We start from the raw sequence: 81,611 nt of genomic DNA, 5'->3' as shown, positions 1-81,611 counted from the left end.
TAAAAATCACGCTGTAATCGGGCCAGATTGTAGCATAAAGTTAATTAGGAGGGGATGTAATGAAAGCGTTAATGTTAGAGGGTTGGACACCTATATTGCTTATGGGAATTGTTGCAGCTATTATCCTTTTTTTAATATCTCGTAAAGTTTCAAGAAAGGTTTTGTTCTCAATCTCTATTGTATTAAGTTTGATCTCTTTTGGAATCGTTATTTATAGTAAAGAAGTTGTTGGTGGCTGGGATGGTATAGGAATATTATATGTTACAATTACTGTATTTCTGGGGATATGGATAGGTACTATAATTGGGGCTCTTAGCAAGAAAAAAAGCACCTAAAAAATCAGCTTATTATTCAGCTAAAGGCGCTTTTCTTGGAGAAAGATCAGCGCTCATTTTTCGTGAACGGGCAGTTTGTTGAGGAACTTTTACAGAGTATATCCTTTAAAAAAGAGCTTGAAAAACATTTTAAATCGCATTACCTTATCTAAGAAGGGAGATTTAAAATATGAAAATAACTATTGAAGAAATACCCGAATCAAGGATTGCTTATTTCCGAAACGTTGGTGAGTATGGCGAAAAACAAAACAAGGAACTAATGGAGTCCTTTAAAAAGTGGGCGCAGTTGAATGGTGTATTTGATAATTCTACAATTTTAGGTATACCTCAGGATAACCCAGAGGTTATTCCTAAAGAGGATTGTCGTTATGATGTTAGCGTTATTATAAATAATGATTTTAATGTGACAGAACCAGCTCAAGTTGGTAAATTTACAGGTGGCAAATACGCTGTTTTCGTCCTTGACCATACAAAAGAGGCTGTTAGTGAATTTTGGGGAAAAATTTTTTCTGAGATAGAAAAAAACAATCTATTAATAAGGGAACAGCCAATTGTAGAAAGATATACTTCACAAATGATTGATAATCATTTGTGTGAAATATTAGTTCCTATACAGTAAATGATTCCTCATCAATCGGAGCGCAATTATCTAATAAGAATCGGGCAAACATCGCATATAAGGGCCAGATTGTTTAAGTTCAGGAAGTGCAGAAATGAGTAATTTGGAGAACTTATTTGGGTGATAACAATTGTGGTATTAGTCAGTTTAATTATGGGTATGGATGTCTATTCCATATTATATTTGGTGGGTTTTGTAAGTCCAAAACAAGAGAATGCTATTTGATAAGTCTTTGTAGCCGACGTTGATTTTAGGTGTTGACTTTGCAAGCAATACCTTTGGATGTTGCAGATGATTTTGATATGGTATATGATGTTAATGTTTTTTATCACTATCATTAAACGAGGAAAAACGTTTGGAAAATACACAAAAGACTCAGGAGTGAATAGACATGCGACAACATTTTTCCAATGGTTATGTCGCAAAAACCCTTTTTCAAAGCAGCTTGCCAAAGGTGCAAGGTGATGACCAGGCTGCAACGCAATTTAAAGAAGGCTTTAAATTATCCAGAAAGGCAATGAAGTTTGCAGGCCTTCTTGAATTGACGGTTCCATATTTTTATTTATATCAATAATATCCAAATCAGGGAAAAAAATTGTGAGAATTGGTGTGCTGATGATCAATATTGTTCTTGGTGGCGCCATTTTTAAACACCTTGAAGCCGGACATGGTGTGAAGGGATCAAAAAAGGCATTAAAATTGTTCGGTTTAATACGCTTAATTTTATAGAAACCATGCGTAAATAAACTTTTCATAAGGAAGCAGAAATCACCTACTTGAACGAAATAAGTGGGTGATTTTTATTGATGTCTACTCATTATATTTTCATCAATCGGCGTGCGTAAGATCACAAGTAGAAAATGATCAAACTTTTTCATGAAAATTATATACTACTTAACAAATGATAGAATTCATTTTGATCAATCTTTTTTTCAAAATGGATTTTTCATGTTTAACGGTAAAGTACGGATTTCCGAGGTGATTTTAATCAAACTTTATTTTAAAGCTACATAAAGTTTATTTCCAGCAAAACACTTGTTCTTTTTTACTTTCCTGATAATATAAATATAGAATTAACCCGCATTCATTCTACTTCATAAACCTCGTAAAGGAAGTGCAAAATTGTCAATCACGACAGTAGTAAAAGAAAATACCACAAACTACACCAGGCATGATCAATTATTCAAGCAATTAATCCACACATTTTTCGATGAATTCTTAGAAGCATTTTTCCCCGATGTTCACCAAGCTATTGATTTCCATGCTATTAAACCTTATTCAAAAGAAGTCTATACGGATTTAATACAAGGAAAAACAAGAAGGTTGGACATTGTGGTGAAACTAAGTTAAAAGGTACTGGTGCCGTCATTATCGTTCACATTGAGCCACAGAACAAGAAGCAAGATGATTTTCATGAGCGGATGTTTCGTTATTATAGTTTGTTATATAATAAATATAGAAAACCAATAATACCAATTGCGGTGTTTAGCTATAAGGAAGAATGGGAAATAGACGAATTTACGATGGATTTCCCATTCATCCACGTGCTAACATTCCGCTATTTCACACTGCATTTGGACAAAAAAATTGGAGAGACTATATTCAGTCGAATAACCCGTCAGCTATGGTATTACTTAGTAAAATGGGGTATACAGAGACAGAAAAGTACAGGTAAAGATAGAATTTTTAAAAATGATGGCCAGAATGGAAGTGGATCCAGCACGGCAGAGACTAATATATGGCTTTTTTGAAACATATTTAACACTAAGTGATGAACAGGAGGAAAAAGTTATGAAGGAAATCAAACAGTTGGATGATTATGATAAGATCATGGAATTGCCAATTTCGTATGAAGAGAAAGGGAAGGAGATTGGTGAAAAAGAGGGAATCAGGAAAGTGGCACTTGAGATGTTAGGAAAAGGAATGGATGTTGAATTAATCACGAAGTAACCCATTTAAAAAAAGAGGAGCTTGAGCGATTACGGAAAACGTTGTAACCGCTAAACCATCTAGGGTAATGTAATCTACCAGGATCAGCCCCATTCCCACAACTACTTCGCCAAAAAGTTTTCCGTATAATAGGGCCGCGATTCCTTATTAAAAGCAACTCCAACAGCAAGTGCTTTAAAGCCTGATTTCAAGATGTTTTTTCGGTGACCTAGCGAATTCATTAATCCTTGATGGGCAAAAATGCTGCTTGTTTGCCCCGTTGCAATATTTTCTCCTGCCATTAGGAAGGTAATGCCATCTTCTTGCATTCGATCAAAAGGGGATTGTCCTTCAAGGTTTGTGTGGCTGAAATAGTTGTTGTCAGACATGTCCGTGCTATGGCCACGAGCGGTCGTTTGTACAGCCTTAATATTTTATTTCGTTATAGAACTCTAATCAGTAACAGCCATATCATTTTTCAGCCGACTACTAATTGACCTGATCAAGAACAACTTTAGCGGTTTTAGTGGTTCTGAAGATTCTTAATACCAATATCCCCCGAGGCTCTTGCTGTGATAACATTCTTTCCTTTATTGCAGTGTATAGGTTCCAGCAAAGTGGGCAGTTAGAAGACTATAAGCTTAAGAAAGGTTTAATCTCAAATCCAATCAGCAACCTCATCCCGTAAAAATAAATTCTCTGAATTCGATTATTAATATTGTATAAAAAACATATAAAGTTTTTTCTGTACAAGTTGACAAAACAGAATATGTTCATTAAACTGTATTTATATTATGAACGCGTTCACAAATAGAACATGTTCAAAAAGTAAACAAAAAAATACAGTTTATTCAAAGTAATAAATTCTATGAATCTGCCCAATACTTGTAGGCTTTAATTTATAAAGTGAGGTGAATGTTTAATGTGGTAAGGAAAATGTTTGGATCAAATAGTGCATTCTTATAATCCTACCAGTAGATAATAGTGAGTTATGCTTTGAAAAACAGCGAACTGAATATATTAGCATCAACCTAAAGGGGGGGACTAATTTGATTGAATTAAAGAACATAGAAAAAACATATGATGATGGATTTCAAGCATTAAGAGATATTAACTTAAACTTTGAAGATGGAAAAATTAATGTACTTATTGGTCCAAGTGGTTGTGGAAAAACAACCACTATGAAACTATTAAATCGATTAGTTGATTATACAAATGGTGAGCTTCTTATCGATGGTGAAAATATTACGCAATTAAATCCAATTGAGCTTCGCCGAAAAATGGGATTTGTTATCCAAAATATCGGATTATTCCCTCATATGACCATTTACAATAATGTAGCAACTGTCCCTAAGTTATTAAAATGGGAAAAGGAAAAGATTCGTAACAGAGTTATTGAATTGTTGAAAATGGTTAATCTTGATCCCGAGACTTATATGCATCGCTACCCTTCTGAATTAAGCGGTGGTCAGCAACAACGAATCGGCGTAATTCGAGCACTTGCCGCTGAGCCATCAATCATTTTGATGGATGAGCCTTTTAGTGCTTTGGATCCCATTAGCAGGGAACAACTACAAGATGAACTTCTCCGTCTTCAAACGGAAATCAATAAAACTATCATATTTGTAACGCATGACATGGATGAAGCAATAAAAATTGCCGATCAAATTATTTTAATGAAGGACGGCAGTGTTATCCAAAAAGGTTCTCCAAAAGAAATACTGGAAAACCCCGCAAACGACTTTGTGAAGGATTTTATCGGTGAAAAGCGGTTGGGAACAGATAAAAAATTACCACAGCTTGATCAGTTCATATGCAAGGATTTTACCTATGTATCTGATGATTGCACGGTAGATTTTGCAATGGACATGATGATATCACATCAATCTACAGATATTCCTATTGTAAAAGATGATGGAAGTTATGTTGGACTAATCAGTTTATACGATGTGTTAACTCATAAAGATAAAAAATTGCACGAGTTATTGTTGCAATCTAATGCACCGATTACTGAAAATGAAGAGACGGAAAGTGTTCTAAATAACATAAAAGAATTACAAGGAACGGTTCCAATCATTACTGCAGATAAAAAACTCATTGGTATTCTGGACAAAAACAAATTGTTTCAGGAATTGCAGAATGTAACGGAAAGGAAGAGTGGTGTTGCATAAATGGAATTCCTATCAGATTTCTTTACGTATTGGGTCGAAGAATATCCATCCATTTTAGAATACACTTCTGAACATATTATTATTTCGTTTACAGTTATTATCTTATCTGTCCTCGTTACTGTGCCATTGGCTATTTATATGACGAAGATGAAAAGTGATAAGGTGAAAAGTACTATTTTTAATATTGCTAACGTTTTTCAGACAATACCTACCATTGCGCTGTTAGCAATTATGATTCCTTTATTGGGAATTGGTTTTACCCCAGCGGTGGTGGCTTTGTTCTTATATGCATTATTACCGTTGCTTCGCAATACGTATGCTGGAATGGAGTCTGTTGATCCGGAAATCATTGAAGCGGCTAAGGGAATGGGTTTTAGTACACTTCAACGTCTGTTTAAAATTGAATTGCCTGTTGCACTTCCATATGTTATGTCTGGGATTCGTGTGACTTCCGTCTATATTATTAGCTGGACAACCCTTGCCGCATTAATTGGTGCAGGTGGACTAGGTGATCTTGTGTTAGCAGGAATTGGTTATAATGATCAAATCATGATTTTTACCGGTACTATTTTAGCTATCGTAATTGCTATTTTGCTTGATTTGATTTTTGGTAGGGTCGAAAAAATATTTAAAAGGGTTTAATAATAAAAGAAAAGGGGATTTGAAATGAAATGTAAACACTTTTTAATCGTGAGTTTAGTTGCTTTGATCTTTGTCATATCAGGATGTGGTGATAAGAGTTCTGCGGATGGAGGAGAAGTATTCAATGCAGCGGCAGCTAAAAATACCGATTCGAAAATAAATGTGCAAATTTTGAAGTTGTTGGTGGAGGATCAAACAGATCATGAAGTGGAAATTACAGAAGACCTCCCGGCGAGTGCTCAAATCTTTGCAGGAATTGAACGTGAAGAATTTGACTTTGCTAGTTTATTTTCTGGAGAAATTTATAACAACTATTTTGATGATGTAGAGTATTCTACAGATCCAGAGAAAACGGTAAAGCAAGCTCAAAGTTTCTTCGGTGATGAATATGATATTAAATGGTATGACCCAATTGGTTACATTAATAATTACAGTATTGCAGTAAAAAATGACTTTGCAGAAGAAAATAATATAGAAAACTTAACACAATTAGAGGATTATGCAGATGGACTTGTATTAGGTACTGATAATGCATGGATAGAACGTGACAATGATGGTTACAAAGGGTTTCAAGATACTTATGGGTACGAATTTGAGGATGCTCGTGGTATGGATGTTGCTTTAATGTATAAGGGAATTGAAAATGACGATCTAAATGTTGTTACAGCTTATACTGTCGATCCGCAGTTAAAGGAGTATGACCTAAAAGTACTTGAAGATGACAAACAGTTCTTTCCACCTTATGAGGCTTCTTTAGTCGCACGAAATAGTGTAATTGAAGAATATCCGGGAATTGATGAAATTATTAAATCTACTGTTGGGTTGATTTCTACAGAAGAAATGACGGATCTAATCTATAAAGTAGATATAGAGAAACAAAGTATAAAAGAAGTTTCAGAGGAGTTCTTAAAAGAAAAGGGCATGTTAGACTGATAGAAAAAGGTGAGAATATATGGAGTTCATCACTAAACTTGTTAATTATATGATAGAACATTATAGTGAATTATTGACTTTATCATTAGAGCATCTTTTAATGGTGGCCTATGGAATAGGATTGGCACTTATTGTCGGTATACCACTCGGTCTTATTGCTGCAAAGTTTGAAAAGCTAGCACCGATTATCATATCAATTACAAATATATTGCAGTTGATACCGAGCTTGGCGATGCTGGCAATCCTAATGTTGTATTTTGGCTTTGGATTTGAAACGATTGTTATTGGATTGTTTCTGTATTCATTACTTCCTATTGTAAAAAATACTTATGTTGGTATTAAGGAAGTAGATGACAGCATTATAGAAGCAGGAATTGGGAATGGAATGACGACATTGCAGCTGCTAACGAAGATACAATTTCCTTTATCTATTCCGTTTCTGCTAGCTGGTTTAAGGTTAGCTGCAGTAATCGCTATTTCTGTTGCTACCATTGGTCCTTATATTGGTGCAGGCGGTTTGGGAAAAGAGATTATATCTGGGATTAGTCTGCAAAATGATATTAAGATTTACGCAGGTGCAATTCCTGCTACATTAATGGCGATTATAGCTGATCTAATCTTAGGGAAAATTGAGAGAAAAACAAAGAGACGGCTTGCGTAATTGTATAGCAAGTCATAAAAGATAGGGTAGTGAAGTCAAGTGATGAGGAAAACCCTTTATTGTCTTTACTGAGGGTATTTCCTATATTTTAATTATCATGGTAATAGGTTCACGCATGGAGTAAATTTTTAAATATTATTTGTTTGGGGTGCTCGTCAAGTGAATAAAAAAAGAAAAGAGATTCAAACAGCGAGAATGTGGCGATATTTTCTTGACGCTGCTTCGGAGCTTATTCAAGAGAAAGGGTTACATCAGATAACCATCCGCGAGATTGCGGATCGAGCCGGCTATACCAGTTCTACGGTATATAACTATTTTCGTGATTTATCACATCTAAAGTTTTTTGCTGTTATGCGTTATACAAACAATTATTTTCAAGATTTGCCTGCTTACATGGAAAAAGGCAATAACACAGTAGAAAAATGGTTGTACGCTTGGGAATGCTTTTGCAAACATTCATTCCAATTACCGGAAATCTATTCCCTGCTTTATATTGAAAACTTAGGTAACATCCCAGAGGAACTCATGAAGAACTATTACCGGGTTTATGCAAATGAATTAATAAATCTATCAGAAGAAGTACAATCTATTATCTCGCAACATAATATTGCTACGAGAAGTTCTTTATACATCCAAAATGCTAAAGAACAAGGATTTATGAATGATGCGGACATTGAATATATCGCTGACACCACGATGTTGATCTGGACAGGTATGCTAACAAATCTATTAAATTTACGCAGAAATGAATCCAAGGAAGATGCAGCAAAGCAAACAATGGATTATATCTATAAAAGTATTATGAATACAATAGTTCCTGAAAAAAGAAAAGAAGTCACCTATGAATATGGAATGTCTGAGTTATAGACGCCTGAGGTTTTCAAGTGTGCGGATCATATTTTGTTAATTTTAAATGAATAAATGGAAGATTTGGCAGCTAAGAGGAGTTGAATAAATTGGTATTTAATATAAATGATTCAGATGATAGAAAGACAATGACAGAATTTCCTAGGGAGATTGAAAAAAAAGAGCATGTATGGATTCCAATGTCTGATGGTAAACGATTAGCAGCGACGATTTGGCTGCCGAAAGATGCGACGGAAAATCCGGTCCCTGTTATTTTGGAATACTTACCGTATCGAAAAGATGATTTTACAGCAATTCGTGATTCCATTCGCCATCCTTATTTTGCCGGGCATGGATATGCAAGCATTCGTGTAGATGTTCGCGGAACAGGTAATTCAGATGGCTATTTACCAGATGAGTATTTGCAACAAGAACATGATGATGCTTTGGAAGTTTTTGATTGGATTGGTAAACAGCCATGGGCAACAGGTGATGTCGGGATGATTGGTAAATCATGGGGTGGTTTTAATGGCTTACAAATTGCTGCTAGAAAGCATCCTGCATTAAAAACAATTATTACGTTATGCTCAACAGATGATCGCTACGCAGATGATGTTCATTATCGTGGAGGCAACATATTGGCATCTGATATGCTTTGGTGGGCGTCTACCATGTTCGCCTACAGTGCACGTCCACAGGATCCAGAGGTAGTAGGGGAAAGCTGGAAAGAAAACTGGATGGAAAGATTAAACACAGTACCTTATGTTAATGAGTGGATGAATCATCAAACCAGAGATGAATATTGGAAACATGGATCTATATGTGAGGACTACTCGGATATCCAAATTCCAGTTTTCACTGTCAGCGGATGGCAGGATGGTTATACGGATGCTGTGTTTCGACTTGTTGAAAACCTACCTTATGCTAAAGGTTTAATTGGACCATGGGCTCATGAATATCCAGAAGTTGCAACACCCGAGCCTGCAATCGGCTTTCTTCAGGAATGTCTACGCTGGTGGGATCAATGGTTAAAAGGTATAGACACAGGAGTAAAAGAGGATCCGAAATTTATTACATGGATTCAAGATAGCGAATTGCCAAAAGTTAATTATGAGGAAAGACCGGGAAAGTGGGTGGCTGATTCTTCATGGCCTTCCAAAAATGTAAATGAAAAACGTCTTTGGCTTCATAACGAAAAATTGGTAGAAGGGTGCAGCTCTGAAGAACGGATTATTGTTCCAAGTGTACAGGAACATGGCTACTATGCAGGTGTGTTCTGTCCTTTTGGGGAGCCTGGTGATTTGCCGTCTGATCAACGATTAGAAAATGGAAAAGCAGTCGTTTTCACATCTGATCCTTTTGAAGAAGACTTTGATATGCTTGGAAATCCGGTATTTGAAATGGAGTTCACCTCAAACCAGAAGAATGCGCTTGCCGCTGTTCGGCTTTGTGATAAGTCCCCTACTGGAGAGTCTACCTTGCTTAGTTGGGGCATGTTGAATTTAAATCATCTCAACAGTCATGAGCATCCAGAGGTTTTGGAACCAGGTAAAAAATATCGGGCATCCATTAAACTGGATTGTCTAGGTCAGTCTATTCCAGCAGGACACCAATTAGAGTTAGCAATAGCACCAACGTATTGGCCACAAGCTTGGCCGTCACCAAAACCTGTTACATTAGAAATCTGTACAGGGGAAAAAACAAAATTGATCCTTCCTGTTCGTACACCAGATCCTGAAATGGATGGTACAATTCAATTTGGTCCTTCGGAAACCGCTCAAGTTATAGATAGGGAAATTGTTAGAGCAGAGAATCGGACACGAACAGTATCCCATAACACAATTACGGATGTTTGGATGTTAGAAGATTTGTCAGACGAAGGAGAGCGATTGTTACCTCATAATGGGCTCAAACACGGAAGTATCAATAAGAACTCGTACACGATTCAATCAGGACATCCATTATCTGCGAAGGCACAATGTGATTGGGAGTTGACAGTTGGTCGTGGTGATTGGGAAACAAAGCTTAAAACCAGTAGTGAGATGACAAGTGATTTGAACACATTTTATCTCACAAATACAATGACTGCTTTTCTTAATGGGGAAGAATGTTTCCAAAAAACGTGGAAAAAAGAAATTCCCAGAAACTATCAATAGGATAAGGTAAAGTTTAAAGGACAAACGGCAGGTTACAGGAATAATTGTCTGTCTTACGAGCTCTGAAATTCACCTTTTAGGAGGCGAGATGGTTTTTGCTAAATGTGATTTACCTTAGCGAACGGTGCCAGACACTGTTCGCTATATCCATTATTCGGAGGTCATATATGAAGCGAGTATGGATTGGAAAACGCCAATTACTTAGATAGCGTACCTAAGAGGGAGCAAAGCAGATTCTCTTAAGGCTGGATATATTGAAGATTTTGGAAAGGACTTTATCACGCTAATTTTGCTAAATGGTTTGAGGACGAAAATTTACTATATAACCTTCTAAATGCTTAATTTCCCATCCTGTCCACAATTCTCATCCCCCGAAAATAAACCCTCTTAACCTCATTCACATCCACAACCTTCAGCCCTGGAACACCCTCCGTCACTAAAAAGTTAGCATCCATACCTTTCTCTAACTTTCCAAAACGCTCACCCTTACCCAAAATCGCAGCCGGGTTCGCTGTCAACAAAGCAAGTACCTCGTTTTCATGACATCCATTCTCATACAATAGTTTCATTCCTAAAGTTTATCCAGTCGACATCTGGATATGGTGGCAAATAGGCATCGGTTGCAATGGAGACATCGATGTTATGTTAAACTAATTTACTATGTTTTCGGGTGAATTTGGTTCGAGATGGGTTCCGCCCATTGGTGTGGCAACAATTTTCGTGCCTTGATGTATTGCCCGCTTAATCTACTCATCTGTATTTCCATGTGCATGATGCAGGACATCTACACCGGCATCCAATGTCATTTCGGTTCCTTCTTTACCAGCGACATGCACCCAGATTTGTTTACCGTTTTGATGGTAAATCGCCACAATACGTTTTAATTCATCAGGTGTATAGATGATTTCACCAGCTCGTGGAACTTCATCTGCTGTGAAATTTGCTGGTGTTGCGTTAATGAATAAGTTTTCCCCGGGATAATCCTTTTGACGTGCAATTTTTTCAACAATTAGTGGTTCGGATAGGTCGGATTGGCAAACGGTTCTTGATTTTGTTATAGAAGTGAAATGGGCCAATTCCTTAAACTCGATCGAGATGCTTGTGGCCGCGAATGAAATATTCAATGGAAATGTCTTTTACAACATTGCGATAATCGTCAATCGCAAAGTCAGAGGCTGGATGGTCGCATATTTGCTCACCGAGTGCGGTTATACCCGATGTTAATGCGTGAAGAAGAATGGATTTTCCTGCTAAGAAATGTGTCTTCTCCGTTATCGGGTATAAGGATGATGGAGCAAATTCAAGTAGATGGGTATGGCAATCTACTAAAGATGGTATCTAGGGGTAGTCAATCAGGATCAGCCCCATTCCCAAAACTACTTCGCCAAAAAGTTTTCCGTATAATAGGGCCGTGATTCCTTATTAAAAGCAACTCCAATAGCAAGTGCTTTAAAGCCTGATTTTAGGATGTTTTTTCGGTGACCTAGCGAGTTCATTAATCCTTGATGGGCAAAAATGCTGCTTGTTTGACCAGTTGCAATATTTTCTCCTGCCATCTGGAAGGTAATGCCATCTTCTTGCATTCGTTCAAAAGGGGATTGTCCTTCTAGGTTTGTGTGGCTGAAATAGTTGTTGTCCGCCATGTCCGTGCTATGGCCGCGAGCGGTCGTTTGTACAGCCTTAGCCCAGGTTAACGGAGATAGACCATGCTTAACTCGTGCCGCATTGGTTAGATCGAACAATTGATATTCAAAGCCCTCTTTTAATTCAGCGCTTGGCTTGGCGAAGAATCCCTTCTTTTGCTTCTCCAGCTCATCACTAATAATTTGAATAGCTGTTACCGTATTATTTTCATGCTTATCATAAAAAACCGTTACATAATTGCTATCAATCTGGAATGTATCATATTCGCCATCATTTTGCATACGGTAAGTCACGAGTCCCTTTCGTATTCCTTTAAGAGGTTCATCTAACTTTTTATGGACCGTTTCCTTTGAACTTTCCAAGGTGATTTCATTTGTAGATGTTATTAAGTCCTGATCTGTGTATAAGCCAATCACTTTATCATGCTCATCGTAGGCAGCCATGAAAAAGTTTTGATAGTTTTCATGATAGGCAGCCCAATTGACACCATATTCATTCATTGAGGATCGCTTTGGCTTTCCTACTTGTTGTTCAACTTCCGATCGATCATCCCCAAGTTCAACATTATGAATGGAAAAGGTTTGTTCGGAAGGGGCATCTAGCTGTGGTTTCTCGTGAGTGGGTTGTTGGTCCTCCGATTCGCTTTCGGTAAAGAATCCAACAAGTTTTTGAAACCCCTGATTTATCGTATCTACCGTATCAATTACGATTGGATTTTCTTTTAGTTCATTCACATCGGCTTGCATATCTTCTATTACACCTTGCACACCAGAACGATTGTAAGTATCACCATATACATACCAAAGCGCACCAGCAACAAGTATTAAAACGATTAAGTTTCGTAGTTTCAGCAAAATCATCACCCTCTTGTCTTGGGTTTTCCCCGACCTCACTATTATAGACCCATTTTTAATTTATCAAAAGCGGGAAAAAGTGACAGGAAGGACCTGTCCCTTTTTTAAAAACTCGAATAGGAAATCTGTTATTGAAGAACACCAACAATTAATGTACAGTAAAGATAATTAAATAAGTTATTAAGAGTGGCTGAGAGAACTGGCTCGACGATGTCACAGCAACCTGCAGATGTAAGGTGCTCCAACCAGCAAGGCATATGCTTTGGATGATAAGTCGGTATGAAACCCCTTTGTGCATTCATGGCATGAAGGGGTTTTTTATATATTTTTTCAAGGAGGAAGAACGATGGAATATTTTAAAATTGAAAACGGTAAGGTACAGAAATTAACAAAAGAGGAACATGAAAAGCGTAAAGGAACTCCGGTGCATGAACTCGTTAAGGATATGACGCCTGAAGAACTGGAACGATTTCGCCGGGAACGGTATGAAAAATTCATTAAGCCGCTGATGGGACATAATGTTGCGGAACTGAAGCGTAAAAGAGGCTAATTAAACGGGTTTTTAGGGAAGCAAAAAAAACACAGAAGACCCGGGTAAAATTAGCTTTTGATTTAAGGGATGTTAAAGACAGTCAAACAAAAATGGACATTATGATGCGGATGAATGGTATTACGTGATCATAAAATGTTGGGGGAGGGAAGGGGAAATGTAGGTTGGCACAATTTACGATGGAAGCCTTAGAAGATTTGGAAAGCGATTGGCTTGAACGGGAAGATTTAGAGGTAGATGATGAGCGGAATGCGTGGCTGGAAGAGGGGATCGATTTGTATGAACAGTTCATAAGCTTAAACAAAAGGGAACCACGCTTTTCCGTTACGCTTGCTAGTCTTTATCTTGAACTGGGTCGTGATGAGAAGATTCGTAGAGGAAATTATCAAAGAGCCTATAATATTCTACGGAGAGCAACCATTCATGCTCCTAATAATCCTGATGCCTATTACCATTTATCATTTATTTTAGCCGGCCAAGATAGGAAATGGGAGGCGGTCATATTTTACGGGAAAGAAGCATTGGAAAAGGGACTAGATAACAGCAAAAAAATTAAATTGTTATGCTGCCTTGCATTAGGATATATACGGTTAGGCTATCTCCAAAAGGCTAATAAACTAATAGATGATGCGTATAATCTAGACAAAGATTTGGAACATGAATGGTTTATCGAATTGTATACAGACAGGATGAGAAAGAAACATTCTGAGCCAATTCTGTTGAAAGAACCCGAGAAAAAACGGAAAAATATCTCAAGGCAGGATTCAGAAAAGCTAAAGGAAGATGCAATGGAGGGAAATAGCTTCGTTCTGGATTTGACTCAAGATATAAAATATTTCAATGCAAAAAATGATGCAGTCCGACTGGAAAATAAAGAAGCGGAAGTCCTTGGGTTTCTAATTGATAATCAAATGACATCTTGTTCCAGACAAAAAATAGAAGAAGCCGTCTGGCACGATAAGGATATAAGTTCCACTTCCGTCAAACGCTATATTTCAAGTCTTAGAAGAAAATTGGTTCAAGCTATAGGATGCGAAAATATAGCTGAAACCGTATTAGTTACTATAGATGGAAAATATCAATGGAAAGCGGACACGGAATCAATTGTCTTACGCAGAGGCTAAAAAGTACCTGGTTACGAAGTCGTAACCAGGCATTTTTTATAATGTAAGTACCAACTAACGAAGGAGAGGATTCAAATGAATTTGATGAAACTTGAAATGATGAATGGTACTGAAAGAATTGCAGAGGCATTGCAAATGAGAGGACTATTTGCGACAGTTAAAGATGATTTTATTCATATAACAGTTGAAAACACAAAAGAGGATATCGTACGTGTTCGCCGGTTATTAGATGACCTAAACATTCCAACATTTTGGCAGGATACTAAGTTTCAGGTACTCGTTAACCGTATCCCAATATCCATCATGAAAAGAATTATAAATAAACCCGGAAATGAGTTTCCTGTATCCATGAAAGGGTATCACTATAAGTGGAAATCCTTCGTACAAAGGCGATTTGGGATCAAAGTAAACGGATTGGATCTAGACCCGCAGATAGCAATGCTCGTGAAATCCTTGAATTTGGCCGGAATCACAGCACTTGCGGGTTGTAGTGGCCACCATAGATATGAGCCAAATGTTCAATTATCCGGCGTGTTCCAGGGTGCATGGTTTGAAGTCATTCAGGAAAAATATTTGAGCGAATGCTCCCTTCATTACACGTGGAATGTGCATTATAGTAACCGATCGGGTTCATGTATGATCGCTGAAAAAAATAACGGCACACGCTTTGATATGAATTTGATATATCAGGATGCAGTGCAAATGGCGAGCGTTTTGCAAAAACATGCCGAGGAGATCCGGCAGTTAAAAAGGAATGTATTAACGCGGAATAAGGAGATGAAGGCTAAGGCGTATAAATTTCTAGAAAAGCGGGATTTCAGGGGGCTTGTGGAGTGGATGAAAGGGAGAGTGGAGAAATCAACATTCGCTGTTAACCACTAAGATGTATCCTTCAATTAGAACATTAATTCGTGTATTTTCAGAAAAGCTTACCTACTGTTTGAAAATGCGTCATAAATGAAAAGCGTTATTAAGGTAAGTAGTTTCGTTAACGCAGAGAAAACCAGAAATAACAGTTAAATTAACAAGCATTTTAGCAGGTATTTTAACACCTGCTTTTTTGTTGTTATAAAGGCATTTAATGCGTTTTAACAAGTTAAATAGCAACTCTATTAGTGGTAAAAACGGAAGGGTGACAATTTTTATTGACATATGTTTAAAAAAAAACGGTACGAATGTTGTTGTTAACTCCTATGTTAATTTGGCGGTTAAAGGAACATCTAAAAGCATTGCTGAAAGTAGCAATGCCTTTAGATGTTTGTGTGTTATTTTTTATAAAGTGTTCTTTAACTAAGGCCCCATTAGTGGTATAAATTACTCAATTAACACTTCAATTTCGTCCTCATTCTCCTCAACCAATTCCTCTAATAGATAGTTGGATTTCTCGTTAAATTCAACCATCCCTTTTTCATCATCAAACTCTGCCTCCCCTAACTTTTCTTCGAGATAAGTAACCATATAAGCATTTTGTTCATCAATTTTTTTTGCATATTCTTGTTGGTATTCTTCAGGTTTCATATCTAATTTTCTAGCTTGTGATTCGGCAAACTTACGAATTTGCTTTCCGCCTTCATCTTTTGTGTTTTTAGGAGGCAGTTCCTCAAACCAGTCATCGTTATCACTTAAATTGTCGGAAATATTAAGTCCCATATCCTTTACCTCTTGTTTTACCAACTCTGCATTTATTGCCCATTCAAGGTAATCTAACGCAGTATCATCTGGGTATAAAAACCGTAAATCACCTATTGTAGTTTCTTGTCCTTTTACAATAGCTGCTGCTTCGTTATCATCATATTTTGAAATACTATTGCACCCAGCCAGAGAAATAAAAACTATCAAAATGGAATACTGTAAGATTATTGACATTAAAACACCTCTAATCCTATTTCCACAAAATGGTTCGTTTATTGAATATCATTTAATCATTGCTCTTGCACTAAATATCCAATAGTGAAATAAGGTGCAATTCCTTATTAAAGAAACGCACCAGTTAGTGAATTTCCTCTCTATTAACTTTTAATATTTCCTTTAAGGTAGAATGGATATTTTGAAGGCTTATTAAAATAAATCCAAGCATAACAAATGTTACTATTTCCCCTGTAAATATAGAGACTATTGCTATTATTAAAGCATATAAACCATATAACCAACCGTTCATTTAATATCACCTCACTATGTAAATACTCCTGTTATTTTAACATTTTTAATTCAAGTAACCTGCCCTTTTCTTCAATAAGCACAGGAGTTGCCATCTCCGCAACTCTTTCTTTCGTTAAAGCCCCTGTTAGCTTAATATTCCTAATTTACATTTTCTACTTCAAATTTTAATCTATCCAAATCCCAAACATCTTCATCATAATTTTTGATAACTTTTACCTGTACTTTTTGCCCCTCCTCATAATCTTCTGGATTGGAAACTCGAATAATTTGTGAATCTGAGTCCATTTTAATTTTATTTGACTCTGTAGATGATGCTGTATCGCTAATTGTTGTCCATGATTCGATTTCAATTTCCATCTCTCCACTTTCTTCGTTAATTTCTGTTATGTTCCCTTGAATAAAAGTTCCTTCCTCAATCTGAGAACAACCTATCAAAGTAATAACTAAAGTTGCAACAATGAAGAATATCTTACTTTTCCGCATTTGGTAATCCCCCGCCTTGCACTTATTCAATAATCCTGCCAGTTAGTTGAATAAGTCTTTATGTAAATTTTAACAAAAAAACAATCTTCCTTGCAGAAACACCTTACTTTCTATTAGCTAATCATTATGTCAAAGTTGGTGTAATTAAGCATAAAAAAAGGAGGTTATTTTGCCTCCCAAAGTTCCTCTTCAGTAACGGAACTACTTACTTATTAAGGATGCTTTTTTAATGTCTAAAAATGATAGAAATGTGAATGTTGAATCCTTATAATTAATTAGTCCCTCTATTAGGAAAATTGTAACACATTTTCAAGTACTGTAGAAATATAAAAGTAAGAAGTTGAATAATGAAATTAATTAAACCTGCCAACATTTTAAATAGTATGGTTATGCGAAGAAGGCAGGATTCGAGATTGAAGAGGTGAATAAAAGGAGATAGCAATAGCAGTCATTTGTTTCCACGAACAAATGACTGCACAATCTCCTAAACATTTAAACCTTCATCCGATCAACAACACAATCCCCACAAAAATAAACCCGCTTCACATCCTCCACATCCACAATCTCCAACCCCGGAACACCCTCGGCCACTAAAAAGTTAGCATCCATCCCTTGCTCTAACTTTCCAAATCGCTCACCCTTACCTAAAATCGTAGCCGGATTTGCTGTCAGCAAGGCAAGTACCTCGTTTTCATCAAACCCATTCTCATGCAAAAGTTTCATCCCAGGTTGGGCGATTTTCATCAATGCATCCGGTCCTTGCAATGTTTGATCTGTAAAAGGCAGCCAGTCGACATCTGGATATGGTGGCAAATAGGCATCGGTTGCAATGGAAACATCGATGTTATGTTTCACTAGTTTCAAAATGTTTTCGGGTGAATTTGGTTCGAGATGAGTTCCGCCCATTGGTGTGGCGACTATTTTTGTACCTTGATGTTTTGCCCGTTCAATCTGCTCATCTGAAATTCCGTGTGCATGATGCAGAACGTCTACACCGGCGTCCAATGTCATTTGTATTCCTTCGTCACCAGCGACATGCACCCCGATTTGTTTGCCGTATTGATGGTATATCTCGACAATGCGTTTTAATTCCTCAAGGGTATAGATGATTTCACCAGCTCGTGGAACTTCATCTGCTGTGAAATTTGCTGGTGTTGCGTTAATGAATAAATTTTCTCCGGGATAATCGTTTTGCCGTGCAATTTCTTCAACAATTTGTGAGTCAGATAGGTCGGATTGGCGAACGGTTCTTGATTTTGTTATAGAAGTGAAATGGGCCAATTCTTTAAATCCGATCGATATGCTTGTAGCGGCAAATGAAATATCCATTGGAACATCTTTTACAACATTGCGATAATCGTCAATCGCAAAATCACAGGCTGGATGGCCACATATTTGCTCGCCGAGTGCGGTTATTCCTGATGTTAAAGCGTGAAGAAGAATTGCTTTTCCTGCTAAGAAATGTGTCTTCTCCGTTATCGGGTATAAGGATGATGGAGCAAATTCGAGCAGATGGGTATGGCAATCTACTAAAGAGGGTGTAACAACATAATCCGAAAAATCCTTTATGGGAAGGGTCGGGAATTGGTTTTGCAGTGCATTTATATCCCCAACATCCGCTATTTTTCCATCGTTGATTACCATTCCGCCATCGTAAATCGTACCAAGTTCACTTACGGTTACTAATTTTCCAGCATGAATCAAATACGTGTTTCTCATTTATCACACCACCAAGAAAGGAGTTAAGAAATAGCCAAGAATACATGCAGTTGCAATCCGGATTACCATTCCGACTAATGCTGCGGTAATGACTTCGCGTTCGCGTAAATCTGTTGACTCCGCCCAAATGGCAGGGATTTGGCCGAGAATAACATAGATTGGTAGGCCAGAGTTTGCCAGTACGAACGATCCAACGATTAAACGCGGATCAATGGTACTTGCTAAATCAGCTAGTTGCGCAACAGCTAGTGTCGGGGCAACCAAGAAAGAAGTGATCCCCGTGTCAGGTTCAATGCTAGCCATTGTCATTAATGAGGCCATGCTTGCTTCAATCGGATCCCATATCCCGGTGAATTTTAAAATACCGATCAAAATAAACACAACCGTCACAGCCGGAATAATCACTAACAGGAGTAATTGTGTTCCTTCTTTTGCCGACGAAAAGATCGTGTTTAAAAAAGTCGATTTCGGTGTAAAACGTGGCAGTTCAGTAAGCGTCACCTTTTTCGTATCGCGATATATAGTTCTAGATAGGATAAAAGGCACAATGATCAATGGTGCAAATATAGCTAGCAGGATAAGTGGGAAAGCGTTGATCCCAAATACGGATAAAGCAATCAACCCTAACACAAATGTCGCAAAAGATTGTGGTGATTGGATCATCGTTGCTACAGCAATCTTTTGTTCCGATTTTGTTGCCTTTGCCTTCACAAGAATAGGCCCGGCAATTTTTCCAGCAGCATTGATGTCACCAAGGATATTATAAGCACTTGGAATAATGACGGACGGATTGATTTTAAACAAGCGCATAACGGGTACAAAGATCCGGATCAAGCCGTCTGTAAACCCAAGCCGTTCCAACATTCGCCCAATAATAACACTGACAATGACAGCAATCCCCACTTCACTTGTTAAGAAAGTATCGACAACAACAGGTTTTACTTCTTTGATGATGGTATCGAATAGTTGCGAAAGTGAGTCTGGGGCAAGGAATAGCAGGGCAAGTGAAATGACAATGATCGAAACACCAATCACTTCAAAAAGAGTCCACTTCGACCTATTTTTCGGGACTTTTTGTTCATTTTCCATAAGCTTACCTCCAGGCGTTTTTACTATAGGCTATGGCGGAGAGGGGGGAAGTGTGTATGGGGGGGAAATATCCGAACAGCTGTATGACCTGGATAGCCAGCAGATGGAGATCTTGAGTTAATGAATCGATACATAAGTGAGATGGCACGTAATTTTTTGTCAAGACAATTCGATCATATCGTTTAATGAAATAGCAGCATTGAAGTTAACAAGCCCTCTCAACTATTTTAAAAGACGTATATGGTGAACTAAGATCGGATACCAAAAGGGAATATACCAATATGTAGAGTTGAGGGAGGGAACATAGTTTGTTTAAACATTGAAATTTGGTCAATAAGTTTATGGGGCCATGACACAGAACTTATAAATGAAGATGTTAGGCCTAATTCCCTTTTGCATGTTGCGAGAAGTTTTGAAGAATTTTTAGTACTTATAAAATCACGTGGGCAAGAGGATGATTTAGTTGATTACAAAATTGATGACATTTGGATTGCCCCTGATTTTTTAAAGGAAAAAAATGATAATGATTAATACTAAATACTTGGAAAGCCTTGATTGGATAAATGTCTTCCAAGGTTTTTAATATGGGAGTGCGGCTACCTAGTGCCTAACAATCTGGGTTAATTATATAAATGTAATTTTTAAATCTATATATTGTAGTTGATAAAAATGGTAAAGAGGTACAAATTGAACTCCATAAGAAAAAACAAAGGAAGCAATCCCTAACCACGATGTGTGATTGCGATTGCTTCCCTGCCGATCTAATTAGAATTTTAAAATATAAAATAATGTAAGTCAAAAAATTCCCTATTCAATTAATGTGATTAAATTAGTTGTAGTGAGAAGTAGAAGGAAATTTTAATATAATGATATAATAGGAATGTTCTAACTTCAACAGAATAGAGAAAAATAGTAAACTATCACACATGCAAAGGGGAGAAAACCATGATCGACCTAAGAAGCGATACGGTAACCAAACCAACACCCGAAATGCGCCAGGCTGCATTTGACGCGGTCGTTGGGGATGATGTCTACGAGGAGGATCCAACCATCCTCGAATTGGAGGAACTGGCTGCAAGTATGCTCGGTAAAGAAAAAGCAATGTTTGTCCCAAGTGGCACGCAGGGAAATCAAATTGCTGTGTTGACACATTGTCAGCCAGGTCAGGAAATTATATTGGAAGCGGAATCGCACATATTTTATTACGAAGGGGCAACCATATCGGCTTTTGCCGGCGTACAGCCACGAACGATTATCGGGGAGCGTGGCGTGATGGCGCCGCAAGATGTGGAGACTGCAATTCGAGAGGACGATATACATATGCCTGAAACGGGGCTTATTTGTCTTGAAAATACCCACAATCGTGCTGGCGGTGCTGTTGTTCCGCTTGAAAATATGAAGGAAATATATCGTATCGGACAACGTAAAGGCATTCCGGTACACTTGGATGGTGCACGTTTGTTCAATGCGTCCATTGCAACTGGTATCGATGTGGAACAATATGCTGCTTGTACTGATTCTGTGCAATTTTGCCTTTCTAAGGGACTGGGCGCTCCAGTCGGTTCTATCATAGCCGGTTCTGAAAGTTTTATAAAAAAAGCACGTAAATGGCGAAAACGACTTGGTGGAGGGATGCGTCAAGCAGGGATCATTGCTGCACCGGGATTGGTAGCACTAAAAACAATGGTAAATCGATTGACAGAGGATCATGACAATGCCAAGATACTAGCAGAAGGATTAGCGGATATTAACGGATTAGCTATCGAGAATAATGTGGATACAAACATTGTTATGGTCAACACGAAAGAGGCAGGTATGACTGCAAATGAATTTGTGGAGTTATTAAAACAAAACGATATTTTGGCGAGCAAATTCAATCCCTTTACGGTTCGACTCACAACTCATTTTGACGTTTCACGGGAGCAAATTGAAATGGTAGTTGATCGAGTTGGGAAGGCTCTGAATTAAGTTACACCGTTTCATAAAAAATTGCACCGTTTTACCCCTTTGGATAACTTTATCTAAAGGGGCGTTTTTCAGGTCAAAAGAAACAATATCTATAACTCGTTGTAAACAAGTAAGGCTCCGAACATAACAAAACAATGCTCAAGGGCAGATTCATGAAACTGTAGAGGGGTAATGGGAAAATATCATCATTGACTACTGCTAAGTTGAATTTATTTTTTCTTGCCTGAGTTTTTAGGCTTCTCATCCAAAATGGAGCGTAACTCCTTAATATCTTGTTCAGACAAGGAATCCTCCTCGATAAATTGAACTAGCAATGACTTTAACGTCCCACCATAAATTCGCTTAACAAAAGACTTTGTCTCGGCCCGCTGACATTCATCCTGTGAGAATAGTGGGAAGAAAGTATAGACCTTCTGATTTTTATTTACACCGATTACGTTTTTTTGGACAAGACGATCCAAAAGGGTACGTACTGTTTTTTGTTTCCAATCTGTTTGTTCCTGTAAGGAGAGAAAGACTTCATTGGCTGTTTGCGGGGCTTTTTCCCAAAGCACGTTCATAACTTCCCATTCTGCTTCTGAGATACTAGGTACTTTTTTAGACACTACTATTCTCCTCCTAACCCTTCTCCAGATTAAATGCTAATACATTCATATATTTGTCATATAGAGATGTCAACTTTACTTTTCTAAAAGTCCTCAATATATTCCTTTATCCCTCAGAATTGATCGGGTTATTTCTGCTGCCTTGCTTCCATAGGCATTATCTTCATTTTGTATATTAGTAGCAAAGAAATAAGTGTCTTCCTTAGTCTCCACATACCCAATGAACCAACCGTTAATATTTTTTCCATTTACAGTACCAGTACCAGTTTTTCCAAAAAACCTCGCACCATCTTTTTCCGTTAATCTGATCGCATCTTTAACGGCTTGGACATTCTTCTCCTTAAATGCAAATTTGTTTGTATAAAAAGCTTTCAGTAATTGCACTTGCTCTACTGGAGATATCTTTAAAGATGATTCAAGCCAATATTGTTCGATTCCACCAGAAAGGTCGTAATTACCGTAGCCTATTTGTTTCAGATAGGCCTGGATAGTATCTTGCTGGGTTTTCTTATCCAATTCCTGAAAGTACCAGGTCACAGAATTTTCCATTGCTGTTGATAAATTCTGATCCATATTCCAAGAATCATAGGGATACTGTATTCCACTCCATTTCATTGTGGAATTTTCACTCGTTATGATATTGGACTCCAATGCAAACAACGCACTATAAATTTTGTAAGTAGAATTTGGGGAAACTCTCCGTGTGCTTTTGTTTTCGTTATAGATTCTATATTGATCAGCCTGCATATCATATAATACAACGCTGCCTTCATATTCTCCAAAGTATTCACTTAGATCCTCATACACGGTGCGCTCATTTTGAAAATCATAACGATTATTGTCGGCGGCCATTACAGAAATAAATGGAATCTGACTTACAACAAATACGCTTACAAGCATAAAAATAACGATACTCTTCAGCTTCAACAACTTTGATTCAGTTGTAAAAGATGCAATCCTTTCGATGCGTCTTTTTATTTGTTCCTTGGTACCGTTTAGCCGATTTACTAAAAAGAAATTCCTCGGTTTCGATGTTCTGTCCACAAAATTAATAATGGTATTCCCATATTCTGCATAAGAATGCTCATCCAAAGATTTTAAAACAGCACCATCGCAGGCCATTTCACGATCCAATCTCATTTCCCTAAAAGCAATCCAAACAAGTGGATTGAACCAGTATAAAATTTGGTAAATGACCATTACATAATTCGTTACAATATCTTTATGTTTATAGTGATTCAATTCATGTAAAAAAATGTATTTGATATCCTCTATAGACAACCATTCATCAAAATGAATCGGCAGCACAACATAAGTTTTAACAAGACCGAACGTCATCGGGGACTTAACAAGCGGCGATTCGCTGACAATCACATGCTTCGATATATTTAAACGCTGCTTGCATCGTTCAAATAAGACCATAACCTCTTTATTTTTTGGCGCGGACATAGTGTTTTTAATGTTTCTTAACTTTAGCCAAGCCGGTATTGTTAGCATGATAAAAACGAACATTCCTGCCATCCATACGCCGGAAATTATGATGTTCAGAAATTCCAAATTGTAACGATTTACAGACATCGTAAAGTCCTGCATCCAATTTACATTGCCAAACGCTTGACCTCCATCGGTACTATTAGAATGGCTTATTCCTGTGCTTAGATTGGTATCCAATAAAAAAGAATGATCGCCAAAATTAAATAAATGATTCGGTATATAAGGAAGCGTCAATGCAATTAACAACAAAAACCATAGATTATATTGCCATTTCGCTGATAGTTGCTTTTGGAACACTTTTTTCACCAACATAATAACTACAACGGTAAAAGAGGATACCATTAAACTTATAATAAAATGATTAAGGAACATGCTATCGTCTCCATCCCCCTGATCTTGTTCTTATATTCTGATCAATTCCTTGGTATCTTTCCTCAACAAATATAATACCTAATTCTAGCATTTGGTTTTCGGTTTATCAATCTAACAATTACACTGCTAGATTGATGATTTCCCTAACTCCAGAAATGTTTGACATATGCGGATTACAAATGTAGTATTATATTACACATGTAATCCAAATGATTGTCTTTCTGAAAAAAAGTAAAATCTAATGGATCGTTTGTAAAGGAGTTGGAAGGATTGAAACGAATTTGGATAGGCGTAATCATGGCTATATTTCTTGCTGTTATGGCAGGTTGTTCAGATAAGGGAAAACCGGAGGACATTTTTAAAGCATATCTTTCTAGTTGGGAGGACATGGATTTTGAAAAAATGTTTCAGCATCTATCACGGCAATCTAAAAAGGAAATCACTAATAAGGAATTTGTGAAGCGATATACGGATATCTACAAAGGAATTGAAATCAAGAACTTACAGGTGGATGGAATATTTGATAATAAAGCCGAAGAGGATCTGAAAGACGATTCTGTTGCGTTCAAATATCATGTGAAAATGGAAACGATGGCTGGACCTATTGAATTTACTCATCATGCAACTTTAGTTAAGGAAAAAAATGAATCTAACAAGGAATGGTTCGTGGAATGGGAACCAGCGCTCATTTTTCCTTCTCTAGAAAAAGGAGAAACAATCGGGGCAGAAACATTAGAAGCGTCGCGAGGAGAAATCAGCGATAGAAATGGAAGCGGGCTTGCGATTAACGCCAAAGCTAACGTCATTGGAGTCGTACCAGGCAAACTTGACAATGAAACTGAAGATTCTAAGGAAAAGTTATCCGATTTATTGGGAATAACGATTGATGAAATAAACAAGAAGTTAAATGCCTCATGGGTGAACTCAGATTCATTTGTTCCGCTTGCCATATTACCAATGGATGAGGAAAACCTTCAGCCTTTTTTTGAAATTCCCGGAGTGGCGGCTCAAGAAAAAATTGTTCGTACATATCCCTTCGGAGTTTCAGCGGCTCACTTAACCGGCTACGTACGTGAAATCAACGCGGAACAACTTGCAGAATTGAAAGAGAAAGGATATTCCTCAGGGGATGTTATTGGCAAAACTGGATTGGAGAAGATTTTCGAGAAAGAGCTAAGAGGGGAAAACGGTGGTCATATTTATATTAGAAAATCTGATGGAAGTTTTAAGGAAACGTTGGCAAAAACGGAGCCTGTTCCAGGAGAAGACATGCAGCTAACGATTGATGCCAACCTTCAACAAGAAATATATGATCATTTACAAGGAGATGCTGGGACTGCTGCAGCTATAGATCCAAAAACGGGAGCGGTTTTATCTTTAGTCAGTTCACCTTCATATGATCCAAATGTTTTCATTAGAGGGCTTTCTGATGAACAATGGAAAGAATGGAGCGATAATCCCGAAGAACCATTTTTAAACCGTTTTATCAATCGCTACGCACCAGGTTCAGTATTTAAGACGATCACAGCAGCTGTAGGATTAAAGTCAAGTGTAACCGATCCGGGTGAAACCAGACATATCGAGGGTCTTCGCTGGTCAAAAGGTAAGTCATGGGGTGACTACTATGTTACGCGCGTTCATGATAAAACTTCCGTGAATTTACGAGATGCATTTGTTTATTCTGACAACATTTATTTTGCGCAAGAAGCACTCGAAATGGGAAAAGATACCTTTTTAACAGAAGCAAAGGCATTCGGATTTGAAGAAGAACTTCCTATTCCATTTTCTATTGAGCCCTCCATACTTTCAAATAATGGGATAAGTAATGAAGCACAGCTGGCTGACTCTGCCTATGGTCAGGGAGAGGTTATGATGAGTGCCCTTCATCTTGCATTAGCTTACACACCGTTTGTGAATGAAGGTGATTTGTTATCCCCTTACCTATTGAAGGAAGAAGGAGAACGAACCGTATGGGTAGAAAATTTAATTGAACCGAAAAATTCTGAATTAATCAAGGAAGATTTAATCCAGGTTGTTGAGAACCCTAATGGTACGGCCCACAGTGCTTATATCCCTGGCATGACCATTGCAGGAAAGTCTGGTACAGCCGAAATTAAAAAAAATAAAGACGACAAAAACGGGACAGAAAATGGCTGGTTTGTTGGATTTGATACAGAAGATAATGAATTGCTGCTAGCAATGATGATTGAAGATGTGAAACAGCGTGGTGGCAGCGGCTATGTCGTTCCGAAAGCAAGAAACGTTTTTGCATCGTTGCAGTAGGAGACGGTTAACGAAAAGGTACTGAGAAGCTTCGGCACACATATTTGAAAACCAATGGTACTTATTTGCAAAACTGGCTTGAATTTATGAGAAAAATTTTTAGAAAGAGGTTTGATTTTAATGAATTCTTGGAACACGATTTTCGAAACGTTTAGATTTAAAAAAATTGCATTTGTATTCATTCTCTCATGTGTCACACTTGTAGCTTGTTCAGAGGATAATGCTCACTCTGCTCAACCTGAACAAAAAGACCAAGAAACCGCAAATACAAATGCCTTTGCCAAACTTGAGGATAAATTTGATGCTAGACTTGGTATTTTTGCACTGGATACTGGCACAAACCAAACCGTAACGTATCGATCAGATGAGCGTTTTGCATATGTATCTACGCATAAAGCGTTAACTGTTGGAGCACTGTTACAACAAAAATCAATCGCAGACCTTAATCAAATAATTACCTATACTCGTGATGATCTTGTCAATTATAATCCAATTACAGAGAAACATGTTGATACAGGAATGACTCTAAAAGAGCTTAGCGATGCTTCTATCCGATACTCTGATAATACTGCGGAGAATCTCATACTTGAGCAACTTGGTGGACCAAGTGGACTTAAACAATCACTTAGGGAAATTGGTGATAATGTTACCGATCCAGAGCGATTTGAGCCAGAACTAAATGAAGTAAAACCGGGGGAAACCCGTGATACTAGTACACCAAAAGCGCTTGCTAGCAGCCTCCAGACTTTCGCAATCGGAGACGCACTCCCGCCGGAGAAACGCTCGATTTTAACTGATTGGCTTAAGAGAAGCACCACTGGAGATACATTAATTCGTGCGGGTGTACCGAAAGGCTGGAAAGTTGGCGATAAGTCTGGAGCGGGATCGTATGGAACGCGAAATGATATTGGTATCATTTGGCCGCCGAAAGGAGAACCCATTGTGCTTGCGATCCTTTCCAGCCGCGATGAAAAGGATGCTGATTATAATGATAAGCTGATTGCACAGGCAGCAAAGGAAGTAATTGATATTCTAAAAGTCAACCATAAGTAGGACAAATGATAAAATCCAAAATGCATTTCAAGAGGAAATTGATAATTGGGAGTGAAAGTTTAAGTTGAGAAAGAAGTGCAGGGAAGGAATCATCACCTTATTCCTTCCTTGCTTTCCTTACAGAATCTATGCATATACATATCATTAAAATAATCCGCGAGGGGGAAATGATTAGAATACAATATATCCTAAAAACAAAAACGGTCAAATAAGTAAGAGATTATTGTTTTTTGTACTATCAAGAGGTAGACATGATAAAAAATAATCTCAACATAATATGTTATACTAATCAAAAGGATGGAGTGAGTGTTATGGAATATATTTCGCGAAATCAATTTGACGATGTTGTTCAGGATTAATCCAATATTAAAGCTGAAGATCTGGTTTATGTATTGGAAGAAAAAATGGGTTATGCTGTCTCCCTTGAAAAGAAAACTAAGTTAACCGAAACCCAACGAAAACGAATGACAGATTTTGTTTTTTCAAATGAGGATATTCTTAGCCAGTTAAAAAAAGCTGCCCAAAATCAGGACTATGTTGAAAATGATGAAGACGCATTTGAAATTATCCGCAGGTCCCGTGATGGAAAATAGACGATATCGGGTTATTTGGGAAAGAAACGCACTTGATAGATTAGTCTTCAGCACAACAAGCATCATAACCCCACATTCCATCCGCAAAAAAAGGCCTCAAATCGAAGCCTTTTCACATAATTAATCCATCTTTCATTGTAACAATATGATCAGCATAGGGAAGCATTTCTTCGTCATGGGTTACCATCAATGTTGTAATGTCTAACGTTTTCGTCAGTCTCTGAATCAGTGTCATGACATCCTTTGACCTTTCTGAGTCCAGACTAGCCGTTGGTTCATCCGCAAACAGCATTTTAGGCCTGTGAATAATGGCACGAGAAATAGCTACCCGCTGTTTTTCTCCTCCTGACAATGAAGCGGGGTACGCATCTTTTCGGTGATTCATATCGACCAATTTAAGGATTTTCTCAATTTCCGCTTTTTGTTGTCGCTTTTTCATGTTAGTTCCTGAAACATCCAGCATCAACATCAGTTGCTCCTCTACTGTAAGAAAAGGAACAAGGTGAGAAAATTGAAAGATGAAGCCGAACTGTGTTGCGCGGATCTTTCGAATTTCCTCTTGCCCCATATTCGTCATATTTTGATTTTCAAAGAGGATTTGCCCATTTGATGTACGTTGAAGGCCCGCAGCTATTGTAAGGAGTGTGCTTTTACCTGATCCGGATGCACCTACTAAAGCTGTTAGTTCACCTTCATGAAGGGAAAGATTAATCCCTTTTAATACTTGTTCTTTTATTTCACCATTTGTAAATGTTTTTTTGACTTCATCCATTGCAAAAACTGTCATTTAAACCTCTCCTTGTTGGATCGCCTGTAGTGGTTCGACCTTTTTAATTTGGATACCGGATAGTGTAGCTCCGATAAACCCAATAAACATGAAAATGAGTGACAACTGACTTGTTGTTTGCGTAGTTAAATTAAATGGCATTCCATCTGGTGCGATCATGGTGAAAACTTGACTTAGTGCAACAGACAAAGCGAGTGCTATAACAGTAATGAAAACCATTTGTGACCACATCATCCTAAATAGGGAACCTGTTTTGACACCAATTGCTTTTAAAATTCCATATAAGCCGATTTTTTGCACGTTCATCATATAAAAGAATATCGCAAACAACATTCCGCTAATGACGACAAGGAACCAAACAATCATATTGAGTGACATCTGTTCTGCACTGTAACTCGGAATCGTGTTAAGAAAGTCTTTGTTTGAAAATGATTGCAAACCTGAAACGTCATGTGCTTTTTCCAGCCCGGGGATGAATACCATTTGCATCTCGTGCACATGATATATGTCTTGATAGTTTTTCATATTGATATATGCAACAGGTGCATGGCCGAATTTCTTTTGATCGACAAATCCCTTCACTTTAAAATCACCGTTTAATTGGTTGTTCGTTACTGTATCACCGACTTTTATACCTTTATCTTTTAATGAACGATCGAGGACGATTTCACCCTCGCCAACATTTTCAAATAGCTCTGAATCAGTTGAGGTGACAAAAGCAACACTATGTTGTTTGTCATCCGTATCGTTCACGAATCCCATTTGGATGGAAAACGCTGCAGCACCATTTTTCTCTTCTAGGAGTCTATTTTGCGTGCTTTCATCTATTTTAGAAAGGTTGTATGTTTCATCAGCATCCTCGTTCATATAGAATTGACCATCTGGCAAGTCTTTAATTAACGCTGCATTGTCTTGGGATAAGCCATTCGCCAATCCGGATATGATAAATGTTAATAAACTAACTAGAAAAACGATAGATCCTAAAATCATAAATCGTGCTTTGCTCTTCTTCATTTCTTTCCATGCAAGCTTCATCGTTAATGCCTCCATCTTTATCTTATAACCAGATTATATTCCTGTTAAATGAATGGAGTATGAACGAATCATTACAAATTCGAGCGCAGGTGGGCAGTATGATGTGATAGGCATTGCTAGCATTCATGGGGCTATTTATAGATTAGGAAATGGGGTTGATTTCAACTCTATTAGAAGGTTATAGATAAAGGTAGGAGGATTTAGGATATTAAGAAAAAGGGCTTTTAAGAATAGTAGTGAATTCTACATTATTATCAGGTTGTTCATATGAAGAAAGCATTATTTCTGAAATGAAGAGGTACTTGCAGGGAGCACGAGTGGTAAAGGGAATAGGGGGAAGTAAAGAAATACCCCTTTGATTCCCAATGATTTGTTTTTCCTTTTGAAAGATATTACTTTAAGCTAAAGTGGGACAATGAACCTGTCCCCATGTCCCACTATTCTTGTGCGTCTTTGTTGAATTGTTTTCGGAAACTTAGTGCGATTACAATCATTAGTAGGGATGCGATTGCAACGAATAAATAAATTGGCTGGTATGCAGCATGTGCAGCCTCGCTGAAGGCATCACGTATGGCATGTCTGACTTCTGGAACAGGGATTTGATCGATTTGTGCCTCAATATTACTGTAACCCCCCGAGCCTTGGATGTGCTTCATTGCATCCTGTGGGATATCCTTCATATCAATATGCTGCGCTTGTAATTTTTCCGGGATCAGTTTACCAAGCTTACTAAATCCTTGTTGTATAAATGTTGCAAAGATGGTAGGTGCTATCGTCAGCCCGATTTGCCGTGACACTGATAATGTGCCAATGGCAGTGCCTTTCTGCTTCCCTGCTGCATTGGATGTTAAAACAGTTAATGGGGCGCCCAACACAAAGCCGAAGCCAATACCGGCAATTACAGTAAATATAATAAATGCCAGTTTTGTGTCGGTCAAGAATGCCAGCCCAGCAAAGCCGATAAACGAGACAATTCCCGCGAATATCAATGTATTGACCGGACCTTTCTTATCAACAAAATAACCACCACCGCCAGCGCCAATACCAGAGGCAAGTGCTAATGGTGTCATCCAGTAACCTGATTTGGCAGCAGGAATGCCCAGTATTTGCTCTGCGAAGGACGGGATGAAAATGACAGATCCAATGAATGTCCCCGACATAAATGCCATGATCATGGTCACGGAATAAGTTGGTTTCCGTAATAAAGCATACGGCAAAATAGGGTCGACATTATTTTTTTCCTGACGTTTCTCCAGCAACAGCAGCCCGGCAAAAATAATTATGCCAAGTAGCAATAGACCAAGTACACTCCAACCAAGGAATGTATCTAATAAATTGCCAGTTCCGAGATTATTCACAGCAAACATGATACTCAGAATGGATAAAGACAAGAGTGTGATACCCAGAAGATCGATCCTGGACATGACAACGTCTTTTGTCTCACGCAGAGAAAACCATCCAAACACAAATAACAGGATCCCGATTGGTACATTAATAAAGAATAGCCAATGCCAATTTCCTGTCAAGTCGATCAGGAAACTTCCGATATTCGGCCCAATTACAGAAGCAATTCCGTTCATTGCCCCGAGTAAACCAAGCATGCTCCCTTGGCGGTTTTTTACAAATGTACTGATGACATAAGAACTGGCAATGATAAAAATACCACCGCCACCAAACGATTGAAAGAGACGTGAAGCTAGAAAAAAAGCAAAATTCGGACTTAACGCTACACCTAATGAACCGATACTGAAAATCGCTATTTCAATCAGAAATAACTTTTTTCGTCCGAATCGGTCGGCCAATTTCCCTGCAATTGGTGTAGTAACAGCAAGCCCAAGTGTATACAGGGTTATCCCCCAAGATCCTAGTGTTGCCGATACATGAAAGGAAGAATTGATCGTTGTCAGGGCAGCACTGATAATACCGTTGTCGAGCGCTGCCATGAATACACCAATTAATAAAATGATAAATGAAATATTAATTTTCGACTGTTTTTGGGCTTCATTCATCGCCGCTCATCTCCTAATTACAAAAACTATTCTTTGGGTAAGTATAACAGAACAGATTTCACAAGACATGTCACACGTAGCTTGCAAAAAGCTTTTGATTGGGGATGTATCTATTGTTAAACCTAAACAAATTTTTGATATATGGTCGTATCTCCTAGGTAAAATAACGCATAGTAAGTAAGGAAAAGCTTATTAAGTTTTTCAGTGAAAGGGGGACATCATGTTTTCTTTCCGTGGAGATGCACATAAAACATATCTAACATTAAAGCGACAAAAAGACATCCATACCAACAAAATACTTAAAGAAACTGCTGAAATTAAATCCTACTATAAATCCCTAGATAGTGAAATTCTCAAATTAGTCTATTATCGAATGATTAAGGAGCAAAACGGAACCGGTATAATACCCATATTTGTCACCGCAATTCCCTGGCTGTTGTTTTTGTTTTCAAGAAATATTCAAGACTTTATATTTCGTAACAACAATCTAATTTGGATAGGTTTTGTTTCGCTATATCTAATTATTCTAACTGGAAGTGCCATCTTTCATTTTAAAGAAAAAGCATGGTCTGCACTTCACATAGAAATTATCAAGGACGTTTTAAGTGAAAGAGATTAAAGCAATTAAGATTTTTATGTACGGTCTTAAAGCATAGAAGGTTTGGGAATCTTAATGTATTTACTTTATGAGGTTGTTCAAAAAGTCCGGTAAAAATGACACATCGAATTTCTTCGTTGGCAAGACTCACCGTTCCTCACGGGCTAAGGAACTTCTGCTAAAACCGCCCACGTCCTGTGGGCAACGCAGAAGTCACCACATCCTATGGAAGCCCGTTCCGGTACTCAAAGCTACGCCGCCTTGAACTTTCGACGCACAGGACGTGCTAGTGTCGGCGTTGCTGGCAGGACGCCAGCGGTTTTAGTCGACGCGGTCCTTTTTATCCTCCTTTTTGAACACGCACTTTATGACACATTAAGTTCCCTGGGCCCTTAACCTTCCACAAATATCGATTCATAAGATCCTTTATAGCCCTAAAAATGTACAGTTTTATCACTTATAAATGCTTGTAGGCGCGACAAAAATTCTTTTGGTTTACTGCACATTGCTTGCATGAGACATCGTAAGTAGACCCGGAGAAAGTTGAAAAGGCTTGTACCATTTCGCCACAAATAATTGCAAATCGTGATAATATAGAGAAAGACATACCTTTTTACTAAACATTTGAATTATAAAGAAAGGGTGGGGTCGAATGAAACACGCAGGCATTATCGGAGGTTTAGGTCCGGAATCAACGGTCGATTACTATCAATCATTTATAAAAAAATATCAGGAAAAAGTGAACAGTAAACAGGAGCTACCGGAGTTGTTCATTAATAGCATTAATATGTATAACATTTTCCGTTTCATTTCGGAGGGGAAATTGGATGCCCTCGTTGATTATGTAGGAGAAGCTGCGCAAAAGCTGGAATCTATTGGCGCTGATTTCATTATTATCTCTGCCAATACCCCACACATCGTATTTGATCAGGTGCGGGAAAAGGTCGATGTTCCGATGATCAGTATTGTGGAGGCAACATATGAAAAAGCAGAAGAACTGGGATTAAAGCGGTTAGGGCTTTTAGGGACAAAATTTACCATGGAGCATGATTTTTTCAAAAGGCCTTTTCTGACAGGGCAAAAGGAGATTTTTGTGCCGGAAGAAGAAGTGCAGCAATATTTGCACCAAAAAATTGTGGATGAATTGGAAAATGGCATTGTTGACCCACAAACGAAAAAAGAGTTTCTTAAGATAGTTCAGGACATGATCGATAAGGAAAATTTGGATGGCCTCGTTTTGGGATGTACGGAACTGCCGATGATTATAAACGAGGAGGATACTGACCTCGCATTGTTAAATACGACTGAAATCCATGTTGATAAAATGATTGAGGAAATTTTTAAGAAATAGCCTTTACGCCTATGAAGTGAGGGGTTTTGAAAAAACATGGGAAAACACAGAGCATTCCATTTTCACAACACCATTCGTACTATAAATACCATTTAACAAGGCTTAGAGAAATTTTTATCTCTAAGCCTTGTTTTTTTATTCCTGGTTCAATTAAAGCCCCTATTCCGGAATAATAAATTTGCTTTTTTAAATTAATTAAATTTCTAGATTTAATTTAATTGAAAGTTGATACCAAATTTTTCCTTCGATACACACTTAACACGACACCCATTATAAACGCATTAAACAGAGTTGGCATCAATCCATAGCTAATGAAAGGCAAGGATATAGAAGTGATCGGTAATAAGCCCAGGATCATTCCAACGTTATAAATGCACTGGACTACAAAAAGAGTCACTCCACCAACAAGAAGCAATTTACCATAATGACCATTTATTTTATGAGATATAACCATTATCCTTGCTACAAAAAGGGAAAGTATTAAGACAAGGATAAGCGCAAACAAATACCCATAATAGTAAGTCAGACTTGCAAACACCAAATCAGTATGTGCATCTGGAATAAACTCTTTCTTTCCAGATGTACCAAACCACTCCGCTGACGACATTAGCTCTTTCAAACGTACATACGTATAACCCGCACCATCAACATAATTTTTTGGATTTAAAAACCCCAAAATTCTTTGCAATTGATATTCCTCTGCAGAAAACCAAATATAGAAGCCAACAATGATAGATGAACTAATGGATACAACTGTAGTGATGAGTATTTTTTTCTTACCTAACTTACTCCACCAAAGCATAACGAATACCATCATGGTATAGATAAAGCTTGCGGAGAGATCGGGTATCATCAAAAATAGGTACAGAGAAAATAAAAATAAAATACCAAGATGCCAAACTTTAAGCCTACTATTATTGAAAAAAGAAGACCAAGCTAGAAAAAAGAACGGTACAGCCATTTGGCATTCAATTATGATCGGTCCAATTTTTATAAAGGGTTCTCCATTCATTATTATATTTGGAAAAAAGCTTATTACTAAGAGAATAAATACTCCAATTATGTAAAACATCCATCCAAACTTTTCTAACTTTCGGTAATCGACCATCATCATCCCAAAAGCTGCTGCAACACCTAGAATAACAAAAATCACCTTGTTTTTTAGGAAATGATTTACATCCATAAGGCCTGCATCCCCGAGAGATACAATCGGCAAGAAACTTAGCCCCATAGCGGTCACTAATAAAATAATAATTAACCAATCAACCCTTGGACGATGAAGTTTGTTAAGTTCTTGACCGAGTTTGATCGGACTTCCCATTTGTTGAACCGCCTTGTCTTCAGCATCCACCTTTCCTAAACCTTTTTCTATCCATATGTTCTTAGCTTTCTGCAAATGAAATTCCAATTCAGTTGCCACAAATTTCTTTGCTTCCTTTGATTCAATATGATTTGTGACTTCTTTTAAAAAGTGATCCCCTTTTTTGTTCAATTTTGTCTCACTCCTGTATCAATTCTCTTAATACAAATCGCTTCTTCCAGGAACTTTTTTCTGCATTTCGCAAAACTTTTTTTCCTTTATCATTTAGTTGATAATATTTGTCTCCCAAGCTATCCCAACCAGATTTAACTACACCAGTATGTTCTAGATGGTGTAACAGGATGTATAAAAATCCTTCATTGCCCTCAAATTTTTGAACACCCCTTGCCCGTAGTAACTGTGTCAATTCATATCCAGTTTTTTCATGAATAAGTAATTGTAATACTGCTAAATAGATTTCTTCTTCATTTTCATATTTTTTGTTGATTTTTTCATGAACTTTTTTACGTTGTTGCTCTGAAAAGTTTAACTGTTTAAAGGTAGTATTCTCCATAGATTTTCGAAGCCCTTTTAACCGATCTTCCATTTGCTTATTCCCCCAATCTTTCTTTTAGGAGTTCCTTGGCTCTTCTAAGTCTTGTTTTCACAGTGTTTTCCTTCACCTCTATAACCACAGCAATTTCTTTGATAGGTAATTCTTCAAAATAAAAAAGATAAATCACTTCTCGATATTTTATTGGTAAGTTCATCACAACTGATGCTAATCTTTGATCTTCATCATTCTGAATAACTGTTTGCTCAACACTTTCTTTTTGACATCCCGAATATACAGATTCATTTTCTGTAGTGGTTACGTTTTTGTTATACCAGCTCTTTAAATAGTCCTTACACTGATTGATTGCAATTCTCCACAACCATGTTCTTAACTTTGATTTTCCCTTGTATGTATTCAAGGAACGATAACATTTAACAAATATATCTTGGGTTAAGTCCTCAGCGACCGCTTTATTATTTACATATGAATAAACAAGCTGTAAGATTTCCTGTCCATACTTGTTCATCAGCTCATCTATAAGGACTTCCTTATCTTCTATTTCAAACACATCTGCTGCTAAGTCATCCACATCCGTTCCCCCTTCCTATTTATTAGACGACATACTCCATTGGAAAGTTTTCTAAAGCACTAAAAGAAAAACGGTTGGCAAAGGCCATACCGTTTATAATTACGAAATATCTGCAGAATTGTAATACATTGGTTTTCGTTATTATGTAACTATCACAGATCAATAAGAAGCCACCGTAGTTCTAGCAGAGATAAGCACAATACAAAAATTGGATCTACGTAGTTTATTTTGAAGCTATTAACCTTCCAGTCAGTTTGATATTAACTAATTGATTATTGTTGAAACTAATCACTAAGGGCTAATTCAGCCATTTAGCCAACTCCTCTAATAAAAGGTTAGTTATTCTATTGCTTTGTCATCACCAAAGATATGAATTTCTTTTAAGATCCTATCATTTTGTTTCGAATCATAGTCGATAGTGTAGACTTTTCCTTTTTCAATTAAATTCCATACCATAGGTTCTTTTACTAATATTTTAATTTCATAAATTTTATCAGATGAATTGGGAGGAGCTGTTATAATAAAAGCCTCTTGATTGTCTTTAGAGTATCCCTTTTCCAAAACTGTAATAACTGCTGTTGTTGTTGAAGCTGATGAAATTAAATAAATTAAAATAACTGCTATTACAATTATCATAAAAGCTGACAAAGAAAATAATGCTTTTTTATTTCGTATAATACTATTTATATCTGATTTTTCCACCATAACCCCCCATATAAATATGTGCATCTTCAATTTGTTAATCCCGCGGAGTTCTTTACCACTAACCTTGCCACATTAACGAACTAAGAGCTTATTCAAGGTAAGCTACCTGTTTATTATTTAACAACCCAAAGTTTTATGGACCAAAAATCAAAGTTTCCCAAAAGTGATAAATGAGAGGGAAGAACAAAATAACAATTACTAAATTACCATAAAAACCAATCTTTCCTATAATTTTTTGATTATTCGATAAAATATATGGTAAATTATAAAAACAGTGGGTATGAATATTAATAATCTAGTAAGATGTGTTTGTTGTTTCATATTAAAGTATTCATAGTTCACTGTACTGGCATAGATAAAATAATAATCCAATTAATCTGCCTTTTAATGTAATTTTTATGTTTATAAAATCCAGTAATATTCCCAGTTCTTGAAAACATCCTAATATGACATTAAATAAAAAGCATTATAATCAATGCCAATTAACGTTTGAACTAGTATTTATTTTTTATTGTTTGCACCTCTGAAGTAAGAGTCTTTCTTTTTCACACGTCCAGCAATGCACCTATCGCCCCAACATACGCACCTTTTTCTAAAAAAATTGAGTTAAAGTCCATTATATCTTGAAAACTGGCTATTAGTTCTTTTAACGGTCGGTTTCCGTTCAACATGCTTCCGGTGAATACAATGGTTTTCAGTTGGTGCATTGTTGCCGCATGTGTTGCGAGCAGTACCAACGTTTCGCCAATCATTCTAACTAGACTCGCTACATGATCCGCTGTTGTCGCGCTTTCATTCAAGTTGGCCTTGCCGAAGTTACTTGCCGTTAGATCACCTAAGAGCGGGGAGGGGCTTGGTGCATAGATGTCCTTAATTAATAAATCACTATGCTGACTGTTTCCTTGTGCAGCTAGTTCGATTAATTGATTAAAGGTGTCTTTTCCTGAAATAAGTTTTCCCAACCCCATGAACGTACCACCGCCGATTCCAGTTCCTAATAGGCGCTCATAGGAATCCGGGGTGACATGGAAAATCGAAGTTCCTGTTCCGATATGTACCTGGATAAAATGATCGGAGGCCTTCTGTTCTTCTGTCGCTAACAGATAGCGGGTTCCTACAACAGTTGCTTGAAATTCATCAACTAGTTGAGTTCTCTGCTTTGCTATTGATTGTAAATAAGCGCTTTTTCCGCCAGTCAGTTCGAGGGTAGCATCTGGAAATAGCATCTGTAGCCAATTTAAACACGTGGTAATTTCCTCAATTGGATACGTTTTTGTATGGAGTTTTCCTTTTTCCTCGTAACTAATTTTCACAAGTGACCCACCAGCATCGACTCCAATTGCGTTCAATGTTATTCACCCTTTCGAGAAGTAAAGTTGTGGGTAATTATACCATATTAGGCCCATTAACTTGGTTGGAAAATTCTAAGGACGAGTGATTTATACAAAAATTCTAATAACCAGTATCGAGGTTTCAACGGGAAGGATCCATTTACCGGGGAGAATTAACCCTCGGCGAACGGGCAGAAGCAGGTGGTTGGAATGCGTTGACATTGATGCCGCTCGCAAAACTAGGAAAGGTTGGCAAAGTGGTAATATCTTCGCACTTCGGATAGTTGTATTTTAAACATAATGGTGTTAAAATTTTGCGACAAGGAAACATTTTTTGTTTAGTGAAGGGGACTTTTTAATGGCTACAGTTATCTTTCGTGATGCCGATAACGCTGTGAAAGAAGTTAATATTAAAAAGGGCCACACAATTTTACGCGCTGCTATGCAAGGCAGGTTACCATTAAAGCATAAGTGCGGTGGTCAAGCGTCATGTACAACATGTAAAGTGTACATCAAAAATCAAGCAGGTGTTAATCAGGTACGAGATATTGAGATAAAACGTCTCGGATTTGACAAGATTCAAGAAGGCATGCGGCTTAGTTGCCAAACAAAAGTATATGGAACGGCATCTGTGGAAGTCCCAGAAGATCCATATAAAGCACGAATTCGACAATTATTAAACCAATCAAAAAATGAATTTGATGTTTAAAATTCCCCTTAGAAATTTAACCATACTATCATTATGAATGGATACTATGTTCAATGTGGGGCATGTTTTTATACACAATAGTTTTGTTATTTAAATATAAAAATATCGAGTATTTAAGGTTATAGAGCATTTCTTTGTAATGGGGAATGCTTTTTATTTTGTCTAAAAGTAAAACAATAATTATATAACAATAATCAACAACTATTTATTGTAAAACGATAAATATCATGTTAAAATCAAATTCATAATAAATAAGTGAGGTGCTTTTTATGAAACGAGGGTCAACACTCTTTTTAAAGATAGCTGTTATCCTTATTGGAATCCCAATTCTTGCGTTGTGCATATTTGTGGTGCCTGGAATAGCGAATTTTGCTGCAGAGTTGTATCCAGATATTGCTTTTATTAAATATCTCATTTTAATCGTTATGTATGGGGCGGCGATACCTTTTTATTTTGCGCTGTATCAAGCTTTTAAACTTTTAAGCTATATTGACAAAAATAAAGCTTTCTCGGATTTATCTGTAAGAGCTTTAAAGAATATAAAATACTGTGCAATCATAATCAGTATCTTGTATGTGGTAGGCATGCCACTCTTTTATCTCATGGCGGAGAGAGATGACGCCCCAGGTATCATCGTAATTGGAATGGTCATTATTTTTGCTTCCATGGTGATTGCGGTCTTTGCTGCAGTTCTTCAAAGGCTTTTAAAACAGGCGATTGATATAAAATCAGAAAACGATTTAACGGTCTGAGGTGAAAACAATGGCGATTATAATCAATATTGATGTGATGCTGGCTAAAAGGAAAATGAGCGTTACAGAACTTTCCGAGCGGGTTGGAATAACGATGGCTAATCTTTCTATATTGAAAAATGGAAAGGCAAAAGCGATTCGATTATCTACTTTAGAGGCGATTTGTAAGGCTTTGGAATGTCAACCTGGAGATGTTTTAGAATACCGGAGTGATGAAGACATCCAAGGATAATAGGTCACTTTTGGGCTGGAACTCGAAAAATACAGAGGAGGGTGAGGTCAGATGCATAAAGAAAGTCCTAATCATGTGGCAATTATCATGGATGGGAATGGAAGATGGGGTAAAAAAAGGGGTCTGAGTCGAAGTGAAGGCCATTATGCGGGATCAAAGCGAATGGAAGAGATAATTGACACCAGTATTGAGCTGGGTATCAAGGTAATGACACTGTATGCCTTTTCCTCAGAAAACTGGTCTAGACCCTCTGATGAGGTGAATTACCTGATGAATTTGCCGATAAGATTTTTTAATAAAAAGCTTCCTCATTTTATGAAAAGGAATATTCAAATCAGGATTTCCGGAAACACGGACCCACTCCCCGAAAAGACCCGGGAAGTGCTGGCAAAAGCGGTTGCTTCTACAGAGAATAATACCGGTATCATCGTCAATTTTGCTTTCAATTATGGTGGCAGGGATGATATTGTTCATGCAGCTAAAACTCTGATTGAGGAAGTCAGGAACGGGAAGATTAGCGAAGATGATATAACTGAGGAAAGAATGCAGCGGTATTTGTACACAGGGAACCTGCCGTCACCCGACATGATTATCCGGACGGGTGGGGAGAAAAGAATAAGTAATTTCCTGCTCTGGCAGTCCGCTGAATCGGATCTGTATTTCACGGATGTGTATTTTCCTGATTTCACGGGGGACATGTTTGCAGAAGCGATTGGTCAGCAGCCGTTGAACAGTTATCTGAGCGGGTGAATTACGCCAATAAAAAACAGCTGCCGTTAAACAATGCGAAATCAACATAACACTTACTTCACATTTTCAAATAGAAGGTTAAAAGCAACAATCGTTACAGAAAGGGCCTTCATAGGAGAGGAGTTACTCATGAATTTAACCATTCAAAATGATTATCAGAAAAAACCTTTAAAGGCACAAATCATGAGAGCATTAAAACAACTCATTCGTTTTGGTTGGGAGCAGGCCCTATCGTGTTTGTTTCCTGTCGTTATTTTTGCCTCTTTGGCTTTTACACAAATCGTTCCACTTCCATTCCTGCTACGGTATGACTGGCTGCTCATCATCTTCCTTCTGATGCAGGTCTGGATGGTACGTTCTGGGCTTGAAACACGGGATGAACTTAAGGTTATCACATTGTTCCACCTTATTGGACTTGCGCTTGAACTTTTTAAGGTACATATGGGCTCCTGGTCTTATCCAGAGGAAGGATATTCTAAAGTTTTTGGAGTGCCTTTGTATAGCGGATTCATGTATGCAAGTGTAGCGAGTTATCTTTGCCAGGCGTGGAGGAGGCTAAAGGTTGAATTGGTTAAGTGGCCACCGTTTTTGGCAGTTGTACCTCTTGCAGCTGCAATTTATTTGAATTTTTTCACTCACCATTATTGGATTGATGTCCGCTTTTGGTTAGCTGGACTTGTCATTATCGTTTTTTGGAAATCATGGGTCACCTACGAGGTAAATGGAGAGCGTTACCGTATGCCACTCGTATTTTCTTTTGTGCTTATTGGATTTTTTATATGGATAGCCGAAAATATTGCAACGTTCTTTGGGGCTTGGGAATATCCATATCAAACCGAGGCATGGAGTCTCGTTCATCTAGGAAAGGTGAGTTCATGGCTATTATTAGTGATTGTTAGCTTTCTTATAGTTGCGACGTTAAAGCAGGCTAAGCCTCTTTTAAAAAAGTCGGAACCTTAGCATAGTTGACTTTTTAGTGGCTATCAGTGGCGTTAATAAATCGATAGGGGCGTTGCTTCCTGCCAACATTAGTCCGCATGAAGGGAAGCTGAGCATAATTCAAAGACATTGATAGGGGAAACAATTGCTGTTTATTGAAAACTATCTGAACAATTTAAACAATGAGGTGTATGGGGGGATTTTGTTTAAGGGATCGTACCCAATTAGAATAAAATTACTACCCCAGCTTCTTACTGGAGTAGTTAATAAATTGACAATGAACATTCAAACTTCACACCTCTGGTAACGCCACATTCCATTCCACCCTATTCATTGGGCTATGCGGTGAAGTAAGCAGTCGTTTGACATATTTCATATTTTTAGAGACGAAATCAAGTGTGGCATGAACCGTTTCGTATTGTTTCCCGAATGCATAGGCTGTGATCATTTCCTCCCAGCTGCTATACGATTGCTGTAATTCACGAATGCCAAAAATAAACCTTTCGTGCGCCTCCTTATCACTGATAAACCCAGCTCCTCTTCCACATTGGGTAAGAAAGACATATCGAACAATGTCTAATGCCAAAATACCGTTTCTTGGTATGGCATACATTTGTTGATCGATCATTTTCATCATCGGTAATCGCTCTTCACCTGGGGGCATATTTTCAATAAGCATCTTTCTTGTTTCATCACTTTCCATACGCAGCAGTCCTCTAAATGTATCGAAGTCTTTTCTTGCACCTTCCTCGGCTAGCCATTTGCAAGTTTCATCAAGGTCTGTTTTATTATGTATATTCCATTCCTGTAGTATAGGTTTGAAGAAACGTTTCCCCGGTAATCTTTTCCTGAAGCCGTTAAAATAGATTGCGATTGATTCATAACACAAAGCACTTACACCTTGAATGAACAGATCCAGATCAGAGGTAATTTTCTTTTTGCTCATATTCTGTTGTATCCCCCTTTAATAACGAAATTGCAGAAGTAGTTTAATAACACGTGTCCAAATATAATATAAAAGCGCAATGAAAATGGCGAAATAAAGGCAAGATGCAAATAGTAAATCAAATACGTTTGCATCGCTATTTGCTATGTTCGATCCATTTATCAGTTTGTTTTGGCTAAATTCCTCCATGCTTTTGAAAGTAAACGGTGTAGATACAGCATTTGCCAGCTTGGTTCCCAGTGCCTCAGGAGGAACAGGTTGCCAGCTACCGACAATTTCGATATCATGTGTGCTCTCTAATTCACGGTCCTTTGCATATGGCAGCAAGCATAGAACCGGAGTGCCATCCTCCAAGTAGCCACCCCACACGAGTTCGGCATCATCATCATCCAGCAGTTCCAGGTTACGGGCTTCTGATTGTGTGAAATAGCCATTAATCGTTTGATTATTTTCATCCCTGGACTGGGTTTTGTAGTAGCCGGTGAAAAACGCGTCTTTTAGTGTTGTAGATACAAAAAAATCTTTGTCTCCCGGCTTTGGAAAATCACTGCGTTTCTCTACCTGGATTATTTCCGGAGGGTCTATTTTCTGTTTAAAAAATTCATACACCTCTGCGCCAGTGCTCTTCTTATACTCGCTATTTAAACTTGCAGGCACACCCAAGATAAGAATAAATGCCACGAAGACTTTGAACTTCGGTAAAATATTCCAATATAGCCGGATCTTTTCCCTGATACTCATAATGCCCATTTCTTGTTGTACGTTTCGCTTATTTTCATGAACAAGGTCCTCTTTACCCAGCTTGGCATCGACTTTGGCCAAATAGGTTTGTGAAACAATGTCTAGCTTTTCTTCCGCAAGCACAAATTCAAATTTTTTCCTAGCCTGTTTTAATGCACCTGTTTTATATAAACATTGTCCCTCAAGCCGGAGGATCTGCAAATTGTCCGGTTGTATTGCTTTTGCTACTTTACAGGCTTTAAGTGCCTCTTCCACAAGATTTTCGTCAAATAATAAGTGCGCTTTTTGCAGTAAGATATCGATATCATCAGGCTGAATCTCTGTATAGGTCTGTAAAGCGCAGATTGCTTCATTATAGTCACCGGTTCTTCGGTGAAATTCCGCCTGCAATCGCAGGAAGTCGGGATCGTCCGCAAAGATTTCTTCTGCTTTCTTCATAACATCCCTTGCTTCAGCTAACTGGTTTGCATTTAAATGTCTCGAAAATTTTTCCCGATAGTACAAGAAGGTATCACGATCAATCTGTTTTTCTTTTACAAGTGATTGATAGTGGAATTCAGGACGGATCATACATTCATAAAAAAACTCCGGAAAATTATCTTCCAGGTTAAAATGTTTGTTCAGCAACCGCCAGATAGATTTTGGAAATTGATTATGTTCCTTTAGAAAGCCTAGCAAACGATATGTCAAAATATCTCGTGAACGCATATCCCAGACAATATCCGCTTCAAGCAGCTTTTCCCAGTTGTACCAGCCGATTCTTGCAGGGTAATTGGCATACAATTCTTCCACTTGGTCCATAAATGCATTGACATCCTGAAGGCTTTCGTCGGTCTCTTGATTCGGCAAAATAGTTGTATCGTCATCATGGGAATAGGAATAAGACTCATGATCAGCTTCTTCATCGTATCTAATGTTAGCATTTCCATCCTGATTATCTGTCATCAAGATGTCACTGGTAGAAGCTGTTTCAGTAAAATCACGTTCGATGTCTCGCGCTTCTGCGGCTACTTTATTTTCCCGTGCATATCTTTTTGCCTGCTCAAAGGTTTCACGTAGTTTTTGATAGCCTTCAGGATCATCTTCTGGATGGTGAATTTTCAATTGTTTAGCATAGGCCCGTTTGATTTGTTTGATGTCTGTTGTTGGCTCAATATTAAGAAACTCCCAATCTACCATTCAACATGCTGCCACCTTTCGATTTGATCAAGCTGCTCTTTCAATTGGGACGCTGCCTCATCTACTTTTTTCCGGTCCTGTGTTTGCAGAACTGCCTCGAAATCTTCTAACAGTTTCGTGATTACCTTTCGATGATCTCCCAATGCTTCTTCATACATTCGTTCTCCTCTGGCCATAAGCAATCTGTTTTCAGCAAGTTCTCTAGGGTGAATTTTGATCTCCTCAAGCGCCTTCAATCTTGCTTCAATTTCCTCACTGGTCATATCTCCGGGGCTATTCTCAATGATGATTCGTTCCATTTTTCCGGTGCTAACGGAAGCACACTCTACTTCAAGAATGCCATTGATATCATATGTAAAGCGAACATCTACCAATTCCTCTCCACTTTTACTAGGGGGAACGTCAATTTTTACGTCACCTAATTGTAAATTATTTTTGGTCAGTCTGCTTTCACCTTGGAAAATCTCCACCAAAATTTCGGTCTGATTATCATGAATGGTATGGAATTGTTCGACTCTACTGACAGGGATTGGCGTATTCCTTTCAATAATCGGCGAAAAATGCCCTGCTTCGATTTGATCCATTCCAATTCTTCTTGCTACCTCAATACCTAACGTATATGGGCATACATCCGTTAACACCATTTCCTTTAACGCTACATTTCTTTCTTTTAAGGCAGCTTGCACAGCAGTACCCTGTGCCACGGTTTCGTCAGGATCGATATCCGAAAAAGGAAGTCTTCCCATCATTTTCCCAACGATTGTTTTAATAATCGGCATCCTTGACGCTCCGCCTACCAAAACGACCGCATCTAGTTCATCAGGGGAAAGGGAAGCATCTCTTAATGCACGTTCAATCGGGACTCTTAGTCGAATAATAAGCGGGTGGACTATTTTCTCAAACTGCTGTCGAGTGATCTGTTCCCGATAAGTTATCCCATTTTTCTCCAAAACAATCTCGCCAGCTTGGTTCATGCCAATTGTTCGTTTACATGTTTCAGCTTGTTTTGTTAATGAGGAACGATCCTTTTCATCCAGTGTTTCCGTATCAAGCTGCTGGTTTTCAATAAAATAATGTACAAGTGCATCTGTGAAATCTGCACCACCCAAATAATTATCTCCTGCAATAGCCCGAACATCCATGACACCTTCGAAAAACTCTAAAATGGATACGTCATAGGTACCGCCACCCAAATCGAAAATTAGAAAATTCGTATCTTCCTTTTGTTGATGCAGGCCATATGCTAAAGCCGCTGCTGTCGGTTCGCTAATCAACCTTTCCACATGTAGTCCCGCGAACTCAGCGGCACGCTTGGTTGCTTTACGCTGAACATCATTAAAATAAGCCGGTACACTAATTACCGCCTCTGTAATTTCTTCTTTCAGGTATGCCTCTGCATCGGCCTTTAATGATTTGATGACAAAGGAGGATAATTCCTCTGGGGAAAAGTTATATTTTCCTAACCGTATCATACGATCACTGCCCATTTCCCGTTTAAACACGGATGCCGTTAAATTGGGGTGGGTAATCAGCCTTTCCTTCGCGATAGCGCCCACAAGCAATTCGCCGTTATCATCCACACCTACAACGGAAGGCGTCAGTTTTTCACCCAAATTATTTGGAATAATTACTGAACCGCTTTCCGTCCAGTAGGCAACAAGACTGTTTGATGTTCCTAAATCAATTCCAATCACAGTCATAATACACCTCCATAACTAAAAAGATTCAAAAATAAATGAAAATATATCTCCTATTTTATTTCAATCCGCATGGGCGAACAAGACAGAACGCGAAAGATAGTCTTAAGGTCATGGCTAATACGAATTATTGTAGGTACTTTCGGATTATATGATGAAAGATAATTTAGGTGTGGGGTGGATGGATTGGTTTGCTGATATGCGATAAGTGGAATGAGAAAAATGGCACCCCGACTCCAGAGTGCCAAAACCATTATCCATTTTCTGCTCCGTTTATCGTTATAAGGGCCAATAAACAGTTGCAGCACGAGTAAAGGCAAGAAGTATAATAATCACATACTACCTGAAAGTAAGGTGGGGTTGCTTAAAATTCTTCATACGTAGCCGGATCCTGGTCGTTAGTCCTGCCATCTGGATGCGTTAATTCTGAAATCGCGCTCATTTCCGTTTCGTTTAAAGAGAAGTCAAAAATGGATATATTCTCAAGTTGTCGTTCGGGGGATGCGGATTTAGGAATTGAAATTGCCCTGAGTTGATAATGCCAACGTAAAATAATTTGGGAAATCGTCTTATGATGATGGTTGGCTATCTTGTTAATTGTTTCATTTTGTAAAACTTTATTTGCTCTAGCTAATGGACTCCAGGATTCGGTTTTAACGTTATGTTCATCGTGCCATTTCCTTTGTTGCTCTTGGTTGAAAAACGGATGTAGTTCTATTTGATTGATGCTTGGGATAACACCCGTTTCCTTTTCTAACCGCTCCATATGTTCAGGGAGGAAATTACAAACACCAATAGATCGAATTAAACCCCATTTTTTAGCGTCAATCAATGCTTGCCAGGCTTCCACATAGTTATCTTGCATCGGGTTAGGCCAATGAATAAGGTACAAATCATAATAATGAAGGCCAGCGCGAAATAAGGATTCTTGAATGGCGGTAACGGCTTTATCATAAGTTTGATATCGCCCTGGTAATTTGGATGTGATTTTTAAATTTTCCCTTGTAACAGAACTGCGCCGAACCGCTTCACCCACAGTTCCCTCATTTTCATAATTGTAAGCTGTATCAATTAGCCGGTAACCTAAATCAATTGCACTATTAATAGCATTAGCACCCGCATTTCCATTAAGTCGGTATGTACCTAAACCTATAACAGGTAACGTAACCCCATCATTTAGGGTGACTTCTGGAATTTCTGTATACATAGATGATCGCTCCTCTCATTCATAATATTTTAAGATTATCACTTATGAGAATGTTAATTCAACTATATGAATTGACAGTTTATGTAGATGTCGGATGCTAATCGAAACATAAGGTTGGTTCTATAGATTTAACTTCACTTATAAACTTCACATCCTTCATTCCATGCATATAATCGGCAGTTCTTCAAAACATAATTACAAAGATGATGCAGGAGGACGGCCGATGCGTTTTATCGAATTAATAAAAAAAGGAAATGTTTCTTCAGGACTTGCGGCAATTGGTAATGCTGTTATTGCCGCAGCAAAATTAATAGTTGCTTTTATTAGTGGTAATGGAACAATGTTTGCGACAGGTATGCATTCATTAGCGGATACAGTGAATCAAGGTTTCGTCTTTTTTGGTAGTGTACTCGCTGAAATGAAACCGTCTAAGCGATTTCCAACTGGATTTGGGCGAGTTATTAATATCTTTTGTATGGTGGCAGTTATCGTTGTAACGGTTATGGCATATGAAACGATCAAATCCGGATGGGAATCCTTTCGTCATCCAGAAGCGACTGGTGACTTTTGGCTTAATTTAATTATTCTTATTGGCGCTATAATTATTGATGGTCTCGTTTTTATTAAATCAATGAAAGAAATTTCGCGTGAAGCAGGCGGGGAGAAAAGCGGGAATATGTTTATATCGGCATTTAAAAGTGCTCCCAAAGCGGCACCGGCCACAAGGCTTGTTTTTTATGAAGATTTAGTTGCAACAACTGGTTCGGCGCTTGCTATTATCGGCATTGTGCTTGGACAGTATTTCGATATTTTGAAAGCGGATGGAATCATTTCTATGTTAATTGGCGTGCTGATGCTTTTTGTAGCTTATCGAGTTGGTTATGACAATATGGTTGGTTTAATTGGGGTATCTGCCCCTGCTGAAGTCGAAAAGAAAATTGCAGAAGTGTTATTAGAAAATGAATCAGTCGTTGATATTTATAAGATGCGAGTGCTTCAAGAAGGACGAGCCTATCATGTTGAAGCAACGGTTGAATTAAAAAAGGGTCTTACACTTGCAGAAGCGGATGATATCAAATTCGATCTAACAGACAAGTTACTCAGATCACCGGAAGTTGCCGACGTTGTATTAGGTATTATTGAAGACGATGAACAGGAATCCTGGCAGCAGTAGATAATAATGAAGTCGCGCACCTTGGCCTGAAAGTGTGCACCTCCGGCAGAAAGTCGCCGGAAGAAAGCGGAAAGTCGCCGGACAGAAGCGGAAAGTCGCCGGAAGAAAGCAGAAAGTCGCCGGAAAAAAGCAGAAAGTCGCCGGACAGAAGCGGAAAGTCGCCGGAAGAAAGGGAAAAGTCGCCGGAAAAAGGCGGAAAGTCGCCGGACAGAAGCGGAAAGTCGCCGGAAGAAAGCGGAAAGTTGCCGGAAAGAAGCGAAAAGTCGCCGGAAGAAAGCGGAAAGTCGCCGGAAGAAAGCGGAAAGTCGCCGGACAGAAGCGAAAAGTCGCCGGAAGAAAGCGGAAAGTCGCCGGAAAAAGGCGGAAAGTCGCTGGAAAGGCGGAAAGTCGCCGGAAAAAGGCGGAAAGTCGCCGGACAAGAGCGGAAAGTCGCCGGAAGAAAGCAGAAAGTCGCCGGAAAAAGGCGGAAAGTCGCCGGAAGAAAGCGGAAAGTCGCCGGACAGAAGCGGAAAGTCGCCAAGGCGGGGGATTGAATGAAGTGGAATATGCTTTTTGGCACGCTGATTGGATTTACGATTGTTTTCTTGCTAACGAGTTTAAGTAAAGGTGAATTTAATTGGTCGACTTGGCTCTCCTGGATGATTGGCGGTGTATTTGCATATGTAATCATAGCCGTTTGCATTAAATGGCGCAATAATCGTGAAAAATAAACTTCCTTTTTTCATTCACCAATCGTAAGTAGAATAATCCCATGATTTTGAGGTAGGCTAACAATAGAATGAATTGTAAAAAGGGAGTTAAGAAGTATGGATCTAGATGTAATATGGAAGGCTGCCCTCATTGTAATTGTTGGGACATTTCTGTTACGTATTGCTGGTCGAAAGTCTATTTCACAAATGACATTACCACAAACGGTGATTATGATTGCGATCGGATCATTGCTTATTCAACCCGTATCTGGTAAAAATATTTGGGTTACATTCGGTGTTGGTGGCATACTTGTTTTGACACTAATTGCCTTCGAATATGCTCAATTAAAATTTGATGGGGTGGAAAAGCTCGTTACAGGTAATGCCAAAGTGGTTATTAATAATGGAACGTTAAATGAAAAGAATCTACGGAAATTGCGATTAACGGTTGATCAGCTAGAGATAAAATTAAGGCAAAAAAATGTTATGAAAATCAGTGATGTTAAATGGGCAACACTAGAGCCCAATGGACAATTAGGATTTACATTAAAGCAAGAAGCGCAGCCAGTTACGAAAAAAGAATTTCAAAAATTAACGACAGACATGCAAACGCTGCAGCAAACTATTAATCAGCTTGTTGCGAATCCAGCTTTATATAGCCCACCATCGAGTAATTCCAATCAGGAGAGTTTATTTACAGAAGTGGAAACCAACGAACACGAAAATCCTCCACCAAAACATTTACAATAGCATTAGTGAAATACTCTGAAAAGACCCGAGATTAAGCGAGACTCGGGTCTTTTTGCTATCCTAAATATACCAGCCTAAAAGAGCAGTTAATCTAAACCTAGCCAAAAATACACAAAAAGCAGAGAAAATAAAAGCATTTAGAAAAAGATCGCGCTTACATCAAATTTTGTGATCGTTCTTACATGTGGTATGATGCAATGGTTATAAACGGTCCAAGCTTTTTGGGAAGCTTAATTTTATAAGGAAAGAGGTAAAGAATTGAAGGTGGAAACATTAAAAAGAGAATGGTTTAGTAATATTAAAGGGGATATACTTGCTGGAATGGTTGTGGCACTAGCGCTTATTCCTGAGGCAATTGCTTTCTCCATCATTGCCGGGGTCGATCCGATGGTTGGATTGTATGCATCCTTTTGTATTGCAGTTGTGATTTCCATTACTGGTGGCCGACTGGGAATGGTATCGGCAGCAACGGGTTCTACGGCATTATTAATGGTAACGCTTATTGCGGAACACGGCTTGCAATATTTGTTAGCGGCGACGATCTTAACGGGAATCATACAAATTTTATTTGGTGTATTTAAGCTTGCCCGTGTCGTGAAATTTGTGCCACGCTCGGTGATGGTTGGATTTGTTAATGCACTGGCGATCATGATTTTTATGGCCCAACTGGAGCATTTTGTTGGTGAAACTTGGATAATGTATGCACTTGTAGGATTGACATTAGCTATTATTTATTTGTTTCCAAGGATTACAAAGGCAGTTCCATCCACTTTAGTAGCCATTATTGTGATCACAACGATCGCTATTTTTGGCAATATCGATACGAAAACGGTTGGTGATTTAGGGAATCTGACACAGCAATTGCCTGTCTTTTTGCTTCCTTCGATCCCATTAACGTTTGAAACATTTATGATTATCTTTCCGTACTCTTTGGCAATCGCTATTGTTGGCTTGCTGGAAACATTATTAACTGCCAACATTGTCGATGACATGACAGACACAGAAAGCAACAAAGATAAAGAAAGCCGCGGACAAGGTATTGCGAATATCGTTTCCGGATTTTTTGGCGGGATGGCTGGATGCGCCATGATCGGGCAATCTGTCATCAATATTAAATCAGGTGGCCGGGGCAGATTATCTACGTTTGTTGCTGGTGCGTTTTTGATGTTTTTGATCATTGTGTTGGGTAGTTTAGTTGTACAGATTCCGATGGCAGCTTTAGTAGGCGTCATGTTCATGGTGTCGATTGGAACTTTTGATTGGTCGTCATTGAAAAACCTGCATAAAATTCCCAAAACGGATGCTGGCGTTATGGTTACAACGGTTGTTATCGTCTTGGTTACAGACAATTTATCAATCGGTGTTCTTGCTGGTGTATTATTAAGTGCAATCTTTTTTGCAGCCAAAATATCAAAAGTGAAGATTACGGATGAACTTAATGGAACCAAACGTGTTTATCATGTACAAGGACAACTATTCTTTGCATCGGTAAACGATTTACCAAAAAAATTCAACTACACAGATACCATTCAGGAAGTAGAAATCGATCTAGCCCATGCTCATCTATGGGATGACTCGGCAATTGAGGCATTAGATAAAATCGAGACGAAATTTGAACAACATCATATCCGAGTTGTATATACCGGATTAAATGATGAAAGCAAACAATTGAAAAACCGAATCGGCGGACTATCGAAAGCTTCCGGACACTAAAGTGGGACATGGGGACAGGTCCCTTGTCCCAGGCGCATTCTACCATCAAACAAGGCGGGCGACGTGGGACACCTAACCTGTCCCCATGTCCCGGAAGGTAAATGAGGTGAGCAGTTGTTTAAACGGATTGTACTTGCAACGGATGGATCTGAACATTCTATCCGTTCAACGAGATACGCGATAGAGCTTGCAGAAAAATTTAGCGGTTCCATTGAAGTTGTCTATGTGATTGATGGGCAGACAGCTAAGGCTGATGTATTGCACAGTGGTAATAAATATGAAATAGCACGGAAAAGACAGGAGAAGATTAAATCTGTTGTTGACTTGCTTGAAGATGTAAAAATAACATATAAGGTGCATCTGCTACATGGTGAGCCAGGACCGGCAATTGTGGAATTCGCCAATGAAAACGATTCTGACTGTGTTGTCATCGGCAGCCGTGGATTAAATAATTTGCAAACATTCATTTTAGGAAGTGTTAGCCATAAGGTAGCGAAGCGGGTGGACTGTCCAGTGTTGATCGTTAAATAGAATGAAAACCTCGTCGTATTTATTGAAAATTTTAGAGGTGCAAACAATAAATAGCAAACCAATTCACACGTTATTTCACACTGAAATAGCGTGTTTATTTTACTGTTATTTCAAGTTAATTTAAATGTTTATTCATAAACGAATCGATAAGCAAATTCAAAGGACTGAGAAGATTACTGTAGCATTTTGAATATTACCCGAATTAAGACGAGCATTCAATTGCTAATTTTAAATATTGTATAAAATTTATGTGATAATTGTGTTAAACTAATATAGGAAATGTGCATTCGAATTTTCAAAACAATTTAGGTTGCATACTTTCTTTGGGTGGGTAGTTATCTACTGCTTTTTGGAACGGTAGAAGCCTCCTTCACAGTCAATCCCTAAGGTTTAAAACATAAAACTAAAAAACCACTAAAAGTGGTTTTTTAGTCTCGCATTGCTCCTGCCTCTCGGGAAGTCATTGCACCTTGTCCTTCCTTTATATCTTTTTGAATTTCTTGTTTTACTTTTTTAGGATCGGTTCCGGCAAATCGTGGTTTCGTACTAGAATTCAAATTCTGTTTAGTTTGTTGATCCCTTACCATACAAGTCCTCCTTAATTTATTGTGTTTAACAATCAACCTTATTATTTACAAAAAAACATGCGGTATACCCCGTGGATTGGAGCGAATTTCACTTAAAGTAAAGGGGATATTTTCTAAATAAGGCATTGCACCTTGTCCCCCTATTGTTTAATTTTTAGGAGGTGTTAATATGGGCAAAGAGCAAGAAACACCTGAAGAAAGAAGAGAGAGATTAAGACAACAGGAATGGAAAAACAACCCAACCGGCAACTTGAATGATTCACTAAATAGAGGTGCTAATGGAAGCCTTGTTGACTTAGTAGGTGGTTTAGGTTGGAAAGGTACTGGAATACTTATTCTTGTAATAATATTCGGGTTTATAATATATGCCGTTTTCTTTCGATAATGGGTGTAGGAGTGAAACAAGGAATTGACAGTACAGCAGTTAGGAGAATAAAAAGATATAAATTTCATACATGACAGGGGAAAATATTTGAGCTTTAGCTAGCCAAATTAGAGACCTACGTAGAAAAGAGCCTTCAGTCTATAAATCTAACTGTAAAAATTAAAAAAGGTATATCTTAATCCCGAAATAATATCTTTATGTTATCAGATTTTATATAACAATTCTATAATTTACATAGTAATATAAAAAATAGGACGTGGTCTAAATACTTTATGCAACTTTTTTATTTATACTTGCAGGTATCGCTGAAATAGGTGGAGGTTATTTAATTTGGCTCTGGTTAAGAGAAGGTAAGCCTTTTTATTGGGGAATAGCTGGTGGTATAGCATTAGCCATATATGGTGTGATTGCCACATTTCAAACCTTTCCATCATTCGGTAGAGTTTATGCTGCTTACGGTGGAGTATTTATTGTTCTATCTGTTTTATGGGGATGGGGAATTGATAAAAAACCACCTGATTTTTACGATTGGTTAGGCGCTGGAATATGTATTATTGGTGTTTCTGTAATGTTATTTGCACCACGCCAGTGATTGATTATTTACTTGATGATCAAGTAACGGAAGATGATATAAAAAATACACTTTTCGTGCAAATTGACTTTTTGCTGAAGTAACAGTAAAAGTGGAGATTGTACTGCCAAGTAAACCCGTTAATTATTTGAATGCGGGGTTTTTAAATAGAAAGATGATCACCTGGGTAAGAGAATAATGGAATGCTTGTTTGAGCGCTACCCTCTTACGAAATCTAACAAGAGCAAGTGCTTTTCTAATTTGCGATGATGCCATATAATTGGTATAAAGAATATGGATATAAATTTTTAATGTGATAGGAGAGTTACCATGGAAAGCACACTTATATTTGGACATAAAAACCCAGATACAGACACAATTACTGCAGCACTTGCTTATGCCCATTTGAAAAATGAATTAGGATTTCAAGCAGAGCCTGTTCGCCTAGGTACTGTTAATAAAGAGACACAATATGCACTGGATTATTTTCATGTAAAAGAACCACGTTTAATTGAAACGGTTCCGGAAAATAGTGATGTGATTCTGGTTGATCATAATGAATTTCAGCAGAGTGTTGATAATATTAAAGATGCACGAATTACTGAGGTTATCGACCATCACCGTGTGGCAAATTTTGAAACAAAAGAACCATTGTATTTCCGCGTAGAACCTGTTGGCTGTACAGCGACAATTTTAAAGAAAATGTACGAAGAAAATAATGTTTCGATTACCAAAGAGATTGCTGGATTGCTTGTGTCAGCAATTGTTTCCGATTCCTTATTATTGAAATCACCAACATGCACGCAACAAGACGTTGACGCAGCTCGCGAATTAGCGGAAGTTGCTGGTGTTGATCTTGATCAATATGGTTTGGATATGTTACAAGCTGGAGCTGATCTAAGTGACAAAACAATGGCGGAACTTATCTCCATGGATGCGAAAGAATTTGACATGAATGGATCTAAAGTAGAAATTGCCCAAGTAAATGCGGTGGATACGAGCACGATTCTTTCCCATCAAGCGGAATTGGAGGCGGAAATTAACCAGACAATCGAAAGCAAGAACTTGGATTTATTCTTGTTCGTTGTAACTGACATTATTAATAATGATTCAGATGCATTAGCGCTTGGTAAAGCTAAGGAAAATGTTGAAAAAGCATTTGACGTGACATTGGAAAATAATCGCGCCCTATTAAAAGGTGTCGTATCACGGAAGAAACAGATTGTTACGAATTTGACGGAAACATTTTAATGAATTAAAAATCCCTCTCGGCTATAGCGGAGAGGGATTTTTTTGGTGTGCCCGGCATGGGTGCAGACTATAGGGTGAAAGTCCCGAACAGCGAAGGCAGTAGTAGCTGTAGCTTAAGACAAGGGCATGACGGGTGACCGTCATGTCTGAAGGAAGTCAGCGGCAAACTTCCACCCCGAGGAACACGAACCTCATATAAGGCTAGGTAATATTGAATGAGTCTGCCAAACAAGACAAAGTTCATACTGCCAAAGGTATTACAAAGTAAATGAGGCGGGGATGTGGAAGGAAAGTTTGTACTCTTACCCGGGGAGAACCTGTTGGAGTGCCGTGCTCTCGCGGTAAGCAATCTTGCGAAGGATTGTTGAACAACAGGCGTCAGCAGAGGTCATAGTACCTGTTTTACTTAAGGAAACAGGGAAGGACCGAACCGATTATGAAGAATCACATCTAGGCGTTCATTTCACCCAATGAAACAGAAAAGATAACAACCTACTTTGAGGAGGAAACGGTGAATCCGTGGGGGACTTAAAGAGGGTGGAGGATGAAATGGCACAAGAAGAATGGTGATTCACGCAGGAGGAATATCTCATGATGGAACGGATTCTGGCACGACCGAATCTTTTACAAGCAATCAAACGGGTAGAAGAGAATAAGGGAAGTCATGGTGTCGACCAAATGACCACAAAAGACCTGCGGAACCATTTGGTAGAAAATTGGACAACTGTAACTAACCAACTGAGGTCGGGGTCCTATCAACCGAAACCAGTCCGTCGAGTCGAAATCCCGAAACCAGACGGAGGGATTAGGAAGTTAGGTATCCCTACGGTGACAGACCGTTTCATTCAACAAGCTATTGCCCAACAATTAACGTTAGTATTTGACCCAACATTTTCGGAGTTCAGTTACGGATTCCGTCCAAATAGAAGGGCACATACCGCAGTTAAACAGGCTAGAGCTTATATTAAAGAAGGATACCGCTGGGTAGTAGATATGGATTTGGAGAAATTCTTCGATAAAGTAAACCATGACCGATTAATGGCGAAACTAGCGAATAAAATTAATGACAGAGCACTCCTTCGCCTTATCCGACGTTTTCTGCAAGCAGGTGTTTTAGAGAACGGATTAGTTCGTCCAATCACGGAAGGAGCACCTCAAGGTGGTCCATTAAGTCCGTTACTTTCTAACATTGTATTAGATGAACTGGATAAAGAACTGGAGAAACGTGGTCATAAATTCGTGAGGTATGCGGACGATTTCCAAATTTATGTGAAGTCTAAACGAGCCGGAGAACGAGTGATGGAATCCATCACAATGTTCATCGAAAAGAAATTTCGACTCAAGGTAAATCGGGAAAAGAGTAAGATAGACCGTCCTTGGAAACGTAAATTCTTGGGGTTTAGTTTCACAAGCAATAAGAAACAGCCTAAAATTCGATTGGCAAAGCAATCCGTTGAACGATTCAAAGCACGGATTAGGAAGCTAACTTCACGAAAACAGCGAATAGATATGGAACAACGCATAGCCAAACTAAATAGCTATCTCAATGGTTGGCTTGGGTATTATCAGTTAATCGATACACCAAGTAAACTAAAAGAGTTAGAATCATGGTTACACCGAAGACTTCGAATGATACGTTGGAAAGAATGGAAATTGCCAAGAACAAAGAAGAGAAAACTAATCTCGCTAGGAATATCACCACAAAAGGCATATGAATGGGCAAACACCAGAAAAGCCTATTGGCGCATCGCAAAGAGTCCTATACTACACATAGCCCTTGGTACCAAATATTGGTCAAGCCAGGGGCTAAAGAGCATATCCATTAGATATGAAATTTTGCGTCACACATAATCCGGAACCGCCGTATACGGAACCGTACGTACGGTGGTGTGAGAGGGACGGAGGTTAGTCGCCTCCCCCTATCTCAATGCCCATTTTATATAACCCTCTTCCGCATAGAATTCTGCGTTATTGAAAAACTAACGTAACACTTCATTTCTGCTAACAAGAAATATAGGAAGGGGTATAACATGAAACAAGTAACTGCTGTATTTTGGATTACATTTGGTCTGACATTGATCCTATCCATTTGGGGCATCATTGCTCCAAGTAATTTTGAAAGCATATCAAGTACAATTATGAATTATATATCCGTACACTTTGGCTGGTATTATTTATTAATTGTATCGTTTTTTATCATATTTTGTTTGTACTTAATATTCAGCCCCTACGGTAAAATCAGACTTGGAAAGCAGAGTGATCGACCAGAATTCGGATATGCCTCGTGGTTCGCCATGTTATTTAGCGCCGGAATGGGGATTGGACTTGTCTTTTACGGGGTTGCCTCGCCGGTTTCCCATTATATAGAAACTCCTCCTACAGCTGAACCTGGTACAAGAGTGGCACTCGAAGATTCGTTGCGTATCACATTTTTCCATTATGGTATTCATGCTTGGGCAATATATGCGGTGACTGCCTTAATACTCGCTTATTTTATCTTTCGCCATGGCAAGCCTGGGTTAATTAGTGCTGCACTTGGACCGCTTTTTGGTGATAAAATGAATGGAACATGGGGAAAAGTGATCGACATCATTGCGGTGTTTGCGACGATTGTTGGTGTCGCGACTACTCTTGGATTTGGTGCGACACAAATCAATGGCGGTTTCACCTATTTATTTGGGGTAGCTGACACTTTCTGGGTTCAACTTGTCATTATTCTAGTTGTGACGGTTTTATTTATGCTATCAGCCTATACAGGTCTAAGCAAGGGCATCAAATATTTAAGTAATGCTAACATGGTATTGGCCGGTCTATTGTTCATTGCTGTACTGATATTGGGACCTACCATGTACATCCTGAACTCATTCACCGATACGATCGGGTCGTACATTCAAAAAATACCTTCCGAGAGCTTTCGTATATCGCCAAATAGTGCTGAAGAACGGCAGTGGGTAATGGACTGGACAGTATTCTTCTGGGCTTGGTGGATTGCTTGGGCACCGTTTGTTGGGATTTTTATTGCTCGCGTATCGAAAGGGCGAACCATTCGTGAATTTTTATCAGGCGTTCTGATCGTCCCATCCGTTGTAGGCTTCCTATGGTTTTCAGCGTTTGGAATGTCGGGAATTGAGGAGCAAAATAATGGGGTAGATATTGCCGGTCTGCCAGATGAACAAGCGCTTTTCGGTTTGTTTGATCAATTTCCATTAGGTATGGTCTTATCCTTGTTGGGGATCCTGCTCATTAGTACGTTTTTTATTACATCCGCGGATTCTGCGACGTTTGTTTTAGGGATGCAAACGACAAACGGCTCACTATCCCCATCAATGCCAGTAAAATTTGTATGGGGAATCGCCCAATCGGCAATAGCTGCAGTACTCTTATACACCGGTGGCTTGCAGGCCTTGCAAAATGCGTTGATTTCGGCAGCATTACCATTTTCATTTATCATGTTGCTGATGATTTTCTCTTTTTATAAGGCGTTGAAAAATGAAAAGCAGGGGAAGAAGTTGTAGCAAGACGGATTAATATACCGACTAACATAAAAATAGTCAAGTGAATACGAATTAACAAAGCATTTAGGGTACTAATCACATAACGAATAGTACCCCGTTTTTTTATGCTTTTAAAGGTAAAAATTCCCTTTACTGAAATGTGTATAGAGTCTGAGTATGAAACCTTTTGTTAAAATTAATCGTATATTTAAATATAAATAAAAATTACTTATGAGGTGAGAATTAAATGGTTCGGCAGCAGGAAAGAAATTGTGAAAAATGTGGGAAGAAAATGATTAAATGTTATGTTGATGATGGATTGAGGGGTCTACTTGTAAAAAATCCTGAGGGTGGAGGATTATTTACAAATAAGAAAAACACTAATATAAATCCATATGTATGCAGTAATTGTGGTTTCTGCATTTGGTATGCTGATGAACCAAAAAAGTTAATTTAATTTGATAAAAAATAAATGTATAAGATTTAATTTAAACTGAGGTATAACTACCATACAAGAATTCAACCAATACTTAGGAGGAATTCTGTAAATGAGATTTCACTTTTTAAGTATGGACTTAAAACTGCAATGATTACCATTTCTATAAAGAATTCTTTTATAAAATAATGGATGGTGTTGCAATAATTTTGATGTCGGTTTATGGATGGAGGAAAAATATCAAGTGTTAATATTCTTGGCGAACCACCTTTAGTTGAAGAAAGGCATTTATTTATAATGCTAAAAAAGCTCGGAATTTCATCTGAGCCTTTTTGGTAGTTAATTATACCGTTAATTTACGGCTACAAAGTATGCCAATTAGTATATTGTTTTCCTTGATATAAGCATTTTTCTTTCCCAAAACTGAACCCGTTAGATTTATTCTGAGCGTTTTTTGAGCTAGCTAAAGACAAGCACAGCCAAAACATTTTTGTTCTATCATGAGCTTTTGTTCTTCATTTTTTCCATCTTATGCAACGTATGCTTTGTTCCCCATTCATGCATGGCCTCTAAAATAGGCTCCAGGCTTCTGCCATACTCTGTAACGGAGTACTCTACTTTGGGAGGAACCTGTGGATAAACAACGCGTTCAATAATGTCTTCTTCCTCTAATTCTCGTAATTGCTTCGTTAACATCTTCTGTGTGATTCCGGGCATGCTACGCTTAAGCTCACTAAAACGCTTTGTGCCTTCTTGCAATAAATGTAATAAAATAATTGGTTTCCATTTACCAACTAAAATACTTAAAGCATCTTCTACGCGGCATTCTTCTGGTATCTTTTCCATTATATCTCCACCTAAGTATCTTTTTGTATACTATACCACTTTTAAGTGCGTACTATTCCTATTTATTAATATAAACTATAATAACATTGTATGGTGTAAATGAGAAGGTGGAGTAAAGATAGAAGCTTTTAAATGAAATAAATAAGAGTTAATAATTATAATAATAAAGAAAGGCAGAGATATAAATGGAAAACTATCGAATTGATCCAAGCAAAGGTCTAGAATTTGGCCTTTATACATTAGGAGATCACTTACCAAATCCGTTAACGGGAGAACGAATTTCTGCAGAGCAGCGAATTCATGAGATCATTGAATTAGCAAAACTAGCTGAGCAGGCAGGTATTGACTTTTTTAGTGTAGGTGAAAGTCATCAGGAATACTTTGCAACACAAGCACATGCTGTTGTGCTTGCAGCAATTGCTCAGGCGACTGAGAAAATAAAAATTGCCAGCTCCTCCACGATTATTAGTACATCAGATCCAGTGCGTGTATATGAAAATTTTGCCACACTTGATTTGATTTCAGGAGGGCGCGCGGAAATCATTGCGGGTCGAGCTTCAAGAATTGGATTATTTGATTTATTAGGATATAATATTCGTGATTATGAGGCGTTGTATGAAGAGAAATTTGACCTGTTACGGCAGATCAATGAAGAGGAAGTTGTCAATTGGAGTGGGCAATTCCGCGCACCATTAAACAATGCGGAGATTCTCCCGCGTCCAAAAAATGGCTCATTGCCGATCTGGCGTGCCGTTGGTGGAACGCCTGCAAGTGCTATTAAAGCGGGATATGCAGGCGTTGGAATGTTTATGGCCCATTTAGGTGGACCAGCTACTGTTTTTAAGCGAACGATTGATGCTTATCGAGATGCTGCACGAAGCCGTGGGTTTGATCCAGCTGAGTTACCGGTTGCAACAGCCGGATTTTTCTACGCGGCTGAAACTTCACAGCAGGCCTTACAAGATTTATATCCCCATATTAATGAAGGGATGAAACGAACGAACGGCCAGGGCTTTTCAAAACAACTCTTTGCACAGGGTGTAGACCCACATAGTATCATGAATATCGGTAGTCCACAGGAAATCATTGAAAAAATTCTCTATCAGCATGAATTGTTTGGCCATCAACGCTATATCGCACAAATGGACTTCGGTGGCATGCCATTTGATAAATTAAGAAAAAATATCGAACTAATCGGCACAGAAATCTTACCAGCAATCAAAAAATATACCGCAAAATAGGGACATGGGGACGGGTTAGTTGTCCCGCTGAGTCCCACAGTAAAACTAGGGGGAAGCAAACATGAAGGTTGTCGGATTATCCGGTTCAATAGTTGGCTCGAAAACAAGAACGGCGATGAACAGTACCGTTAAAGTTCTCGTGGAAAAATATCCAGAGACGCAAGTTACCTTAATTGATTTAGCTGAATATGATATTCAGTTTAGTGATGGGCGCAATTATCTGGAATATGAAGGTGACACAAAGTATGTCGTGCAAACGATTATGGAGGCAGATGCAATCATTATTGGGACCCCAATCTTTCAGGCTTCCATACCAGCTACATTGAAGAACATATTTGATTTACTTCCGGAAAATGCATTTCGTGATAAAGTAGTCAGTATGCTTGTGACAGCAGGTTCATCGAAGCATTATTTAATTGCCGAGCAACAATTAAAACCGATTTTATCCTATATGAAAGCACAAATGGTTCAAACGTACGTATTTATTGAGGAAAAGGATTTTTACCAAAAAGAAATTACCAACGATGATGTTTTATTCCGAATCAATCGGTTGGTTGAAGATACAGTCGTATTAGCGGAAACATTTACGAAAATTCGTGAGGCGAAAGAAGCGGAATACGGTTTTTAAAAATCGCATTTAAATAGAGGTGCAAATCATCCAGTGATTTACACCTTTGTTTCAATAAAAAAAGCTCTCCCTATTGGGAAGAGCTTTTTTTGAAAAAGTTACTTACGCTTTAACAACGTTAGCAGCTTGTGGTCCACGGTTACCTTCTTCGATATCGAATGTAACTGATTGACCTTCTTCTAGTGTTTTGAATCCTTCACCTTGAATTGCAGAGAAGTGTACGAATACGTCGTCTCCACCTTCAACTTCGATGAAACCGAAACCTTTGTCTGCGTTAAACCATTTTACTGTACCGTTATTCATTCTTTTTTCCTCCAAGTGCATATTAGCACATTATTACTATTCTTGCTCTTTCATATTCAAGGTGATATAGCCTTAATCATATTCCGAACATCAATAGTTAATTATAGTATACCACGTTTGCATAGAAAGATACAAGTAAGTTTCAATTAAATTGTAAAATGTTTTCAAAAGCTGTTTTGCATAGATAGTTGCTACTGCCCCGCAGCCCGTATACACTACGCTTTCCGGGGGCGGCTGGAGAGCCTCCTCGTGCTACCGCACTGCGGGGTCTCACCGATGCCTCTCTTCCCCCAGGAGTCTACGTGTATACGGGCTGCTTGTGAAGAATATAAATTAATTTAACATTATTTTTTCAAAAACAACTATCATTTAAAAACAGCCTTTTTAATGATCCTATTCACTTTAAATACCGTGATCGGATTAGGCGTAATGAGTTTAAAATGACGATCAAAGTCGCACCCATATCAGCTAAAATTGCAATCCATAATGTTAACCAGCCTGGAATGGTTAATAGTAAAGCTACTAATTTCAAACCAAATGCGAGGCCGATATTTTGCTTGATGATGCGTAATGTTTTTCGACTTAAGTCAATGGTGTATGGTAATTTGTCTAGATCGTCCCCCATTAATGCGATATCAGCGGTTTCAAGGGCTGTATCTGTGCCCGCTCCACCCATTGCGATACCAACAGACGCGGTGGTTAGGGCTGGGGCATCGTTCACACCATCCCCAATCATCGCAACACTTTTATAACGTTGCTTAAGGTCGCGGATAACATTTAGTTTGTCTTCCGGCATTAAGTTTGTGTTGATATCCGTAATGCTGATCGACCTGCCAATCGCTTCACCTGTTGCTTGATTATCACCTGTAAGCATGACTGATTTCTTCACGCCAATACGATGTAGCTGTTCGACAACTTGCTGACTTTCTTCCCGAATTTGATCGGCAATCCCTATATACCCTACTATTTCTTCGTTGTTAGCAAGTAACACAACGGTATTTCCATCTACTTGTAGCTGTTTGATTTTCTCGAAAAGATCAACAGTCAAGGCGGGATGATTTTCGAAAAGAGACGGGCTGCCAATCTTATATTCAATCCCGTCAATCGTGGCAGTAGCTCCTTTGCCAGTGATTGATTGAAAATTTTCAGCAGTAATTTTCTGACCTGTTTGTTTTTTATATGCCTTTGTAATAGCCGAAGCCAATGGATGTTGTGAAAATTGTTCGATAGCCGCGGCGTATGAAAGTAACTTTTCTTCCGTGTTTCCTGCTAACGGCATGATCGTTGTGACCTCTGGTGTTCCTTTTGTCAGTGTTCCGGTTTTATCAAAGGCCATAACTTGCAGATGAGCAGCTTCTTCTAAATGAACACCACCTTTTATTAACACACCATTTCGTGCTGCATTTCCGATTGCTGTTACGATAGCGACTGGTGTTGATATTACCAGTGCACACGGACAGCCAACTACAAGCACAGCCAGGCCTTGATAGATCCATGTCGACCAAGCGGCCCCGAATAAAATTGGAGGCGCAACTGCTACGAGCAAAGCGATAAGCATGATAGCGGGTGTATAATATTTGGCGAAGCGGTCAACAAACTTTTGCGACGGTGCTTTTTCCGCCTGCGCATCTTCCACTAAATGGATGATTTTAGCAATGGTCGTATCTTCTGCGCGTTTTGTTACATGAACCTCCAACGAACCTTCCATATTTAGGGTTCCGGCAAACACTTCGTCACCCTGTGTTTTATATAGAGGAATCGATTCACCGGTAATCGATGATTGGTTAATGGAAGATGCGCCACTAATAACTTTACCGTCCATCGCAATTTTATTCCCTGGTTTGACAAGCATGGTATCACCAATGACAATGTCTTCTACCGGAATGCTGATAAACGCGTTATCTCGTTTGATGAATGCTTCAGATGGTGCAATTGTCATTAAAGATGAAATCGATTGGCGTGCTTTATCCATTGAATAATCTTCGAGGGCCTCACTTAGTGCAAATAGAAAAACGACAACAGCACCTTCTGCCCATTCTCCAATTAGAACAGCACCAATAATGGCAATGGTCATAAGGGTTTTCATATCAAATGACAGATGGAGCAAATTTCGAACGCCTTCTTTGAAAAGAACCGTTCCGCCAATCACAATCGCAATCACGAAACTGGCAATCGTTAGAAAATGTGTTTCACCAAGCTGAAAATGAAAAGTGTATCCAGTTATAATGAAAAGCAGCGATAAAAAGGTCGGAATGTTTTCGCGCTTTTTCCAGAAGGGAGTATGCTTCTCTGGCGGTCGTTCCGATTCTTGATATACTTTAATCCCATCAAATGCACCCGCTTCTTCAAGCTGTTCAACTGACGCTTGCCCTGTAACCGTAAGTTTGGATGCTCCGAAATTTAAATCCACACCTTCAACAGTCGAAATTTGCTGGATGTTTTTTTCGAATTTCGCTGCACAATTCGTACAGGATAAGCCTTGTAAACGATACGTATTCTCTTCACTCATATCGTTAATCCTCCTCCGCGTGTGTAAGAGCAATGTTCACAAGCTGATGAATGTGCTCATCTGCTAAAGCATAAAAAATGCGTTTTCCTTCACGTCTAATTGTAGCTATGTTCATTTTCTTGAGTGTTCGCAGATGATGGGATGCAGTAGCATTGCTCGATCCAATGATATTCGCCACATCACAAACACACAGTTCTTCTTCAAGCGTTAGTGCATAAGCAATTTTAAGTCTTGTCGGATCTGATAAAGCTTTGAAAATGAACGCGACGCCATTCACCCGCTGGATTTGGGGCTGTATTTTTTGAACAACTTCCTCGTTATAGCATTCGACGTCACAGATATCTGAATGGATTCGTTTAACTTGTTCACTCATTTTTTCACCTCATTCTAATGATTGTTTGAATGTTTATTTTTATGTAGCGTAGCGAATTTTTGTGTGGGTGTCAATGGATTTTGACTATTTTAAACAATAAAAAAGACTGGGTTCTTTAGCTGTTAAGAAAACCAGTCTTACCAGGGTGATAATCTACAATAGGTTTAATTCCTTTATCCTCGACACAAGCTCTTGAAAAATAATTCTTTACAGGTGTTTGAAAAGATGATATATTCATAAAAATATAAAATGCGATGAAAAGAAGAGTAGGTGACATTCATTCTTCCAAGAGAGCTCCAGCTGCTGAAAAGGAGTAAGAATAATTCACTGAACCAAGCCTTTGAGCAGCACATCGGAACCTGGAAGGAGGATGGTGTGACAGTAGCTCCTGTTATCGAGCTAGGGTATAAGCATTCAACTTAATGCCGTACCTGATAAGATTGATATGGCGACATATTAATAAACTGGAGTGGTACCACGATATACATACCTCGTCTCCAAGACAATTGTCTTTGGAGGCGGGGTTTTTTGTTGTTTTAAAAAGAACAGAAGGGAGCATGTGAAATGAAATTGGCATCTTGGAAATACCCGGCGATACTCTTATTTGGTATTGGTATTGCAAATATTGGGGATTGGATTTATTTAATTGCACTAAATTTAATTATCTTAGATATGACAGGGTCACCACTGGCAGTAGCAGCGCTTTACATTCTTAAGCCGGTAGCGACATTGTTTACTAATCTCTGGGCGGGGAGTCTGATTGATCGTCTAAATAAACGTAATTTGATGATACGTTTGGACTTTTTTCGAGGGGTCCTTATTGCCGTGCTGCCATTCTTTTCGTCATTAGGAGTTATATATTCTATTGTTTTTCTGATTAACATTGCGAGTTCCATGTTCGAGCCAACAGCAATGACGTACATTACAAAATTTATCCCTGCTGATCACCGCAAACGATTTAATTCGCTGCGGAGCTTAATTGATTCTGGTGGATTTCTTGTTGGTCCAGCTATTGCCGGGCTGCTATTTATAATTGGAACACCTTATGCAGCTATTTTTATCAATTCTTTTTCCCTATTTGTATCGGGCCTTGTAACTATTATAATGCCTAATCTAGAGAAACAAATAGCGTATGAAACGAGAGAAGATCTATCATTTCGTCTCTTGAAAAAGGATTGGAAAATTGTTTGGGAGTTTGGCATGCAAAAAATGGCCATTGTGTTCGTTTGCTTATTATTTAGCGGGATGATCGTTATGATGACTGCGATTGATTCACTTGAAGCTGCATTTGCCAAAGAAGTACTGTACTTATCAGATAGTGTCTATGGCTTTTTGGTCAGCATAGCTGGTGCTGGAATTATAGTTGGTGCTATTTGTACGATGATTTTTGCAAAAAAATTAGCAATACCTTTCCTAATTGGCATAGGCTCTGTTTTTGTATCGATTGGGTATACGGTATATGCCTTTTCCTCCAGTTTTATGATGGCGGCGGTTGGTTTCTTTATCCTTTCCTTTTCGCTCGCATTTGCAAATACAGGCTTTTTTACGTTTTACCAACATAACATTCCAACTGATGTAATGGGGAGGGTTGGAAGTATGATCGGATTAATCGAAGCGATGTTTATTATCGTGGCAACCACTATTTTTGGAATCGGCGCCCAGCTTGCATCGATCCGAATGATGGTGGAACTTGGAGCGTTTGTCATGTTAATCATTTCGGGTGTGTTATTGTTTTATGCCAAAAGAGGTGCTCATTCGTAATCATGTTTTATGTTGAAGGTGAATTGGTGTTTTATGTCGAAATATAAAGTGTAGCAATTCTTTGATAAACCTTTGAAAGGTGAACATTATCCATGGATATATTAATTGAGAAATTACAGAACGCGGATGCTGAAAAATTATATACGTTTGAACTAGAAAACAGAAGCTTTTTTGAAAAAATGGTACCTACAAGAGGCGATGACTACTATATTCCTGAGATATTTAAAAAAAGGCATGAAACCATACTTGAGGAACAAGCACATGGATGTTCCTATTTCTATTTAATTAAGGATAAGAATGATTCGATTATCGGGAGAATGAATTTAGTTGACATTGATAAATCAGAAAAAATTGGGCATCTGGGCTATAGAGTGGGACAAGTACATACTAGAAAAGGGATCGCTAGTAAAGCGCTAAAATTATTAGAAGCAGCAACAGACCAAGGCATAATCAAAATTAAAGCGAAAACAACAACGAATAACATTCCATCTCAAAAAGTGTTAGAAAAGAATGGATTTGAGCATATAGAACACGGAGATGAAGAATTCGAAATGAATGGTGAGAAATTAAAATTTGTTTATTATTTATGGAATGATAAAGGTTTGTTAGGTTGAATTTGGATTGTCTAATGTACTGTGATGCGGTTAGTTGAAGAATGCCCGGGTCTATACGAATGAGAAAAGTGAACGTATTTTAAAAGTAGTTTCCATATAAATAAATTTTCCGATTTTCCACAAGCAATGAAAAAATTATACCATTTTCAATATCAACTTTTAATTTTTCCATTTTGTTAGTAGCATTAGATATAGAGCAGATTGGAGGTAGAAGATGATTGATTATAGGATAAGACCTAAAAAGAATTTCCCAGATAAAATTGGAGAACTTGTTTCGATGTTTGAACATACAAGAGATGTTACATTGAACGAAATTTCTAATTTAAGTCAGATTGATTTAGATTATTTACCGAATAAAAGCTCAAACTCTATTGGTTCCCTTTTGCTACATATCGCTTCAATTGAATATGTTCATCAAATTATCTCATTTGAAAAAAGAGATTTAAATGAGCGTGAACTTTTGAAATGGGGAACAGCATTAGAACTTGGAGAAAAAGCAAGAGCGGGAATCAAAAACAACTCTCTTCATTATTATCTAGAAGAATTGTCTCAAATTAGGGAGAAAACATTAACACAGCTAAAATCAAAGAAAGATGACTGGTTATACGAGGAAAGCAAATGGGGAAATGGTGTGTCATATAATAACTACTATCTTTGGTTTCACGTTATGGAGGACGAAATTAACCACCGTGGGCAGATAAGGTCAATTAAGCGATTGTTGGTAAATAATAAGTGAAACTTTATTTAACTAATGAGCACCAGATATTTTAACAACAGCGGCGCGAGAGCAGAAACATCGGCGCGAGAACGAAACATCGGCGGGAGAGCAAAAACATCAGCCCGAGAACGGAAACATCGGCGGGAGAGCAGAAACATCGGCGCGAGAGCAGGAAACATCGGCGCGAGAGCAGGAAACATCGGCGCGAGAGCAGAAACATCGGCGCGAGAGCAGGAAACATCGGCGGGAGAGCAGGAAACATCGGCGCGAGAGCAGAAACATCGGCGGGAGAGCAGAAACATCGGCGCGAGAACGAAAACATCGGCGCGAGAGCAGGAACATCAGCGCGAGAACGGAAACATCGGCGCGAGAGCAGAAACATCGGCGCGAGAGCAGGAAACATCGGCGGGAAAGCAGAAACATCAGCGGGAGATCGAAAACATCGTCCCGAGATCAAGCAAGCAGTAGGGAGGGGTATAACATGAAATTACTTATCAAACCCATGAATGAAAAACTCGCGATAGAAATTTTAAATTGGAAATATGTAAAGCCTTATGATTTCTATAATAATGACTTAAATGATGAATCGCTGCAGGAGTTTCTTGAAAACCCGTATTTTGCGGTAGTTGACCAGGACGATGAGCTATTTGGATTCTTCTGCGTCGGCAAATCAGCACAGGTACCTATTGGGAATCAGTTTGGTGCATACAAGGAGAATATGATAGACATTGGTTTTGGGATGAAACCCTATTTGACGGGGCAGGGAAATGGTTTCGATTTTTGCACGTTAATTATTCGATACGTACAGGAGAACTATAATAAGAAGGATTTGCGTTTAACTGTGGCGACCTTTAATGAGCGAGCAATGCATCTTTATGAGAAACTGGGTTTTGTTGAAATGATGGATTTTGATACGGATTCAGCTGAGTTTATAACGATGGTTAAGGGAAGGTATGAAAGATAAATATGCAAAATGATTGGTGCTATGTTACATAACAGAGGCAGTATTGTTTGCCTATTTACCACAGTAAACATAGAAAAAAGTGTCGACTAAAAAAGGTCTTGAAATACATCTGAAATACGTGATAATATTATAAAATCAGTGTGTGGAGATATTGGTCTTGCTTATTGATCAAAAATATATGTCGCATGATACGTCTACCATCTGAAATACTTTAAATGGAGATGACGGGCATGTATGAGGAAACAAGACTACCTCGAAACGGAAAAGAATTTGCACTGTTCTTAGCTATTATTTCAATACTTTCGGTGAATATTATCGCACCTCTTATTATGGGATTTGAATTTGGATTCCACAAAGAAGTCTATCTTGAAACATTGCAAGTTATTCCGTTTGTATGGATTTGTGTGATCTTATTGGTAACGCTTGTTGCTAACCCACTTGTTAATAAATTGGTACCAAAGTTCGTTAAACCTACGGACGGATTCAATGCGAGGGTATTATTCACTATATTGTTTAGCGTAACTATTTTGTCCATTTTACTAACCGTGATTGGAACCTGGATTGGGATGGGAGAAATTAGTTTAGAACCGATTCAAACGTTCTTTTATGCCTGGCCTCGTAACTTTTTCATCGCATTTTGGGTTGAAACTTTGATTGCACAGCCGATAGCAAGATTTGCAATGAAAAAATTACATGCAAGTCAAGCAGTAAATGCGTAACACTTAGTCCAAATGTTAATCCACAAAATGATATAAAATTTAGTAAACAAAAAAGCAGATTGAGAATTTTACTTCTCAATCTGCTTTTTGGCGTGTGATTTATTTTCCTACATCAGCCTTTTTTACGAAACAGGCTAATCAATGCCAATAGTAGGGCCAATACGGAAATAACGATTGGAATCCAGTTCGTATTGGAATCTGATGCACTCTCATTATCATTTTCTATTTGGGAATCCTCCGTTGTTGCTGATTCGTTTTCCTCGTGAGGAGCCGCTTTATCACCACTTGTAATACTTGTAACCGAAGCAGGTTCATCGGCGTCTGGAGCACCTGTCCATTCGACAACAGAGCCATCTTCATATGTTTGGAATGCCTTCCAGCTAACTTCACCAGGTTCACTTGGATTTGCTCCAATAAATGAGAACTCGATAAATTCGTTTGGCTTGATTCCGCCTGCAGTTGCTGTCCACGTAACAGATGTGATACGTTCGTTGTCATCTTTCTTCAGTTGATAGTCCCAATCATTTATGGGCATAACGGAAACCAGTTCAACCCCATCTGGAACCTGCAATTCGACTTTTGTTGTGTTAATGTCTTTTTCAACTGGGACCCGAACCGAGTATTTTTCGTATGCATTTGTCGAACTCTCGGATGGATTTACTGTCACGTGAGCCTCGGCAATTGGGGCCATCACAAACATTCCGATGGCAAAAAGCGCAAGGAACGTGCCTAATCTTTTTTTCATTGAAAATATCCTCCATTTCTTAAAAAAGCTATTAATCATTACCGCCGCCACTAATAAATAGGCTGTCTTCCCATTCACTTTTCACATCATTAGGATAGGTAGCGTGGATAACTAACTTCCAGCTTCCAATCATGGTGAATGGCAATGTCACTTGGTAACTCCCTTGTTCAATTTGTTTTGCTTCGAATGGGCCCGAACTCATTCCGTGGTCGGGCATGGCCATATCAACGGCTACATGCTCTGGTTCTTTTCCATCTAGTAATGGAAGCTGAATATTCATTTGTTGTTCGCCACGTCGTAAATTCGCGATGTTAATCTCCGTTTCTCCCTGTTCCGATGATAATGTTGCGGTATATGACTTAATTGGGATTGGGTATGCTGATTGACTCATCCACACACCAAAAACGATTATAATTAGCCCAATTATCCATTCTACCCGGATAAGACGTGGGGTAGAAAACGATTTCCGCTTCCGCCATTTTAGCGTTTGGAAAAGGGCAATGCCCAACATTAGGGTGGTTAAGAGAATTTTTACGAGCAATAACGTACTCCAGCTATCCCATTGGTTGACAACCGCTGTCCAGCTTGACTGTAAAAAGACCATGATCACGCCAGTTGCAACAACAAGTCCTGATGCAATCATCACCTTTGGAACAAAAAATGAACGAAAAGACGGTAGTGAATCATCATCCGCTTGTTTTTTCCTAAATAAAAGGAACAGGATGAAATATCCCAGCGCTCCCATCCATAACGCAATTGCAAATTGATGCAAGATGCGCGGAATCAGCGCGATAAAAGGGTGCTGCATTCCCCACACATGTCCACCAAACGATGGGATGGCAGCTAGCATGAGCCACATGATTAAGTACCATCCTCGTACCATTCCTGGAATAAAAAGGAGGATAAGGAAAAGCAGCTGCGCAAACAACATTATCACGAATGGAAAATGAAGCAGCAAATCCCACCTGCCATTTAGGATGGTTGGAATCAATCCAGGGGGGAGGGTAGATGCATATGCAACGAACTCTCCGATCGTGCCAACAATTAAAATGCTAGCCGTAACTACACGCCCTCTTTTAATTAGTGTCCCTAGACCTGGAAAATTTCGTCTTTCGGCTAACCAAGCAAACCAATACAGGCCAGCAACGAAAAGTATTAAACCTTCAACAATTGCCCGAGTTATGATTAAGAAGCTGGTCGAGTCGTCATTAGTGTCAACTGATGTGGTACCTCCTTCTGTGGCTTTGCCGACCGCAAAATGGTAAGATCCATCGACAGGATGACCATCGAGTGAAACGACATTCCATTGTACGGTATATGTACCTTGATCCAGTTCAGGCAGTGAGATCTGTAAAACTTTTGACCTTTCATTTTCCCCTTCTGGATTTTTCGTAAGTATCGGTCGACCATCCCAATCATAAATTGTTACCGTTGCCAGATCATGATCAATTGGTTCATTGAATTGCAATTTTAGGGACGATGGAGATGTATCGACTAATTGGCCTTTTCCCGGAACTGTCTCCAGCAAACTAGAATGCGCTTCAACAACTGGTGCAAAGCATAACAGAAAGATGAAACTAATTATTGCTAAAGTAAGACTTCTCCACCGGATTGGATTTTTATCATACTGTTTCTTACCCACAAGATCCATCATCGATCCTTCATTACCTTTCTTATTGTACGTATTGGATAGCATTGTTATGATATAAAATCACAAATCGTAACACTATCTAACTTGGATTATAGCATATGACTATAAACAATCAACAAATAAAATGTGATGATTTTGTGATTTTTTGTTAGCTATTTATTGTTATTAACTACCTTAATGATTGCAGCTATTTTCGTCGTGTCCATTCATTTTTTGAAATAGGCCTTCCATCGCTTCTTTAAACGAATAAACATTTCCACCAAATCCCTTGACGAATTTTTCCGCATGATCTTTATTTTCAAATGTGAGAACTTGTGGTTGGCAGCACCCAACATGGATGGAAGTGTCCATGACATACCATGCTAACGGAGCGCTTAAGGTCGTTTGTCTGAAAAAGTCATACGTAATGGCTTGCATGACTTCATCACCTAACTGGCGATGGCGAAGCAGTCCACAATGGGAGCAACAAGCTATTTCAATTTTATTATTTGGTAAAATGAGTCGGTATGCTAATCGTTCATGGATAGCTCGACTGCAGAATACACATTCATCTAACGTACCTTGTTTATCAGAATGATCGTGAGCAAGGGTGACACCGCCGAACGTTTTGATAACAATTCCCTCTTCAATTAATGGTTTGAGATCCCGATGAATGGTCATCTCGGAAACGCCAATGTCCTTGCTTAAATCGGCTATTTTGATCGTATGTTTTTCCTGAACCAGCTGTCTAATCCGGTTTTGTCGTTCAATTGGTAGCATATATTTTACTCCTTTTCTCGATCATGGTTGTTTACTTTCAACAATTTTAAACATCCTCTAACAGTAGTGTATCTGTTTCGGAACAAGTTCTCAATGGGTGAACAGTCTGATAGGGGGCACTTGAGCATCGCCATCCTTCACCTCTGTTTCCATTCAAAAGTGGAATGTTTTTACATCAACAGTAAATTTTTTTAATGCCTCTTCATTCACTTCATAACCAATTCCTGGTGCATGAGGAACTTTGATAATACCATTTTCAACCGTCACTTCTGGTTGAATGATATCTTGTTCCCAATAGTTGGAGGAGCCTGCTGTATCCCCAGGTAATGTAAAGCCAGCAAGCGTTGTTAAGGCAACGTTATGAGCACGTCCAACACCAGCCTCAAGCATACCACCACACCAGACTGCGATTTCATGATCCAAACAGTAGTCGTGAATCCGTTTAGCCTCCGTAAGTCCACCGACGCGGCCGATTTTTAGATTTATAATCTTGCAGCTGCCTAACTGGATTGCTTTTCTCGCATCAGCAAAAGAGTTGATGCTCTCATCTAAACAAATTGGTGTTTTCAACGCTGCCTGAAGTTTGGCATGATCGACAATATCATCGTGTCCCAATGGTTGCTCGATCATCATCAGGTCAAGTTCATCCAATTGTTTTAGGTGCTCAACATCTCCTAGCGTATAAGCAGAATTAGCGTCTGCCATAATCGGTAAATTTGGAAAATGGTTACGGACTTCGCGTAGCACATTAATATCACGGCCGGGCTTTATTTTTAGCTTTATTCGTTTATAGCCTGCTTTGACACTACGATCAATCGTCTGTAACAGATCCTTTGTCGTGGGTTGAATGCCAATGCTGATTCCCACATCAATTTCTGATTTTGTTCCACCTAATGCTTGGGCTAGGGGGGTATTTTTGCGTTTTGCATACAAGTCCCAGATGGCGCCCTCAACAGCCGATTTCGCCATGTTGTTTTGCCTGATGGGGGAAAAAAGTTCGGACACTTCGTCAGGGTGATGGATCTCATTTTCCTGTAAAATCGGTATTAAAAAATCTTCTATCATATGTTGATTCGTTTTTACAGTTTCCCCTGTATACCACGGGCTGGTAAACGCGACAGACTCACCAAAGCCGTGATTACCATCATCGTCCATAACTTCAATAATGAAAAATTCCTTGTCCTGAAGTGTCCCAAAACTTGTTCTAAAAGGATTTTTTAACCGCATGTTTAACTTATGTAACGTTATTTGCTTGATTGGAATTGTCATTGTTTATGCCTCCATTTGCTCTAGCAAGTAAGGGGAATCGTTGTAAAACCCCTGGATATATACTTTATCATAGATGTGTTTATAGTTTCCGTAATATAATTCTAATCGATTTTAGCTGTTTCTTGGAGTGGTCTTGCGGGGATTCCACTTTTAGACATTCTCATGCCTAAAGAATAGGAATCTATCTTTATAATTTTGACATCTAGATCTATAAGGTAAGCCCCCTTTAGTGAATTTTATACATTTACATTGTTTGTTCTTTTACCCTGAGCGTACACATACCGAACAATAATCCTGATAATATACAGATAATTGAAACAAATAAAATAATATAAGTCTAAATAATATTATAACTGGCACTTGAATATCAAATTCGCATTCAATTAACATCCATTACAATAAAATTCAGTTCTGCGAATTAGCAAGAGAATCTGAGTTTGACTAGATAGTAGCCAAAAACCGCATCAAATCAAAAGTTATGACAAATAAAAGGGGTTTTAAGATTTTGTATCGAATAGTTATTAATATCCACAGACCGATTGGAGGTCATTTTGTGTTACTGTACTTTTGATCTGTATATCTTTCTAATCATTCAAATCAAATTAGGAGCTGATATATTATGATATACAAGATTTCGCTCGAAGGTATTTCTTCTGATATGCTAAAGGGCTTTTTTGTAAACTGGCCAAATCCGCCGAATCAACAAACCCATTTAAAACTGTTAAATAAAAGCAGTAAGGTGGTTATTGCAATTGATGAAAAAACGAATCAAGTAGTTGGATTCATTACAGCAATAAGTGACGGAGTTCTATCTGCCTACATCCCATTCCTTGAAGTGTTACCAGAATACAAGAATAGAGGAATTGGTAAGGAATTAGTAAACCGGATGCTACAAGAACTCGATGACATATACATGGTTGATTTGTGCTGCGATGACGATTTAGTTACCTATTACGAAAAATTTGGAATGCAAAAATCAAATGGCATGATTTTAAGAAACTATAAAATGCAATCAGGACGTTAAAGCTAAAACGCCTGGAATTGTCCGGGCGTTTTTATGAACTAGGAGGGACTCAAAGTGGGAAAAGTGGTTGGATTTGAATTAAGCAGTCAGGAACCAGAAAAGGCAGCAACATTTTATTCCAATGTTTTTGACTGGGAAATTTCTGAACCTCAATGGGATTACTGGGCTGTATCTGTGGGGAGAGGAAACGAGAGTGGAATCAACGGTGGAATCAGTAAGGGACCCAATGATTATCCACATGGAACACGGATTCAAATAGAGGTGGATTCGATAGACGATACTATTTCCAAGGCAAAAGATAATGGTGCAATGGTAGTACGTGAAAAGATGGAGTTTGCTGAATTCTATCTCGCATACTTAGTAGATCCTACGGGTATTGGCTTTGGTCTTATTCAAAAGAAGTAATCTAACAGGTGAGAAATTTGAAAGGAACAACATATTAATGACGGAAATGTGTACGATAGGGAGGTTTCCAAATGAAAGTTCGGCTCACCGACTTTAGCGAAAATTGGGTGCAAATGTTTCAACACGAGACTCAATTTTTGAAAACAATATATGGCGATGAAATAATCAAATTTGAACATTTTGGTAGCACGTCTATTTATGGCATGAAGGCAAAACCTGTAATCGACATGATGTGTATTGTGAAAAACATCGAGAGGATTGATTTGTTCAATAACAGAATGGATGCTCTCGGATATGATATTGCTGGAGAGTGGGGGATAGAAGGAAGAAGGTTATTTCGAAAGGGCGGGGATAACAGAACGCATCACATTCATTTTTATCAATTCGATAACCCGCAAATTGAACGGCATTTAATATTCCGGGATTATCTACGTTCCCACCCAGAAGAAGTAGCTAAGTATAGTCGTTTTAAAGAAGAGTTGGCACAGCGATTTGAAAATACGAGTGAGTATAGCCCGGCAAAAAAAGAATTCGTGAAGGAAATGGAAGAGCGAGCACTCCGTTGGTTTGCAGAGAATTAGCGGAAACTGCAGTTTGATTAAGAGACTACCCACATGAAATACTACATTAAACTAATTGGTAATTGGATTATCGTGTTGTTAACTTTCAAAAAAATACCTTGCAATACAAGACTAACGTCGTTATACTGTTTGTATACCATGTAATGCATGGTAGTATTTTTGATCATAACCCTTGCATTACAAGTTACTGAAAGAGGTGAAAGAGATTTGTCGACAACACAGATGCTAAAAGGAATCCTTGATGGCTGTTTGCTGGCGATTATCAAAAATAAAGAAGTATACGGTTACGAGCTGGCCGAGAAACTCGAAAGCTATGGATTTCAATCCTTTAGCGAAGGTACAATTTATCCATTGCTAATGCGGATGCAGAAGGAAGAATTAGTTACCTCAACATTGAAAAAATCAACGGCGGGACCAAGAAGGAAATATTACTCGCTTACATCAAAGGGTGAGACAGAATTGGAAATGTTCATGGAACGCTGGGGCTATTTGCAAACCAATGTAAACAGAGTTTTACGCCATGAATCAGATACAAAATATGTAAAAGGAGATGAACCGGTTGAATAATGATTTAAAACTGTCTAATAAAAGTAAGACATTTTTGGAAAACTTACGCCTTTACTTGTTTTCAAGTGGAAAAAATTCGGATGAAATTGATGAAATCATCGAGGAGTTGGAAATTCATTTAACCGAGGCAGAAGAAAATGGAAAGCCCATTGAAAAAATCATCGGAAAATCACCGAAGGAATATATGCAGATGGTATCCAATGAAATGGTAATTGACTATCGAACATGGATCGGATACATTTGCTTAATCGTTTTTGGGTCGTTTTCTGTAACGATTTATCCAGATTTAATGGAAGGAAACCTTTCTTATTCTGTTTTGGAAATTGTCGGGCATGTTGTGATCGGTGCAATATTTATTGTTTCTGTTTTTACGGGATTTAAATATCTGTCCACAACGAATCAATCTATCAAGAAACAAGGATTAATACTAATTGCTATCGTGGTACATCCAATGGCTTTGTTTGTCGGTTTGATCTACATAAATAGGGCCGTTGAAACTCCTATCATTCATTTTAGCAATACGGGAAGTCTGATGATCGGTGTTATTACAGCACTATTTATAATCGGCATTTCCTTTTGGGCAAAAACATGGATCCTAACCATTATAGTAGCATTGTTAACACTGCCTGATTACTTACTTAGTCTGACACCATTGGAAGACAAAACCCAATTAATCATAAGCCCGTGGATTACCTTTGGCGCCATTGCAATTTACTTTTGGATATCATATAGGTTAGAAAAGAATAAGTGAGGCTTTTTCCCTTACGACAAGCTTATCACCTGACAAATTTTATGTTAATTAGGATACTTTGAGCTGTTTCGGCAGCTCTTTTTTATATTTTTTCTGATAAATATTTATAATAAAACCAATGCGAGTAACCTGCCAAAATTCGTCTTATCCTTTGGTCGAGAACTTTCCCTATCCTCATTCATAACCATTTCATACATGTAGGCATATGATCTACTATACCTTCAAGAAGGGTGGAATGAGATTGTATTATTCATATGTACCTTCATTTAGAGACCAACAACCCCGGGTGATGACCGTGACTGGGACTGCAACTATTTCAGTCGAGCCGAATATCGTGATGATCGAGTTGGAAGTTGTCACCCAAAATGAGTCGCTTACCCTTGCGCAACAGGAAAATGCACAAAAAATAAATCAAGTTATGCAGGCATTATTACAGTTCGGGATTCCGCGGGAAAATATTCAAACAGCTACGTACAATATTTATCCAAGGTACGATTACGTGGATGGAAAACAAGTTTTTCGAGGGTATGAAGTTACACATGCGCTTACGGTTAAAATGGATGAGGGTGAACAGGTGGGGGAAATTATTGATGCTGCTGTGCAAAATGGGGTAAATCGTGTATCAGCAATCGAGTTCACAGTGGCTGATAAACAACACTATTACCAACAAGCGTTGAGTGCCGCGTTAAGGGATGCAACTGCTAAAGCACAAACAATCGCAGAAACGATGGAACTGAACCTTGATCCAAAACCACTTAAAATTGTAGAAGAAATGAACGAATCACCAGCCGCATATAAGGCATTTGCTACAATGGAAGAAAATACATCTACTACAATCGAGCCAGGACAAATAAAAATCATGGCTAATGTACGAACGAAATTTCAATTTTTTGCGTAAAAGAGGTTGTTCAAAAAGTCACCAAATGATAGGTGGGTTTCATGTAGAGATTTTGCCTACATTTCGGTCCTCAAGACTACGCCGCCTCGACCTTCTTGCTTCTAATTTGGCAACTTTTTGAACACACACTAAAAGCTTGCGGGATTAGAGAGATAAGACTTCAATGTAACTGCCGAAATTGACTAATTTTTCATCCTATTTTAAGATTGATCTAATTATCTTACAAGATGTGAAAGAAGGTCAATTATGATTCAAGCTATTCGCTGGCCCTTTTTTGTTGTAGGGGTTATTTTTTTTAGTTTAGGAATTTCCACCACAATCAATGTGCAGCATTTGGGCATCCACCCTTGGGATGTGCTAAATGTGGGGTTGTTTGAAATGTTCGGTTTCTCCATTGGAACATGGAATATCATTTGTGGAATGACATTAATTGTTGTGTCGTGGATTCTTGATAAAAGCTATATCAAGATCGGCACATTTTTAAACGCCTTTTTAGTAGGATCATGTGTGGATTTCTTTTTGTGGCTGGATATTTTACCGCATGCGACACATTCCTGGCTGGATATCCTTATCATTATCGTTGGAATTATAATCATGGGTGTCGGCGGTGGGATCTACAATGCAGCCGGCGTTGGTTCAGGCCCCCGTGATGGTTTTATGCTGTCGATTTCCGATAAACTTGGTGCGCCAATTAGAAGGGTGCGAATAATTACGGAGACCGGTGTGCTTGTAATTGGATTGCTGCTAGGTGGCCCTGTGTTTGTTTTTACATTTATTTTTACCTTCGTCCAAAGTCCAATTTTTCAGTATTCCTTTTTGAAATGTAAAAAGTTTATTGAACGGCTGGAAGCGAACAGACTGGAGAAACGGGTAACAGATTCGTCTGTTGCGAAATAAACAAGCACTTCCCTTGTGGAAATGCTTGTTTTTGGCTTCTTCAAGAAAAGCAGCATCCTGTCAATGAATATTAACCTTGAAAAGATGGAATATAACAGGTGAAAACTAATACAATGATAGATAGCACTTAGAATGAGATCAGAACTTTTTATGGAACGGGGGGCTTACGTTTGAACGATATTACCGCCATACTTGTTCATTATTCCGACAAATCCGTATTGCAAAAGGCGCTAATCTCTCTAAAAAAAGTGAACACCAGATTGGAATCCGTTATTGTTTTCCAGGAACAAGAAAAATTATTAGAGGGCCAATACGATTTTGCTGGTCAGCTGCAATTTATTACAGTTAAAAATGGTAATTTTGGAAAAACATTGAATACCACTATCTCTCGTCTAGCCAGTCCTTACGTGTTACTCCTCCAGGAAACAGACTATCTTTCTCCTTCGATAAGCACCGAATCCTTTCAGCTTTCCCGAGAAAAATCGATGTTGGGAACGTTTTATCATAATCGTAACATCACCCTCCAGCGCCCATTATTAATACGCACGTCATTTCTCAAGCAGGAGCAGTTTTTATCCAGTCACCAGTTGCCATTCAAGGAGGCGCTTTTTCCCGTCTGGCTTTCGCATGTGAAAAATTCCGTTTTCAAGGAGGGTCTTGTGAAGCAAGCAAGAAAAAATAGTTCAAGCAACACAGTGGAAAGGCAAGCATTTATACAAAAATACCAACTGGAAAAAATCAAAACGGACCATCCGACGATTTCGATTTTAATAGCCAATTACAACATGGGTAAATATGTAGAAAATGCCATAGCTTCATGTTTATTGCAAAATGAACAGCCTGATCAAATTTTGATAATTGATGATGGCTCAACTGATCGTTCCTTTGACCAATTGAAGTTATGGGATGATGGGGATCAAGTGACTGTATTTGGTAAAACGAATGAAGGAAAAGCAAAGGCATTAAATGATTTATTACCACGTGTGACATCCGACTTTATCTTGGAACTAGATGCAGATGATTGGCTTGATCCAGATGCTATTTCCGTAATCAAACAGTATTTAGCTGATCTTCCTAAGGATGTTTCGGTGCTGTACGGCAATCTGAGAAGGTGGAAGCAGCTTTCGGCAGAGGCGGACGTCCTTTTTAAAGGTGTTTCCCAAGGAGTAGCTGTCAATGGTTTGGAAGACTTACTAACTTATCGCTTTCCACTCGGACCAAGAATATATCGAACTTCTATTTTAAAAAGGGAAGGCGGATTTCCGGTAGTCTCTTTTGAAAATGGAAGACTTTATGAGGATGTGAGTGTGTTAAGCCAATTAATAAAGCACTCGTCATTTTGTTATCGAGATTTTACAGCATATAATATCCGGGAACATCGTGAAAGCATTACAAAAATGAACCAATCGAAATGGCAGGATTTTTTAAAAATGCTACGTTCGGATTAACTATCTCTTTAAGGTGGGGAGTCATGCAGCATCAACCAAAGCCTCGCACCGGACAAAAAACGGGAAGTCGCCGGACAAAAGCGGAAAGTCGCCGGACAAAAGCGGAAAGTCGCCGGAAAAAAGCGGGAAGTCGCCGGATAAAAGGGGAAGTCGCCGGACAAAAGTGGAAAGTCGCCGAAAAAAAGTGGAAAGTCGCCGGACAAAAGTGGAAATCCGCGCACTCGGTCCAAAATCCGCGCACTCGGGCCAGAAAATCGCGCACCCGGGCCAAAAAACCGCGCACTCGGGCCAAAAAACCGCGCACTCGGTCCAAAAACCGCGCACTCGGTCCAAAATCCGCGCACTCGGTCCAAAATCCGCGCACTCGGGCCAAAATCCGTGCACTCGGGCCAAAAATCCGTGCACTCGGTCCAAAAATCCGCGCACTCGGTCCAAAAACCGCGCACTCGGGCCAGAAAATCGCGCACCCGGTCCAAAAGCCGTGCACTCGGGCCAAAAATCCGCGCACTCGGTCCAAAATCCGCGCACTCGGGCCAGAAAATCGCGCACCCGGGCCAAAAAGCTGCGCACTCGGTCCAAAAACCGCGCACCCGGGCCAAAAAACCGCGCACCCGGGCCAAAATCCGTGCACTCGGGCCAAAAATCCGCGCACTCAGGCCCAAA

The 81,611-nt window shown here is 38.6% G+C and carries 82 protein-coding genes, 2 pseudogenes, 1 riboswitch and 1 other annotated feature; of the genes and pseudogenes, 51 read left to right on the top strand and 33 right to left on the bottom strand.

What is annotated here, in order from left to right; genetic code table 11:
* Positions 1-59: 59 nt before the first annotated feature.
* From ACW2QC_RS13445 to ACW2QC_RS13425, 5 genes and pseudogenes are all read left to right on the top strand, one after another.
* Positions 60-335 (top strand): YesK family protein, encoded by a 276-nt coding sequence (locus ACW2QC_RS13445; protein ID WP_457544479.1) that lies wholly within the window; start codon positions 60-62, stop codon positions 333-335.
* A gap of 169 nt (positions 336-504) precedes the next feature.
* Positions 505-954, top strand: a complete 450-nt coding sequence (locus ACW2QC_RS13440; protein ID WP_457544478.1) for an AraC family transcriptional regulator — start codon at positions 505-507, stop codon at positions 952-954.
* A 391-nt stretch (positions 955-1,345) separates the two neighbouring features.
* Complete coding sequence (locus tag ACW2QC_RS13435) at positions 1,346-1,528, top strand: hypothetical protein (RefSeq protein WP_457544477.1); 183 nt, start codon at positions 1,346-1,348, stop codon at positions 1,526-1,528.
* 23 nt (positions 1,529-1,551) lie between these two features.
* Positions 1,552-1,683 (top strand): hypothetical protein, encoded by a 132-nt coding sequence (locus ACW2QC_RS13430; protein WP_457544476.1) that lies wholly within the window; start codon positions 1,552-1,554, stop codon positions 1,681-1,683.
* Positions 1,684-2,076: 393 nt separating this feature from the next.
* Positions 2,077-2,951 (top strand): annotated as a pseudogene (locus ACW2QC_RS13425) (Rpn family recombination-promoting nuclease/putative transposase).
* Positions 2,952-3,005: 54 nt separating this feature from the next.
* Here the strand turns inward: ACW2QC_RS13425 and ACW2QC_RS13420 are convergent.
* Positions 3,006-3,305 (bottom strand): annotated as a pseudogene (locus tag ACW2QC_RS13420) (CAP domain-containing protein); the annotation flags it as partial.
* Between the two features lie 627 nt (positions 3,306-3,932).
* Here ACW2QC_RS13420 and ACW2QC_RS13415 point away from each other — a divergent pair.
* The 6 genes from ACW2QC_RS13415 (at position 3,933) to ACW2QC_RS13390 (ending at position 10,292) form a co-directional block, all read left to right on the top strand.
* Positions 3,933-5,054 carry a betaine/proline/choline family ABC transporter ATP-binding protein gene (locus tag ACW2QC_RS13415; protein ID WP_457544475.1) on the top strand — a complete coding sequence of 374 codons (1,122 nt, stop codon included), beginning with the start codon at positions 3,933-3,935 and terminating at the stop codon, positions 5,052-5,054.
* A complete protein-coding gene (locus ACW2QC_RS13410; RefSeq protein WP_457544474.1) occupies positions 5,055-5,696 on the top strand; it encodes an ABC transporter permease in 642 nt (213 codons plus the stop codon).
* A 24-nt stretch (positions 5,697-5,720) separates the two neighbouring features.
* Entirely contained in the window at positions 5,721-6,629 is a 909-nt protein-coding gene (locus ACW2QC_RS13405) for an ABC transporter substrate-binding protein (RefSeq protein WP_457544473.1), read from the top strand.
* A gap of 19 nt (positions 6,630-6,648) precedes the next feature.
* Complete coding sequence (locus tag ACW2QC_RS13400) at positions 6,649-7,290, top strand: ABC transporter permease (protein WP_457544472.1); 642 nt, start codon at positions 6,649-6,651, stop codon at positions 7,288-7,290.
* A gap of 159 nt (positions 7,291-7,449) precedes the next feature.
* Entirely contained in the window at positions 7,450-8,157 is a 708-nt protein-coding gene (locus ACW2QC_RS13395; protein ID WP_457544471.1) for a TetR/AcrR family transcriptional regulator, read from the top strand.
* Positions 8,158-8,246: 89 nt separating this feature from the next.
* Positions 8,247-10,292 (top strand): CocE/NonD family hydrolase, encoded by a 2,046-nt coding sequence (locus ACW2QC_RS13390; RefSeq protein WP_457544470.1) that lies wholly within the window; start codon positions 8,247-8,249, stop codon positions 10,290-10,292.
* 338 nt (positions 10,293-10,630) lie between these two features.
* Here ACW2QC_RS13390 and ACW2QC_RS13385 read toward each other — a convergent pair whose 3' ends face one another.
* From ACW2QC_RS13385 to ACW2QC_RS13375, 3 genes are all read right to left on the bottom strand, one after another.
* Complete coding sequence (locus ACW2QC_RS13385; RefSeq protein WP_457544469.1) at positions 10,631-10,861, bottom strand: amidohydrolase family protein; 231 nt, start codon at positions 10,859-10,861, stop codon at positions 10,631-10,633.
* Between the two features lie 177 nt (positions 10,862-11,038).
* Positions 11,039-11,416: a hypothetical protein gene (locus ACW2QC_RS13380; protein WP_457544468.1), complete on the bottom strand. Its 378-nt coding sequence runs from the start codon at positions 11,414-11,416 to the stop codon at positions 11,039-11,041.
* A 252-nt stretch (positions 11,417-11,668) separates the two neighbouring features.
* The gene (locus ACW2QC_RS13375) at positions 11,669-12,796 is read right to left on the bottom strand and encodes a CAP domain-containing protein (protein ID WP_457544482.1); all 1,128 of its coding nucleotides are present in this window, start codon (positions 12,794-12,796) and stop codon (positions 11,669-11,671) included.
* Positions 12,797-12,964: 168 nt separating this feature from the next.
* Positions 12,965-13,066: riboswitch (SAM riboswitch) on the top strand.
* Between the two features lie 70 nt (positions 13,067-13,136).
* On the opposite strand from ACW2QC_RS13375, the gene ACW2QC_RS13370 reads away from it, so the two are divergent.
* The 3 genes from ACW2QC_RS13370 to ACW2QC_RS13360 all read left to right on the top strand — a co-directional run bounded on the left by ACW2QC_RS13370 (position 13,137) and on the right by ACW2QC_RS13360 (position 15,346).
* Positions 13,137-13,340, top strand: coding sequence for a hypothetical protein (locus tag ACW2QC_RS13370; RefSeq protein WP_457544467.1), 204 nt, complete (start codon positions 13,137-13,139; stop codon positions 13,338-13,340).
* A gap of 164 nt (positions 13,341-13,504) precedes the next feature.
* Positions 13,505-14,464 carry a winged helix-turn-helix domain-containing protein gene (locus ACW2QC_RS13365; protein ID WP_457544466.1) on the top strand — a complete coding sequence of 320 codons (960 nt, stop codon included), beginning with the start codon at positions 13,505-13,507 and terminating at the stop codon, positions 14,462-14,464.
* A gap of 75 nt (positions 14,465-14,539) precedes the next feature.
* Complete coding sequence (locus tag ACW2QC_RS13360; protein WP_457544465.1) at positions 14,540-15,346, top strand: hypothetical protein; 807 nt, start codon at positions 14,540-14,542, stop codon at positions 15,344-15,346.
* Between the two features lie 432 nt (positions 15,347-15,778).
* Here the strand turns inward: ACW2QC_RS13360 and ACW2QC_RS13355 are convergent, their stop codons facing one another.
* The 5 genes from ACW2QC_RS13355 to ACW2QC_RS13335 form a co-directional block, all read right to left on the bottom strand.
* A complete protein-coding gene (locus ACW2QC_RS13355; protein ID WP_457544464.1) occupies positions 15,779-16,330 on the bottom strand; it encodes a hypothetical protein in 552 nt (183 codons plus the stop codon).
* 124 nt (positions 16,331-16,454) lie between these two features.
* Positions 16,455-16,622: a hypothetical protein gene (locus ACW2QC_RS13350; RefSeq protein WP_457544463.1), complete on the bottom strand. Its 168-nt coding sequence runs from the start codon at positions 16,620-16,622 to the stop codon at positions 16,455-16,457.
* Positions 16,623-16,762: 140 nt separating this feature from the next.
* A complete protein-coding gene (locus ACW2QC_RS13345; protein WP_457544462.1) occupies positions 16,763-17,107 on the bottom strand; it encodes a hypothetical protein in 345 nt (114 codons plus the stop codon).
* 492 nt (positions 17,108-17,599) lie between these two features.
* Positions 17,600-18,826 carry an amidohydrolase family protein gene (locus tag ACW2QC_RS13340; RefSeq protein WP_457544461.1) on the bottom strand — a complete coding sequence of 409 codons (1,227 nt, stop codon included), beginning with the start codon at positions 18,824-18,826 and terminating at the stop codon, positions 17,600-17,602.
* A 3-nt stretch (positions 18,827-18,829) separates the two neighbouring features.
* Positions 18,830-19,915: a hypothetical protein gene (locus ACW2QC_RS13335; protein ID WP_457544460.1), complete on the bottom strand. Its 1,086-nt coding sequence runs from the start codon at positions 19,913-19,915 to the stop codon at positions 18,830-18,832.
* A 945-nt stretch (positions 19,916-20,860) separates the two neighbouring features.
* Here ACW2QC_RS13335 and ltaE point away from each other — a divergent pair.
* On the top strand, positions 20,861-21,883 hold the full coding sequence (ltaE, locus tag ACW2QC_RS13330) for a low-specificity L-threonine aldolase (RefSeq protein ID WP_457544459.1): 1,023 nt from the start codon (positions 20,861-20,863) through the stop codon (positions 21,881-21,883).
* A 209-nt stretch (positions 21,884-22,092) separates the two neighbouring features.
* Here ltaE and blaI read toward each other — a convergent pair whose 3' ends face one another.
* Both blaI and ACW2QC_RS13320 read right to left on the bottom strand, forming a co-directional pair.
* Positions 22,093-22,488, bottom strand: a complete 396-nt coding sequence (gene blaI / locus ACW2QC_RS13325; RefSeq protein ID WP_457544458.1) for a penicillinase repressor BlaI — start codon at positions 22,486-22,488, stop codon at positions 22,093-22,095.
* 93 nt (positions 22,489-22,581) lie between these two features.
* Complete coding sequence (locus ACW2QC_RS13320; RefSeq protein WP_457544457.1) at positions 22,582-24,354, bottom strand: BlaR1 family beta-lactam sensor/signal transducer; 1,773 nt, start codon at positions 24,352-24,354, stop codon at positions 22,582-22,584.
* Positions 24,355-24,624: 270 nt separating this feature from the next.
* On the opposite strand from ACW2QC_RS13320, the gene ACW2QC_RS13315 reads away from it, so the two are divergent.
* The 3 genes from ACW2QC_RS13315 to ACW2QC_RS13305 all read left to right on the top strand — a co-directional run bounded on the left by ACW2QC_RS13315 (position 24,625) and on the right by ACW2QC_RS13305 (position 28,283).
* Positions 24,625-26,637, top strand: a complete 2,013-nt coding sequence (locus tag ACW2QC_RS13315) for a penicillin-binding transpeptidase domain-containing protein (protein WP_457544456.1) — start codon at positions 24,625-24,627, stop codon at positions 26,635-26,637.
* Between the two features lie 120 nt (positions 26,638-26,757).
* Complete coding sequence (gene bla, locus ACW2QC_RS13310) at positions 26,758-27,690, top strand: class A beta-lactamase (protein ID WP_457544455.1); 933 nt, start codon at positions 26,758-26,760, stop codon at positions 27,688-27,690.
* A gap of 404 nt (positions 27,691-28,094) precedes the next feature.
* Entirely contained in the window at positions 28,095-28,283 is a 189-nt protein-coding gene (locus tag ACW2QC_RS13305) for a hypothetical protein (RefSeq protein ID WP_457544454.1), read from the top strand.
* Positions 28,284-28,395: 112 nt separating this feature from the next.
* Here ACW2QC_RS13305 and ACW2QC_RS13300 read toward each other — a convergent pair whose 3' ends face one another.
* The 3 genes from ACW2QC_RS13300 to ACW2QC_RS13290 form a co-directional block, all read right to left on the bottom strand.
* Positions 28,396-29,070: an ABC transporter ATP-binding protein gene (locus tag ACW2QC_RS13300; RefSeq protein ID WP_457544453.1), complete on the bottom strand. Its 675-nt coding sequence runs from the start codon at positions 29,068-29,070 to the stop codon at positions 28,396-28,398.
* Positions 29,071-30,105 carry an ABC transporter permease gene (locus ACW2QC_RS13295; protein ID WP_457544452.1) on the bottom strand — a complete coding sequence of 345 codons (1,035 nt, stop codon included), beginning with the start codon at positions 30,103-30,105 and terminating at the stop codon, positions 29,071-29,073.
* Positions 30,106-30,542: 437 nt separating this feature from the next.
* Positions 30,543-32,114: an MFS transporter gene (locus tag ACW2QC_RS13290; RefSeq protein ID WP_457544451.1), complete on the bottom strand. Its 1,572-nt coding sequence runs from the start codon at positions 32,112-32,114 to the stop codon at positions 30,543-30,545.
* Positions 32,115-32,334: 220 nt separating this feature from the next.
* Between ACW2QC_RS13290 and ACW2QC_RS13285 the strand changes: the two genes are divergently transcribed.
* Both ACW2QC_RS13285 and ACW2QC_RS13280 read left to right on the top strand, forming a co-directional pair.
* Entirely contained in the window at positions 32,335-32,733 is a 399-nt protein-coding gene (locus ACW2QC_RS13285; protein ID WP_457544450.1) for a hypothetical protein, read from the top strand.
* Positions 32,734-33,364: 631 nt separating this feature from the next.
* On the top strand, positions 33,365-34,063 hold the full coding sequence (locus ACW2QC_RS13280; protein ID WP_457544449.1) for an aspartate/glutamate racemase family protein: 699 nt from the start codon (positions 33,365-33,367) through the stop codon (positions 34,061-34,063).
* Positions 34,064-34,277: 214 nt separating this feature from the next.
* Here ACW2QC_RS13280 and ACW2QC_RS13275 read toward each other — a convergent pair whose 3' ends face one another.
* The 5 genes from ACW2QC_RS13275 to coaW all read right to left on the bottom strand — a co-directional run bounded on the left by ACW2QC_RS13275 (position 34,278) and on the right by coaW (position 38,562).
* Complete coding sequence (locus ACW2QC_RS13275) at positions 34,278-35,555, bottom strand: FtsW/RodA/SpoVE family cell cycle protein (protein ID WP_457544448.1); 1,278 nt, start codon at positions 35,553-35,555, stop codon at positions 34,278-34,280.
* Positions 35,556-35,562: 7 nt separating this feature from the next.
* The gene (locus ACW2QC_RS13270; RefSeq protein WP_457544447.1) at positions 35,563-35,970 is read right to left on the bottom strand and encodes a PadR family transcriptional regulator; all 408 of its coding nucleotides are present in this window, start codon (positions 35,968-35,970) and stop codon (positions 35,563-35,565) included.
* 4 nt (positions 35,971-35,974) lie between these two features.
* The gene (locus ACW2QC_RS13265; RefSeq protein ID WP_457544446.1) at positions 35,975-36,508 is read right to left on the bottom strand and encodes a sigma-70 family RNA polymerase sigma factor; all 534 of its coding nucleotides are present in this window, start codon (positions 36,506-36,508) and stop codon (positions 35,975-35,977) included.
* A 339-nt stretch (positions 36,509-36,847) separates the two neighbouring features.
* On the bottom strand, positions 36,848-37,210 hold the full coding sequence (locus ACW2QC_RS13260) for a hypothetical protein (RefSeq protein ID WP_457544445.1): 363 nt from the start codon (positions 37,208-37,210) through the stop codon (positions 36,848-36,850).
* Between the two features lie 548 nt (positions 37,211-37,758).
* Positions 37,759-38,562: a type II pantothenate kinase gene (coaW, locus tag ACW2QC_RS13255; protein ID WP_457544444.1), complete on the bottom strand. Its 804-nt coding sequence runs from the start codon at positions 38,560-38,562 to the stop codon at positions 37,759-37,761.
* Between the two features lie 340 nt (positions 38,563-38,902).
* Here coaW and ACW2QC_RS13250 point away from each other — a divergent pair, with 340 nt between their 5' ends.
* The 5 genes from ACW2QC_RS13250 (at position 38,903) to ACW2QC_RS13230 (ending at position 41,947) form a co-directional block, all read left to right on the top strand.
* Positions 38,903-39,253 carry a 2Fe-2S iron-sulfur cluster-binding protein gene (locus ACW2QC_RS13250; protein ID WP_457544443.1) on the top strand — a complete coding sequence of 117 codons (351 nt, stop codon included), beginning with the start codon at positions 38,903-38,905 and terminating at the stop codon, positions 39,251-39,253.
* Positions 39,254-39,522: 269 nt separating this feature from the next.
* Positions 39,523-40,005 carry a DUF2975 domain-containing protein gene (locus tag ACW2QC_RS13245; RefSeq protein WP_457544442.1) on the top strand — a complete coding sequence of 161 codons (483 nt, stop codon included), beginning with the start codon at positions 39,523-39,525 and terminating at the stop codon, positions 40,003-40,005.
* 10 nt (positions 40,006-40,015) lie between these two features.
* Positions 40,016-40,237: a helix-turn-helix domain-containing protein gene (locus ACW2QC_RS13240; RefSeq protein WP_457544441.1), complete on the top strand. Its 222-nt coding sequence runs from the start codon at positions 40,016-40,018 to the stop codon at positions 40,235-40,237.
* Between the two features lie 51 nt (positions 40,238-40,288).
* Positions 40,289-40,987 carry an isoprenyl transferase gene (locus tag ACW2QC_RS13235; protein WP_457544440.1) on the top strand — a complete coding sequence of 233 codons (699 nt, stop codon included), beginning with the start codon at positions 40,289-40,291 and terminating at the stop codon, positions 40,985-40,987.
* A gap of 183 nt (positions 40,988-41,170) precedes the next feature.
* Entirely contained in the window at positions 41,171-41,947 is a 777-nt protein-coding gene (locus ACW2QC_RS13230) for a DUF817 domain-containing protein (RefSeq protein WP_457544481.1), read from the top strand.
* Positions 41,948-42,218: 271 nt separating this feature from the next.
* Here ACW2QC_RS13230 and ACW2QC_RS13225 read toward each other — a convergent pair whose 3' ends face one another.
* The 4 genes from ACW2QC_RS13225 to ACW2QC_RS13210 all read right to left on the bottom strand — a co-directional run bounded on the left by ACW2QC_RS13225 (position 42,219) and on the right by ACW2QC_RS13210 (position 47,696).
* Positions 42,219-42,872, bottom strand: a complete 654-nt coding sequence (locus ACW2QC_RS13225; protein ID WP_457544439.1) for a DUF1266 domain-containing protein — start codon at positions 42,870-42,872, stop codon at positions 42,219-42,221.
* An 18-nt stretch (positions 42,873-42,890) separates the two neighbouring features.
* A complete protein-coding gene (locus ACW2QC_RS13220) occupies positions 42,891-44,792 on the bottom strand; it encodes a tetratricopeptide repeat protein (RefSeq protein ID WP_457544438.1) in 1,902 nt (633 codons plus the stop codon).
* Positions 44,786-46,492: a molecular chaperone HscC gene (locus ACW2QC_RS13215; protein WP_457544437.1), complete on the bottom strand. Its 1,707-nt coding sequence runs from the start codon at positions 46,490-46,492 to the stop codon at positions 44,786-44,788. Before ACW2QC_RS13215 ends, ACW2QC_RS13220 begins: the two co-directional genes overlap by 7 nt.
* A gap of 361 nt (positions 46,493-46,853) precedes the next feature.
* Positions 46,854-47,696 carry an aldo/keto reductase gene (locus ACW2QC_RS13210; RefSeq protein ID WP_457544436.1) on the bottom strand — a complete coding sequence of 281 codons (843 nt, stop codon included), beginning with the start codon at positions 47,694-47,696 and terminating at the stop codon, positions 46,854-46,856.
* Between the two features lie 223 nt (positions 47,697-47,919).
* Here ACW2QC_RS13210 and ACW2QC_RS13205 point away from each other — a divergent pair, with 223 nt between their 5' ends.
* From ACW2QC_RS13205 to ACW2QC_RS13185, 5 genes are all read left to right on the top strand, one after another.
* Positions 47,920-48,870: a cation diffusion facilitator family transporter gene (locus ACW2QC_RS13205; RefSeq protein ID WP_457544435.1), complete on the top strand. Its 951-nt coding sequence runs from the start codon at positions 47,920-47,922 to the stop codon at positions 48,868-48,870.
* A 34-nt stretch (positions 48,871-48,904) separates the two neighbouring features.
* On the top strand, positions 48,905-49,474 hold the full coding sequence (locus ACW2QC_RS13200) for a hypothetical protein (RefSeq protein WP_457544434.1): 570 nt from the start codon (positions 48,905-48,907) through the stop codon (positions 49,472-49,474).
* Between the two features lie 202 nt (positions 49,475-49,676).
* Positions 49,677-50,309, top strand: coding sequence for a DUF421 domain-containing protein (locus tag ACW2QC_RS13195; RefSeq protein ID WP_457544433.1), 633 nt, complete (start codon positions 49,677-49,679; stop codon positions 50,307-50,309).
* A gap of 258 nt (positions 50,310-50,567) precedes the next feature.
* On the top strand, positions 50,568-52,022 hold the full coding sequence (locus ACW2QC_RS13190) for a SulP family inorganic anion transporter (protein WP_457544432.1): 1,455 nt from the start codon (positions 50,568-50,570) through the stop codon (positions 52,020-52,022).
* A 114-nt stretch (positions 52,023-52,136) separates the two neighbouring features.
* Positions 52,137-52,553 carry a universal stress protein gene (locus tag ACW2QC_RS13185; protein WP_457544431.1) on the top strand — a complete coding sequence of 139 codons (417 nt, stop codon included), beginning with the start codon at positions 52,137-52,139 and terminating at the stop codon, positions 52,551-52,553.
* 428 nt (positions 52,554-52,981) lie between these two features.
* Here ACW2QC_RS13185 and ACW2QC_RS13180 read toward each other — a convergent pair whose 3' ends face one another.
* Complete coding sequence (locus ACW2QC_RS13180) at positions 52,982-53,140, bottom strand: hypothetical protein (protein WP_457544430.1); 159 nt, start codon at positions 53,138-53,140, stop codon at positions 52,982-52,984.
* A gap of 169 nt (positions 53,141-53,309) precedes the next feature.
* Here ACW2QC_RS13180 and ACW2QC_RS13175 point away from each other — a divergent pair, with 169 nt between their 5' ends.
* The 5 genes from ACW2QC_RS13175 (at position 53,310) to ACW2QC_RS13155 (ending at position 58,862) form a co-directional block, all read left to right on the top strand.
* The gene (locus tag ACW2QC_RS13175) at positions 53,310-53,525 is read left to right on the top strand and encodes a DUF6366 family protein (RefSeq protein WP_457544429.1); all 216 of its coding nucleotides are present in this window, start codon (positions 53,310-53,312) and stop codon (positions 53,523-53,525) included.
* A gap of 265 nt (positions 53,526-53,790) precedes the next feature.
* Positions 53,791-54,117, top strand: a complete 327-nt coding sequence (locus tag ACW2QC_RS13170) for a YnfA family protein (protein ID WP_457544480.1) — start codon at positions 53,791-53,793, stop codon at positions 54,115-54,117.
* A gap of 309 nt (positions 54,118-54,426) precedes the next feature.
* Complete coding sequence (locus ACW2QC_RS13165) at positions 54,427-55,347, top strand: manganese-dependent inorganic pyrophosphatase (protein ID WP_457544428.1); 921 nt, start codon at positions 54,427-54,429, stop codon at positions 55,345-55,347.
* A gap of 591 nt (positions 55,348-55,938) precedes the next feature.
* Complete coding sequence (ltrA, locus tag ACW2QC_RS13160) at positions 55,939-57,198, top strand: group II intron reverse transcriptase/maturase (protein ID WP_457544427.1); 1,260 nt, start codon at positions 55,939-55,941, stop codon at positions 57,196-57,198.
* 179 nt (positions 57,199-57,377) lie between these two features.
* Positions 57,378-58,862 (top strand): glycine betaine uptake BCCT transporter, encoded by a 1,485-nt coding sequence (locus tag ACW2QC_RS13155; protein ID WP_457544426.1) that lies wholly within the window; start codon positions 57,378-57,380, stop codon positions 58,860-58,862.
* 913 nt (positions 58,863-59,775) lie between these two features.
* Here ACW2QC_RS13155 and ACW2QC_RS13150 read toward each other — a convergent pair.
* Entirely contained in the window at positions 59,776-60,123 is a 348-nt protein-coding gene (locus ACW2QC_RS13150; RefSeq protein ID WP_457544425.1) for a winged helix-turn-helix transcriptional regulator, read from the bottom strand.
* Positions 60,124-60,308: 185 nt separating this feature from the next.
* Between ACW2QC_RS13150 and ACW2QC_RS13145 the strand changes: the two genes are divergently transcribed.
* Positions 60,309-61,364, top strand: coding sequence for an LLM class flavin-dependent oxidoreductase (locus ACW2QC_RS13145; protein ID WP_457544424.1), 1,056 nt, complete (start codon positions 60,309-60,311; stop codon positions 61,362-61,364).
* 61 nt (positions 61,365-61,425) lie between these two features.
* Positions 61,426-61,992: an NADPH-dependent FMN reductase gene (locus tag ACW2QC_RS13140; protein WP_457544423.1), complete on the top strand. Its 567-nt coding sequence runs from the start codon at positions 61,426-61,428 to the stop codon at positions 61,990-61,992.
* Positions 61,993-62,094: 102 nt separating this feature from the next.
* Here the strand turns inward: ACW2QC_RS13140 and ACW2QC_RS13135 are convergent, their stop codons facing one another.
* The 3 genes from ACW2QC_RS13135 to ACW2QC_RS13125 all read right to left on the bottom strand — a co-directional run bounded on the left by ACW2QC_RS13135 (position 62,095) and on the right by ACW2QC_RS13125 (position 65,177).
* Positions 62,095-62,295, bottom strand: a complete 201-nt coding sequence (locus ACW2QC_RS13135; protein ID WP_106498282.1) for a cold-shock protein — start codon at positions 62,293-62,295, stop codon at positions 62,095-62,097.
* 397 nt (positions 62,296-62,692) lie between these two features.
* Complete coding sequence (locus ACW2QC_RS13130; RefSeq protein ID WP_457544422.1) at positions 62,693-64,804, bottom strand: heavy metal translocating P-type ATPase; 2,112 nt, start codon at positions 64,802-64,804, stop codon at positions 62,693-62,695.
* A 4-nt stretch (positions 64,805-64,808) separates the two neighbouring features.
* A complete protein-coding gene (locus tag ACW2QC_RS13125; RefSeq protein ID WP_457544421.1) occupies positions 64,809-65,177 on the bottom strand; it encodes an ArsR/SmtB family transcription factor in 369 nt (122 codons plus the stop codon).
* 245 nt (positions 65,178-65,422) lie between these two features.
* Positions 65,423-65,679 (top strand) — a binding site (T-box leader).
* Between the two features lie 62 nt (positions 65,680-65,741).
* Here ACW2QC_RS13125 and ACW2QC_RS13120 point away from each other — a divergent pair.
* The 6 genes from ACW2QC_RS13120 (at position 65,742) to ACW2QC_RS13095 (ending at position 69,953) form a co-directional block, all read left to right on the top strand.
* Positions 65,742-66,938, top strand: a complete 1,197-nt coding sequence (locus ACW2QC_RS13120) for an MFS transporter (protein ID WP_457544420.1) — start codon at positions 65,742-65,744, stop codon at positions 66,936-66,938.
* A gap of 92 nt (positions 66,939-67,030) precedes the next feature.
* Positions 67,031-67,552: a GNAT family N-acetyltransferase gene (locus ACW2QC_RS13115; protein WP_457544419.1), complete on the top strand. Its 522-nt coding sequence runs from the start codon at positions 67,031-67,033 to the stop codon at positions 67,550-67,552.
* Positions 67,553-67,766: 214 nt separating this feature from the next.
* Positions 67,767-68,288: a DinB family protein gene (locus ACW2QC_RS13110; RefSeq protein ID WP_457544418.1), complete on the top strand. Its 522-nt coding sequence runs from the start codon at positions 67,767-67,769 to the stop codon at positions 68,286-68,288.
* Between the two features lie 15 nt (positions 68,289-68,303).
* Positions 68,304-68,738: a hypothetical protein gene (locus ACW2QC_RS13105; RefSeq protein ID WP_457544417.1), complete on the top strand. Its 435-nt coding sequence runs from the start codon at positions 68,304-68,306 to the stop codon at positions 68,736-68,738.
* A gap of 13 nt (positions 68,739-68,751) precedes the next feature.
* Positions 68,752-69,234, top strand: a complete 483-nt coding sequence (locus tag ACW2QC_RS13100) for a GNAT family N-acetyltransferase (protein ID WP_457544416.1) — start codon at positions 68,752-68,754, stop codon at positions 69,232-69,234.
* A 230-nt stretch (positions 69,235-69,464) separates the two neighbouring features.
* Entirely contained in the window at positions 69,465-69,953 is a 489-nt protein-coding gene (locus tag ACW2QC_RS13095; protein WP_457544415.1) for a hypothetical protein, read from the top strand.
* 112 nt (positions 69,954-70,065) lie between these two features.
* Here the strand turns inward: ACW2QC_RS13095 and ACW2QC_RS13090 are convergent, their stop codons facing one another.
* From ACW2QC_RS13090 to menC, 4 genes are all read right to left on the bottom strand, one after another.
* Positions 70,066-70,698: a YcnI family copper-binding membrane protein gene (locus tag ACW2QC_RS13090; protein WP_457544414.1), complete on the bottom strand. Its 633-nt coding sequence runs from the start codon at positions 70,696-70,698 to the stop codon at positions 70,066-70,068.
* A 31-nt stretch (positions 70,699-70,729) separates the two neighbouring features.
* Positions 70,730-72,352 (bottom strand): copper resistance protein CopC, encoded by a 1,623-nt coding sequence (locus tag ACW2QC_RS13085; RefSeq protein WP_457544413.1) that lies wholly within the window; start codon positions 72,350-72,352, stop codon positions 70,730-70,732.
* Positions 72,353-72,523: 171 nt separating this feature from the next.
* Positions 72,524-73,108, bottom strand: coding sequence for a DeoR family transcriptional regulator (locus ACW2QC_RS13080; protein ID WP_457544412.1), 585 nt, complete (start codon positions 73,106-73,108; stop codon positions 72,524-72,526).
* Between the two features lie 153 nt (positions 73,109-73,261).
* On the bottom strand, positions 73,262-74,377 hold the full coding sequence (gene menC, locus ACW2QC_RS13075) for an o-succinylbenzoate synthase (protein ID WP_457544411.1): 1,116 nt from the start codon (positions 74,375-74,377) through the stop codon (positions 73,262-73,264).
* Between the two features lie 619 nt (positions 74,378-74,996).
* On the opposite strand from menC, the gene ACW2QC_RS13070 reads away from it, so the two are divergent.
* The 8 genes from ACW2QC_RS13070 to ACW2QC_RS13035 all read left to right on the top strand — a co-directional run bounded on the left by ACW2QC_RS13070 (position 74,997) and on the right by ACW2QC_RS13035 (position 80,948).
* On the top strand, positions 74,997-75,401 hold the full coding sequence (locus ACW2QC_RS13070) for a GNAT family N-acetyltransferase (RefSeq protein WP_457544410.1): 405 nt from the start codon (positions 74,997-74,999) through the stop codon (positions 75,399-75,401).
* A 54-nt stretch (positions 75,402-75,455) separates the two neighbouring features.
* A complete protein-coding gene (locus tag ACW2QC_RS13065) occupies positions 75,456-75,806 on the top strand; it encodes a VOC family protein (RefSeq protein ID WP_457544409.1) in 351 nt (116 codons plus the stop codon).
* A gap of 71 nt (positions 75,807-75,877) precedes the next feature.
* Positions 75,878-76,387, top strand: a complete 510-nt coding sequence (locus ACW2QC_RS13060) for a GrpB family protein (protein WP_457544408.1) — start codon at positions 75,878-75,880, stop codon at positions 76,385-76,387.
* Positions 76,388-76,594: 207 nt separating this feature from the next.
* Positions 76,595-76,954: a PadR family transcriptional regulator gene (locus tag ACW2QC_RS13055; protein ID WP_457544407.1), complete on the top strand. Its 360-nt coding sequence runs from the start codon at positions 76,595-76,597 to the stop codon at positions 76,952-76,954.
* Positions 76,947-77,705: an HAAS domain-containing protein gene (locus tag ACW2QC_RS13050; protein ID WP_457544406.1), complete on the top strand. Its 759-nt coding sequence runs from the start codon at positions 76,947-76,949 to the stop codon at positions 77,703-77,705. The genes ACW2QC_RS13055 and ACW2QC_RS13050 overlap by 8 nt, the downstream gene beginning before the upstream one ends.
* 241 nt (positions 77,706-77,946) lie before the next feature.
* The gene (locus ACW2QC_RS13045) at positions 77,947-78,603 is read left to right on the top strand and encodes an SIMPL domain-containing protein (protein WP_457544405.1); all 657 of its coding nucleotides are present in this window, start codon (positions 77,947-77,949) and stop codon (positions 78,601-78,603) included.
* A gap of 246 nt (positions 78,604-78,849) precedes the next feature.
* Positions 78,850-79,500, top strand: a complete 651-nt coding sequence (locus ACW2QC_RS13040; protein ID WP_457544404.1) for a YczE/YyaS/YitT family protein — start codon at positions 78,850-78,852, stop codon at positions 79,498-79,500.
* 170 nt (positions 79,501-79,670) lie between these two features.
* Positions 79,671-80,948 carry a glycosyltransferase family 2 protein gene (locus tag ACW2QC_RS13035; protein WP_457544403.1) on the top strand — a complete coding sequence of 426 codons (1,278 nt, stop codon included), beginning with the start codon at positions 79,671-79,673 and terminating at the stop codon, positions 80,946-80,948.
* Positions 80,949-80,956: 8 nt separating this feature from the next.
* On the opposite strand, the gene ACW2QC_RS13030 is transcribed toward ACW2QC_RS13035, so the two are convergent.
* Entirely contained in the window at positions 80,957-81,169 is a 213-nt protein-coding gene (locus ACW2QC_RS13030; RefSeq protein WP_457544402.1) for a hypothetical protein, read from the bottom strand.
* Between the last annotated feature and the right edge of the window lie 442 nt (positions 81,170-81,611).

The organism is Virgibacillus sp. FSP13, assembly GCF_054048505.1.
This window is presented reverse-complemented; position numbering and strand designations above follow the sequence as displayed.

Excerpts from the sequence above, each read along its gene's own strand:
- ACW2QC_RS13135 (WP_106498282.1), bottom strand. The coding sequence starts at position 62,295 with ATGAATAACGGTACAGTAAAATGGTTTAACGCAGACAAAGGTTTCGGT.
- ACW2QC_RS13335 (WP_457544460.1), bottom strand. The coding sequence starts at position 19,915 with ATGGAAAATGAACAAAAAGTCCCGAAAAATAGGTCGAAGTGGACTCTT.
- ACW2QC_RS13145 (WP_457544424.1), top strand. The coding sequence starts at position 60,309 with ATGGAAAACTATCGAATTGATCCAAGCAAAGGTCTAGAATTTGGCCTT.
- ACW2QC_RS13245 (WP_457544442.1), top strand. The coding sequence starts at position 39,523 with ATGAAACGAGGGTCAACACTCTTTTTAAAGATAGCTGTTATCCTTATT.
- ltaE (WP_457544459.1), top strand. The coding sequence starts at position 20,861 with ATGATCGACCTAAGAAGCGATACGGTAACCAAACCAACACCCGAAATG.
- ACW2QC_RS13285 (WP_457544450.1), top strand. The coding sequence starts at position 32,335 with ATGTTTTCTTTCCGTGGAGATGCACATAAAACATATCTAACATTAAAG.
- ACW2QC_RS13165 (WP_457544428.1), top strand. The coding sequence starts at position 54,427 with ATGGAAAGCACACTTATATTTGGACATAAAAACCCAGATACAGACACA.
- ACW2QC_RS13140 (WP_457544423.1), top strand. The coding sequence starts at position 61,426 with ATGAAGGTTGTCGGATTATCCGGTTCAATAGTTGGCTCGAAAACAAGA.
- ACW2QC_RS13350 (WP_457544463.1), bottom strand. The coding sequence starts at position 16,622 with ATGAACGGTTGGTTATATGGTTTATATGCTTTAATAATAGCAATAGTC.
- ACW2QC_RS13155 (WP_457544426.1), top strand. The coding sequence starts at position 57,378 with ATGAAACAAGTAACTGCTGTATTTTGGATTACATTTGGTCTGACATTG.
- ACW2QC_RS13225 (WP_457544439.1), bottom strand. The coding sequence starts at position 42,872 with ATGAGCAAAAAGAAAATTACCTCTGATCTGGATCTGTTCATTCAAGGT.
- ACW2QC_RS13320 (WP_457544457.1), bottom strand. The coding sequence starts at position 24,354 with ATGTTCCTTAATCATTTTATTATAAGTTTAATGGTATCCTCTTTTACC.
- ACW2QC_RS13355 (WP_457544464.1), bottom strand. The coding sequence starts at position 16,330 with ATGTCAATAATCTTACAGTATTCCATTTTGATAGTTTTTATTTCTCTG.
- menC (WP_457544411.1), bottom strand. The coding sequence starts at position 74,377 with ATGACAATTCCAATCAAGCAAATAACGTTACATAAGTTAAACATGCGG.
- ACW2QC_RS13370 (WP_457544467.1), top strand. The coding sequence starts at position 13,137 with ATGGAATATTTTAAAATTGAAAACGGTAAGGTACAGAAATTAACAAAA.
- ACW2QC_RS13125 (WP_457544421.1), bottom strand. The coding sequence starts at position 65,177 with ATGAGTGAACAAGTTAAACGAATCCATTCAGATATCTGTGACGTCGAA.
- ACW2QC_RS13445 (WP_457544479.1), top strand. The coding sequence starts at position 60 with ATGAAAGCGTTAATGTTAGAGGGTTGGACACCTATATTGCTTATGGGA.
- ltrA (WP_457544427.1), top strand. The coding sequence starts at position 55,939 with ATGATGGAACGGATTCTGGCACGACCGAATCTTTTACAAGCAATCAAA.
- ACW2QC_RS13150 (WP_457544425.1), bottom strand. The coding sequence starts at position 60,123 with ATGGAAAAGATACCAGAAGAATGCCGCGTAGAAGATGCTTTAAGTATT.
- ACW2QC_RS13180 (WP_457544430.1), bottom strand. The coding sequence starts at position 53,140 with ATGGTAAGGGATCAACAAACTAAACAGAATTTGAATTCTAGTACGAAA.
- ACW2QC_RS13385 (WP_457544469.1), bottom strand. The coding sequence starts at position 10,861 with ATGAAACTATTGTATGAGAATGGATGTCATGAAAACGAGGTACTTGCT.
- ACW2QC_RS13405 (WP_457544473.1), top strand. The coding sequence starts at position 5,721 with ATGAAATGTAAACACTTTTTAATCGTGAGTTTAGTTGCTTTGATCTTT.
- ACW2QC_RS13410 (WP_457544474.1), top strand. The coding sequence starts at position 5,055 with ATGGAATTCCTATCAGATTTCTTTACGTATTGGGTCGAAGAATATCCA.
- ACW2QC_RS13080 (WP_457544412.1), bottom strand. The coding sequence starts at position 73,108 with ATGCTACCAATTGAACGACAAAACCGGATTAGACAGCTGGTTCAGGAA.
- ACW2QC_RS13130 (WP_457544422.1), bottom strand. The coding sequence starts at position 64,804 with ATGAGTGAAGAGAATACGTATCGTTTACAAGGCTTATCCTGTACGAAT.
- ACW2QC_RS13295 (WP_457544452.1), bottom strand. The coding sequence starts at position 30,105 with ATGAAGCTTGCATGGAAAGAAATGAAGAAGAGCAAAGCACGATTTATG.
- ACW2QC_RS13195 (WP_457544433.1), top strand. The coding sequence starts at position 49,677 with ATGGATCTAGATGTAATATGGAAGGCTGCCCTCATTGTAATTGTTGGG.
- ACW2QC_RS13100 (WP_457544416.1), top strand. The coding sequence starts at position 68,752 with ATGAAATTACTTATCAAACCCATGAATGAAAAACTCGCGATAGAAATT.
- ACW2QC_RS13095 (WP_457544415.1), top strand. The coding sequence starts at position 69,465 with ATGTATGAGGAAACAAGACTACCTCGAAACGGAAAAGAATTTGCACTG.
- ACW2QC_RS13250 (WP_457544443.1), top strand. The coding sequence starts at position 38,903 with ATGGCTACAGTTATCTTTCGTGATGCCGATAACGCTGTGAAAGAAGTT.
- ACW2QC_RS13440 (WP_457544478.1), top strand. The coding sequence starts at position 505 with ATGAAAATAACTATTGAAGAAATACCCGAATCAAGGATTGCTTATTTC.
- ACW2QC_RS13215 (WP_457544437.1), bottom strand. The coding sequence starts at position 46,492 with ATGACTGTGATTGGAATTGATTTAGGAACATCAAACAGTCTTGTTGCC.
- ACW2QC_RS13280 (WP_457544449.1), top strand. The coding sequence starts at position 33,365 with ATGAAACACGCAGGCATTATCGGAGGTTTAGGTCCGGAATCAACGGTC.
- ACW2QC_RS13345 (WP_457544462.1), bottom strand. The coding sequence starts at position 17,107 with ATGCGGAAAAGTAAGATATTCTTCATTGTTGCAACTTTAGTTATTACT.
- ACW2QC_RS13230 (WP_457544481.1), top strand. The coding sequence starts at position 41,171 with ATGAGAGCATTAAAACAACTCATTCGTTTTGGTTGGGAGCAGGCCCTA.
- ACW2QC_RS13070 (WP_457544410.1), top strand. The coding sequence starts at position 74,997 with ATGATATACAAGATTTCGCTCGAAGGTATTTCTTCTGATATGCTAAAG.
- ACW2QC_RS13115 (WP_457544419.1), top strand. The coding sequence starts at position 67,031 with ATGGATATATTAATTGAGAAATTACAGAACGCGGATGCTGAAAAATTA.
- ACW2QC_RS13305 (WP_457544454.1), top strand. The coding sequence starts at position 28,095 with ATGGGTTATGCTGTCTCCCTTGAAAAGAAAACTAAGTTAACCGAAACC.
- ACW2QC_RS13090 (WP_457544414.1), bottom strand. The coding sequence starts at position 70,698 with ATGAAAAAAAGATTAGGCACGTTCCTTGCGCTTTTTGCCATCGGAATG.
- ACW2QC_RS13435 (WP_457544477.1), top strand. The coding sequence starts at position 1,346 with ATGCGACAACATTTTTCCAATGGTTATGTCGCAAAAACCCTTTTTCAA.
- ACW2QC_RS13240 (WP_457544441.1), top strand. The coding sequence starts at position 40,016 with ATGGCGATTATAATCAATATTGATGTGATGCTGGCTAAAAGGAAAATG.
- ACW2QC_RS13270 (WP_457544447.1), bottom strand. The coding sequence starts at position 35,970 with ATGGAAGATCGGTTAAAAGGGCTTCGAAAATCTATGGAGAATACTACC.
- ACW2QC_RS13110 (WP_457544418.1), top strand. The coding sequence starts at position 67,767 with ATGATTGATTATAGGATAAGACCTAAAAAGAATTTCCCAGATAAAATT.
- ACW2QC_RS13300 (WP_457544453.1), bottom strand. The coding sequence starts at position 29,070 with ATGACAGTTTTTGCAATGGATGAAGTCAAAAAAACATTTACAAATGGT.
- ACW2QC_RS13040 (WP_457544404.1), top strand. The coding sequence starts at position 78,850 with ATGATTCAAGCTATTCGCTGGCCCTTTTTTGTTGTAGGGGTTATTTTT.
- ACW2QC_RS13085 (WP_457544413.1), bottom strand. The coding sequence starts at position 72,352 with ATGATGGATCTTGTGGGTAAGAAACAGTATGATAAAAATCCAATCCGG.
- ACW2QC_RS13205 (WP_457544435.1), top strand. The coding sequence starts at position 47,920 with ATGCGTTTTATCGAATTAATAAAAAAAGGAAATGTTTCTTCAGGACTT.
- ACW2QC_RS13375 (WP_457544482.1), bottom strand. The coding sequence starts at position 12,796 with ATGATTTTGCTGAAACTACGAAACTTAATCGTTTTAATACTTGTTGCT.
- ACW2QC_RS13220 (WP_457544438.1), bottom strand. The coding sequence starts at position 44,792 with ATGGTAGATTGGGAGTTTCTTAATATTGAGCCAACAACAGACATCAAA.
- ACW2QC_RS13210 (WP_457544436.1), bottom strand. The coding sequence starts at position 47,696 with ATGTATACAGAAATTCCAGAAGTCACCCTAAATGATGGGGTTACGTTA.
- ACW2QC_RS13340 (WP_457544461.1), bottom strand. The coding sequence starts at position 18,826 with ATGAGAAACACGTATTTGATTCATGCTGGAAAATTAGTAACCGTAAGT.
- ACW2QC_RS13290 (WP_457544451.1), bottom strand. The coding sequence starts at position 32,114 with ATGAATGAAGCCCAAAAACAGTCGAAAATTAATATTTCATTTATCATT.
- ACW2QC_RS13175 (WP_457544429.1), top strand. The coding sequence starts at position 53,310 with ATGGGCAAAGAGCAAGAAACACCTGAAGAAAGAAGAGAGAGATTAAGA.
- ACW2QC_RS13235 (WP_457544440.1), top strand. The coding sequence starts at position 40,289 with ATGCATAAAGAAAGTCCTAATCATGTGGCAATTATCATGGATGGGAAT.
- bla (WP_457544455.1), top strand. The coding sequence starts at position 26,758 with ATGAATTCTTGGAACACGATTTTCGAAACGTTTAGATTTAAAAAAATT.
- ACW2QC_RS13400 (WP_457544472.1), top strand. The coding sequence starts at position 6,649 with ATGGAGTTCATCACTAAACTTGTTAATTATATGATAGAACATTATAGT.
- ACW2QC_RS13105 (WP_457544417.1), top strand. The coding sequence starts at position 68,304 with ATGAGCACCAGATATTTTAACAACAGCGGCGCGAGAGCAGAAACATCG.
- ACW2QC_RS13360 (WP_457544465.1), top strand. The coding sequence starts at position 14,540 with ATGAATTTGATGAAACTTGAAATGATGAATGGTACTGAAAGAATTGCA.
- ACW2QC_RS13120 (WP_457544420.1), top strand. The coding sequence starts at position 65,742 with ATGAAATTGGCATCTTGGAAATACCCGGCGATACTCTTATTTGGTATT.
- ACW2QC_RS13060 (WP_457544408.1), top strand. The coding sequence starts at position 75,878 with ATGAAAGTTCGGCTCACCGACTTTAGCGAAAATTGGGTGCAAATGTTT.